We start from the raw sequence: 115,343 nt of genomic DNA, 5'->3' as shown, positions 1-115,343 counted from the left end.
ACCGACGGCAAATAATATAATGGCGATGGTAAAAAGCAAAGCAGGCCCTTTCCTGTCAATTTGGCGACCGATCACCAATGTACCGACAATTTGTGCCAGCAGATAAGCGCTGAATATCCAACCGAAGAGATGAATTCCTTGCAGATCGCCGGCAATGGCTGGAGCAACCGTCGTTACGGCCAATCCTTCAAACCCGATGGTCATTGCGGCCAAAATGATGCCGATCGATAGCGCAAGATAACGTGGTCCAAAAATGCTTTGGGCAGAAGACAACCTGTTCACCCTCCATCATGTATTCTAAGTACACACAGTATCCGGATACTTTATAAACAAAGATCTTTACAAACAAAATATACCAGGCTTTTGACTTTGTCAATATTTTTCTTTATAATCTCAATATGATTACTTATCGTATGGTTTAGACAAAATTTTGAAGGTGAATGATATGAAAAACATGAAACCGCAGGCCAAAGAAGGTGCCGAAAGAACAAGAAGAACCATTGTGAAATTGCTCAAACATAATGGATCCATGGATGCCCTTCAGTTGGCGAATGAGCTTGGAGTTACCGCAATGGCGGTTCGGCAGCATTTATATAATCTGCAAGAGCAAGGACTGGTTACCTTCACGGAAGAACCAAGGACGATGGGGCGACCCGCGAAAATGTGGGCGCTTACATCCGAGGCGAATCGGCTGTTTCCGGACGGGTATGCCGATCTGACCATCAGTTTGATCGAATCCATGAAAGAAGCGTTTGGAGAAGAAGGCCTGGATAAACTGCTGGAAATCAGAGACCGAAAGCTAGTCATGGAATATCAGGGGAAAGTGCCGACAAACCTGTCGTTGAAAGAAAAATTACTGACTTTCGCGGAAGCCCGAACGGCTGAAGGGTATATGGCCGAAGTTATTGAGAACGCCGACGGCTCGTTTTGTTTTGTGGAGAGGCATTGCCCGATTTGCGAGGCGGCGAAAGCCTGTTCCCGACTTTGCAAGAATGAATTGGACATGTTCCGAAGCATCATTGGGGACGGCGTTGAGATTACAAGAGACGAGTATATCTTAAAAGGCGACAATCGTTGCGTGTATTGGATTAAACCGGAAGAGTCATCCGTTTGAATTTGCTCGTGATCCGTTTTCAGCATTAGTTAAAAGAGAAACCGACGCTCATTCGCTGGTTGACCGTCCTCTGGGGACGGCTTTTCTTTTGTCGATGGCTTGGGGTTCTTATCGATTCAGTTGATCAAATTTGAGGTGGAGGCTTCTGTCACCGTTCAGCAAATGCAGGAGTTAACCGCCCTTTTGGAGGAGCGGTTAGAGCAGCAGCAGCCTGACATCATCAACGGTAACGGCCGCAAGCGGATTGGGCCTTGATCATGATCATTATATCAATGCGGCTGATCTGTGCGCCGGGACTTCCTGGCGTACCAAAGACCGGCAAATACGCCGAGCAGCCCGCAAAGGGCAACGGATCCCACCAGGTTGTAGGACTGCCAGCTAAGGAGGAATCCGATGCCGCTGCCAAACGTGGTTCCTGCCAAAAGGCCGAGCGCCATTCCTATGTCATTGTCCAGCATATGTACCGTACTCCTTTTTCCTGTTTTAACTTGGTATTCCCTTTGCTCTATGCAAGTATGCCCATAAGACCCAAGCTCTGCCGTGACGGTTTCTCAGCCGTTGCAGCGGAGCTTTTGATTGATGGATGAGAAGGCCAGGAATATTTCATATTCTGCCCGGCTTGTTTTTAACGAAAGAAGCGCCTTTGTCCTTTGAGACGGACGAAGGCGCTTTTTGCTAACGTGATGATTTCGTATCCGGATGAAGGATACAATCCGCAAACAACACGGACTTGGGAATGCGGAAGAAGGCTTCCGCTTTTTCCTGAAAAGCATTGGAAGGCAAGGTTCCTTGGTGCAGCCATTTACGGAACGTTCCGGGGTGGACGCCGATCCAGCGGCTGACGTCGCTGACGGACAGGTCATGCACCATGCATAGCCCCGTCAGGATCCGGTTGCTTACCGGGGAGCGTGTCAGCGTTCTTTTCATGAAACGGGAAGCCTCGGGCTGACAGATAACCGGCGATTTTTCAAGCAGTTCCTCGCGGAACAAGATGTGGCGGGGATAACCCAAATAGTTGCAAGCCTTTTCCAGGTTGTTTTTTTCCGGGCACGCGTCCTTCGTACACCCAAGCGCTGACGCTGCGGGAAGAAACGCCCAATTCCTCGGCAAGCTGGGACAATTTAATATCGTTGGCCATCAGGACGGCAAGCAGCACGCGGTTACGGATCTGGCAGCGGGTTGGCTTACGGAAACGTTTGACGCGCACGCCTTTCCCCAAATATTTACGATTGATAAGGGACCACGCCTCGATGGAGTGTTTTTCTGGATGCTGTTGTGTAGGCATAATTCCTCCGACTTTTTTTTACCACCATACTACAATATTCGACAATGTACTTTCAATAGGTATCCCCTATCATTTGTTTCCAACTAAAGCTAAGGGATTCGAAAGAACAGAGGTATGACTCATGAATCATTTCCAAACATTCGCTTATTAACCTTATTGCTGCAGTTTTATGTTTGATATCGTATTTCGATACTAATAAAAAACGAATAATATTCGTTATAAATTCTTGAACGTATGTTTTTTATTTATTATTGGTTCCGGGCAATATTGCGGGAAATATATTATGGTTGATGGATGAAACTCGGTTTCTTCCCGGCAACTAGGACTGCGGGTCTCTGCATGGAACCTTATGATTGGGATTAAGGGAGGCGCATGCTTGCAGGGACCGGGATGACAACGATTTCTTTTTCCGACCGGGAGAGGTATGATAGAAACGGAACAGACAAGATACCATTTCAGTGACGGAGGAAATAAGCATGATCAAACACATCGTATTTTTCAAACTTAAAGATCCGACAGCGGAAAATATCGAACGGACGGTTCAGGTACTCCGGGACATGCAGGGGAAAATCCCTCAGCTCCGCTCCCTGGAAGCGGGAAGCGATGTGATCCGTTCGGAACGCTCGTATGACCTGGCGTTGATCGTGGAGGTGGATAACCTCGAGGACCTTCAGGCATATCAGGTTCATCCGGCGCATCAGGAGGTCATTCGTTTCATCAATGAAGTTAAGGATCATACCCTTTGCGTCGATTTTGAAGCGTAGCAGCGCGAGGGTGACCCTCGTTTTATTATCGAAAAACGGTACAGAAATGATGAATTGCATTTTAGAACATGCTGGAGGAGATCAGCCTTGTATTATGTGAATCAGGACCAGATTGAACGGCGTCTGAACGCCATACCGGAAATAGCCCGGGGCTTGCGCGAGGCGGCTGAAGCATGGGATGGAGGACTCGTTTACGGGTTCGTGCAGGAGCGTGCCCTTCATCTGGCCATCGAAATCGTAACCGATGTCGGGAGCTATCTGATCGACGGTTTTATAATGCGTGATGCGAGCAGCTACGAGGACATCATGGATATTATTCACCAAGAAAAGGTAATGCCGGATGATATCCATGCGGTTTTGCTTCAATTGGTCCGTCTGCGCAAGCCTTTGGTTCAGGAGTATTATGATTGGGAGCGTCATTCCCTTCATCCGTTGTCGTCCGTGCTGCCGGAAGTGCTTGAACGGTTCGCTGCGGACGTACGGGACTATCTCAAGCGAGAGCTGTAGAAATGTTCTGTGGTCATTCGATCTTTAAAAATTCATGAAGCGTTAATCTGGGAAACCTTCGTGCAGACACCTGCGCGGAGGTTTTTTTAGTGCATATTTTTGCAATATCGCCTCCGATTTGTGTCAAAACAAGCCCAACCTGCTTATAATGCAGCATGCGACTAGGCATTCGCCCGGTCAGACGTTTTTTGGGGGAGGGTGGATACATGGCGGAATGGAGTGCGATCGCTGCCGCAGCCGGCATGCTGATCATCGCTGCTGCGGTTATTGGGATCACGGTGACGTTCAGAAGGCTGCTGCTCCGGACGGAGGCCGTTCTCATCAAACTTGAAGGAGAATGTACCGGGCTTTCCAAGGAAGCGGCACAGGTTCTGGAACGCGCCTCGGTATCGATGGACAGCATTCAGAGGCAGCTCGCGGCCGGCGAATCGATTGCGGCCTCGATGAGCGAGGCGGCGGCCGCAGCGGCAAAAACGGCAGAAGCCGTGCAAGCGGTCGGCAAGCGAGCTTCGCAAACGGCCGTCGAGCATCTGGAGCGGGCACGTCTGGAGAACGAGCGGCTGATCGGCGATCTTTTCAGATGGGTCGATGCGGGAGTGACATTCTGGCAGGTATGGAACCGGCGAACCACCAAATCAGGTGACGGGCATGCCGAATAAACCAAGAAGGAGAGATGGACAGTGAAAGAGAACAGAAAAAGCCTTTTGTGGGGAGTATTGATCGGCAGTATCGCAGGCTCCGTAACTGCATTGCTTCTGGCCCCGAAATCCGGGAAGGAGCTGCGTCAGGATATTTCGGACGGCGCGAGACAGGTTGGAGGGAAGGTTCAGGAGGTTGCGGGTAAAGTCGGAGAACAGGGCGTGAATCTGATCGGCATGATGACAGACCGGGCCGAAGGCGTGATCTCGGATATTCAGGCTTGGCGCCACAAGCAGGAAAGCTGGAGGGTGGATGAAAGGGATGCCATTGCCCAAGTATCCTCCTTCGAGGATGACGATTTCGCCGACGACGGAATGATCGTGGAAGCAAAGGAAGAGAAAGCGTAGCGTGGACGACGACATACGAACGAAACAAGACGGCAGCCCTGACGGAACCCGGGAAACGGGAATCTCTCAGGGCTGCCCGCGCGTTTTGCAATCCTGTCGCGGTTTACTTGGTTCGGACCAGCTTGTTCAAATCTTTAATCATCGATTTATATTCGTCGCTCGCCGCCATCTTCTTTACGTATTCATCCCATTCCTTCAGCGATGCTTTCCCCATGATGACTTTCACTTTCATCTCGTTCAGTTTGTTTATGGACTCGGCATGCAGTCCCCGACTCCACAATGAACTGGCTTCCGGCAGGGTTTGGCCTTTGTAGGAGGTTTTGTGCCAACGTTGGGCCGCTTGCTCGTATAAAACGCGTGTTTCGGGGGCGAGTGCTTCCAGGCGGGGATTGGATGTCAGCAGATTTTTGCGCCCGAAAAGATTTTCGATGGCGGACCGGTCCGCCGCATCCAATCCGTCCACGTTATTCCATGCTCCCGTTTCAGTCATCTCCATCCCGCGATTCAGCCATTCAAGTGCTTTTGCAGGCTCCGCTTTCGACATGCTGGATACGATGTATACACCGCCTCCGGCAGAATTCCAAGGAGCGATCTCCGTGGCACCGGCACCGGCCCGGAGTCCGGATACCGGCGTCCAATGTCCCATGTTGTCCAGGGTCATCTTCGCGGCATCATCGAATTTCAGCACGGCAAGGCCGGTCTTCCCTTTCTTGACCGCATCCACCGCCGTTTCCCGGTCCACGGTTGCAAAATCTTTGTTGAGAAGTCCGGCGGCATTCGCCCGGCCCAACCATTCCAATGCTTGCCGCTGGCCTTTTCCAAGCGCATGATCCACGACGGTGCCTGATTCCGAGATGCCAAACCGTTCCGGAAACCCTGTATACGCATGTTCCACCCAGCTGAGGGAGCCCAGATTATTGGCGTTCACGTATCCGTACATGCCGATGGTATTGTTCTTGCCGTCCCCATCGGGATCCTTGTTCACGAATTGCCGCAGCACATCAAACATTTCGTCCATGGTTTCCGGCTTCTTGCTTCCCAGCTTGTCCATCCAGTCTTGTCTTAGGGCAGGGAAGGGGGCGTCGTTAAGGTCCGACGGTCTGGGGATGGCATACGTTTTACCGCTGATTTTACGGACGGGCAAGTCAGGATCATTCGCAAGTTTTTTCAAGGTTGGAGCGGATTCAAGGCTCTTGCTTAGATCCAGAGCTATGGACTGCAGCAGATCATCCTGAAATTCATGGGCGTCGGGCAGCAGCATTAACGTATCCATATCCCCCGCCGCGATTTTGATTTTGGTTTTGTCGGAGAAATTTTGGGGAACGACCAGATCAATTTGCACATCGGTATTCCAGTCGGCTTTTATATATTGGATAAGTCCGGAGGGCTGCTCCGTAATTCCATTTTCCGCCCGTGTCCCGACACGCAAATGAAACCGGGCATCGGGATCTCGAACCGTAACAAAAGACCCCGATGCATTCCAGGTTACGACGAATCCGCAGCTCTCGGCGGTCCAACGAAGCGGTATCCAAAGCTGGCCCTGGAGGACAAAAGGCGCTGATGGAAGAGCATGAACCGTACGGTCGCCCAATACGGCCTCGGCTCTCTTGTCCGAAAAGGCCAGAGATGCCTTTCCGGTATGCTCGGCGGTCAGTTTTTTTCGCTTTCGAGTCCCATGTAACATGATACCCTAAACTTTTTAACAAGGGTTCGGCCTGGACCATCACCGTTCCCTTTCGGTTAACGGGCTGGCTGCCCAAATAAACATTAAGGTTGTCAAAAGAGACGGATACAGGCGAGCCGAATTCCGTTGCCTCGGCTCGGTTATCCCATGGCGATGGAGGGAGATCGGCAGATGCATTTCCGGCCAAATTTCCTGACAGTGCGGCAGCGAGCGCCAGAACCGGTAACATTTTTTTCGGTCGGGAAGGCATTTTCAATCCATTTTGTTTCATAGTTTCTCCTTTGCATTTTATTTTTTTTATATACATTCTCGCATTGAATGGAAATGTCCCCCATAAATCACAAGAAAATTTTAAATATCTAGGGTACAAGGCCAAGAAGAATTTTTGGCCGGTGGCTAAAAATACGCACAAAAACGAAAAAAAACTCCATGCCGACGTGCGGCAGGGAGTTGGTCAACGAGGCCTCCGATATGGATTTTGCGTTGGATTACCGTCGGTCAGTAAGGTTTTTGAGCATATTGAAAGGATGGGCTGAGGGACTCGTCTTTGTACGTTTTATGAAAAATATGCGTCGTCGCCGGAGAGACCGGGGGAATGAGCCATGTCCAGTCTCCCGTCACTTCCCGGCCGGCCTTGGCCTCCCGGTCCTCAAAAGAACGGAACTGGATGGCAGCCGTATGGTGGTCGACGATGCTGACCCCGGCCTTTTTTATAGGAATGCAAAACTGCCCGGTTCAGTTCAACCAATGCGCGGTCGCGCCATAAGGTCGATTCGCTGCTTGTATCCAGGCCCATCAGCTCTGCGATCAGGGGGAGCTTGTTGTACCTGAATGTATCCGCCAGATTCCGCGCCCCGATTTCCGTGCCCATGTACCATCCGTTAAACGGCGCGGCGGGATAGGTAATGCCGCCGATTTCAAGGGTCATATCCGAAATGATAGGCACCGCGTACCAGCGAAGGTCCAGCGAAGCAAAATCGGGGATATCCGGGTGTTCCAGATGGACCTCCAGTACCGTCCGTTCCGGAATGGAAAACCACTCGGGCTCGAGGTCGCCCCATTGGATCACGAGCGGCAGAATGTCATAATCGGTGCCGTTGCCGGTCCATCCCAGTCGCCGGCACACGCTTGTAAAGGATAGGGAGGCGGGATCTCCGACGATCCCCTCCCCGGTTTCGTAACCGGCATAGCGGACAAGCTGATGGTTCCAGATCCTGAGCGTTTCCGATCCGGGCGTTTGCGGCTTGAATACCGTAATCGAGGGGATGATTTTACCGCCGTTGGTTGCGTTTTCGATATGCCGGATCAGCAGGGATGCCGCCTCCGCAGGGGATTCCGTTTCCCTCGCATCGGTTATCCGCAGCTTGTCCCAGAACAGCCTGCCGATGCAGCGGTTACTGTTGCGCCAAGCCATTTTGGCACCATGCTCCAGCTCTTCAAACGTATGTACATAAGTTCCTGTCCGTTCGATCTCGGACGCGATGCCGTTCAGCCTGTCGCGGGCCTCCTCCGGCGCCTTATTCAGCTCCATATAACATTGAATGATGAAGGATGCGGCTGCTTCATGCAATTCCGTTTTGCCAAGCATGCTATCTAGTCACCCGACTTTCTATGATTGCGTTATAACTCTTCTAGTATACGATACTTAAGTCTGCCGTTAGGCGCCCGTTCTTTTCCATTTTGTGGACAATCCTGCGGCCTGCAAGGCTTTCGGCCTTCCTGCAAAGTTGAAGTAGCGGCGGAATTGGGGTAAGATTTAGGTACGTTTCATAAGGAAGCTACATATGGTAACACAGCAAAAGATTTGAATAATGACAAGAAGGAAGCGGTGTGTTCGTGCAGCAAGCTATTGCAATACTAGACTCGGGTGTAGGCGGGTTGACTGTCGCCAAAGAAGTCATGAGGCAGCTCCCGAGAGAGAAAATCATTTACTTCGGAGATACTGCCCGAGCACCCTACGGACCACGTACCCCGGAAGAAGTCCGTTTATTTACGGAACAAATCGTAGATTATTTACTTCAGTACGACCCGAAAATGATCGTTATTGCCTGCAATACGGCTACGGCGGCGGCAATCGATTATATTACGGCAAAGGTATCCGTCCCGGTGATCGGCGTGATTCATCCGGGAGCTCGCGCTGCGATCAGCGCAACCAAAACCGGCCATGTCGGCGTAATCGGCACGGTGGGAACGATCGGCAGCGGAGCCTATACGACGGCGCTTAAACAGCTTTCGCCGTTTGTGGAAGTCGAAAGCCAGGCTTGCCCGGCGCTGGTTCCGCTGGTGGAGCACGGTCTGTACCGCTCGTCGGAGTCGCTGGAAGTCGTGAGGGAATCGTTGTCCGGGATGAACGCAAGCAAGATAGATTGCTTGATTCTCGGATGTACCCATTACCCGTTCCTGAAGGATACGATTCAGCAGGTTATGGGCTCCGGCGTAAAGCTCATCAGCTCCGCCAATGAAACGGCGCGGGAGGTCAGCACGATCCTGTACGACAAAGGGCAGCTGGCCAGCGGAGAGGAAATGCCGATCCATCAATTTTTTCTGTACGGGCGATTCGGCCATGTTTCAAAGGATAGCCACGGAATGGCTGGGGGAACAGATCAGGCGAACGCCGGTCGCATGGCAGGTAACCAAGCTCTGATTTTTCTTAATACAACCCGATCGATATGGGAACACCAGCAAGCCGGATTCTATGATCCGGCTTCTTTGACGTTTAAATAAGCTTTGCCCGTGCACATTTCGTACAGGCAATCCCACATATACATCCAATGGACGGCAAAAAGCCGGGCGGCTTTCGCCGCCGGAAAGGATTGACGCCATGCGCCAGTATATAGTGCAAAAAGGGGATACCCTGCTTCGGATTGCGGCAAGGCATGGCCTTGCCTGCGAACAATTGATTACCGCGAACCCCTGGGCCGGACAGCAGGCTTATCTTCAGCCCGGGCAAATCGTGTATCTGCCGGCATCCCTTCGCCGCAGATACGTAATCCGCGATGGAGACAGTCCGGAAAGCGTCGCCCGTGCGTTCCGCTTGAATCCGGCCGCCCTGGAGGAGATGAATCCGGGATTGTCCGTTTACCGTTTTCCGGTGGGAAAAACGATTGTGCTGCCCCCATCGGAGCCGAAATACAGAATCCAGCTTGAGGGAGAGTACGGTCCAAGGAAGCTGGCGGAAGACCTCGATAAGTTGGCAACCGAATTTCCTTTCGTGGAATGCAGCCTGATTGGCACAAGCGTCATGGGAAAACCGCTGCACGCCGTCAAAATCGGCATCGGGCCAAGACAGCTTCACGTAAATGCGGCACTCCATGCGAATGAATGGATCACGACTCCCTGCCTGCTTCGTTTTTTGGAAATTTACGCAGCCGCCTTGGCCGATGGTACCTTTATCAACGGCCATGATCCCAGGCAGTGGCATCAGCAGTACACGCTTTGGCTCATTCCGATGGCAAACCCGGACGGGGTAGAGCTTGTTCAGGAAGGAGTCAGCCCGGATCATCCTTGGTTCGACCGGCTAACCGCATGGAATGGAGGAAGAGATGACTTCCGAAAGTGGAAGGCGAACATGAACGGCGTGGATCTGGGTGACCAATTTCCCGCCCATTGGGATGAAGAAGTCCAGCGACGGGGGAAAACGGGACCTTCTCCACAGGATTATCCCGGAAGAGCCCCTCTCAGCGAGCCGGAGGCTCAGGCCTTGGCGAGGCACACGGTGGAGATTTCGCCGGAGCGGGTCATTTCGCTGCACAGCCAGGGTCAGGAAATTTACTGGAATTACAGGGAGTATGAACCGGACCAAAGCGAGAACTGGGCGGTTAGTCTCGGCCAGGCTGCAGGATACCGGCCGATTAAACTGCAGGGAAGCGATGCGGGTTACAAAGACTGGTTTATCCAGCATTTTCGAAGGCCCGGTTTTACGGTTGAGATCGGCCGCGGCATCAATCCGCTGCCGCTTGAGGACTTCGAGGATTTAGCCGTGGAAGTCGGAAGCGTTCTGACGGCATTCATGTCGTTGGATTGAACTTGAAATGAAACTTTTTTAATGAAAATGAGTATGCTATACCAGGGAGGCAGCCGTATTTTTCGGAAAAGACATCCGGCGGCTGTCTCTTCTTTCATAACGCACGTAATAGGGTAGTAATATTTATATATTGCAGGATGGAGGAAACGCTATGAAATGGAGAAGATTGCTGTCCCTTCGGCGTTGGTCCCACGTCTTCAAGCGAATATTCGGTTATTTGGTTTCGCCTGACGTCGCTATGGGGGACAAGCTGCTGTTCGTGATTCCTGCGGTGCTGTACTGGGTACTGCCCGACGTCATTCCGTTTATGCCGATTGATGATATTGGCGTGACCATGCTCTTGATGAACTGGTTCGTTGGCCGGATCGACAGCAAATATCCGCAGTTGAACAAGGAAGGCGAAAATCAGGCCCGACATGTACGCTGATGTGATAGGGAGCCTTGCGAAATTGACCGGCGAGGTCTACAATAAATGATTGAGCGACTGAATCCTGAGGAGATGAACATAGATGAAGTGCAAAATTACCCGCAATGCGGCTAAAGTGATAAAAAGAGAACTTGATAAAGAGGAAAACCAGGGCAAGAAACTTCGCGTCGTCATAACGCACGCCCACGGCGATCATGCCCACTACGGACTGGACTTGGACACGCCCGGGGAGAACGACGAGATCGTGTCCACGGATAAAGATATCGACGTGATTCTGGAATCCGGCCAGGAACTGCTGGACGGCGTCAAAATCGATTACCTGTATCTTCCGCAAGAGGGTTTTGTGATTACGAATCCATCCAAGGGAAATCACGGCGACCACTAGGTCGTTTTTTATGGAGAGGGAAAAGCAGCATGGCAAATGATATACGAGTATGCGAAAAATGCAAAGGAACTTCCTTAAAGACCATTATACCTAAATTGAAAAAGCTTGCTCCGGACGCTGACATCAAGGTTGGCTGCAAATCTTACTGCGGTCCGTGCAAAAAGCGTGCATTCGTTTATGTAAACGGCCGTTATATCAGCGCTCCGACGGAGGACGAGGTGTTGGCCAAAGCGAAACCGTTTATCAAGCAGCCCAATTGATCCCGTCCTCATTTCCCTTCTTCTCTGCATAGTTCCGGGGGAACCCATCCATGCTAATGGATGCAACAGGAACCTGATAAGAGAAGGGAGCAACCGAAATGAACAGTCACGAATCCAGCCTTCAGTCGAACAATCCTGCGAACAGCGCCCTCGATTCCATCGAAAAGCTGCACCGTTCCGTTTCGTCGGCGTTATCCCATCCGACGGAGCAGCTGATCCGGCAGGCCCATAACTCTTTGGCCCATACGGAGCAGGCTGTATCCCAGGCAGCGGGAAATGCCGACAAGAGCGCAGTGGAACTGGCCGAGGAATTGCTCGACGAAGAGAAGGAACGTCTGTCCAAGCTTCATTCGAATAAAAGGTAGTTGCACGATCCTGTTCGGCCCGTCAAGAGAAATCCTCTTGACGGGTTTTTCTTAACGCTAAAAATGCGTACAAACCGGAATGTACGCATTTTTTAGGGGGAAACACCGTTATTTATTTGCATGATCGGTACGATTGAAACTTTTTATCAGATCGTACGTGATGATTTGGTCCGAGAAACGGAACATCGTTTGGCTTTCTTCATAGCCTTGCCGGCAAGCGTTAACGCCGACGGGCTCCCGTGTCGAAAGGCTGTAGCAGGTACCGCTCTCAAATCTGCCGGTCTCGGACGGGATATAGAATGAGCGGTTGTCCGAAAAAGCGCCGCTACGCAGCGGAACAAGGCGATCCTTGTTTACGGTCAGGCTCTGGCCCATCAGATCATATGATTCGGAAGGGATGCCTAACAAATGGTAAATCGTAGGGGCCGTGTCCATCATTCCGGACGGATTGGAATCGATTCCGGCAAGAGCTCCGTCCGGCAGATGAATGAGCAATGGAACTTGGTTCATGATCTGCTCCATATCGAGTGCGGTGACGGGACGGCCAAGAAATTGCTCGTAATAAGCCGCCTCCTTGATGGAGTTGTCATGGTCCCCGTAAATGACCAGAATCGAATTGTCCCAGAGTCCCTGAGCTTTCATCTGCCCGACGAACTGCCCCAGGGCCTTGTCAACGTAATGGACGGATTGCAGATAATCGCCGAACATGGTGTCCCGGAATGATCCCGTGTCGAGCTGCTGCTCCCGCTTGGGCATGACGTAAGGATGGTGGCTGCTCAGCGTGATCAGGAACGAATAAAAAAGGCTGCGGAATATCCTTCATTTTGTCCAAGGACTGCTTGAAAAACGAAGCGTCGCTGATCGACCAGCCGATCATTTCGTCCTGTTCATAATCGTTTTTGCTGTAAAAACGGTCATAGTTCATTTCACGGTAGACGACATGCCGGTTCCAAAAGCTGCTCTCGTAGGAATGAAACACGTTGGCGGCATAACCATGCTCTTTCAAAACCGCCGGAAGCGTATCGTACTCATGGGTCGGATACCTCGTGAAAACCGAACCGGCAGGCAGCGGAAGAAGGGAGCTTTGCGTCACGAAATCCGCGTCGGATGTACGGCCCAGAGCCGTCTGATGGTAAAAATTGCTGAAATACATACTTTCTTTCATCAGCCGGTTGAAATTCGGCGTGATTTCCTGTCCGTTTACGCTCTTGTCGACCACGAAATTCATAAAGGCCTCAACCTGAATGACGATGATGTTGCTGCCCTTGTATTTTCCGAACATCTCGTCCCTGACCGTGCGTTTCGAACGCTTCTCGTCCAGCCAGGCTTTGGTCTTATCGATTTCTTCCGGGGCTAACGCGGTCCGCATTCCCAGATGATCGCGGGCATAACGGTAAACGTCATATCCGTGGAAACCGATAAGCCCGGTCACATTGTAAAGCGACAGGTTCCACCAGTTGCCTGCAAACAATCCGACAGCCCAGGTATTGGAGGCGATTTTGATGGGGGCAAAGGTAAGCAGACACCCCAGCACAAATGCGGCAAAACCCGTGATGAACCGTTTTAAGGCGGAATTCCGCTTTGGACGCGAATGCGTGACGACTTCAGGATAGGCAAGGCTTCGGCGGCGCTTGCGGATGACTTTTGAGGCTGTCCAAGGAACCACGGCAAGCCAATCGATGAAAAAGAAAAGATCCTGCCAACGAATCAGGGAGCGTATGCTCTCGCCAAGCGAACCGACCTGCCCTGTCTGCAGGAGAACCGGAACCGTAATGAAATCCTCAAAGTACCTGTAAAACACAAGATCGGAATAAATAAGTCCGGTCAACAATAAATTAAGCAGCGTTAACGCGGCAAGCCTGCCTCTTGGCGGCAGCCATAACGTCCAGAAGGACAGCAGCAAAAGCGAGCCGACCGCTATGACATAGTCGACCGGACTCATATCGATGTTTCTGACCTGCAGGCCGTAATGCATGAAGGCAAGCTTGAACAGCATAAGCATGATAAATAGAACATAGGCGGCGTACCTGCCCGAATACAGGCGACCGGGACTTCTCCGGGTACCCGCCTGCCGTATGGTATACAACGTTTATTTCCTCCTTTTGAGAAGCTTTCTGTCAGGCGAAAAAATAGGAAAGCCGCCAGTAACGGCGGCTCAGGCAATCCGGATTAAGACTCGGCAGCCGGACGGGGGCGCGGCGGCAGCGGACCGAGGTATTGATAGTACTGGCATTCGATCCGCCCGTTGAAGAGCTTGCGGCGTTTGTCGGCTTTGCGGCCGAAATAGTGCTCGAACTGTTTGGTTGGGCTTAAGGCAAAGAACGACCAAGTTGGCAGTTGGTCGGACAGACGACCAAGCTGGCGGATCAGACGCTCGACTTCTTCCTTTTCGCTCAGCCGTTCGCCGTAAGGCGGGTTGGTAATGATGCAGCCGTATTCCCCTTCCGGCAGGGCCTTCGCGGCCGGAAGGACCCGGAAATCGATTTCTTTGGCGAGCCCGGCGCTTTTGGCTGCCGCCTTGGCCACCTCGATCGCCTTGGGATCGATATCGCTTCCGGTGAGCTGAAGCGGAATATCGTCGGTTACGGCGTCAAACGCCTCCTCCCGGGCTTCTTCCCAACGTTTGCTTCCGATGATTTCCCAATGCTCGGACGGGAAGGTACGGCGCAGCCCCGGAGCGATGTTCCAAGCCATCATGGCCGCCTCGATCAAAAGCGTCCCCGAGCCGCAGCAAGGATCATGGAGCGGACGGTGCCCGCCCCAGCGGCTCAGCTGGATGAGGGCCGACGCCATCGTCTCTTTCAGCGGCGCCTCCGTCACAAGCTTACGGTATCCCCGCTTGTGCAGCGCCGGACCGGTCGTATCGAGGGTAAGAAGCGCGCGATCCTTCAGCAGGGACACTTCAACCCGGAATAGAGGGCCGTTCTCCGGAAACCATTCGGTATGATGCGAGAGCTTTAGCTTTTCGACGATCGCTTTTTTGACGATTCCCTGGCAGGCAGGGACGCTGCTCAGCTGCGATTTATGGGAGCGGCCTTCCACCGGAAACTCCCCGTTCGCGGGAATCCATTGTTCCCATGGCAGCGCTTTGGTGCCTTCAAACAGCTCGTCGAAGGTGAGGGCGTCGAATTCGCCCACTTTGACCAAAATGCGGTCCGAGGTCCGAAGCCATAGGTTGCAGCGGCAAATGTCGATCAGGTCTCCGGCAAACGTCACCCTGCCGTTCTCGACTTCCGTATCGGTATAGCCCAGCTCTTTCAGCTCGCGGGCGACGACAGCTTCCAGTCCCATCGGGGCGGTAGCGATTAATTGGTATCGTGGCATGAACAAGTTTCAACTCCATATGCGGTGTGTACGGCGCATGAAAGCACCGCCGGTTCGATCTTTTTAGTATAGGCCATTGTACAAGTCAAGACAATTATCATATGATATCAGCATCGGAAACATTTCGGCCGATGATACGCACGCAAGGAGGATTTTCATGATGACTTCACCCGAGGATTATGTAAGCGGGCTGTATCCGGAAGACGGGGAACTGCTCGCCGTCAAGGATAAAATAAAAGAGCTCGGCATGCCGGAAGTTTCGGTGGCTCCGGCCTATGGCCGTCTGCTCACGCTGCTTGTTCAAACTGCAGGCGCTAAGGAAGTGCTGGAGATCGGCGCCCTGGGCGGTTACAGCGGCATATGCTTGTGCCGGGGATTAAGCCGGGACGGCCGTTTGACTTCCCTGGAGCTGAAGGAAGAATACGCGTCTCTAGCCGGTTCCCATTTGGAGAAAGCAGGTTTTGGCGCTCAGGTAGAGTATAGGTTGGGACCGGCTGCCGAAAGCCTGGAGCGGCTGAAACTGGAGGGGCGCCGGTTTGATTTCTTTTTCATCGATGCCGACAAGGAAAATTACCCGTTATATCTAGAGTATGCCATCCAATTGTCCAATCCGGGAGCCCTGATTGCGGGAGACAACTGCTTTCTGAGAGGCCGCACGCTGGACAGCGGGAAACAGGGACCTTCCGTGCAGGCGGTGCGCCGGTTTAACGAAACGATTGCCGGAGACGAGCGCCTGACGAGCGTGCTGCTACCCGCCTATGACGGCCTCGTTTTGGCACGGGTTAAATGAATGGGACATGCAGCTTCCATACAAAGCATATAAATCATGACAAGGCAAGCTGCCTGTAAACTTGTAAAGGGCTGTCCAAAGGGTTGATAATCCAAGGGAGCCCTTTTTCTCTTCACCCGCTGCCGTTACCAGGAACATCTTCCCGGCCAGTGCCGCTGCTCTTTCTGCCAAGCCGGTTATTCAAAGCGGCACCATGATCTGGCTGCACGGCAAGGGGGTTGACGGATGACGTGAACCACTAAAGCGCCATATCTCAACCTTTGATTGAAAGCGTTTACCGAGATGGCGTGATCAAGACAGGAGGGGATTCCACTGAGCATTCATTGGAATAAAGTTAATATTGATGAACTAACCCGCTCGGGCGTGGTCTATTTTAACTCAAAGATGGAGATGCTGGAGGATTTGCCTTGCAAAATGTACAGGCTGACCCATCTTCAAAGCTTATGGACGCATTGTCATGATTATTTTCAGATTTGGTATGTATCCAAAGGTTCTTTTACGCATAAGGTATACGATCAGTCTTACGAGATATCCCAAGGAGATATTTTTGTTGTTTCGCCATATACATTACATAGCGTAAACGTTTCTTCAGGTCAGGAGATCGAAATATACGGGTGCGAATTTATGCCTGCTTTCATTAACGAAAAGTTGGAGCATATGCCGGTGGGGCATGCCATTTTCGATATGGCTTTTGTGGAGTACTTCTTGCGCAGGGACACCAACGCCCATTTTAAAATTTCGTTGGAAAAAGGAACCGAGGTCACGGTCAGAAATGTGATGAAGGATATGCTTACCGAATACGAGGGGCGGTCCCCTTTTTTTCAATTGTCGCTGAAAGCCTACCTGCTTGTTTTACTGTCGATCTTGGTCCGGCAGGTAAATGGCAAGCTGATCAAGGCCGGATTTGAAAAATCGGAGAAATATAAGGAAATTATGACGAAAGTCGTCGACTATATCCATAACCACTATCAAGAAGACCTAAAGCTGAACACTTTATGCGGAGTATCGAATTTATCAAAGTCTACCTTCTGCATCCTGTTCAAGGAATGGACCGGGAAAACATTTAACCGCTATTTAACGGATTACCGAATCCTCCAGGCCAAGTACATGTTAAAGCAGCCCGAATTATCGGTGACGGATGTGTGCTACTCTACGGGGTTTAACGAGCTTTCTTATTTTTGCAGAATATTCAAGAAATATACGGGAATACCTCCGACCGATTTTCGGAAACAAGCGATCGATTAGCAGATCATCGCATACGATAATCCTATTTTCACGCACGATAGTGAAATGATTTGATATTCTTGGATGTTAGTATATAAGTATAAACCATTGGACGCTGGCAGCCCTGCGTTAATTAGCCGTGTCCAAATCATATGGAGGGACTTGTACATGAGCAAAACCATCGTCGCCGTCATCGGATGCGGAACCATAGCGAACAATGCGCATATTCCGGCATATCTTGCCAATCCGGAGTCCGAGATCAAATATTTCTGCGATATCCGCAAGGATCGGGCAGAGAAGGCCGTGGAACAGTATGGATGCGGGATCGCCGTGGAGGATTACCGCCGCATCCTGGAGGATCCCGAGGTTGAAGCGGTATCCATATGTACGCCAAACGATTGCCACGCCTCGATTTCCATCGACTGCTTGCGGGCGGGAAAGCATGTGCTTTGCGAAAAGCCTGCGGCCAGAACGTATGAGGAAGCGCTGGAAATGCAGCGGGTTCAGCATGAAACCGGAAAAGTTTTGAATATCGGCGTCGTGAATCGTTTTAATACGAGCGTCAACAAGATTAGGCAAATGATTGAAGGCGGTGAGCTGGGAGAACTCTATCATGTATACGTTAGTTTTCGCGCCCATCGCTCCATTCCGGGACTTGGCGGGGCCTTTACGACCAAAGCTATCGCCGGCGGCGGGGCGCTGATTGATTGGGGCGTGCATTTTCTGGATATCGTGATGTACTGCGCAGGGGACCCTGAACCGGTCACGGTGACGGGGCAGACTTACTCCAAACTGGGAAAAGACATGGAGAATTACGCCTATCTGAATATGTGGGCGGGACCGCCCGATTATGAAGGAACTTATGACGTGGACGACTTTGTGACCGCATTGATCCGAACCGCCGGACCTTCGGTTACCGTCAACGGCGCCTGGGCGCAAAATATCGGCGTGGAAGAGATGTATATCGATTTTCTGGGCGACAAAGCGGGAATACGCTTGCAATACGGCTCGGATTTTACGATTTACAGCGCAAAGCACGGGGCGCTTCTGGACAGTACGCCCAAATTCACGAAGACGGATTCCTTCCAAAACGAGATCGATGGCTTCATCGCCTGCATCAAGTCGGGCGAGAAACTGCCGTCCCACATCGATCATGTCATCCTGACAGCCAAAATGATCGACGGCATTTATCGTTCTTCCGAGCAGGGCAAAGAAATCTCATTCCTGAAGCAGGGAGTACTGTAAATGAAAAAAATAGGTTTTATCGATTACTATTTGGATGAATGGCATGCCAATAATTATCCGGAATGGATTCGGAGCGCTACCGGCGGACAAATGCAGGTGGCGTATGCTTACGGGATGAAGGATGCCGAGGGAGGATTAAGCAACGAAGAGTGGTGCAGGAAACATCAGGTCGAGCGGATGAACACGATTGAAGACGTCGTGAGAGAGAGCGATTATTTGATTATTCTGTCTCCGGACCACCCGGAACGCCATGAAGAACTTGCCCGCCTGGCGCTTGAATCGGGAAAGCCTACATACATTGACAAGACCTTTGCCCCGAGCCGGGAAGCGGCCATCCGATTGTTTGAGCTTGCCAACGCTCATGATACACCGATGTATTCGTCATCCGCCTTAAGGTTCGCAACCGAATACGCGAAGCTGGAAACGGAAGGCATACGGGTCATCTCGAGTTGGGGGCCCGGCGCCTTCGAAAATTACTCCATTCATCAGATCGAACCTATCGTTTCCATGATGGGTACAGATGCGAAACGGGTCATGTTTATCGGGACCGATGCCGCACCGGCTTTATTGATCGATTTCGGCGATGGACGCCAGGCGACGGTTCATCACCTTGGCGATCCATGTCCTTTCATGATGGCGGTCAACTATGAAAACGGCAGCTGCAAAATCCTGAAGCCGGAATCCGACTTTTTCAAACTGTTTATTCAGGATCTCGTGGCCTTTTTCGAGACGGGAAAGGTTTCTGTGCCTCATTCCCAAACCCTGGCTGTCATTACGATTATAGAGTACGGCATGATTGCGGCCAGCCGGCCGTTTCAATGGATTGAACTGCCTTAATCATTCCATTTGCTCGTGCGATTATCGCAAGAGGGGGGATTGCGAATGTCTCTCGACCGAGAGTCGGAATATAACGTGCCAATCATCGGTTTTCTTTTCAAACTGCCCCCCGCAATCGGCGTGCAGGAAGATCAGGCGTTTTACGGCAAACGGAACGCTTCGGACTTCCTTGGTCCCACCATTCAGTTTGATCCCGGTTTCTTATACTATCAAGACCGTTCGGCAGACAGCATCGCCGATGAATTTCTGCAGAATGGATACAGGACGGTACGGTACTTTGTCGTGAACGAGAATAACGTGAACCGTGCGCTTGTCGATGCCCTTAAAAAGCGGGGGCTGACCGTATGGGCGCTTGTCTTGGGCAATGGTTCCTATTCTGTCGAAGGTTTTCCTCCGGAGTGGCCGAGTTGGCAGATGGAGCTATTAACACCGGTGAACGACGGGTATTATCGCTTCTCCCCGCATAGTGCGGGTTATGCGGAATGGAAGAAAAAGAAGCTTGCCCATATGGTGAAGAATTACCATTTTGACGGCATCGAAGTCGCTGAGCCTTACTTTCCCGAATGGGACGGAATAAATTCAGGGATATACGGTGATGTCGGTCCTCTTGCCCAAGCAGCATTTCAGGAGCATTACGGACACACTTCCATTCCGAATTTCACGGATCCGGCCCATCCCGATTATTATCTGACCAACCGGGCGCTTTACGGGGACTGGATTGAGTTTCGGGTGGATACGGTTAACGGTTTCCTGAATGAACTCATGAACGGAGAAGGCGGGGTTCGGGAGGCGAGAAAGGATATTCTGGTGGCAACCTGGTCGCTGGCCATTGATGCAGGCCCGGAGTCGGTTGAGAAGCTGCGGGAGATCCAGGGGTTGGATGCCGCCGAAATGATCTCGGCCGTGCGTCCTGACCTTCATTTCCTGCAAACCCATTGGCCGGATTGGGTGAAGCCGCAAAAGTCATTGCCCCCGACGTACATACAACGGTATCAAAACTTCGTGGACCAAATTCGTGCGGTGCATCCGGACATCCCGTTGGGCGTTCAGGCGGATATCGGTTCCAGGCCAGAAATGGTGAAGGACCGGGCGTGGTTGACCTTGTTCGCCCGAACGGCATTGGAAATGGGCTTCGGAACATGGACCGCTTATGAATATCATCTAGGGAAATATATGTACGAGGAGGCCCCCAAGCCGGTCTCGATCAGACGCCCCGGGCCGGAGACGGTGATGGTTTCGTTCCAAAAGAGGGTGGAGCCTCCTCCGTCATGCAGCCCGGGAGTTTGGCTGTGCTCACGGAAACGGGGGAGGTCCCCATCGGTTCAGACCATATATCCGTGGACGGAAATATGGTTATCATCCGGTCGGGTCAGCTGCCGAATCAGGAGTTTCGCTTGCGGATCCGGCATGTGGCCGACAGTCCATCCTATTGGCTTTACAATAAAGAACAGCCTGCCAATAGGATGACAGGCCTTACCGTGGTGACTGTCGGCAGAAGCAGACATTAATTCGATTCATTTCCTCAACCGCTCGCTGCATTAACAAAAGAAGCTGGCTCCTCGATTTCAGGGGAGCCAGCTTTATATTTCTACCGGAAATTCGGCGTCGGTTTATTGGCGTACAGCTTCAATCGAACCCAGATCATATTGATGATCAGCAGACTGCCGGATACGACGAACAAACCTTCAATGCCGATAAAGCCGGACAGAAAACCGCCGATGACCGCGCCCAACATATTGCCGAGGGCAAGGGCGCTCGTATTGAATCCGAAAGCACGGCTTTCCATGCCGTCCGGCGTGTAGGACCGGATTAGGGCATTGACGCTCGGGAGCAGACCCCCCATAAATACGCCCATCATGAAACGGACGATGATCAGCTGCCATACGGAGGTTACGAAGGCCTGCGGGATTAGCGTAAGGCCCGTACCAATGAGAGCGAACGTCAGCACCCGGTGGGCCCCCACTTTGTCGCTTAACCGTCCGAGCAGAGGGGCGGCAATCATGTTGGACAGACCCGTTACCGCGATGACAAAGCCTGCCCACAGGGCGATATCCACGGAAGTGCCGTGAAGCTTCTGCACGTAAAGGGGCAGAAGGGACATCGGGCTCATCATCGCAAACTGAAGCAGAAAGGTAACCGTGAACAGGGCCGGAAGTTGAGGCGTATGGTTAAGCTCCTTCAGGCCGGCAAGCACCGAAGCCTGCGGCACGGCCATGGCTTCTTCGCGGTTGAATTTCTCATTGACCAGAAACAGAGCGAGCATCGATGCGATAAAAATAAGCGACCCCGTGATGAAAAATATCGGACGGAATCCGACCCAGTCCGCCATAAAGCCGCCGATCAGCGGTCCCAGAATCGTGCCGGCGACCTGGCCCGACTGCATGATACCCATGGCAAAGCCCATCCGGTTCTTCGGGGTTGTGCCGGAAACGAGCGAAATGGCGGCGGGATTAAAGCCTGAGATCGTGCCGTTCAGCAGGCGCAGAGCCAACAGATGCCAGGGATGCGTGGCAAATCCCATGCAGGCGATGACCAGCGCCATGCCGAAGCCCGATCTGAGGAGCATCAGCTTGCGACCGTATTTATCCGCGACCTTGCCCCATATCGGTTGAAAAATGAACGAAGTCAGGAAGTTTGCGGCAAAGATCAATCCTGCCCAAACCCCGATTTCATGTTCGCCGACCACGTGCAGATCCTGTGCAAGATACAGAGTCAGGAAAGGGGTGATCATCGTCATCCCCGCGTTGACCAGAAATTGCCCGAACCAAAGCACAATGAGATTGACTTTCCACGAATTCAATGTGCTCCTCACTTCCTTTCTAAGCTGTCCAATCTGGATAGCGTTGTTTAGAGCTCGAAAAAATGCCGTTCTTTCAGTATAACACATTTTAAAATACCCCGAAGGTAAACAATGTCATAGTATTGTCATCCGATTTTCATATGAAGTCCGTCCAAGACGGTTGTTACTGACTTTTAAAAAGGGCATAATGTTATCTAGGAACTTTATATACGTTAATGGGGGCCTAATGATGACATACCATGATCAGTTTATCCGAGCCTGCCGTAAGCAGGAAGTGAGCCATGTTCCCGTGTGGTATATGCGGCAGGCGGGGCGCTATGATCCGGAATACCGTGCCATTAAAGAGAAATATTCGCTGCTTGAAATTTGCAGTCAACCGGAGCTGGCCGCGGAAGTGACTTTAATGCCGGTCCGCAAGCTTGGCGTTGACGCTGCCATCCTATATTCGGACATTATGAATCCGGTGGCCTCGATCGGCGTCGATTTTGATATCGTCAAAAATATCGGACCGGTTATCGACAATCCGATCCGCAGCGCAGCCGATGTGGAGCGGCTTACTCCGATCGATGTCGAGGGAGACCTGGGCCATGTGCTTGAAACGATCCGCATCCTTGACCGTGAGTTGGATGTCCCTCTCATCACCTTTGCGGGCGCGCCGTTCACGATCGCCAGCTATCTAATCGAAGGGCGCCCATCGAAAAATTACATACGCACCAAAGAGATGATGTACAGCGAGCCGAAAGTCTGGTTTGCTCTCATGGACAAGCTTGGCGACATGGTTATCGCTTATTTGCGTGCCCACGTGGTAAACGGCGGCAAGGCGTTTCAGCTGTTCGACAGTTGGGTCGGAGCGCTTTCGCCGAAAGATTTTCAAGCGTATGTTCTTCCAACCGTTACCCGTATTTTCGCCGAACTTAACGATTTGAATGTACCTAAAATATATTTCCCCGGCGTGAGTTCGGGAGAGCTGCTCCCAACGCTTCACCATTTAAAGGCCGACGTGATCGGCCTGGACTGGAGAGTATCCATTTCGGAAGGACGTAAGCGTTTAAACGGAAAGTTTGCGGTACAGGGCAACCTGGATCCGACGGTTTTGACCGGACCGATGGAAGTCATAAAACAGTACGCCAAGGATATCATCGATCAGGGCATTCAAGAGCCGGGTTATGTGTTTAACCTCGGCCATGGTCTTTTTCCCGAAGCATCCCTTGAAAAGCTGCGCGAGCTGACGGACTACATCCACGAATACTCCGCGGAGGCGCTTAAGACCGTCGTCCGTCCGTAATCGGTTTAATAATATACAATACGATTATTCAATAACCAGAGGTGAATGGGATGAACAATAAGATTGGTGTATTGGTGATGTCCTACGGGACGCCGGAAAGCATGGACGGAATCGAGGCGTATTACACGCACATCCGGAGAGGAAACAAGCCGTCGGAAGAACAGCTCAAGGAACTGACCGACCGGTATGAAGCGATCGTGGGAGGGGTATTCCCGCTTCGTGAAAACACCGACCGGCAAGTTCGTTCGCTGCAGGAGACGCTGAACCGCGATCCTCGCTCGGAGGGCGTGGAGTTCGTATGCTACCAGGGGTTAAAGCACGCTGCTCCATTCATCGAAGACGGAGTGGAGCAGATGGTAAAGGACGGTATCAAGCAGGCGGTCGGCATCGTGCTGGCTCCCCACTATTCGGTCATGAGCGTCGGCTCCTATATCAAGCGAGCCCAAGCAAAAGCTGACGAGCAAGGGCTGAATATTTCCTTCGTCGAAAGCTATCACGTTCATCCTATGCTGATCGACGCTCTCGCGAAGCGGGTCAGCGACAAGCTTGACCAGTTTGAAGAGGCGGGTGCGCTCCGCGAGAGCGTCCGCGTCTTATTCAGCGCGCACAGCCTGCCGGAGCGGATATTGTCCATGGGGGATCCGTACCAGGATCAGCTGCTTGAAACTTCCAAGGCCGTAGCCGAAAAAGCGAACACCGGAAAGTGGCAGTTTACGTGGCAGAGTGCCGGACGGACGAACGAGCCGTGGCTCGGTCCGGATATTCTCGAAACGCTTCAAGAGCTGAACAAAGAGCAGGTGGAGGATGTGCTGGTCGCTCCGATCGGATTCGTCTCCGACCATCTGGAAGTGCTGTACGATCTCGATATAGAAGCGAAGGCGATCGCCAAAGAAATGGATATGCGCTTGGAGCGCACCGAATCGCTGAATAGCGACCCGCTTTATATGGAGACCTTAAGCGATTGCGTCATCGCCCGTTGGAAACAGGGATAGCACATCGAGTCCAAAGTTGAAGTCTGTATTATCAGCGGCCCTCCGGCAACCGGGGGGGTTCTATTTTTTGCAAGTATCTTGGTATAATGAAAATAGTATGAAAGTTTGCAACGTAGAGAAAAAAGGGGGGACTTTTATGTACCCGTCTCGTACAGATAGAAAAAAGGCGGAGGATCAGGCTAAGCATATGCGGCAGCTGCGGTTTTGGACAGCGGTGAACATCGCGTTAATCGTGGTTGTCGCTGCATTGCTGATATATTATTTTAAGGAGTGGGGAGGATAAGCAGGCGGGAACGAAGCGAGCCTATCGATTCAGGCGTGCGCGAATCCCGAATACGGGAAAATGGCGGTTTTCATACCATTGGGTAAATGTATAACGCAATCATATAGGCGGCGGACTGTCGACGACATATAGGGGAAATCAACATGACTGATCGAAATGGTTCACAAGGAGGTCCTGGCATGAACAATTTATGCGTGGCTCACCGCGGGTTCTCGGCCAAAGCGCCGGAAAACACACAGGCAGCCATCAAATTGGCTATGGATGAACCTTTTGTTAATTGGATGGAGATTGACGTACAGCTGACACGGGACGGGGTTCCGGTTGTCATTCACGATTTCAGCGTAGACCGGACGACCACGGGGAAAGGCAAGGTCAAGGATCTGACCTGGCAGGAAATTCGCAGAATGGACGCAGGGCTTTGGAAGGGAAGGGAGTTCCAAGGGGAGCAGGTTCCTTCCCTGGACGAGGTGCTGCAGCTTGTCAAAGGGCGCTTGAAGCTGAACATCGAACTTAAAACGAGCGGCGACATGTATCCCGGGCTGGAGGAGAAAGTGCTGGAACGGATCCATGCCCACCAGATGATATCCGATGTCGTTCTCACTTCATTCGAGCCGAAAGCCCTGCTTCGTGCCAAGCAGGTGGACCCCGACGTGAAGGTCGGCCTGATTATTGACGCCCATCCCCGGGACTTGTTAACCCGTTTAAAAAAAAATCGGCTGTTCATTTCTGTCGATCGGCTATTCTCACCTTGACGCCGGATTTGCGGCTGAATTGCTGCGGAACGGCATCACGCCGATGGCCTGGACGGTGGATGACAAGCGAAGCATGGCTGCCCTGGCCAAAATGAACCCGGAAATCATGATATGCACCAATCGGCCCGATACGTGGGGACAGCTGTTTTTGAACAGGGTTGCGCCCCGGATCCCTTTTTGGCGCAAATGGAGAGGATGGTTTTAGAATGTGTGCTTTAGTTAACAACGTATACTGCGTCGGTCGCAACTACCGACTGCATGCCGCAGAACTGGGGAATGCCGTGCCTGACGAGCCTATGATCTTCATGAAGCCTTCCCATGCGGTTGTCCCGTTGGATGGCAGCAGGCTCGCTATGCCTTCAGGGCGCGGAACCCTCCATTTTGAGGGGGAAATCGTCATTCAGGCCGCCAAGGCGTATAAGCCTGGCATGACGGTGGACGAGCTGGTCGAGGTCATGGCATTAGGGATCGATTTTACGCTTAGGGATGTACAGTCCGTCATCAAGGAAAAGGGCCATCCTTGGATGGCGGCGAAGGGATTCAAAAATTCGGCGCCGCTGACGCCGTACATTACTTTCCCGGGAAATGAAGGGATCCTGAAAACGGATTTTACGATTATGAAAAATGGTTTGGAAGTCCAGCGGGGCAACGTCGGAGAAATGATTTTCTCCCTTCAGGATATCATCGATTACATCGGTCATCACTATGGTCTTGGGGAAGGCGATCTCATTTTTACCGGAACCCCTGCAGGCGTCGGTCCCGCAGAGAGCGGAGATGTGTTTGAGCTGTTCTGGGGAGGGGTTCGCCTCGGTCGCTGCGAAATCGGGTAAACGGATTTTTAATGAACGGGGGAGTTCATTTGAACTGGCTAATTGGAACCGCTGGCGCACTGATCGTTGCGGGGGCGGCATACAGGAAAAGATCATTATCGCTCTCCGGAGCGGCGGCAGCGGTTCTAATGGGCGCGGTATACTACGGAGCAGGGAACCTGTTTTGGTTTGGAACCCTGCTTCTTTTTTTCATCACGTCCACGGCACTGTCGAAATACCGGCAGGGCAGCAAGAGCGACCTGGAAAAATCCTACGCCAAAACAGGGCGGCGGGACGCCGGCCAGGTATTTGCCAACGGCGGATTGGGGATGGTTCTATGCCTGCTGAATTTCCTCTTTCCCCTTGAGGCGTGGAACCTGCTGTTCATCGGCGTCATGGCGGCGGTCACCGCCGATACCTGGGCAACGGAAGTCGGAAGCCTCAGCCGGAAACCTCCGAGGTCCATTTTAAACGGCAAACCACTGCCGGCGGGCACATCCGGAGGCGTATCGTGGCTGGGTTCGTTAGCTGCGGCGGCTGGAGGAATAACCATCGGTGCAGGAGCCTGGGTTCTTGGTTTGTGGACGGATATGGGGCCGGACTTTCCGAAGTTTGCCGCTGCAGGCCTGGTAGGCGGATTGGCGGGGGCTTTTTCCGATTCCTTGCTGGGGGCGACGGTTCAGAACATGTACCGGTGCGGCGTATGCGGCAGAAGCGTGGAGGTTCCCCTTCACTGCGGACAACCAACCTTCCGCGCGGGAGGATGGAACTGGGTAACCAACGATGCCGTCAACCTGATCAGCTCGGTCATCGGCGGCGCGGCTGCCTGGTTGGCTGCAGGCGTGATGTAAAGAGTCTTGCGGGAGCCTTGTCCTTCGACAGCGGCTCCTTTTCCATGTTATGATGTAGTACCGAGGAAGAATTTTAACCAAGATAAACGGATTTTCAAATTTAGATACAAGTAGGGAATAATGACATGAATATCATGACCGTCGAACAACTGTCCAAAAGCTATGGTGATAAAATATTGTTTCGGGATGCTTCCTTTGGCATGGAGGACCAGGACAAAATCGGTGTGATTGGGGTGAACGGAACGGGCAAATCGACCTTTCTAAGGGTGATTGCAGGGCTTACGCCTGCCGATTCCGGCAAAATATCGATCGGAAACCGGATCCGGATCCAGTTTTTGGCCCAAAATCCCGATTTCGAACACGACAACACGGTTTTGCAGCAGGTTTTCTCGGGAGATCTTCCGGAAATGAAGGTCGTCCGTGAATACACGGAAACGATGGAGCTCTTGGAGCTTCAGCCGGACAGCAAACCGCTGCAGGAGAAGCTGCTGAAGCTTAACCAAACGATGGACGCTCTGCAGGCCTGGCAGCTGGAGAGCGATGCCAAAACGATCCTGTCCAAGCTCGGAATCCGCAGCTATGACGCGAAAATGGGGACTTTATCGGGGGGGCAGCGAAAACGGGTAGCCTTGGCCGCCGCTTTGATTCAGCCGTCCGACCTCCTGATCCTCGACGAGCCGACCAACCATATCGACAATGACTCCGTGGCCTGGCTGGAGCAGTATTTGCAGAAACGCCGCGGCGCGCTGCTGATGATTACGCACGACCGTTATTTTCTTGACCGCGTGGCGAACGTGATGCTGGAGCTGGACCATGGGCGCTTGTTCCGCTATGAAGCCAATTACAGCAAATTTCTGGAGCTGAAGGCCGAACGGGAAGAGAGGGAGGCGGCGTCGGAACAGAAGCGCCAAAACCTGCTCCGTAACGAGTTGGCCTGGATTCGGCGCGGCGCCAAGGCTCGAACGACCAAACAGAAGGCCCGCATCGACCGTTTTGAGGCCCTGAAGAACCAGGAGCTCCTTCACTCTTCAGGGGAACTGGACGTCTCCGTGGCATCGACACGGCTGGGCCGCAAAATATTGGAGCTGGATCATCTTCATAAACGCGCGGGAGACAAAGTATTGATTGAAGATTTGTCCTATATTGCCGTACCCGAGGACCGAATCGGGATCGTCGGTCCGAACGGCAGCGGAAAATCGACATTGCTTAATCTCATCGCCGGAAAGCTTGAACCCGACAGCGGGGAGATTGCCCTTGGTCAAACGGTCAAGCTCGGTTATTTCACGCAGGAGCACCAGGATATGGACGACAGTCTCCGGGTGATCGAGTACATCAAGGAGGAAGCCGAGGTCGTCCGTACGGCGGACGGCTCGTCCATTACGGCCGCCCAGATGCTGGAGCGGTTCCTGTTTCCTCCCGCCATGCAGTGGACGCCCATTGCCAAGCTGTCGGGCGGAGAGAAGCGCCGGCTTTATCTGCTGCGAGTGCTGATGAGCGCACCGAACGTGCTTCTCCTCGACGAACCGACCAACGATCTGGACATTCAGACTTTGTCCGTCCTGGAACAGTATTTGGACGAGTTTCCGGGCGTGGTGATCGTCGTGTCCCATGACAGGTTCTTTCTGGACCGGACGGTGGACAAAATCATGGCCTTCGAAGGCGGTGGACGTATCCGCGTCCATGTCGGCTCCTACAGCGAGTATGCCGAGTGGATGTCCCGCAACGCGGGAGGCGGCGGGTCTTTGCCTCAAAAGGCTGATAACGCAAGCCGGTCCGCAGGGAAGGAACAGGGAGAATCAGCGGTTGCTTCCAGGGATACACGGAAGGATGCATCGAGAGAGAAGCTGAAATTCAGCTACAAGGAACAGCGCGAATACGAGCAGATCGATGATCTGATCGAAGCCGAAGAGAACCGAATGGCGGAGATCCAGAGCGAGATGGAGGCCGCTGTCAGTGACGCCGTGCGGCTTCAGGAGCTGATGAGGGCTCTTCAGGAGAGCGAGGCCGAGCTGGAACGGCTGATGGAGCGGTGGACGTATCTGAATGAACTGGCGGAGAAGATCGAACAGAGCAAAAACGGATAGCAGCCCCATCCTTAAAACATCAAACAGGGACGGTCCCCAGGTGAATATACCTTGGGGAACCGTCCCTATTTTTTTCAAAAGATAAGAAAGCATAAGTTATCTTTATCGCTAGGCTTCCATTTGTGACAGAAACCGCTATCGGTCACAGGATGTACGTCGAAGTCGCTTCCGGCTTGTTACTTTACATAAGCGGCGAGCAGCTTGGTTGTGTTCAGCACGGCCTGCTTGTGGGTGCGCTCCATGGCATGCGACGCATGGACGCCGGGCCCGATCAGAGCGGCACGGATATTGCTGCCGGCAGAAAGAGCGGCGGATGCGTCGGAGCCGTAATGCGGATATACATCCACAGCATACGGAATGCCTTCCGCTTGCGCAAGCTCGATCAGACGTCCCGTCATTTCGTAATCGTAAGGTCCCGAAGAGTCTTTGGCGCAAATCGAAACGTCGGTCTCCTTGCAGCTCAGGTCATCCCCGATGCAGCCCATATCTACGGCAATCAGCTCTTTTATGTCGGAAGGAATGTACGCCGCGCCATGACCGACTTCCTCATAGTTCGAAATGAGGATTTTTACGTTGAAACGGGGTTTCCAGCCTTCCCGTTTCATGGATTCCAGCACGCCGAAGAGGGCCGCTACGCTTGCCTTGTCGTCAAGATGGCGCGATTTGATATAGCCGCTTGGGGTAATGACCGCCCGGGAATCAAAGGAGACAAAGTCTCCCACGGCGATGCCAAGCTTCTTCACGTCGTCGGCGCTATCGACCAGCTCGTCAATGCGGACTTCCATATGAGCTTCCTCGCGGCTGAACGTGCGCGCATCGTCATAAACGTGAACCGAAGGCTGCGTGGTCAGGATGGTTCCGGTGTAGGTTTTCCCGCTGCGGGTATGGATGACGCAGTATTCATTCTCGATACTGTTCATCATGAAGCCTCCGACCCTGGTCAGGCGCAGAGTGCCTTCAGACTTGACTGCCCGGACCATGGCGCCAAGCGTGTCAACATGCCCGCTGAGGCCGACGGTCCGGCTTGTATCCTGACCCTGTACGGACAGGATGGCTCCGCCTTTTTTCGTTTCGGCTGACGTTAACTCCCAGGGAAGCGGCCTCTTTTTCGATTACTTTCATGATATGGCCGGTAAAACCGGTCGGGCTGGGCGTATCCAGCAGTTTTTTGAGCAGGGACAGGATATAAGTTTCATTCGGTTGAATGGACACGATAAAGCGCTCCTTACAAATAAAATATAAAGCTTCCCGAACATAACGGGAAAAACTTTGGTTTTACGGAGATGGGCCTTATTCGGGAAGCTTGTCCTCTTCTTCAGGCTTGGGTTCCGTGTTTTCTTGAAGTTCGGGGGTGTATCCCGTAACCTCCTGAATATGTATGAGCTGTGCCGCAAGAGATTTAATCTCTTTCTGCATCTGGTACTGCCGGTAAATTCCGTACGATCCGACGATTAGGCCGCCGATCAGCGTGCAGCCGATAATAAGCAGGATCAAAGGAACGCTGAATGTTCCGAACAAAAGATTGACTGATACCGGATCGACGTTGATCACAGCGAATACCGCGGTAAGCAGCGCGAACAGGAGACCGGCAATGAGCGACCATTGCATTTTCATATGGACACCTCCTTCCATAACAGTATAAAATCCCCTGCCTCGGGGGGCAAGGGATTTTATGGGCGTTTATCGCACAGTCTTCTCGAAGGACATGCGGGTCATTCCTATTTGGTGAGCTCTTCCATTTGGGAGATTACGTCTTCGAACACGCTCATCGCTTCGCGGATCGGTTCCGGAGAGGACATATCCACGCCCGCCTTTTTCAGAATGTTGATGGAGTAGTCGCTTCCGCCGCTCTTCAAGAAACCCATATAGCGGTCAACGGCTGGTTGCCCTTCCTCAAGAATCTGTTTCGAGAAGCTGGTCGCCGCGGAGAACCCGGTCGCGTATTTGTATACGTAGAAACTGTTATAGAAATGGGGAATACGTGCCCATTCCATCTCGATATCCTTATCTACCGTCATGTCCTTGCCGTGGTACTTCACGTTCAACTCATAGTAGATATCCGAAAGGTCCTGCGGCGTGAGCGATTCTCCGCTTTCGGCGCGCTCGTGAACGATTTTCTCGAACTCGGCAAACATCGTTTGACGGAACACGGTCGTGCGGAACTGATCCGCGTAGTACGTGAGCAGATACATTTTTTCTTTGGGGTCGGTGGACTTCTTCAGGAGATAATCCATCAGAAGAGCCTCATTGGTCGTCGATGCTACCTCGGCCAGGAAAATGGTGTACTGCGCGTCACGGTATTTCAGGTTGTTGTCCGAGTAGAAGGAGTGCAGCGCATGACCCATTTCGTGGGCCAGGGTGAACATGCTGTTCAGGTTGTCCTTATGGTTCAGCAGCACGTAGGGATGGGTGCCGTAAGCTCCCCAGCTGTACGCGCCGGTACGTTTGTTTTCGTTCTCGTACACGTCGATCCAGCCGTCGTCATAGCCGGACTGCAGGTTCTTCAAATAGTCCTCGCCCAGCGGATGCAAGCCTTCCTTGACCGTCTTCTTGGCTTCTTCATAGGTGATGTCGAGTTTGTACTCTTCCACCAGCGGAGCAAAAAGGTCGTACATATGCAGCTCATCCACGCCGAGAAGCTTTTTGCGAAGCTTCATATAGCGGTGAAGGAGCGGCAAGCTTTCATGGATCGTGTCGATCAGGTTGGTGTACACTTCTTTCGGAATATTGTCGCCGTAGAGGGCCATTTCCAAAACGGAAGGGTATTTGCGGACACGGGAGTAAAAAATGTTCTTGTTGACGTTGGCGCTTAGGGTTGCGGCGATCGTGTTCTTTTGCTTGCCGTAGGTTTCATATACTGCCTTGAAGGCGGCTTCCCGTACTTCTCGGTTGGGATTCTCCAGGAGCTGGATGTAGCTGCCGTGCGTAAGCTCGACTTCCTTGCCGTTCTCGTCTTTGATTCTCGGAAACTTCATATCGGCATTGTTCAGCATGCCGAAAATGGTTTGCGGGGCGGAAGACAGGTTGCCTACCTGGGCAAGAAGCGCTTCCTCGGTTTTGGAAAGCACATGCGCTTTCTCGCGCTTCATTTCGGTCAAGGTGAAGCGGTAATCCGCAAGCGAAGGGTCCGCGATCAGCTTCTCCAGCTCGCTCTCGCTCAAAGCAAGAATTTCAGGGGTAATAAAGGAGAGGGCTTCTCCCACTTCGACGTTCAGCTTTTTGGCCTTTTGGGTAAGAGCCTGGTATGTAGGATTAGCCGTGTCTTCATCATGATGCATATGTGCGTAAACGAAAAGGCGCTCGGCATGCAGCGATACCTCGTCCTCCAGCTCGAAGCATTGCTTGATCGCCTCCGCGTTTGTCAGCTTCCCTTGAAAGCCCTTTACGTTTGCGGTCAGGCGTTTCACTTCATTGTAAGTTTCATCCCAAGCCTTCTGGTCGGCAAACAGATCCTGCAGCTTCCATTGATGCTCGGGCTTAACCTCGGAACGCTTCAATACTTTTTCCATGGTAGTCCTCCTTATTTGATGATCGTATGATATAGTCCGGGCCGACTCGGCAGAGATGTCGGGACAGGGGATGGGGAGCAGACTGAGCGCGAGCGTCAGGCTTATGGCTTTGGCTCCTCTCATGGGCAGGACCTCCTCGATAATATGCATCGAGCGATAGTATGCCGCGTCCCCTTCGATTTCATCCTTTGCTTATGAGGAACCCAGATCGAAAAAACTGTATACAATAAGGAAAAAGGCAAACAGGATCATGACGATGGAAGTAATGGCCATCCCCCTCCGGAGACTCGCCGGTATGCGGTCCTTGTTCATGATCATGATCAGCCCCAGGCTGAAGGCCAAAATAATGAAGATGACAACGTTCGTATAGTCCATCGGCTACACCTGTTTGAAGGAATTCATGATATCTTTCCATTCCTCCTCGCGGCCTTCGTACTCCTCTTTCGGAAACCGGTTCTGCGCCCACTGCATCAGTGCTGGGCGGCTCATGAACGTATGCGTTTCTTCGCCCCACTGATCCGAAATTTCGCGCAGAACGATATAGCGGCCCTGAACCTCGACCGTCATCATGTTCCATTTGTCTTTTTTTGTATATTTCATGTTTTTTGATCATATGCATGTCTCCGTTTACAATTGGGCTTTTGGGTAAATGATAACGCACCCTTGGTCCTAAAGCAAATCGGAAAACTAAAAAATATGCTTGGGGAGGAAAATGACGGATTGCATTGTCAGAAAACATGGGATATAATATGGATATTCGCCATAGATGGCGGTATTTTAGGAGGTTGTTCATTTGAAAGGTACAGTTAAATGGTTTAACGCAGAAAAAGGTTACGGCTTCATTCAAGTTGAAGGTGGCGAAGATGTATTCGTACACTTCTCCGCAATCCAAGGAGACGGCTTCAAAACTTTGGAAGAAGGCCAAGCGGTTGAGTTCGAAATCACAGAAGGTAACCGTGGTCCTCAAGCAGCCAACGTAATCAAACTGTAAGTTAACTCCGGGTAACGGGGATCTTATAGATTAAGATGCTTCTTAATCACATATTTGTTTACTAAGGCATGAAGACACAGTTCCATTCGGAACTGTGTCTTTTTGTATTTATCGGGACAGGGCCCGCCAATGCAAGGAACAGGAAAGCCAAGTTAGCCGGAATGCGGCTAACTGAGCGAATCGGCGTAATGATCTTCCGGTTTGGCAAACAAGTGCCTTCCCAAGAAGCCCAAAAACGCGAGGAACGCAAGGGCGGTGGCGATATAGTAAAAGGTAGGCCGCCCGGCGTTTTCAAACAAGGCGCCTCCGAAAGTGCCGCTGAGCAGCCCGGAAGCGCTCGACCAGAAGACGGTAAACAAAGCCATGCCCGTAGCCTGGTACCGCCCGGGAACGAGACGGGTAATATAACGGACGGCCGTGACGTAAAAGACCCCGAAGGTCACGCTGTGGAGACTCTGGACCGCAAGGACCGCTATGGGGTCGGCAGCCAGCCCCATAAGCAGAAAACGGAGGGCATACATCAGGCTGGCAAAACCGAGAAGAGGCAGCTCCTTGATTTTGTCTCCGTATTTGCTAAGCAAAAAGAAGATCGGGATTTCGCTTGCAGCCGAAAGCATGAGAGACCACCCGATCAGTCCCTCGCCCGCCCCAAGCTGGGATAGGGTCAGCGTGAGAAAGGCTTCATTCATCCGGTGTCCAAGCGCGAGACAAAAGACGCATATGAAAAACCAGACAATCTCTTTGGAGCGGAGCACCTTTAAGAGATCCGACATTTCCATTCCCCCGGTCCGCTGCACAACGCCGTCGCGGAGAAGGAGAGAGATCAGAAACGCGGCGCTTCCGATGACGATCCCGATGCCAAGCGCCCAATCAGCCCCAGAAAGGCTGATGACGTAACCGATAACGAGGGCGAACAATGCGTAGCCCAGCGAGCCGAATACCCGGATGACCGTAAAGCTGCGGCCGTAACGCCTTGCGGTTTGAATGGCCATCGTATCCGCCAGCGGGTAGACGGGATAATAGAAAAAATAAAACAGGCTTATGATCAGAAATACGGCACCGAAGCGGGATGCCTGCGTCATGATGAGAAGCAGGAGCAGCTGGCTGCCGATGAGCGCGATCATGATTTTTTTTATGGTCCGGTATTTATCGCTCACGATACTCCAGATCATGTTGGAGAACATCGAAATCAGCGGCCCGACCGCATACAGGTAACCGATTTGGGTGCTGCTAAATCCCAGTTCTTTATAGTATAGAGGAAAATAGGAGATGATAAGCGCGGTTGTTCCGAATATGGTGAACATGAAGGCGCGAAGCCAATTTTGGTCCGGCCTCGGCCCGGCGGTCGTTTTCATGAGGTTTTGCTCCAATCTGTTGATGCCTTGCGTATAAAGGAATTTTAATAAAGTCAAAAATGAACAGTGTCAAGTATACCACAGAACGGGCATAGGTGATGGAAGCGAATAATAAAATGTAAAGATTTTTCTGAAAAATGAATTGTTTTCGCAAAAATAAATGAAAAACATTCTCCAAAATAACGAAAACGATATTTTCAATGATGTGTGTAATTTGTACAAAAGGGTCGATCATATTATAATAGGTTTGATTTGGATAGGTATAAAAAAGACAACCATGTGGAGGCAGAGTTCATTGAATGATCAAGAGCTAAGCCGTAAAGTTCCGCGCAGTCCGGTCAGCCTCATGAGAAGGGTCTACAAATTTATTCTTCCGGAAGTTGCGGTTGAACTGGAAAAATGGCGGCGGGACGCCGAACGCATTCCCGATGACGAACTCCGAAAGCAGGCGCTCGCAAGCATTGAAACCAAAAGGTTTCATTGTCAGGGCGGTGCGGTATATGCCGCTGCTAGCCTGCCGGACAAGCATATTTTGATTCCTTTGATCGTGGCTTACCAGACGATCAGCGATTATCTGGATAATTTATGCGACCGCAGCACTTCCCTGGATCCTGCCGATTTCAGGCAGCTGCACCAGTCGATGCTGGATGCGGTAACGCCGGATTCGAAGCCCGCGGATTATTATGCGCTCCGTTCGGAGAAAGAAGATGGCGGGTACCTTGAACGCCTTGTACAGGCTTGCCGGTCCTGCATCAGCCAGCTCTCGGGATATGAAGCGGCCAGACCTTACATCAGGGACTTGGCAGAGCTGTATACGGACCTTCAGGTGTATAAGCACATTCACCCGGAGAAAAGAGAGGCTTCGCTCCTGGAATGGTGGTCAAGCCATGCTCACCGTACTCCTCACCTGAGATGGAATGAGTTTGCAGCAGCGACGGGCTCTACTCTTGGGGTATTCATGCTGTTTTTGGCGGCAACCGACCCGTTTCTCGACGACCGGGATGCGTCTGCCATTCACGCTTCTTACTTCCCCAATGTATGCAGTCTCCACATTATGCTGGATTATCTGATCGATCAGGACGAAGACAGGTTGGGCGGCGATCTTAACTTCTGCAATTATTATGAAGACGCCGATACGATGCTGAACCGTATCGCTTCCATAGTGGAGTGGGCACGGAAGGATGTTGCGGCAATTCCCTCAACTTCTTTTCATCGGATGATCATTGAGGGGTTACTGGCTTTATATTTATCCGATCCCAAAGTCAGCGAGCAGCAATTGGTTCGCTCCGTGTCCAAGCGGTTGATGAAGAGAAGTCCGATGACTCGTCTATTTTTCTTCGTCAACAGCCGATGGATCCGAAAGCATAAGAATGAGTGACATTAAGGAGGAAGATGAACATGGCAGGAATTAAAAAAAATTGCAGTTTTAACCAGCGGCGGCGATTCCCAAGGGATGAACGCGGCACTGCGGGCCGTTGTGCGCAGCGGGTTGTACCACGGGCTTGAGGTATACGGGATTCAGCGCGGCTATCAGGGTCTGCTGAATAACGAAATTCATAAAATGGATCTACGCAGCGTAGGCGACATTATCCAGCGCGGGGGCACCATTCTTCAGTCCGCACGCTGTCCGGAATTCAAGACGCTTGAAGGCCAGCAAAAGGGTGCGGATATCCTGAACGAACACGGCATTGACGGATTGGTCGTCATCGGCGGCGACGGTTCGTATCAAGGGGCCAACAAGCTGAGCAAGCTGGGCATCAAAACGATGGGTCTGCCGGGTACGATCGATAACGATATTTCGTTTACCGATTATACGATTGGCTTCGACACGGCTGTAAGCGTGGTCGTCGACGCCGTGAACAAGCTTCGCGACACGATGTCCTCCCACGCGCGTTCATCCGTTGTCGAGGTTATGGGACGCCATTGCGGCGATATTGCCCTGCACGCGGGCCTTGCTTCCGGCGCGGAAACGATACTGGTTCCGGAGGTTCCATACAACATGGACGAAATTGCGGACCGGATGAAGGATAACTTCTGCAACGGCAAGCGCCATAGTATCGTCATTGTAGCCGAGGGCGTAGGCAAAGGCGAAGATGTGGCGAATGCATTGAAAGAGCGTCACGCATCCATCGATGCCCGCGTAACGGTTCTGGGACATATTCAGCGGGGCGGAGCTCCAACTCCGTTCGACCGCAATCTGGCGAGCCGCCTCGGCGATTTCGCGGTTCGCAGCCTGATTGAGGGACATTCCGATAAAGGCTGCGGCATGATCAAAGGCGAGCTCGTACTTACGGACATCGATAAAGTCGTCAATACGAAGAAAGAGTTCGATATGGAACTGTACGAGCTGGCATTGCGCCTGTCTCAGTAATGCAGCCATGACAAGCCCTGCGGGAGATCCCGCGGGGCTTTTTCCAAATTTGAGAGGGGCGGGGGAATCGGATATATGTATTTATACCGTATGGAAGTGCTAAGCGATCAAGGGAAGCTGGTAGTAATCACTGCGGCAGAGGATGAGGAAAAAGCTTTTCATGCTGTGGATGAACATGTGGAGCGGCATTTTCTGGCAATGCCGGAGATCCGGGAGGTAACCCTGTTGGAGAAGAAACGTTTGACGCCGGGTGTGGCTTATGTGATTGAAACAGGTTTGTAAAAAGGGAGGTTTGGCCGTTTTCGATTGCAGGCCGCTCTTTTTTTTGATAAAAACGAGGGCGTCCCAGGTCAATGGACCTTTTGGGACGCCCTCGTTTTTTTTCGCGAACGCAATGTTTGTTTATTTTGCTGCCGCAAGACTGGTTTCCGCGTATTTGCGCTGCACTCTGACCAGACGCAGGAGGAGCAGAACAGCTCCCACGGCAAGGCCGGTGATCAGGCCGATCCAATAACCGTAAGCCGCCAGCTCCGTATAATTCGCCAGCACATAGCCGACAGGCAGTCCGATCACCCAGTAGGAAAGAAAAGCTAGCATAAAGGCGATATTAACATCTTTGTAGCCTCTAAGCGCCCCCTGGGTCGGGGTTGCGATGGCATCGGATATTTGAAAGAAGATTGCGTACAGCAGGAAATGTTGGATCAGCTCCACGACTTGCGGCTCGTTGGAATACAGTCCTGCTACCTGCCGGCCGGCCGTAAAGAGGATAACCGCCGTGATAAGCGACAGCACGACTGCCGCGCCGATCCCGAGCTTGGCGTACTGCCGTGCATCCTTCATTCGTTTGGAACCTGCTTCAAAGCCGACCAGGATCGTAAGGCTCATGCAGATGCTCAGCGGAAGCATGTACAGCGTCGATGCAAAGTTCATGGCGGCCTGGTGCGCCGCAATCGTCATGGTGTCGAAGCTGCTCATAAGAAGCGTGACCGCGGCAAACACAGCCGTTTCGAAAAAGATCGAGAAACCGATCGGAACCCCGATTTTCAGCAATTCTTTCCACGCTTTTAAGGATACGCGGGGAAGGCTTCGGAACATGCGAAAGTCGGAAAAAGGATGCATGCCATGGATGACGAGGGCCGCGATCAAAAAACACGATCCAGTAAGTAATCGCGGAAGCGACGCCGGCGCCCACGCCCCCAAGCCTTGGAAATCCTGCAAGACCGTAGATAAACAGGGCATTCAGCGTAACGTTGACGGGCAGGGAAACAAGCGTGATCGCCATGGACATGCGGGTTTGCCCGAGGCCGTCGATAAAACTCCGGAGTACCGTGTAGCCAAAAAGAGGGATGATGCCGGTCGATATTGCCGCCAGATAGTGTAAAGCAATCTCCCGAACGGCAGGCTCTACACTCATGCCGTTTAATACGGCCGGGACGACCGCATAGCCGATGCCAAGCACCGCGACAGATAGTATGACGGCAAGCCACAAGGCTTGAATAACCTGATAAGAAACTTTATCTTCCCGCCTTGCGCCTATGAATTGGGATACGATGGGGGTTATTCCCATCAATACGCCGCTGAGCCCGGTTTGGACCGGGATCCAGATGCTGGTGGCAATCGCAACCCCCGCCAAATCGGCAGAGCTGAACTTGCCGGACATGTTCGTGTCAAAAAAGGTCATGGCCGACAAAGCCAACTGGGTTATAAGGATCGGCAGCAGAATGACGGCAAACTGCTTTGCTTTTTGACCTAATGTGTGCGTAGTATTCATGATTGAAAGCCTTCTTTTTAAAGTAATAATAATGGCGGACAATTCCTTATTGTATCGCAGAGTTACACAATTAACAAATCCTGCCGATATAAAAGGGCCCGGCACTGGCTGCCGGGCCTTCCGGATATAGAAGCAATGATGGCGGTTTGTCGGTTACTTGTAATTGACGCCCTGGGTATAGCGGTTGGCTGCATTCCAGAGCAAATATTCATCCACTTTCATATCGTGAAGAGCGCGGATTTGTTCTTCGATTTCCTTTTTGCCGTATTTGGCATAGTTGCCGCTGCCAAGCCAACTGGCCGTGAAATCCTGAATCCATGGCCGGATGATCGGTTTGTAGGAACCGAGCGGGTCGAGCTTCTTGTGCGTATCTTTCATGGAGCCCTTGATGGTCCGGTAGGGAGCCTTGTCCGGCACCTTGGAGCCAAACCAGCCGGTTGTATAGTGGCTCGGATAAACCATCGGGCTGATGACGTCCACATGCTTGGAGATTTTTACAAAGTCCTGGCCGATTCCTTCCGCGGCGGGAACGGACGCCGCGTATCCGAAAATGTCGACGGATACCCGGATGCCGAGCGGAGCAAGTTCCTTGCGGGCGTATTTAACGAAATCCGAGACGATATCGACCCGGGAACGGTTATTTTTCGTATATTTCAACGAATCGGCCCGTTTTTCAAATCCTTCCGGGAAACGGACGTAATCAAACTGGATTTCTTTGAATCCGAGCTTGGCCGCTTCTTTGGCGATTTCGATATTGTAATCCCAGACCTCTTTGCTGTACGGATTAACAAAGCTGTCTCCACCGCCGTTTTGCCATACGCTGCCGTCGCCTTTCCGGAAAGAGAGCTCGGGATTCTTTTTGGCGAGGACGGTGTCTTTGAATACGACAACCCGGGCGATCGGATAAATGTCATGTTTTTGCAGTCTGGACATGAGCTTGTCTATGTCCTTGATGAACGGCTGGGACTTGCCCATTTCCTGAAGCTTGGGATTATCCGTTTTGTAGGTTATGTATCCTGCATCGTCCTTGATGTCGATCACCATGGCGTTGAGATCGGTTTTGTCAACGAGCTTCACGAGCTGTTCCATACGGGATCCGCCGGCGCTGTAGGCCGTAACGTAAATCCCCTTGACCTTGGGAGCTTGCTCCTGGGGATCCGCTTTCACCGTCACGGATTCCGAGCCGGCATTTCCGGATTGCTGCTGCACGATGGCCGCGTTTACCGAATTTTGCAGCAGACTAATATGGCCCTCCGACGGGCTGACCGCGCCCATGCCGCCCGCAGTCCAAATGAGTAAAGCCAAGATGATGTTCATAATGATTTCTCTCCCTTGCGTACATTCACTACATGATTATAAAGGAACGGAAGACAATAAAAAGAACAGGTTTGTTACATTCTTACAACCGATGTGTAACAGGGATTTTTACTTCTATCCGGTACCTAGTTTTTTTAAACGGAACGGGAGCGATTCAAACGGGGACAGTCCAGATTATGGATCGATTTTTTCAGGGCAACGGATGGGGCAAGGGAAGAAATCGTCTTCCTCCTATAATAAAAAAATGCCGCTTCTCCACGGGGTACCGGGAGAAACGGCATTACTCCAAATCTTTTTGCATAAGATCGAAAAATCAATGAAGATGAGCATGGTCCTGGTGCTCGCAAATACTGTATTGGATGATCTCCAAGGCGTCTTCCTCTTCCAGAATGCCGAGCCCGTCCCTTAACACGATCATGGAATTCAGCTCGTTTTGCCTAAAGAATGGCAGCAGGTCCGGAAACCATTTCAAGACGATTTCTGACAGTTTTACCGTTTCCATTTCCACAAAAATCACCCTTTCCTTCCTTGTTATTAGGCTAGGCAGGACGTTTTTTCTTAGTAAAACGGAAAAGCAAATAAAAGATGCCGGGGAATGGCCTGGGTAGAGCTTAACAATATTTTAGGAACCGCGCACTAATATTATACCACAAAAACATTTTTATCTCACAAAACCAAGAAGAATTCAACCTCTGCGGAATTGCCCCATCACGGCTACGGTCTCCACAATATTCACAAAGGCTTGGGGATCGGTTTCCTTAATGATGGTCTTCAGCTCGGCCAGTTCATACCGCGTCGTTACCGTCATCAGCATATCTTTTTCCTTATGGGTGAAGGCGCCTTCGGTTTTGATCTTGGTCACGCCGCGAGGACGCTTCAAAAGTTTTTCCAGCAGGGCATCCGTCTGGTCGGTTACAATATATACGGTAACTTTAATGTGATTGATGTGGAGCAAATCGATCATACGACCCGTTACGTATATGGACAGCATGGAGGCGAGCGCCAGATTCCAGTCATTCTCCAGATAAGCCACGGCCAAAATAACGATCGCATTCATCCCGACCAGCACGGTTCCGACCGGGAAGTCCCGGTAACGCGTCACGATGGACCCGATGATATCAAATCCGCCGGTTGATCCGCCAACCCGGAACGATATGCCTGCGCCAACGCCGACAAGGACACCGCCAAAGACGGAGGACAGAAGCATATCCGAGGCTACGGCTTTGACCGGAATGAATTCGAGAAGAACGGTCACCGTCACAACAGATAAAACGCTGAGCCCGATAAATTTCTTGCCGATCTGGATCCATCCTGCGATGAGGATGGGGATATTCAGGACAAAATACATAACGCTGATATTGAACGGGGAAAAATAACCGATCAGCATGGCCAGGCCGGAAACGCCGCCGCTGAGCAAATGATGCGGAATCAGGAACAGGTTAAATCCGCACGCGATGACCACCCCGCCGAATAAAATGGCAAGGTAGCTCCAAATACGCTTCAACAAAAGGATCACCTCAGGTAATAGTATGACTAAAAGGAGCTTGCTGGTATTCCGCATTAGTTTTGTGATATAATGTATTGGATATTCTTGAGTAGTTCGTTACAATGATAACTTTGCATGCTTATCAGGATGATTATACATTAGCCGACCTTCGGACTGGCGGCAACATAAATTAACGGTCCACCCTCATGCAGAAAATCCTGCGGGCCGGGAAAGCCTATAAACGTCACCGCTACTTAAGAATACAGAGAAGAAAGTGGGATGTCCACTAGATAGAAGGAGTATGAACCTATTGAAAACATTTGCAGACTTTGGCCTGGAGCCGCGCGTGCTTCAGGCAATAACAGAGCTTGGCTTTGAAGAAGCCACTCCGATTCAATCCCAATCCATTCCGATTGCCCTCTCCGGGAAAGACATGATCGGACAAGCACAGACAGGCACAGGCAAAACCGCAGCTTTCGGCCTTCCGCTGATTTCCAAAATTTCAAGAGAAGAGGAGCGCATTGTCGCTCTGGTCATGACACCGACACGCGAACTTGCCATTCAGGTCGCCGAAGAAATCGGCAAATTATCCAGATTTAAAGGTATCCGCAGCCTTCCGATTTACGGCGGTCAGGATATCGGCCGCCAAATCCGCGCCTTGAAAAAGAAGCCCCAGATCATTATCGGCACACCGGGTCGTTTGCTTGACCACATCAACAGAAAAACCATTCGCCTTGACGATGTGCAGACGGTCGTTCTGGACGAAGCCGATGAAATGCTGGATATGGGCTTCATGGACGACATCCAGTCCATTTTGAAAATGGTGCCGGAAGAACGCCAAACCTTGCTGTTCTCGGCAACCATGCCTCCTAACATTCATAAGCTTGCCCAACAGTTTTTGAAAGACCCGGAGCATGTTTCGGTTATCCCTAAGCATGTAAGTGCTCCTCTGATCGACCAGGCCTATATTGAGGTGCCGGAACGTCAAAAGTTCGAAGCCCTCAGCCGTTTGATCGACATCGAATCCCCTGAGCTTGCCATCGTCTTTGGACGCACGAAGCGCCGCGTCGACGAGCTTGCCGAAGCGCTCCAAAAAACGCGGGTACTCTGCGGACGGCTTGCACGGCGACCTGTCCCAGCATCAGCGGGATACCGTTATGCGCAAATTCCGCGACGGAAGCATTGACGTACTCGTAGCGACAGACGTTGCGGCGCGCGGTCTCGACGTGTCCGGCGTCTCTCACGTTGTGAACTTTGACCTTCCGCAGGATCCGGAGAGCTATGTACACCGTATCGGACGTACGGGCCGTGCCGGTAAGGAAGGAACAGCTTGGTCTTTCGTTACTCCGCGGGAAATGGATCATCTTCATTTCATCGAGCGGGTAACGCGCCACCGCATTCCGCGCAAGCCTTTGCCGACGATGGCCGAAGCGATCGAAGGCAAACAGCGCATTATTGCGGAACGCGTTCTTGATATTATCGAGAACGGCGAACTGAACGAATATAAAGGACTGGCCATCCAGCTTCTGGAGCAGTATGATTCCGTTCAACTTCTGGCTGCGGCCATGAAGCTGCTGACAGGCGACGACAAGAAAGAAGCGGATATCCAGCTGACACCGGAAGATCCGATCCGCGTGAAGCGCCGGAAGCCGGACATCCGCAGCGGGCGCAAGCCGAGCGGCGGATATAACGGCCGCAGCGGCGGCTACAACCGTGACCGAAACAGCGGCGGCGGACGCGGCGGATACTCCAAGGGCGGTTACAACCGCGAGGGCGGCTATAACCGTGAAGGCGGAAGCTACAACCGCGACCGCAGCGGCAGCGGCGACCGCAAGCCCCGCTCCTACAACAACGACCGCAGACCGAACCGGAGCGGCGACGATTCGTTCAACAGCTAAGCTGCCACAGGTTAAACAATGAATAGACGGAGCACCGCCCGATCGGCGGTAGCCCCGTCTTTTTTTTCATTTATTAAATCCGTCATTTTTAATTTAGATGAAAGCACGAGTGATAATGACCAGCAGGATGAAAAGGACAAGGATGATACCTACGGTAGAACCGTAACCATAACCATAACCAGCACCTGAACCTGAACAAGACATGAAACTTCAGCTCCTTTTCCTTAAGGATTATTAATTGGTGTTACGTCCCTATAGTATGGGAGCTTTCGCTTTCCGGTATGGACTGCAGCCCGTTTAAGGCAAATTAGGCTCTGGTCATGGATGTGCAAAATAAGGTATATTAATAGATACAGGCAACTTTAGTGAGGAGGAAACGTTTTGGAAATGAAAGGAGCCATGGGTGGCTTATACAAAGTTACCGAGTGGATTACCCGCATCGCTTTTTCTAATATATTGTGGGTGTTGTGTTCTTCGCCTTTTCTATTTATTTTGTTTACGAAATTCCTGATGATGACCCAGACGCCGGATGCGCACAACGAGCAAATTCTGTCCAACTGGATTTTGGGGATCTTGGCGCCGTTTTTGTTGTTTCCCGCTACGGCCGCGTTGTTCACGGTCGTAAGAAAGTGGGTTATGGGGGATCCGGATATTCCGATCTTTAAAACTTTTTTTTAAAGGCTACAAGGAAAATTACAAACAGGCCATGATCGGCGGTATCGTATATACGCTTCTGTTCGTTATTATGTATGTGGACTACACGGTTTACATGACGCAGCTTAAGGGCTTCCAGCTTGTCGGCATCGTAATGCTCGTGCTTCTGCTTGTCCTGTTCGTGTCGATGTTCAATTTCTTTTCCATGGCCGTGCATTATGAGATGAAGACGCGACAATTGCTGAAAAATGCGATTCTGCTTACGCTTATCCGTCCGTTTCGCGTCTTTTCGACACTGGCGGGAAGCGCTATATTGGTATTTATTGGAATGAAAATGTTCGTGCTGTTCATCTTTTTCTTGTTCTCGTTAATGGCGCTGCTAGCCTTCTTTAACTTCTACGCAACGTACCTGAAGATGCAGGAGCAAGCCGAACGCATGAAGCAGCTGGAAGAGGAGGAATCCGCCGAACAAGCCCTTCTGGAAAGCATGGATACGGTTAAATCCGAGGATAAAGAGTCGGATCAACGCAAATTGTAGGTTTACTTTTTCGAAAAAAGCCCCTATAATAAGACTACATCCTGCGATGTGCGTTTCGGTATTCCGTTGTTTTGAACCAATGACGATGTCTAGGGAGATCAACATCGAATCGTGGCTGAAAAGCCCTGTCTATACGACAAGGGGAATTCAAAAACGGTTTTGCGATCACCCACCTGCTAATGCAGGTTCGAAGACAATGTTACCGGACGGCATAGGCGGGTTTCTAGAACACATATGAGCGGGCGCCTCTTCCTTCGAATCGTTTGAAGGCAAGGGGCGCTTTTTTGCATATGGCAGAGATATGCGAAAGAGTGATTTTACTTGGGAATAAAGGTTTGCTGAAAGCCTAAACAGTGTTAAACTAGAGAGTGAAAAGGGAACGGTCATTTATAAAGGAGGAACGGTCTTTGTCATTAAAACGAGTTTTAGCGGGTATCGTGCGCAGCTATGACGGCACAAGCGACCGTGCTAAAGACCCCAAACTGAAAACGCGTTACTACAATCTCTCCAAGGAGAAATGCTTTGAAGAGGTATCCTCGACTTTAAAGAAGATCCCGGGCTACAAAGTGCTGCATGAGGTTCCATCCGTTGGCGAAATCACGCTGGAGAAGAAAACCTCTTTCGGACGAACGCTTGATATTACGGTATCCGTGCTGGGGATCAATCCGGTGCGGTCCGCTATCGATATGTATTCGGCATCCCGCGGCTCACTGGGTGACCTGGGTGCCAACTATCGCGTCATTTTGAACTTATTTTCGGTCCTGGACAAAAAGCTTGCCAAACATAAGATTGACGCCTAAACCCACATGCAGAAACAACTCCGTCGTCCCCTTATTAGCGAAGGGCGACGGCGTTTCTGCGAAATACAAGGAAAGCGTAAATGAAATCCGAAAAACGAAATTGGGCATGCCCCATCAACGTCTTATATTTCGAAAACATAAAAAAGCGGGAGAGCAGCTCTCCCGCTTTTTAAAAGTGCGGCTTGGTATGTAATGACAAAGTTTTACCGCAACGCTTTAACGGCCTCAACGGCTGCTTCGTAATTCGGATGCTCGGTCATTTCGGCAAGGTATTCCACATAGGCGATTTTATCGTTTTGATCCACGACAAAGATCGAGCGCATGTCAAGCTGGAATTCCTTGATCAGCACGCCGTAGGCTTGACCGAAGGAGCGGGTCTTGTAATCGGACAGGGTTACGACCCGGTCCACCCCGGCAGCTCCGCACCAGCGGGCCTGCGCGAATGGAAGGTCGGCACTGATGGTAAGGATAACAACATCTTCTCCGAGTCCGGCAGCTTCCTCGTTAAAGCGGCGGGTTTGAGCATCGCATACGCCGGTATCGAGTGAAGGCACAACGCTGATCAGCTTGATTTTGCCTGCAAAATCTTTCAGTGATACGTCTTCCAGCAGATTTTTGCTGACCGTAAAATCAGGCGCTGCATCGCCAGCCTGAAGTTGGGGACCGATTAGAGTAATAGGGTTGCCTTTAAACGTGGCGACGCCCGTACGTTCTTGAGCCATGAAAAATCTCCTCCTCGAATATCAAAGTTTGGTGATCAGGTTCATGGTACATTATAATATTTTTAAAAAGGGAATGTCCACTAAGGATATCCTGAGCCCGGCTTTCGGGTTAGGAGGATGCCATGATATTTATTCGCTATGAAAATTGGAAAAATTATTTGCGTTACTATCCGTTTACGTCCCTGTTGTTAGTGGCCAACGTTGTCATGTTTCTTATCGTGACGTTTAACGGCGGATCAAGGGACCCGGAGACCATGATTGAATTCGGGGCTCTTGTCAGCGTAGACCCGTTTCGCGATGAATGGTGGCGTTATATTGCAGCGGTGTTTTTGCATAACGGTTTTGACCATCTGTTTTTTAACAGCTTTGCCTTGCTCGTCATCACGCCGCCGCTGGAGCGTATTCTGGGAAGCTTCCGGTACGCGATTCTGTATCTGTTCAGCGGGGTGTTGGGAAACGTGCTCAGCATCGCTTATTATGAACGTGTGGGAGAGCTTGCTTGGCTTGTGGGCGCTTCCGGCGCGATCTACGGCGTATATGGTGCATTCTTGTATATAGCACTGTTTCAGCGGTCCATGATGGACGAAGCCTCCCGAAAGATGCTTTACACGCTGCTGATTATGGGTCTGTTATTCTCCTTTATGCCGAATATCGGCTGGATGGCCCACCTTGGCGGCATGGTTGGCGGATTTTTCATTTACGGTCTGATGATCCGGCTCTTTAGGCGCCGGACTTGATTCGGCTTTGGCCCGAAGGTCATAGTATAGGTACTAAGCAAAAGCTTGAGGGAATGCAGAATGGAGCGAATATCGCGTGGAATTAAGACAGTTGCAATACTTTGTTAAGGTTGCGCAGAAAGAGCACGTTACCCAGGCAGCGGAGGAGCTTCATGTGGCCCAGTCTGCCGTGAGCCGTCAGATCCACCAGCTGGAAGAAGAGTTGGGCGTTAACCTGTTCATGCAAAAAGGACGCAACCTGCAGTTAACGCCTGTAGGGCAATTGTTCTGCAAACGGGTTGAAGGTATCATGAAGGATCTGGACCGTGCGGTCGCTGAAATACATGAGTTTTTGGATCCCGAGCAGGGTGAAATCCGGATCGGATTTCCGCACAGTCTCGGCATCCATCTGATTCCGTCCGTTGTTGCGGAATTTCGGCAAAAATATCCGAACGTGAAGTTTCGATTCAAACAGGGGATGTTTCCGACGTTAATCCGGGACGTCATTTCGGCGGAGGTTGATTTGGCGTTTGTGTCGCCTTTTCCGGACCGCCATGACCAGGTCGCAGGGGATGTCGTTCTGACTGAGGAGCTGTTCGCCATTCTGCCTCCCAATCATCCGCTCGCGGGGGAGAAGGAGATCAGGCTGGAGCAGCTGAAGGATGAGCGCTTTGTCCTGTTCAGCAAGGGATATTCCTTGCGTCCGATTGTATGGCATGCCTGCCTGGAGGCCGGGTTTACCCCGAAAATCGCCTTTGAAGGCGAAGAGACGGATACGATCCGCGGTTTGGTAGCGGCCGGAATGGGGGTCAGTCTTCTTCCGGAAATGGCCTTGTTCCAGACCAATCCGCTGCAGCCGGCAAGAGTGAGGATTACGGAGCCGAAGGTCACGCGTTCCATCGGGTTGATTCACCGGGCTGATGAAAAGCTGCCCCCGGTAGCTCAGGCGTTCCGGAAATTCCTTCTTCAGTATTTCGGGCTGGGGGCGGGTGCCCAGCCGAAGAAGGAAGGGCTCTCCGGCACCGTTCTGGACGGCAAGGGCAAGGGATAGATGTCATTGCCCTTTGAGGTACGGCCGTTTAGCTAATTCATCAAGAGATGCCGGTCTATCGGGGATTCAACTCTTGTTATATCTTGGAAAGCATAAAAAAGGTTACCGTTCTTACTGAACGGTAACCTTTTTTTCTTAACCATTACTCACGGCTGTTCGCAAAAATCATGATGTAACGAAGAAGTTCCAGCAGAGAGAGCAGGGCGGCAGCCACGTAGGTAAGGGCCGCTGCATTCAGTACTTTGGCAACGCCGCGTTCTTCCTCATTCGTAATGTAGCCTTCCGAAACCATGATCTCGCGGGCACGGTTGCTGGCATTGAATTCGACCGGCAATGTGACGAGCTGGAAAGCAACGGCGGCCGAGAAGAAGATTATGCCGAGGCCGATCAGGTTGAAAGCCTGGAACAAAATGCCGGCGATCAACAGGAATGGCGCGATGCCGGACGCGAAATTGACAATCGGGAACATTTTGTGGCGTGCGACCAGCATCGGGTAGCTTACTTTATGCTGAATAGCATGGCCCACTTCGTGACATGCAACCGATACGGCGGCTATGGAGCGTTCGTAGTAGACCGGTTCGGACAGACGCACAACTCGGTGAATCGGATCGTAGTGGTCGGACAAGGCGCCGGGAACGGGTTCGATCGGCACGTCATGAAGACCGTTGGCATCCAGCATATGACGGGCAGCGTCATAACCGGTCATTCCGCTCCCGTTCTCCACCTGTGCCCATTTGTTAAACGTGCCCTTAACCCGGAACTGTGCCCACAAGGAGAAAATAAAAGCAATAATGATGAGAATATACATACCGTCAAAATACATGGTTCATACCTCCACTCTTTTATTATGCAGCTTTACATGGATGTAAAGTGGTTAAGCAAGATTTGCAGCGACTCGATGCAAGCCGCCCCTTTGGGAAGGATATTGGATAATGCGGCGCGGGCCTGATTGGGCTTTAGCTCCTTTAATAGAGGATTAATCTCGTTAACCTCCCGTTCAAGCTTCTGAATCTGGATTTCGAGCTGGGTCAGTTTATCCGTAACCTCGGATTCTTCGGCAACCGTTCTCCAGCGTTCCAACATATCCTTGATCTCTTCGAGGGTATATTTCTCTTGTTTAAGTTGATTAATACGTTTCAGCGTGGTCAAGGTTTCATGATTGTACAAACGATAATTTTTCAACGTCCGCTTCTCCGGATTAATCAACCCGAGCTTCGTATAATAGTCGATTGTTCTTTCACTGATTCCGGCAGCCTTGGCCAATTCGCCGATGCGGTACAGATTCATGTGTCCGCTCAAACTTCCCACGTTCGATCACCTCGCAGGCCTGTATGATTATGATATTAACTCCCGATAAAAATATGATACATGAATATGAACCGTACAGTCAAACGTCATACTTTTGAAAATAACCGTAAATTTCAGTGAATTTCAGAAAATTTCACATCATGGAAACAAATAACAAACATCTATTGTGTTAGATTATATAACATATAATATGGATTATTTCGTCTTTTTTTTCAGAAGAGCATTGTAAACCTTACGTTTCAATGTATATAATACGTAAAACGATGGATTGTGTAATGAAAACTAACATTAAGGAGTGGGGCAAATGAAAAAAAGAAGTTTGGGTGTATTCTTAACGCTGGGTACCATGACTTCCTTTCCGGTAAGCGCCTTTGCAGAAGGGGCGGCTACCAATATGCAGCTGCAATCCGGGCTTAACTCGGTGTTTGTGTTTTTAGCCGCCCTGCTGGTGTTTTTCATGCAGGCCGGTTTTGCGCTGCTGGAAGCGGGCTCGGTAAGAATGAAGAATGCCGGTCATGTCGCCGGCAAAACGGTCCTGACTTTCGGGATCAGCATCGTATCGTTCTGGGCGCTTGGTTTTGGCCTGGCTTTCGGAAACGGCAACCGTTTTTTCGGATTGGAAGGCTTCTTCCTCAGCGGCGATAACATGGCAGCATCGTTTTCCGCCTTCTCGGCTTACGATGTCCCTACAACGATCATGTTTTTATTCCATCTGTCTTTTGCAGCCGTGTCTCTGGCGATCGCCTGCGGGGGAATGGCGGAGCGTGCCAAGCTGAGTGTCTATATCATTTTCGGCATATTGTTTTCCATCGTGATTTATCCTGTTGTCGCTCATTGGGTATGGGGCGGCGGCTGGCTTGGAAGCCTGGGCATGCAGGATTTTGCCGGTTCGACGGTCGTGCATTTAACCGGCGCTACCGCGGCTCTTGTCGCAACCGTTATGTTAAAGCCGCGTCTCGGCAAATACAACAAGGACGGAAAACCGAACAGCATTCCAGGGCATAACCAGGTACTGTCGGTGCTTGGCGTCCTCATGATCTGGATCGGCTGGTTCGGCTTCAATCCGGGAAGCACGATTTCGGCCCTGATGGACGGATTCTTCGGTTTCGTTGCCCTGAACACCAACATTGCTGCAGCTGCAGGCGCTTTGGCAGCTCTGCTCATCTCATGGGCGGTTCTTGGCAAGGCGGATATTCCAAGCATGTTGAACGGAATTCTTGCCGCTTTTGTAGCCATCACCGGGGCCTGCGCTTTTGTTGAGCCTTGGGCAGCCGTCGTGATCGGCGCGGTTGCGGGCAGCGTTACTTTTTTCTCGGCACAATGGTTTGAACGCAAAGGGGTTGACGATCCGGTCTATGCTTTCTCGGTGCACGGGGTTGCCGGGATGTGGGGGGGCGGTTTCCACGGGTTTGTTTGCTTCTCCCCGCCTGGTTGAAATAACCGGTATAGGGGATGCAGGCCTTTTCTACGGAGGGGGCTTCGGACAGCTTGGTGTTCAGCTTCTCGGGCTTGCCGGAACGTTCGCGTTCGTGCTCGTTCTCTCCTACCTTATCCTCGGATTGATGAAAGTGACGATGGGCATTCGGGTTACGGAAGAAGAAGAACTCATGGGCCTGGATATCAGTGAACACGGCACGTACGGTTATCCTGAGCAAATGAAGCTGCTGGCCGAGTCGGAGTCAAAGGCTAACGAGCTTCCCGGTATCCCAAAGAGCATACACGGAAGCGAGCCGGCGATTTAGCGGAACGTAAAAAAAATCCGTCGCGGGGAGGAAGCTTCATGAAACCTCTGATATCATATGATCCGAACCCCGGGTTCCCGGAAATCCGGATGGCGGGAACGGCTCAAGAATTGAGGGAAGCCCGGATATCCGGGCAAAATAAACTTCTGGAAATCAAAAACGGGGCGGAACCGGCGTTTTGGATAAATCTGGTGAACCGAATGCATGACGAGGTTGGGCAGAGGGCGGTTTTCCTGTGCGAGCGGGAGATGAATGAGGCTGGCTTTGGCCGGCCTCCCGCCCGTTATGCCTTTGTGGCCTTCGGGAGTTGCGGAAGGCGGGAGGCCACGTTATGGAGCGATCAGGACAACGGCTTGATCATCGAGGATGAGCTGGAAGGCAATGCCGTCATATATTTCCGCCGGTTTGGAACACGGTTGTCCAATATGCTCGAGACGGCCGGTTATCCTAAATGCAAGGGCAAAGTAATGTGTTCCGAACCGGCCTGGAATATGAAAATCTCCGAGTGGAAACGGCAGCTGGAGGAATGGAGCGCCGACCATGTATGGGAACCGACCCGGCATTTGATCATTGCCTCCGACATGCGCCATGTTGCGGGAAGCAGGGAGCTGTCGGAGGCTTGGGCCCGTCATTTTCATAGCTGCGTCCTGAACAATACGGATATCATACCGGCACTGCTTCGCAATACCGTTCGCCACAAAGCGACCCTCAACGTGATGGGGCAGATTGTAACCGAAAGATTCGGTGAACATGCCGGCGATTTCGATGTCAAGTATGGCGTATATATTCCCCTCGTAAACAGTATACGAACCATGGCGCTTCAGCGCGGGATTGCGGAAACCTCCACCCTCCGCCGTCTGGAACGGATCATGCTGCTGGAGGGAGGAAGCCTGCTTCTGGAAAATGCGCAGCATGCTTTTATGATTGCCCTGAAAATGCGGAACGACACGCCGCTGCGAATCCAGGACGGACTTGTCGGCAGCAGCGGTTATTTGCTGAAAGAACAGCTTAAGAATAAAAAGGTGCTGTACGAGCTGAGGGATACGCTGGGTGTTGTGCGCCGGATACACCGAGCGATGCTTAGAGAACTTCGTCTGGCGGAGCGAAAAGGACTTTGAGGGACCCTGGAGAGTCCGGCGGAGGATTTTGGCGGTCTCTGCGCATGGGTGATATACATTCGGCGTTAGCATCCATGAAAGGCGGCCCCTCAGCCCAGCAAATCGCGTTTATCCGCTCGCTGATGAGGGAGCGGCGGCGGCCGGAGGCGCTTGGAACTCCCTTGAACGAGCTGGAAACCGTGGTGTTTGATCTGGAGACGACGGGCTTCGCCCATCAGCGCGGTGATGAGATCCTATCGTTTGGAGCGGCTCGGACGGAAGGCACAGTCATTCTTCAGGAGCCATCCTTTCATATGATCGTTAACAGCGGTACGGCTGTTCCTGAAACGATAACGCGACTGACGGGAATCACCCAGTCCATGGTTGATGCCTCTCCCCCGTTAACCGAAGGGCTGCGCGACTTCATGGCTTTTGTGGAAGGGCGGGTTCTGGTAGCCCATGCGGCCGGGCATGATAAAGCATTTCTCAATGCTGCCCTATGGAAAACATCCAAAGTCCGACTGACTCACCGTTTGTTGGATACGATGATGCTGGCCCGTCGGTTGTATCCCGAGCTTGGGACCTATGCTTTGGATGATCTGCTCCACGAGAAAGGAATCCCGATCGAGGGACGGCATCACGCGCTTTCTGATGCGTTCATGACTGCAAGACTGTGGACTTCTTATATAAAGGAAATCCAGGAGCAGGGGAAGGTGGAGACGCTGGGAGATCTGTACGTTTATTTAAGCGGAATCTAAGGCCAACGGTCCGCTGAGGCTGTCATTCAATCTAAGATGTCCTTCCGTTTATATTGAGGGATATTCGAAAAACCGGGTTTGAAAGTTATGGCGTTCAGGGTACAATAAGGACTATAAAAAAGTAAACCAGCAAAGGAAACGGCCCATGAAACGTAACTTGATCATACTGGCGATTATCCTGTTTGCGGCGGCTGCGGTTATCTATAACCAGGCAGGGGACCGGATTGAAGCGGTGTTCAACCCGGAGCAGCCGCTCCCCACGGAAACGGGCGCAAAAGCGGGCCTTCTGGCTCCCCCTTTTACCGCTCAAGGTTTGGATGGAAAAACATATTCCGTCGGCGGTGCCAGGGATAAGGCGCTGCTCATTAATTTTTGGGCGTCTTGGTGCGACCCTTGCAAGCAAGAGGCACCGGAGCTTGTAAAGCTTGCCGCGCAATATGCGGATGACCTGGACGTTTACGGCATCAACGTGACGAAATACGACAATGAAAAAAAAGGCGCGGGCCTTTATCGAGGAATTCGGCCTGAACTATCCGATCATGCTTGACCGGAAAGGAAAGGTATTCGAAAACACCTACAAGGGAAAAGTATTTCCCACAAATGTCCTGATCGACCGGAACGGCGTCATCCGGGAGATTATTTTGGGGGCCCCGAATCCCAAAGATTTGGAGAAACAAATCAAAAAACTGATCCGGTCCTAAAGGTTCACCAAAAAGAGCACACCCCTTCAAGTTAACGGGATGTGCTCTTTGGTTTGAGTATAAGAAAAGGACGAGAAGTCAATGATTAAAGATTCACCAGACCCGGCCGCGGCACGTTTTCGTCTTCGGTCTGTTCCGGCGAAATCTGGCCCAGCAGCGCATAACGCATACTGTCCACAAGGGCTTCCCAGCTGGCTTCGATGACATTGCCGGATACGCCGACGGTGTTCCATGAGTTTTCTGCGTTCTTGGATTCGATCAGTACCCGGACTCTGGCAGCCGTGGCGTCCTTGTCGTCGAGAACGCGTACCTTGTAGTCCGACAAGTGCATGTCTTTAAGCGCAGGGAAGTATTGCAGCAGCGCTTTCCGGAGCGCGTTATCGAGCGCATTGACCGGTCCGTTTCCTTCGCCGGCGGTATATATGCTTTGACCAGCCACGTTGATCTTGACAAAGGCTTCCGACACAACCGGCCGCCCCGCCGTTTTTTCCACGAGCATTTTGAACGATTCAAAGGTGAACAGCTCCCGCAGTTCCCCGCTCGCTTCACGGAGGAGGAGCTCCAATGAGGCGTCGGCCCCTTCAAATTGGTAGCCCTGATGCTCCAGATCCTTAATCTTGCCGATGACATGCTTGGATTGTTCGCTTGTCGGATCAAAGTTCAGGCCCATATCCTGAGCTTTGGATACAATGTTGCTTTGCCCTGCCAGCTCGGAAACGAGTATGCGCTGCTTGTTTCCGACTTTCTCCGGCTCGATATGCTCGTACGTTCTGGAGTCGCGCAGAATCGCCGAAACGTGAATGCCGCCCTTATGGGCAAAAGCCGCATTGCCGACATACGGCTGGTTTACGGGCATGTTCACGTTGGCGATCTCGCTGACGTAACGGGCCGTATTCGTAAGGTTGGCGATATTGTGCTCGCCGATTACGTCATAACCGAGCTTCAGCTGAAGGTTCGGGATGATGGAGCATAAGTTGGCATTGCCGCAGCGCTCCCCGTATCCATTCATCGTTCCCTGAACATGGGTGACGCCGGCTTGTACGGCGCTTAACGTATTGGCGACCGCCAGCTCGCAATCGTTATGGGTATGGATGCCTAGAGGTGCCCCCGGAAGCCGTCCGTTTAAAGAGGTTACGATCTCATGAATTTCGTGCGGAAGCGTTCCGCCGTTCGTATCGCACATCACGAGCCAGTCGGCACCGGCGTCGCGTGCTTTGGAGAGCACAGAAACAGCATATTCCGGGTTATTTTTGAAACCGTCGAAAAAAATGCTCCGCATCGAAAATCACTTCAAGGCCTTGCCGCTTCAAAAAAGCAACCGAATCAAAGATCATGGCCAGATTTTCTTCGAGTGTCGTCTGCAGTGCCGTATGGACATGGAAATCCCATGATTTTCCGACCAGCGTCGCGGCTTGTACGCCGGATTCAAGGATACGTCTGAGATTGGCATCCTGATCCGCTATGGAATCCTTGCGCCGCGTGCTGCCGAATGCCGTTACTTTGGAAGTCAGGCCGAGGTCCTGCACTCTTTTGAAAAATTCAATGTCTTTGCTGTTGCTTCCCGGGATGCCGCCTTCAATGTAATGGACACCAAGAGCATCCAGCTTTTTGGCGATTTTAATTTTGTCGTCCGCCGACAAGCTGATTCCTTCGCCTTGCGTTCCGTCGCGAAGCGTCGTATCAAAGATGGAAATAGACTTAGACATGATGTCCTCCTTTTTGCAAGTCCGGGATGGACCACGAAGTGATATAATGTTGTCATTATAGCATCTCTTTGCTGCAAAGTGACAAAGAATTGAAATTTTCCCCTTACTGCCCAGGCTTGACCCTTAGCCGCAGGGAAAGATATGTTGTACAGTTTATAGTGCGGGTTCAAAAAGGCGACTTTCTGAACAGCCTTTAATAATATGATGAAGAAGAAGGTATGTATCGTGGGAAAAGTCGACGATTACTATCCGGTAAGCGGACGGGTCATTCTTCACGTGGATATGAACGCTTTTTACTGCTCCGTTCATGAAGCCGAGGAGCCTGAGGTTTACCGGGGGAAAGCGACTGCCGTTGCAGGCAGCGTCGAGCTCCGAAAAGGGGTTATCGTGACCTGCTCATACGCGGCAAGGGCAAAGGGAATCCTGACGGGAATGAATGTCCGCCAGGCGCTGCGGATCGATCCCGACCTCATTCTCATCCAACCGGATTTTCATTTGTACCGCAAATATTCCAATGCATTCATGAATATCGCTTATGCGTATACGCCGCTTTTGGAAGCAACCTCGATCGATGAGTGTTACCTCGATATCACGGGATCCAAGCAGTTCGGCACCCCGCTTCAGATCGCGGAAGAGATTCAAATGCGGATCCGGGAGGAGCTGTCGCTGCCGTGCTCGATCGGCGTGGCGCCGAACAAGCTGCTGGCTAAAATGGGCTCGGATATGAAAAAACCGAACGGCATCTCCATATTGAGAATCCGCGACGTTCCGAAAGTGCTTTGGAGCAAGCCCTGCAAGGAGCTGTTCGGGATCGGCTCGAAAACGGCCGAGAAGCTGAGAAAACTGAATATCGTCACCATCGGCCAACTGGCCGCGGCGGACGAGGGGCTGCTGACGGGCGCATTCGGCGTGATGGGCAGTTGGATGAAGCAGGCGGCGAACGGGGTGGATCACTCGCCCGTGATCGCGGAGCGGGAGAGAAGCAAGTCCATCGGGCATACCACGACGCTTCCATCGGACATTACGTCTGTGGAAGACGTAAGGCGGGTTTTCTTGAATTTGAGCGATCAGGTAGGGCGCAGGCTTCGGAAACAGGAGCTCATGGCGGGAGGCATTCAGATCACGCTCAGGACGCCCGACATGAAGACCATCACAAGATCACGGCATCTGAACACGCCCACGGAGAATACGGAGGACATATACCGGGAAGCCTGTTTATTGTACGAAACGCACTGGAGCGGGGACAAGCCGCTCAGGCTGCTCGGGATCACGCTGCAGCAGCTGACTCCAAAGGCGGAGTCGGCCATTCAACTGGATATTTTCGATTATGAGAAGCAGCCCAAGAAGGAATCGCTGACGCGGGTGATGGATGAGCTTCGGAACAAGTTCGGCGAAAGCGCGGTGCTGACGGCAGGGATGCTAGGGGACGACCCCTCTGCGCTGATCCGGAACCACAAGGTGAGGGGAACGTCGCTGCAGATGGATTTTGTCAGAAACAAAAAACCGAGCGATGAAGAATCCTGACGGAAATACCCGGAATTAACCGGAAATGCCCTCGAATTGTCGGAAAATTCTAGGAAAATCATTTGTGTTCCCTTATAAATTGTATTAATATGTAGATGGTGCGAAGGCAGAATGTGCACCGCAGCTTATGTTTTAGATATACAGGAGGCAGAGAAACTATGGCGAAGTATACATGGGTAGATAAAGATACCTGCATTGCTTGCGGCGCTTGTGGAGCAACGGCACCCGATATTTATGATTATGACGACGAAGGCCTGGCCGAAGTCATCTACGGGGGAGACAACAACCGGGGATGCACCGAAATTCCCGAGGACATGCATGAAGACATGGAGGATGCCTGCGACGGTTGCCCTACGGACTCCATCCGTATCGCGGACGAGCCTTTTAACGAAGAGTAACCATGTTCCTGCGGTTGTTACCGCGGTGTTTAGGAATAGATCAATAGGCATTATTAACATCAGGCGTCTCTGCTTCTTATTTGGGCAGGGGCGTTTTTTTTTTGCTGTAAGAAAAGCCCCCGATTTTGCCGATAAAATGGATGAAGGAAAAAAAACGCGATGCTTGGAGGTTCTGATGAGCAATTCGTTGCACCTCAAACGTTATGTGGAAACACATCCCGATAATAAAAATGGCCTGGTATCTGCTCGGCAAGGATTATGAAAGAAACGGAGAACAGGGCAAGGCCAATTACTGCTTCAACCGGGCGGAAGAAGTATATGAAGCTTTCGAGCTCAGCAAGGTTCCGGCGGACATATGGAAAAATTACGAGATGAGGCTGCTTCAGGTTGAAAAAGAGAGGGAGAAGCGGGCCAAAAGAATCCGCCGTGCGCTGCTTGCGGCCGTAATCCTGCTTCTCTGTCTCGTCCCTTCCGTCGGGGCGCCCGGCGATCCCGGCGAAAGGCTGGCGGCAGAAGCGTTCGACGAACTGCTGCCTGAGGCGAAGTCGGCAGGGACGGACGACGAACCGGACAAGAACGGAAATGAGGAGTACGACGGGCCTTTATTTACCGCTGCTGCCATTGGCGGAGGAAAGGAAGGAAACGGGTTGTCCGGATTGCTGGACAAGCCGTCACGGCTGCCTTCCCATTCGGTCGTGCTGGGCATGGAGCGTGCCGGTCGCTGGAAAATTTGGTCACGCGGCATGCCTGCGATGTACGGCATAACCCGCGATCCATCCGGCGTGATCGGCATCCGTCCCTACCAAGGGGCGAAGGAACTGTGCGGCTGCGAGCCCGCGGATGATGCCGCCCTTACGAAAACCGCGGCCGGCTGGGCGGAGATTCAAGTTCACGGCGCGGTTTTATCGGAGGCCGTCCGGCGCTTTCACGAGGATCGGGGCAGGCTTCCGAAAAGTTTAAACGAACTGGCGCAGCCTTTTCCGAACAATTGGCTGTCCGGGCGTTCCCCGGAAATGAAGGCGTTGTTCCCGCATTTCGTCAGCGGCAGGAATGCAAGGGACAGCGGCAAGAAGCAGGGCAAAGGCGGGGAGGCGGCCGGAGTTCCCCGTTTGCCGGGCGGCCTCGGGTCGTCTCCTGACGGGAAGCCGTTTTTCACAGATCCCCTGGTCGTTGTCGTCGATCGGAAAAAATCACAGGCTGGGGGGTGACGAGCGGGGACGTTTTTATTAAGAAATTACAAGGTCGGCCTCGGGAAAGACAATAAAACGCCGCTGGGCGATTTCCATATCAGCGATAAGGTCGTGAATCCAAACGGAACGGCTACGGGTACATACGGATCCCGCGGGATGCAGCTCTCGGATACGGACTACGCGATTCACGGCACGCAGGATGTGGACAGCATCGGGGGAAACGTGTCGGAAGGATGCATCCGGATGTTCAAGGAAGATGTGGAAGAGCTCTTCGATCTTGTTCCGATGGGAACGAAGGTGAGCATAGAGGAAGGGGTTCTGCCGGATGACCTGGTCATTCCGAAGGAGCGCTTTTCCCTGAAAACCGCCGCCGGCCAGACGAACCCCGATAAGGTATATGACTGGTTGGATTAAGGCTGGGAGATAAGGATCAGCACGATGATCAGCACGATGAGCAGCGCGATGCCGGTACCGATCCACAAGATGGCTCTTTTGTTCACTTCTTCTCTTTTTTGCTGCAGAGCAGGTCTTTTACGCTTTACTGACATATCCATTCTCCTCTTCCCGTCATAATCGTTAAATACCCTTACATTGTATAGGGTTTGTCCAAAAAATGCTATAACATCCCTTCCCCGTCAAGAGGCCAAAATGGGGAAGAAAACTTTCTTTTTCCTCCAGAAACGGATAAACTGAGGGATAGAGAAATTATAAGCCATGAGAGGAAGAATGGATGTGCTGTACCGCAACATAGGCAAGCCTTTATTTTTCAAATTGGATCCGGAAAAAGCGCATCATCTCGTCGTAGGAGGCCTCGAGCGGGCAGCCCAACTGCCCGGTGCCGAAGCGGCCATGCGGGGGATATACGGCGTACAGGAAACGCCCGATATGGCAGTGGATTTGTTTGGCGTTCATTTTCCCACGCCGGTAGGCCTTGCCGCCGGATTGGATAAAAACGGAAAAGCGGTGAGAGGTTTCTCCTCGATCGGTTTTGGGTTTATGGAGGTAGGAACGGTCACGCCGAAGGCACAGCCGGGCAATGAAATCCCCCGGTTGTTCCGGCTGCCTACCGATGAGGCGCTGATCAACCGGATGGGCTTTAACAACGAAGGCGCCGAGGCCATGGCGCGCAGATTGTCCCAGCTGAAGGAGCGGAGAATCCCGGTTGCCGTCAATATCGGAAAGAACAAGGCGACGTCTAACGAGGACGCGCACAGCGATTATGAAGCCTGCATCCGCGAGCTGTTTCCTTACGGGGATTTCTTTGTGGTGAACATCAGCTCGCCGAATACGCCGGATCTTCGCAGCCTGCAGCACGGGAGCGAGCTGTCTTCCCTGCTTGAAGCGGTGATGGGGGAGATGGGCAAGCAGGCCCTGCTCCATGGAGGGCAGAAGGCCATTCTGGTAAAAATTGCGCCGGACGTAAGCGACGAGGAACTGGAGTTTATGGTGGATACGATTTCCCGCAGCGGGGTATCCGGAATCATCGCTACCAATACCACGCTGTCCCGAGCGGGTTTAAGCCATAACAACGCCAAAGAAACGGGCGGCCTGAGCGGCAAGCCGTTGCGGGAGCGGTCGACGGAAATCGTATCGAGGATTTACAGGCAGACCGGCGGGTCTTTGCCGATTATTGGCTCGGGAGGCATCTTCACGGCCAAGGACGCTTACGACAAAATCCGCGCGGGCGCAAGCCTGGTGGAAATTTATACAGCACTCATCTATGAGGGACCCGAGGTGAACCGCAGGCTGCATGCCGGCCTGAGGGAGCTCCTGAAACGGGACGGATATACGCATATATCCCAAGCGGTAGGAGCGGACCATCGCTGACGGTTAAAGACAGGAGGCACGACGATGGACGGTAGAGACTGGGGGACTTTTTTGCTTCCGTACGAACAGGCCGTTGAAGAGTTGAAGGTCAAATTTAAGACGATGCGGTCTGAGCTCAAGAAACGGGAAGAGTATGCACCAATCGAATTCGTAACCGGGCGCGTGAAGAAGATTTCGAGCATTCTGGACAAAGCGAAGCGTCTTCACGTTCCGATGGACCAGTTGGAGACCGGAATCGAAGATATCGCCGGAATCCGGATTATGTGCCAGTTCGTCGAGGACATCCGGCGGGTGGCGGAATATATCCGCGGCAGAAAAGATTTGAAGGTATTGTATGAAAAGGACTATATAACGAACTATAAAGAGAGCGGGTACCGGAGCTTTCACATGATCGTGGAGTACCCCGTTCAGACGGCACTCGGCCAGAAAATCGTGCTCGCCGAAATACAAATCCGGACGTTGGCGATGAATTTCTGGGCAACCATCGAGCATTCCCTAAGCTACAAATACCGGGAAAGCCTGCCGGAAGAAATTCGGCTGCGCCTTAAAAAAAGCGGCCGAAGCGGCCAACACGCTGGATAACGAAATGTCGAGCATCCGGGAGGACATTCTGGAGGCCCAGAAACAGTTCGAGGATAACTCGAACATTACCTCGCAGCTGCTGAAGGCGATCCATCAGCTGTATTTCCATCACCGGGTTAATGAAGCCATCGAGTTTCAGGAACGGTTTAATACGATCTGGCAGGCTCAAGGGCAGGATCATGACATGGAAGCGGTGAAAGAGCTGCTCGCGGAAGTCAAAGACATGCTGGCGTCTTCCAGGCAGCAGAAGGAACAAGATCATGAAATATGAGCCGTTGTACGTGGCTTACCTGGTATACTTCAACCGGGACCGGGACTATTTCGAATGCCACGAGGTGCTCGAAGAACTCTGGCTCGCCCGCGATAAGGATCCCCGCTACAAAGGCTTGCTCCAGGCTGCGGTCGGCCTGTATCATTTCCGGAACGGCAACGTGCGCGGAGGGGAGAAGATGATGTCGGCCGCGCTGGCCCGGCTGGAGCCATGTTCCCACAGGGAACTGGGGATTGATATGGAAAAGCTGGTCGGGGAAATCCGGCTCTATGCCGAACGATTGAAGCGTTATGACGAGGCGCCGTTTTCCTACCATGACCTGTCCATCGAAGTTATAGACCCGGTTTTGCAGAAAGCCGTCAGGGAGGCATCTCCGGGAATCCGCCCGAATATTCCCCAGAGGCGCGGTCCGCAGCGCTCCGCGAAACACGCGCGTAAACATGCGAGAAGCGTTACGGTAAGCCAAAAATAAACGAATAACAAACAAACCCGCTGTTTAAGAAGCACAGCGGGTTTGTTGATTTCCGAAATCAGGGGAAGAAAAAATTATGCCTGCGGTCCGGTTCCTTTGTATTTGTTGTCGATAAAGGTTTTGATCTCCTCGATCGATTTGCCTTCTTCTTTCAAACGCTTGGCGTCCTGAAGTTCCGAGAGGCAGATGCCGCATTGGGCCCCGTGGTCCGTCCATTTGACGCCGTCTTCGTTCTTCTCGGCAATAAAGCAGCGGTGCAGGGAGTCATGGACTTTGTCGTTATCCATGCAGCCGCAGTAGCATTTCAGTTCCTTCAAAATGTCTTCAACACTGCCGACGGCAGCATAAGATGCCTGGGTATTATCCGTGTATACGGACAGCAGCTTTGGCATCACGTCGATGGAGGACGTGGTTTCATACTGCTCGGAGTCGGCGCCGTGCTGGTGGGAGAGGGCCGATTCCTTGCCTCCGCAGCCGGACAAGAGCAGCAGGGCGGCAATGCCGGCGGCTGCGAGCGCTTGTTTACGCATTACGGCTTCACGCTCCCTTTATATTTATCGAAGAATTGAGTGAAGGTTTCCGCCGTGTTGCCGTCCGGGGTCCCTTCCGGACTTATGCCGCCGACGATGCGTTCTTTCTCGACTCCGTTCTCGAAAAATACGAGGGTGGGTGTAAATTCAATGTTATACTGCCTGAATCCGTCCTGATATTCCCGGAGATTATATTGATGCAGGTATACGCCGGAATCCTTGGCAAGCGGCATCAGCTGCGGTGTCGTGGCTTTGCAGCTGGGGCAATCGGAAGCAAAGAAATAGACGAAAAAGCTTTCTTTGTCCGCCACCTTCTTGTTGAGGTCGTCAGGCAGGATGATTTGCTGGTAATTGGGATCATCCAGAATGGCTTTGGTGGCCGGGTTCATATCCGCTACTTTCTTGCCGCCGTACAATTCGCTCTTCTCGCCCTGCATATTCAGGAAAGCCAGCAGGCCGATCAGCACGAGCAAGGCGCCGCCAAACATGTAAAGTCCCGTGTAATTCTTTTTCTTGCGGTTCAAATGCTCACCCCCGATAATATTCAAATTGGCTTCAAAAGGGCATGTCCCTTTCAATGATAATTTATTATACAATATAAAAAAGTCACAGAGGAACAACATAAGGTCCCCTAGAAAAATTGACAATCTTATGAACATGACAGAATCAGAGAGGCAGGTAGATATATGGATTTTAAGCTTCCGACGCCTTTCGAGGCGAAAATGAAATCGCTGCTCGGCGATGAATTCGATCCATTTAAGCGTTCCTATGATCAAATACCGCATGCCGGGATACGCATTAACACTTTGAAAATCGGCGTTTCCGATTTTACGGAGATATCCCCGTTTGAGCTTGAGCCGATTCCATGGTGCAAAACGGGGTTTTATGTGAAGGAAGGCGCCCGTCCCGGGCTGCATCCCTATTATCATGCGGGGCTTTATTATATCCAGGAGCCCAGCGCAATGGCGCCCGTGGAGCTGCTGGGCGTAGAGCCGGGAGACCGCGTACTCGACCTGTGCGCGGCACCTGGGGGGAAATCGACCCAGATTGCGGCCAAGCTATGCGGTTCAGGCCACCTGGTCAGCAATGATCTTCATCCGGACCGGACGAAGGCGCTTGCTAAAAATCTGGAAATGTACGGGGTGCGCAACGCCGTCGTGCTTAATGAATCCCCGGAGCGGATTGCTGAGGCTTTCCCGCGTTATTTCAATAAGATTTTGATTGACGCTCCGTGCTCCGGGGAAGGCATGTTTCGAAAGGACGAGGACATGCTCAAGTATTGGGAGGAAGCCTCCCCGCTCAAATACGCCGCCATGCAGAAGGAGATCCTGGCCTCTGCAGCCAAAATGCTGAGCGCGGGAGGGACGATGGTATATTCCACCTGCACCTTTTCCCCCGAAGAGAATGAAGGCATCATCGCCGCTTTTCTGAAGGACCATTCGGAGTTTTCAGTAGTCCCTATTGGTGACTCCGAGTGGTTCTCGCCGGGAGAAGCGGCTTGGCTTGAGAAGCACGGCTTGCCTGAGTGGGGTCTGAACGGGCGCGAAGATGCGGCCTTTATTGCCCAAACCGCCGGCACGGGGCGGCTGTGGCCTCACCGGGTCAAGGGCGAGGGCCACTTCATGGCCGTTCTGCGCAAAAGCGAAAGACCGGAAGAAGACGGCCTCCCCTATGAAACCGACCTAAGCGGAGGGGGGGCTGAGCGTACCGCGGAGGCCTACGCCGCCATTGCTCCTGCAGCAGGGAAACCTAAATCAAAGCTCTTTCGGGCGGAGGGAGGGCGCTTAAAGAAAGGGAAGGGGGATTCCGGGATGAACCGGCATGGCGGCCGGAACGACCGTGCCGCCCGGGAAGGTGGACGTCGCGATCGTACGTTACGCGGGGATAACCTCAGCGGCTCCGAATTGCTGGGGGCGTTTCATGAATTTATGGACGGACAGCTTCATTTGGACATTACCGGCGGTTATCCGGTCTTGTACGGGCAGAATATTTATTTGTCCCCGGTCCCGGAGGAACGGTTGAAAGGATTGAAGACCGTTCGTGCGGGCTGGTATATGGGCCAGGCGAAGAACGGAAGGTTTGTGCCCGGGCATCCCTTGGCAACCGCGCTGCGGCCTGAAGAGGCCGGGCGGGTGATCAGCCTGTCCTCCAAGGATGGAGAGGCGGTTCGATACCTCAAGGGGGAAACGCTTGAAATTCCGGAGGAACGGGTCCGGCTTGGCAACGAATCTGTCACCGGTACCAAGGGTTTTGTGTTAGTATGTATTGATGGTTATGCGGCCGGATGGGGCAAGTGGCAGTCCGGTTTGCTGAAGAACGAGTATCCTGCGGGCTGGAGGTGGACATCGGTATGAGCGCCAAGGGAAAGTCGACCCAAAGGCTGGACAAGGTGTTATCCAATATGGGGTACGGCTCCCGCGCGGAGCTGAAAAAGACGGTAAAGCAGGGCGGCATCACGGTCAATGCGGCTGTGGTGAAGGACCCCGGCATGCATGTCGACCCGTACCGGGACGTCATTGAGGTAGAAGGGGAACAAATTATTTACAGGGAGTTTATTTACCTGATGCTTCATAAACCGCCGGGTGTCGTATCGGCTACGGAAGATAATCGCGACCGGACCGTTCTTGATCTGATCGACGAGTCTTATCGGGTGTATGAGCCTTTTCCGGTAGGGCGGTTGGACAAGGATACGGAGGGACTGCTGCTGCTCACGAATGACGGAAAGCTGTCCCATGAGCTGCTGTCGCCCAAAAAGCATGTGCCAAAAACGTACGAAGCGGATGTGGCGGGCCGGGTGAGCGAAGAGGACGTAATTCTTTTTTTCGCGGGGCGTTACGCTGGATGACGGGTATGTCACGCTCCCTGCCGAATTGACGATACGATCGGTAGAGGAAAGGGAGCAGGGGCCGCTCTCCAGGATATCGGTGACGATTCATGAGGGCAAATTCCATCAGGTGAAACGAATGTTTGAAGCCGTGGGCAAAAAAAGTGGTATACCTGAAAAGAGTGAGCATGGGCGGACTGCAGTTGGATGAGACGCTGCCGATCGGCAAGTACCGGGAGCTAACCCCGGAAGAGCTTAGCCTTCTGGGCAAGCTGCCACCCGAGTCCCCGGCAGGCAGCGATTCATATACAAGCAGTACGGAATAAAGAGAAGAGGATGGATGGAGACATGGCATACAAATTGGTAGCACTGGATGTAGACGGTACACTGCTGAATGACGATCACATGATAACGGAACGTACCATGAACACGGTCATGGAAGCCGCAAAACAGGGGATCGAGATCGTGCTTTGCACGGGGCGCGGGCCGCAGAACAGCATTCCCTTTATGGAACAAATGGGACTGACGGGTTACGTGATCAGCCACAACGGCGGCGCTACCGTGGAAGTGGAAACCCGCAAAATCATTCATCAATTCGGAATGGACAATATGGCGTTAACCCCGTTCATGGATTACTGCCGGGAAAAAGGGGTTCACTTTGACGTCAACACGGCATTCGGCATGTACGTGGACAACGTGGATGCGCTGGCCGGACCGGTACGTTATATGTACGAAAACTACCTGATGATGCCTTCCAACCTTCCGGCATGGGAGGAGCTTGAGGGACCGGTCGTGAAATTCACGGCATTTGGGGAATCCAAGGACATGGACGCGGTCTATGAGGAATGGGGCAAGTGGACCCCGGTGTTTAATATGCTCCGAAGCGGGGAGTATTTCATCGATTTGATGCAGGAACAGGCTTCCAAGGGCAACGCGCTGAAGCAGCTTGCCGCCATGCGGGGATTTGAGGCGGAAGAGGTGCTGGCGATCGGCAACTATTATAATGACATTACGATGCTGACCTTTGCCGGGATGGGGATCGCGATGGACAACTCTCCGGTGGAAGTGAAAGCCGCGGCGGATGCCGTAACGGCTTCCAACAATGAAGACGGCGTGCACGAAGCGCTGGTGAAATACTGCTTGTCCTGATCTCGAAGGTTCATGGATTGTAAAAGCCTCCGGGTTCCCCGTGTTGCGGGGGACCCGGAGGTTTTTTAGAATAACAACATAAATCATTTATTTTCATGGACAGATCCATGCAAAAAATCTTCTCAAGTGGGAAGTGCTATTTCTCCTGGAATAGTTCATATTGGTTCTTCGGGATCTTCAACAACTTTGAGTGCTGATTTTGGCGCTAGTCCAATCAAATATCAAATTCCCGATGGATTTTTACCATATCAGGAAACAGGTAGTTCCAATCCGTCCCAGAACCAAATCCAGAACCAGAACCAACGGGAGACAGAGCGATCCTAGTGGTTACAATGACAAACGGCTTGATAAAGGATTATGATTTTCCAATGAGTGATGTAAATTCATTTGTTAATTGGTATGATGCTCGTGATTTTTCATGGCCCCAAAAGGACAAACCTTTCGGCAGTACTCCTTGGAGTTAAAGATGGAGGCAGTCCGGTTGGTGAATGAGGAGCATATGAGGCCTGGTACGGAACGTAATTCATTTCAATTACCTTTGCAACCATGCGATTTTTTTTAAGTTGTCAAACGCAAGCGGCGCCGCCGCCCTTGAGAAAGAGCGATGGCGCCGCTTGGCACGGCTCCGGCTTACCTGTTGCTGCGGAGCCCTTTGGGAAGATGGTTTTTCAACTGTCCGCCGCTGCTTTTTCCCCAGCCTACGGGCAGTCCGTCAATCGCTACAAGGGTCCATCCTCGCAGGGCCGGATCCAGCTGCAGGGTTTCCCCATGCAGGAAGGCGGCTGCCTCCTCCGATTCCGCGGGCATGTCCCATTGTCTAACGCATTGATCCGGAGACATCGCCATGGCCAAGGCATGCGCGGGTTCAACCCGGTTCTTCTTCAGATGAGCCAGGTGCAGACCGGCTCTCGGCATTTTAAGACCTTGCAGTTGGACTCCCGTCCATTCGATGTCCCCGCTTACGGGAAGATAGTACAGCTCGTCCCCAAAACGGAGGGGCTTGCCTTGTCCAAGCGATAAACCCGCAACGTTCTCCTCGGCCCATTGGCTGAATTCTTTCCAGGCGAGCTGCTCTTGGGCGGCGGTTTTCCCGGGTTTAAGGTTTTTGCGCCGGACGGATGCCGAAGTTTCCGGGGCTTCAGCTTCGCTGCTGGACTTCGCTTTGCGGAGCAGCGCGACAAAATGGCCTTCTCCCCGTTCCTTATGGGGCCAGAGACGCTTTTGGGCAATCGGCTCCATATCCGGATAACTGCCGAGAAACCGGGCGATCAGGTCCTCATTCTCTGACGTATTGAACGTGCAGGTGGAGTAAGCCATGACGCCGCCAGGCTTCAGCATGGCGTGGGCCTCCCGGATAATGTCCCACTGCCGGGCCGCGCAGACCTCGACCAACTCGGGCGACCATTCCAGAACCGCACCCGGATCTTTTCGGAACATCCCTTCCCCGGAGCAAGGCGCGTCCAGCATAATCCGGTCAAAGCTGAGCGGAAAGCGGCGGGAAAGCTCATCCGGGGCCGCGGAGGTCACGACGCAGCGCGTTATGCCCATCCGTTCCACGTTTTCGGCTAATATTTTGGCCCGTTCGGGATGAATCTCATTCGAGACAAGCAGCCCTTGTCCCTGCATTTTGGAAGCGATATGGCTGGTCTTTCCTCCGGGGGCGGCGGCGAGATCAAGCACCGTCTCACCGGGCTGGGGGTCCAGCATCTCCGCCGCGGACATGGCCGAGGGCTCCTGGATGTAATACAGGCCTGCGGAATGATAAGGGTGCTTTCCGGGTCTGTGCGGTTCCTCGTAGTAATAGCCTGCCTGACACCAGGGTACCGGCTTCAACTCGAATTTATCCGATAAACCACTGACGGCTGCAGGATTAAGCCCGGCTTTTAAAGCATTCAGGCGCAGGCCCTGGGTACGCGGACCATCGAAGCTGTTCATAAATTCGTTCATTTCCCCCTGCAAAAGCACTTCCATCCGGTCAATAAAAGCTGACGGCAATTTATTTTTCTCCATCCAACACTCTCCTCATCATCGAAAAACTTCCAAGAACGTCCCTTCGACGAAACAATTCCGCCGATATGCGTTCTTGGGATTCATAAATAGCTCGGTTTGGCCGCTTCACTCTTAAAAATTAAAAAAAATGCATGCACTCGGGGGCTTAAAGGAGCAGCTTGCCCGAATGAGGCATTTTTTTATTTTAAAACATTTTTTTTTGTGAAATAAAATGGCGGTTCTGATGAGGATTTGGGGCTTCTCCCAAACGCGGCCACCCTAGTTCGCGGCCTCCTGCGCCTTGGACGGTCTGCCCAAGCTATGGTAATCGGTTACCCGGTTTTTGCCCGTGGTTTTGGAATGGTACATTGCCTCATCGGCCTGTTTCATCAGCCCGTCGCCGGTAACGCCTTTACGGAGCGAGCTGTACCCCACGCTGACCGTCACCATGGTTTCTTCCGCTACGCGGAATCGGATGCGCTCGGCAATTTGGGCCGCCTGGCTTCCACGGCTGACGACGAGAGCAACCAGCTCTTCACCGCCGTAACGTCCGGTAAGCCCGACCCCTTCCAGTTCCTCCTCCATGATGGAAGCAACCTGCTTCAGCACCTCGTCCGCTTTGGCGTGGCCCTGCGTGTCGTTCAGCTTCTTGAAGTTGTCGATATCGCAAAAAATCGCCGATATTTTTAAGCCTTGCGCAACGAACTGGTTGAGATGCTTCATGAAGTAGCGGCGGTTGTACAAACCGGTCAGTCCATCCGTTATGGAAGAGCGGTAAATGGACTGCATCAGCTCGATGATACGCTGAAAGAGGATAAAGAAGATGATGCTGTAAAACGCCAGCGGAAGCACGGCCGTGAATTGAAGGGCTCCATGGATATCCTCGCCGGGATAAAGATGGCTGTGTATGTTATGTACGGCTGCCCAAACCGAATAGATGGCAAGCCCGAAGGAGTATTTGCGGCGCTGGCCGATGACGGGAGCGATTTTGGCAAAGGACAGAAAAATGATCAGCCACTCCATGCCGTCCCAGTAAAGCTTCGGCCACAAGGGGCTGATGTCGGGCGGAAGGAACAGGGGAACTATCAGGAGCACGGCTGCAATCGCGGTCATGCCGTAGTAGGCCCTTCGGACGCGCCGATACAGCAGCAAAACCGAAAGGTTCAGCAGAACAAGCGAAAACAGCTGAAGCGGGCGCATGGCCTCCAGGTTCGGGAGCAGGGTTTGACCGGAGAAAGACTGATGGATGTTCAGACCCTCATATGTCATAATGAAGAAGAATGCGGCCGCCATGAACAGATAGGCCTTCTTCCGCTGTCTGCTGTACATAAGGAGGCATATTAGGAGCATCATGATAGCGCAATAAGCGGCGCATACGGAAACAATGCCGGAAAACGGGATCGAGTTCCACAGGGTTGAAACGTCGTTAGGCAATAATATCGACTCCTGAAGGGATGATTTTCCTATATTGAAACATATGTTCCAATATATCATAATCGAAAAGCGTCTGAAAAGAGACATACAGAAAGGGGGATCTCCATGAAACTGCTGCAGGCTTTGTTTTTCCCTCCTGAACAGCCGGGAGGCGTCTCTTCGATGATTCCTTATATGCAGGAAAGATTTCATTCATCGCGCTGGGACATGGAGATGTTCTGGCTGCCCAAAAGAATTCGCAACAAGGGACAAGAGGAGCCCGTATTCCATACTTTTGACTGGAAAGAGTTCGGAAACAGTCCCATTGTTCAAAAATACATCCAAACGTATATCGACTACGTATGGTGGGTCCGCCTTCGGATTCAAAAGCGCTACGACCTGATCCATGCCCATCATCCGATCGCCGGCATGGCGATGAAGGCCGCGTTTCCGGACACGCCGCTGATCCAAACGGTCCATTCCAGCTACGAACGGGAGCTTATCCTGAACGGGAGAATCGAGCCCGGCGGTCTGGAGCACCGCTTTCTGGTTGCCCTCTACCGGGAGCTTGAATTTGTGAGCGAGCGGCTGCTGACGGTCTCCAAATCCTTTGCCGAGTATATGTCTCCCTATGTGGAGTCTCCCGAAGCCATCGGCGTGATCCGGAACGGATTCGATGAAAAGCGGTTCAAGCCGGTGCCCCATGAGAACGAGGTTCCACAGCTGATTACAGTGTGCCGTCTCGTTCCCGCGAAGGGGCTCGACATTCTGCTTAAAGCTTGTGCCGATTTAAAGGTAAAAGGGTACGAGTACGTGCTTCACATCATCGGTGACGGACCTTCCCGCCAGGATTTGGAGAATATGGCCAAGGAGCTGGGCATATACCAAGAGACGATCTTTTACGGCTATACGCTGCACCCGGAGGAATTCATGCCCTTTTTTGATATTTTTGTGCTGCCGTCCCGCGCGGAGGCTTTCGGATCGGTGTTTGCTGAGGCAGCGCTTAGCTGTCTGGCGCTTGTCGGCACCAATGTGGGGGGCATTGCCGAGCAGATCGAGGACGGCGTGAACGGCTTGCTCGTTCCGCCGGAGGACCCGTCCGCGCTTAGCGAAGCGCTCGAAAAAGTCATTTCCGATCCGCAGTACCGGTATGAGCTTGCCCGGACCGCATGGGATAAGGCGAAGAATCAATATTCGCTCGCGAAATCGGTAAACGAGCTTAAAAAACTGTATCTGAAATATCAATCGTAAGAAAGAGGACTTATCATGCTTCCTTTCCGTTTTATCCATGCAGCCGATTTGCATCTGGACAGTCCGTTTACGGGCATGTCGGGCATAAGCGACCTTTTGCGGAAGCACCTGCGGCAGTCGACCTTCGCGGCTTTGGAGCGCATGGTCGGCCTGGCCGTCTCCGAAAGGGTCGATTTTATCGTGATCAGCGGCGATGTGTACGACAGCGCCCAAACTTCGCTGCGTGCGCAGCTTCGTTTGGCGGAGGCGCTGGAGACGCTGCATCGCGAGGGGATCGGCGTATATCTCATTCACGGCAACCATGACCCGCTCGATAGTCCGAGGCTTGCCGTCACGCTGCCGCCGAACGTGCATGTGTTCGGCTCGGAGCCGGAATCGGTCACGGCACGGCGGCGGGACGGACGCGAGGCGGCCGTAATCAGCGGCATGTCTTATCCGACCGCGAAGGTAACAGAGAATATAGCTCTGGGTTATCCGGCAAATAGGGATAACCCGGAGCTGTTCCACATTGCCATGCTGCATGCCAATGTGGACGGCGATCAGGCCCATGAAACCTATGCGCCCTGCACGAAGAGGGACCTGATCTCCAAGGGCTGCGACTACTGGGCGCTGGGTCACATTCATTCCCGCCGGATCTTGAACGAGTCGCCGTATATCGTTTATCCCGGAAATATCCAGGGCCGCAATATTCGGGAAACCGGCCCGAAAGGCTGCTACCTGGTTAGCGTGAATGAAAACGGGAAAGCCGCCTTAACGTTTCATGAGTTGGACACGGTACGATGGTTCCGGATGGAGGCTCCCATCGACGGCTTCGATCAAGTGGAGGCGTGGAGGCTCGAGCTGGACCGCTTGGTCGCGGAGCTTTCGGCAACCCATCATTCAAGGCTGAGCATTGTACGGATTGCGGTGACAGGCAGGGGGCCTCTCCACAGGCAGCTGGAGGACGGTTTTATTCTGGACGACCTGAAGTCGGAGTTGCGCCGAAGTGCCGAAAGCAAGGCTGCGACAGGCGGGTTCGGGGGCTGCGTATGGATCGAAAGTTTTGTGCCGGAATTCGGAGCGGAAGTGGATTGGGAGCGGCTGCGGACGGAGGACAGCTTCAACGGAGAGCTGCTGCGCCTTGCGGAAGCCGAGCTGGAAGGTCATATGGAGTCAGAATTGGTCAGCCATGCGCTGAGACCCTTGCTGGACCAGGCCGAGATCCGGTCGCTGCTTTCCGCCGTGACTCCGGACGAGCAGAGGGAGTGGCTTCGCCGTGCGGTCGAGCTTACGACCCTGCTGCTTCAGGAACAGGGCGGCGGAGGTGAAACGGCGTGATAATCCGGAGAATGAATATCGGCGGCTTTGGAGCCGTCCGCGGCCGGGAGCTGGAGCTTGGGGATATGATTACGGTCCTATACGGACCGAATGAGGCAGGCAAGAGCTCGGTCCTTTTTTTTCATACGCGCGATGCTGTACGGTTTTCCCGGTCGGAGTCATCCCGCTCAGCGCGGCGAGCCCACGGAAGGCGGCGTTCATGGCGGCGAGCTGAATATGCTGGATCGGGAAGGCAAGGCGTGGGCGATCCGAAGATTTGCCGGTTCGGCGGAGGGGTCCCAGGCCGGCCGGGGAGAACGGTTGACCGTCACGGTTAGCGACCGGAACGGGGGGGGTCCGTGAGGCCCTGCAGTCCGAGCTGGAACGGGATCTGCTGGGCGGCGTGTCCGAGAACATGTTTCGTCAGCTGTTTGCCGTATCCTTGAGCGAATTGCAGGAAATTCGCACGCTGCAATCCGAAGAGATGAACCGGTACTTGTTCCATGCCGGGATTGGCGGGGGCAGCGGCATCGTCCAGGCTGAGCGCCGGCTTATGCAGGAAATGGACAAGCTTTATAAGCCAAGAGGCAGGGTACAAGAAAGCGCCAAGACGATTCAAACCATCGATCTGCTTCGGGGCCGCCTGGCTGAAAGCCGCTCCTTCCTTCCGCGTTATAACGAAACGGTCAACGGGTTAATAGTGATCGAACAAGATTTGTCGGAGCTTGAAGCCAGACGCGCAAGAACCGCGGAAGAACTGCTCTTGCTGCGCAAGGCATTGGAGATCCGCCCGCTGTGGCTGTCCTGGAGGGAGCACCTGCTGGAGCTGGAAACCCTCCCCGAGAGCGCCGCGTTTCCGTTGAACGGCCTGAAGCGCTGGGAAGCGCTGCAAGAAGCGGGGCGGAGCCTCACGCAACGTTCCGCGAAGGCGGACATGGCGTTGGAAGAAATCGATGCCCAGCTGCGAAGTTTGCGGGAAAATCCGCAGCTTGAAGAAAGCGGTCCGAACATTGAGCGAATATGGACAAGTTACCCTTTGTTCGAAGGGCGGCGACAGGAAAAATTGGAGCTGTCGGCCGAGCGTAAAATACTGGAGGAACGACTATCCCGAATCCTGCAATCCATTGATTCTTCCTGGAATGCGGATCAACTGACGACGTTCAAGGTATCGGCTGCCGAGAAGGAAGATATCCGGCGGATGGGAGCGTCTTTTGCAGGATATGACCGCCGGATGGAGAGCCTATCGCTTGAGCACCGGTCGGCTCAGAGGGCATTATCCGTTGCCGAATCCGCCTTAAGAGAAGCACGGCGCAGCTTGCGGGAGGAGAGCGACAAAGGGGAGTCCCATTTTTACATGATCCGGCCTTCCGCGCCCCGGGAGACCGTGGCGTTGTGGGGAAGGCTGCAGCTGGAGGCCGATCGCTGGAGAGAAGCAAGACTGGCGCGAAGCCAAGCTGAAACGTCTCCGCCCCGGGTGGAACGGCAGTCAGGTCTGCCGGCGGTATATAAAAAGCTGCTGCTGGGTTTATCCGTTCTTACCCTCCTTCTTCCTTCGGCTTTGCTTTGGACGAAAGCTTACGAGGCGGCGGCTGCGACGGCCGTACTGCTGCTTGGAAGCGATTTGTATGTATGGCTCAGCGGCCGAAAGGAACGTGCCTCGGGGAGCGTCGTCGATGGGTTCCTTGAAGGTAAAGACGAAAGCGATCAGGACCTTGAGGGCGGCGAGGAGGTTGCAAGTCTTTTTGCGGCGTTAATCGAAGATCCTTACGCTGCTCCGGCCGGCGAGAGCATGCCTCAGCGGAAACTCGGTCCGGCAGGACGGATGAAGCAGGATCCCATCCTGCTGGAAAGCCGGCTTCGCGAATTGAGGAAGCTCATGGAAGAATGGCAGGGGTGGCAGCACCGGATTCAGCGGTTGTCCGCCGAAGCGGCAGCGGCCGAGGAACGCGTGTCCCAGCAAGAGACGGAGCTTTCCCATATCGGGCGGGTGCTGCAGCAGGAAGAGCGGCGGTTTGCCGAGCTGGAGTTGGAGTGGGAGGCTTGGCTTGCCGAAAAGCGGCTTCCGGACCGCCTCTCGCCGGACGGGGTCATGGATATTATGGCAGCGGCGGAGCAGGGGAACGAGTTGATTCGCCAAATGAGGGCCCTGTCCGGTAAAATCGACGGTCTGGCACGGGATGAAGCGGACTTTGAGGAAAAGTGCTTCTCCCTTTTCCGGGACATGGGGATTCGGGATAGAGGGGAAACGTCTTTCCTGAAGGACCTGTACCGGGAATGGGAAGTTTACCGGGAAACGATGGGAGAACGGAAACATCTGTTGGCGAGACGGGAGACGCTGCTGAGAGAGGCAGCCGAAATCCGGGAGGAGCTGCGCCGTTTGCGGGAAGAGGAAGCGGCTCTGCTGCAGGCAGGCGGGGCGGGTGACGAAGAGGAATTTATCCGCAAGGGGGCCTCGGTGCTGCGGCGTGAAGAACTGAAGCGTCTTATACGGCATGAAGAGGTTGCCATGTACAGCGGTTGGGACGGAGACAGCCGAAAGCGGCTGGAAGAGGTCCTGAACAGGCTTGACGCATCCGAGCTGGAGAAAGCGTGCGAAGCGAGGGAAGCCGATGCGGCTAATGACGACCGGGAGCGCGATGAGCTTCAGGAACGCAAAGGAAGGCTTCTTCAGGAGAAGGAGAGTCTGGAACGGAAAGGGTCGGAGGAGGACTCCCTTCAACAGCTGGAGGAGCAGCAGGCCGCCCTTAAGGACATCGTGGTGCAATATGCCGTACGCTCCATCGGGGCGGAGCTCATTCGCCGGACCCGTAAAATGTACGAGGAAGAGAAGCAGCCTCATGTGTTGAAGCTGGCTTCCCGGTATTTCAGCCGGCTAACCGGAGGTGCATACAGCCGGGTGCTGATGCGAATGGAGGATCAGATGCTGCTGGCCGAGCAAAGCGCCGGAGCCCTTGTGGAGAGCATCAGGCTCAGCCGCGGAACGGCTGAGCAGCTGTATTTTGCCATGCGCCTGGCTTTGGTGGATCTGATGTCCGGCAAGGGCGGCATCCCGCTGGTGCTGGACGATATATTTGTCAATTTTGACGGCGACCGGTTAAAGCATGCCCTTGAGCTGGTCCGCGATGTGTCAACCGACAGGCAGGTTATCCTGATGACCTGCCATGCCCATGTGGCCGGCATGATCCGGGACGTTCATCCTGGGGCAAGGTTTATTCATATGTAGGCAAAGGCTCGGCCCCTGAAGGCCGAGCCTTAGTTTCGCGGCCTGCCTGGAATAAACGAGGGCGGACGTTGATTTTTTAAAGCCTTCCCGCTGCCTCCGGTCAAGGGTAACCATTTATATTTATCGCCGGGTCGGTGAAGTGCCGAATATGGTAAGCCGAAGCGCCCAGAACAGGCAGAGTGCGCCGAATAACGGATACAGCACCGACAGCAGGGAGCTGAAGCCGAATTGGCTGAAGAAATAACAGATCAGCATAATGCCGATCGTTATGGTCTGCGGAGAGAGGGAGGTACGCTGCTGCACTTGAAGCGCGATCCCGTAAACGTCCGCCACAAACGTGCTGAAAATTTCCATGAATATCAGAATGATGTACACGGTCTGCACAAACCAGCCCAGCTGGTAAGCGATGCTGCCCATCGGAATTTCAAACTGGGCTACGCCCGGCATTTGCGCCGACATGGCAAAGTGCGCGGACATCAGCATAAAGCCTACGCCCGTTCCTCCAAGAACCCCGCCCCATCGTATGGACCGAAAGCTTTCGGTATGGCTGCCGAGCGGGACGAGGACCGGCATCGCCATGACGAGATTGAAGGCGGTGTACAGAAACGGCGCGAGCCATACAAATGGAAGGCTGTGCTCGGTGGTCAGGGTCACAAACCTGTCCGCTCCAGGCATGTTCATCGTTTGCGAAATAATAAGCAGCGACAGAATGAGCATCATGGGCACAACGATGCTGTTCATGAACATGATCGATTGAATGCCTTTGCGCAGAATGAAAAAGGTACCCACCATGGTTAGAATCAGCCCAGTCTGATAGTGCATGTTCAGGTTTTCCATGAAAACGGAGCCCGCCCCGGCAAGCATAACGCTGTTGACGCCGATCAGAATGACGAGCATGAAGAGGCTGATCCACCCGCCCAGCCGCTCTCCGAACAGATGCTTGTTCAGGTCCTCATAGGATTTGGCGCCGATTCTGCGCGAGATGGTCATGATTTTGGTGCCGAGCCAAATAAATAAAACGGTGGACAACAAGATGGTAAGCACGGCCCAATACCCAAATTGGGTGAAAAATTGCAAAACCTCCCGTCCCGTTGCGAAGCCGGCACCCACAATCGTTCCTATATATGTAAAAGCGATTTGGAAAACGCGAATCCGGTTTTTCACGTCGAAGCCTCCTTTTCAGTGTGGTTGCGGCCTCACGGCATAGTACAAGGTATGCCCGATCTTCGCGGGACATGACTGGAACCTGTCCGTAGGGCCGGGACAAACACTTGCCGGACCTCTTCGGATATGTTACTTTTACGACAAAGGTAAATGGCGTGGGAGGTCATGAAATGGATTGGTTAAAACAGCGGATTATTGAGGAAGCCGTCGTGGTGTCGGATCAGGTCGTCAAGCTGGATGCCCTGCTGACCCATCAGGTGGACCCGGCCCTGATCATGGAGATGGGAAAGGCTTTTGCAGCGCGTTTCAGGGACAAGGGGGTTACGAGGGTGGTCACCTTGGAATCATCCGGCATTTCCGTTGCGTTTGCGGTAGCCCTTGAGCTTGGGGTCCCTATGGTATTCGCCCGCCGCAAAAAAACGCTGCTTGCCGATCCGGATGCCCTGTGCGAACGGGTGCCGTCCTTTACGAAAGGCATTGTCACGGACATCATGATGTCGCGCCAATATATCGGCGAATCCGATAAGGTATTGTTCATCGATGACATTATTGCCAACGGCGATGCCGCGCGGGGGCTGATCAAAATCATCGAGCGGGCCGGCGCGAACCTGGTGGGACTTGGCGTCGTCATCGAAAAAAGCTTCCAGGCCGGAGCCAGAACCCTCCGGGAGCAGGGAATCGAAGTGGAGCCTCTGGTCCGGATTGCCTCGCTGGAGAACGGACGGATTACATTTGGAGAATGACAAGCGGATTTGAATGGCCATATCGCCATTTCTTTGAATCGAGCCTAAAATCTTAACAACTTCTTTTCGACTCCGCTTTTTTGTCTTATAATATAAGGGCAGGAAAGAGAGAGGAGGCAGCAACATGGGGAAAGAGCCGGTAACCGAGCCGTTTTTGATTGAGAAGCTGAACGAAGCGAAGGTGCATTTTGAACGTGCTTTGGATTGTAAGCATACGGAGTTTGACGATCTTTATCCCTATATGATTGAACATCCTCAGTTCTTCTGGTATAAACGCTACGTGGCCTGGTCTGAACTGCTCACCATTGCAGGCCTGTGTGAAGAGCTCTCTTACGACTGGAGAGAAGAGTTTACCGCACAACAGGTGGAATACGTCGAGAAGCGGGTTATGTCGTCGACGGTGCTTGATTTCTGGTTTGAAAAGAACGACAGCATCGAGCCGGCCCAGCGTTAAGCGCCTTTTGAAGAAAGTCACCGAGCCGGGATGTTAATTCATATCGCATTTCCAGAGACCTGAATGAATTTCATTCGGGTCTCTTTTTGAAAATAATGTATGAGAGGGAAGGAGGGACGTTTGGTGATCAGCGATGAACAACTGGATGCTTTAAGATTGTCCGGAGAGAGGGTAAGGGTGGTTCGCGATGGCTTGGAGAGCAATGATGTGATCGGTACCGTGGTGGCTTGGGACCCGCAACACGTCATTATACGCCGGCGGAACCGCCGGGTGGTGAAGCTGGATCGCAATTACAGCTATCAGCTCCAGAGCGAGCCGCGAAGAAGCCCCTTAGGCGAGTAGCAGCGTTCAGAAGCATAGATATGCTTCGGACAGGACACCATAAACAGGTATCAAGACCAACGAGCGAGGTGTCCAAAGATGGATTTATCCAATGAAAAGATCAACACGTACAAGAATGAAATATTGAACCTGAAGCATAGCATGCCGGAGATTGCAGAGTCGTACCACAGCTTTACGGGGCTCTGCTTCCAGGAGGGCGAGCTGGACGAGAAAACGAAACAGCTGATTGCCTTGGGAATCGGATTGTTCGCCAACAACGAGCTGTGCACCTTTTATCATATGGAGGAAGCACGCTCCAAGGGGGCGACCGATGCGCAAATCATGGAGGCGGTCGCGGTTGCTTCCGCAGCCTCTGCAGGACATGCCCTCTCCCAAGGGCTGGCACGAGTGCAGCATCAGCTGCATTAATGAATAGGTAAATAAATGTAACCGTCTATCGCGGCCGGGCTATTTGTTCCGGAGTCGATAGACGGTTTTTTGAAATTTCATGCGAATTCAGGCGTTTGTCGTTGGCCTAGTGTCCGGCTGCCGCGGGCTGCGGCGGCTGGATATCGCTGTTCGTCAAACCCAGATAGGCGCGCATGCGGATCATCATTTCTTCCCGGAAGGAAGGCCAGAGAATTTCCATGCTTCCGATATAGCCCCGGCAAGCATAACGGGCTTTCACTCCGTCCCGGTCCCGGCGAATTTCAAATACCTTGATCATGCGCGATCCGAATTCCTGTTTGATTTCTTTGAGCAGCACGGCGGCTCTCTTGGCCCCGTTGCCGACAAGCTCCACGTAAAGCTGGGGCGTTTTGAAAACGCCGCTTTCCTGAATGATCCGGCAGTCTCTTTCAAATACCTTATGGATAAACAGGAGGAGCAGGTAGCTCTTGATCAGGGATCGCTCCTCGGAGGTAATGCTTGAAATCGCCATGGATGTTCACCGCCTTTATTTAGAAAAAAAATCATAAAAGGGAACTTATGTTCTTATTTTAACCCATATTCGAGGATTTAATCAAGTTTCAAAAAAAAGTGTTGACTCTACCAAGTTAGCATGATAAGATATATCTTGTCGCTGCGATAATGATTGTTGTGACACACCATATGCGGTCGTGGCGGAATTGGCAGACGCGCACGGTTCAGGTCCGTGTGGGCTTACCCCCGTGGAGGTTCGAGTCCTCTCGACCGCATCTTCTAAAAAGACATCTTCTTACTGGAAGTTGTCTTTTTTTTATTGATCCATTGCGAAATGCTTGCGTTAAAAATTTTCATTCCGGTGCTTAAAGATAAAATAAAATTCGTCGGAGTTTTCGAACTAATCAAGGAGCTTCCTTACTGGGCTCCAAGCCCGGGAGCTGTTGAACTAAAAAAAAGGCGTTTCCCCAAATGGACAGGGAAACGCCTTTTTTTGCCTGGATTTTGGCTCAAAAGACGGTTAAATAATCCATAATACCGCCGGCAATGGCTTCCGAAATCTCGACTTGGCCTTTGCGGCTGCACAGTTTTTCCCGGTCCGAGGCATTGCTTAGATATCCGCTCTCCACAATAACGGCCGGAACCGGGGTACGGTTCAGGAGATAAAAAAGGCTTGCCTACCGAAGTGCGATGCCGGCTGCGGTACATTTTGTTCAGCTGTTGCTGTATCGATTCGGCGACTAGAAAGCTTCTGCCTTCCGACTGATGAAGGACCATGCCGCCCCGCTTCGATGTATTCCTACCCCAGTTGACGTGAATGCTGACGACCATTTTCGTCGGAATTTCGCTGCTGAGCTCTTTTCTTTGAGCAAGGTCTCTCCGGTGCCGCGACCGGCTGGCATGCCATCGGTTGTCGTCGCTCAGGGCATAATCGGCATCCCGGTTCAGCACGGCAGGATAGCCCTTGCTGCGAAGCAGCATGAAAAGCCTGCGGGATATAGCTAGGTTGATGTCTTTTTCCAAGATGTCTCCATAGGAGGTCCCTCCGTCTATGCCGCCATGGCCCGCGTCAATAAGGATGACCTCGTGAGGGAAGGGATGGTGGCGGTGAGCTGAGACGGACGTGTCACGATGTAAGCCCGGTAACCGGGAAGCTCCTTTTCCGTCGGATGCAGGCTTGATTTGCATTTCGGCAGATGTCTCCGGAAGGGTGAGCGGAGGTTCGGCAAACGCCGTGTCCGGGTGTACGGCAAGCAGAAAAGCCAGGGATATCACCGAAAGGTTCCTAAGGCGTGTCCATGTGACCATGATTTATTCAGCCCGCTTTCGTCGTTTAAAAATGATGTTCGTGTCTCGCCGAAACGCCATCGATTTCTTATAGGGCGACGGAGTCGTTTCCGCTTGACTATGGCTTGGCTTTTATATTGCTCAAAAAACGGGAAAACATGCCGGGGTCTATAATGAATGAAATCGGTACATCCTGTAAACATAAAGAAGAATGATCATATTTCACGGTTGAAGGAGGATTTATCGATGGCAAGCAGCGATGAACTTATAAAATATATAACGGAACGTTTTGTGAGTTATATGGATACGCCGAAGGAAGCCCGAAAAAGAAAACAAGGCCGGGAGCCGTGGAGTACGCGCTGGTTCGGGATGATTCCGTTTTCGGTATCGCTGTGGAAGGAAGACCTGGTATCCAAGACGAAAAAAACGCTTTAAACGATAAAGCGCCGGATCGCCAGCCTGCGCATCGGGGGCAGTTCCTGTACGGGACGGCGCTGCTGACAGGGGTCGGCCCTCTCCAATAAAGCGAAAAACTTAAAGCGTTGAAGTCATGCTCAGACATTGGATTATGAGCGGTACAGGGCCCGATGCGGAAAAATCAAATTGAAATCATGCAAAAGGACGCTGAACCCAGCTAGGGGTGCGTCCTTTTGGCTTTTAAAAATGAGTACGCTCTTTCTTTTTGAATGGATTCCTTTGGAATGTTCGACACTTATCCATTGCTTGAAAATGAGTTCGAAGTTTCCCGGAATTGGCCGGAGCGAATCAGATGTTCTGCGGGAATATATCGAATGATGTCCAAATTGCGATGCGGCACCGTGACGTAGAAGACTGCCGTTCCTTGCTTGGTCCAACGCTGCCAGCCAGTGAGGCTAAAGGGGGCCGCGTAAGAGGCATTTTGCTTTCCTGCGGTAAACATCAGGGTTTTATGGCTGTTTGCCGGAAGCAATTTTTGAAACTCGCTTCCGCTGCTAACCTTCAAAGATGGCGCAGCGAGCCACAGCAAATCCGAGTAGGGATCGCCTTCGCTGTTTGTTCTGGTGGCTTGGGTCGTAGTCCAGAATCGTTGAGGAGGTAAATTCAGGCTGGGGGATAAAGATACCGCAGCGCTTGTAATTCCGGAACCCTTGCCACCCGCTTCACTCTTCTGAGACAGTTTTTCAGGCGTAGGTTCGGGGATGATTTCATTCGTAACGGCATGAACATATAGGGGCTTGGCCCCTTTAATCGTTATTTTCCATAAAGGAGCGGCCGGGGCATATACCGATTCGATGCGGCTGCCTGAAGGGAGGGAAGGGAGCAGGGTTTTACCGCCTTTTGTACCCGGCGTGATCCATCCTCCGTCAGCAAGCGCGCGTTCCAAGGGGGCAAGGCTGTAGGGAAGATCGGTGCCAAGGCCGTATTCGCTTAAGACATAACCGCCCGCGTTATCCGACGTGATGATCAAATAGCCGAGCGGCTTGTCGTCATGTTCAAGGGTAACGAGCCAGCTGTGCGTGCCGGGTCCGAGCGGCGTGTAGTCCAGACCGGCCTCGTTCCAGCCGTTAAAGGGAGCGTGCCCCGCCAGTCCGTTCACCGTCTGCCGGGCAAACGCTTCAAGCCGATCCGGCACGTTGGCCGAAGCGGTCAATACCGCATTCAACGGTATACGCGAATCTGCCTGAAAAATTTCCTTGGCCTTCGTATATTGGGAATCGGGGGATGCGTAGGCCGAGCGGGCATCACCACCTATTGAGGCAGTGCCCGCCAAGGTGAGCAGAACGATCATTTTCATCGCCCTGCGGAACATGGTTTTACGGGATAAGCCAAATCCGGTCATCACGGCTAACCGCCTTTCTATATAAAAATGTGAAATGTGCGGAATAGCTTTATTTTAAAGGACAAGCCTTGAAAAGGGTGTTGCACCGTGTCGCGGCCGGGCTGGATATAGAGCGTCTTATTTTGCCTTGTTTTGTTGACGGGGGTCAGGACGGCGCGTTCCCGGACGAACTCAGGTGAAACAGTCCGCAGGTTATGGCGGACAGGCTTATTTTCGGTTCGTACTGCCACTGCATTTCCGTTCTCCGGTTGCGGTACTGCTCCGATATCTGCGTTTTCTTCTCTTCGTCGGGTTCATTCAGCAAATCCTCATAGTAGCTGTCGATGACCGCCAGCTCCTCTTCCAGGCGGATTCGCGCCTGATCCGCCCAAGCATAATCGAGCGCCGACAGCTTTTGCACCATATGCTCCTCTAGGATCGAGGCCGCCTGGGAGAGCGACAGTACGCCTGGACGGACGTGAACATATTCCGGGAGCCGGGGCGTAAGCACGCGTCCCTGAAGCTGTGCTTCGAAGTTCTCGGCCACCGTTCGGCGCGACAGGGAGACGGCCAGAAAATGAAGCTCCTCGCGCTTCAAATCACAGCTGAATTCCACCTTGAAGCAGACGCCGAGCCACTGCTCCAGCGCGGCTGAGCGGGTCTTGGGACGCCGCTCCTCATCCGGTTGCTCAAACAGGTACACGCACCGTCCTTCCTCCCTGGAGGCTTCCCAAATCTGGGACAAACGGCGGCTGCCGTACAGGACATCCTCGCGCTGGATCCGCCCCGGTCCGATGACCGGAAGGACGGGAGCATTGCCGTAATAGCGGGATAGGAGGGCATCCTGTCCCCCGCCCGGCTGGGTGTTCCGCGCGGCCTCGGCCTGTTTGGCCAGGCGTTCGTCATATTTGGCCGGATCGAACACGAACGAAAAGGACAAGGTTTCGGCCGGGGCACCGGTACGCTCGACAAAGTTCCAATAATAGGGTCGGTTGGTCAGCATTTTGTCCGCCTGGGGCGAAAGCTTTACGGTGACATGCTCGGGCGATTTTTCAATGACGGTGCATTCGGTGGCTTCCAGATAGGCCATGAAGTGCTGCTGTACCTCCTGCGGCGTCAAACTCATGTCAGGCTTCTTCCTCTCTAAGGTTTTCTGAGGTGGACTCTATCTCCAGCTCGCGTTTGATATGATGCAGCGAATCGCCGAGGGAGCTGAGACGGCTGCGGATTTCGTCGTCGCTTCCGGATTCCAGCATGATTTTGTACAGGCTCTTTTCGAGCGATTCTTTCTTCTCAAACCGTTCAAGAATAACGTCCAGGCCGCCGATGACCATTTCGAACATGTTGATCTTCTCGTGCAGCAGATTGAGGATGTGCTCTTCAATCGTGCCGGAGGTGGACAGGTTGAAAATATTCACGTCGTTCGTCTGACCCAAACGGTGAACGCGTCCGATCCGCTGCTCCACCCGCATCGGGTTCCAGGGCAGGTCGAAGTTGATCATGTGGTGGCAAAACTGCAGATTGATGCCCTCCCCGCCGGCCTCGGTGGCGATCATGACCTGGGCTTTGCCGCGGAAGAGATCCATCATCCAGTCCTTTTTTCCGCGATTCATCCCGCCCCGGTAAGGTACGGAGATCAGGCCGTGATCCCGGAAATAGTTCAGCAAATATTCCTGGGTCGCCCGGTATTCGGTGAACACGATCACTTTTTCGTTTACGTCTTTGATGAGCTCGATTGCCTTTTCGGCTTTCGTGTTCGCTTTGATCGCCTTGATCAGATAGACGAGCTCCCAGATTTTATCGCGAAGGGGAGAGTCCTCCGGCAGTTTTTTTGGACAGATTGACGAGGGTGACGAAGACGGCATCCCGGCTGCTGCATACCTCCCGCTGGAGCGTAACCAGGGAGAGCATGCTGCTTAAATTTCCCCCTGCTGCCTGATACTGATCTTTGACGAAGGAGGTGACCCCGTCGTATAATGACTGTTCTTCGGGAGATAGCTGCAGGCCGACGTTGCGCACGGAGCGCTTGGTGAATTTCATGGGCGCTTCGCCCCTCCGGTTCCGGATCATCACCTTGGACAGCTCTTCCTTCAGCAACTCCTGGTTTTTCGGCCTGCGCTTGTCGACCACGAAGTTGGCGGAGAAATCGCCCTGCCGTCCGAGCTGTCCCGGCTTCAGCAGCGTAATGAGGTTGAAGAGCTCGCTGAGGTCGTTCTGCACGGGCGTTGCGGTAAGCAGCAGGCAGTACTTTTTCCGCAGCTTCTGTATAAATTGATAGTTCGATGTTTTTTTTGTTTTTGAGCTTGTGAGCCTCGTCGATAATGAGCATGTCGTATTCTTCGTTCAGCAAAATTTCCTGGTGCGGATCGCGCTTTGCGGTATCCATGGATGCCACGACGATGTCGTTGCCCCAAGAGTAGGCCTTTTTCTGCGCAATCGCGGGAATGCCGAATTTGGAGTTCAGCTCCCGGACCCACTGCAGCACAAGGGAGGCGGGAACGAGAATGAGCACTTTGGAGACAAGACCCCGCACGAGATATTCTTTTAAAATGAGGCCTGCTTCAATCGTCTTCCCAAGGCCGACTTCATCGGCCAAAATGGCTCTGCCGGACATTTCGAACAGCACGCGCCGGGCCGTATCGATCTGATGCGGAAGCGGGGAGAGACTGCCGATGTGCTTGAGGCACTGCAGCTCTTCAAAGCTCGTCACCAAACGGGACTCCTCGCCTTTTACGGCGAGCCGGGATAAACGCCAATCCCCCCAAGGCCCGCCCTTGTCCAGACGGTTCTCCAAATCTTCGAGCCACGAACGGTCGATATGAAGAGGAACGGGGAGACGCGGATCGGTAACGGTTCCCGGTGGACCGGGCGACTTCATGTTCACAAAATCTCCTCCTAGGTGTCATTTCCGGACAAACGGTGTAGGCCTAGTATGGACGAAAAGAGAATACTTCATAACCTTACGGGTGTTCTGTATGTTTTTGTTCTGGAAGGCTTTGGAAGGTGTAAGAGGAGAAGTTTCGGCAAACAGGCGGATTTGAAATATTTCAGCCAGGTTGGCTCTAAGGAAAACGCAGGCGCGGGGGAGACTGTGGTTCGATTGTTCAAAATATAGTTTCTTTATATGCCTGGCTTATATTCCTTTTATAGAAACGAAGGCGGCTTTTGTAAGGACGAAGGGGAGTTCCTACTGCAGAAAGTAATTGCGAAAAAAGGAGAGAATATGAGAAAAAGGCAGGTTGTGCGTCCCTGGCGGGTGTACATGCCTCATATTCCGCAACATCCGCATAGTTTTACCATATATAGTATAGTATAATGGAGTTCGCCCACAATATGTGGTGTGAAACTTATGTTTTCTCGTTTAACCGGTATACATATAGGGTTATGTTTTATAGACCGCAGGATAACGGTTTAAACGCGGATTTTATATGAATTATTGTTTTATAAAATAGGAGGTAATGGCTCTTGGGTACGATGCAAAATCAGCGGTTGGAAGGTTTGAGCGAAAAGATTTTTTTTGGACCGGTATGCATGGAAAGATGCGGATTCTAACAATGCCAAGGTGGGCGACGTGGTGCTGGTGCTCACGAAAGACGACCCCAAGTTCCCGACGAAGGAAGTCGGCGAGATTGTAAAGCGTGAGGGACGTCTCGTGACGGTGAAGACTCGCAAAGGCGAGCTGGTGGAATCCGACGTGGAGAAACTGACGCTGACGATCGAGAAAACGCCGGAAGAGATGTGGGACCGCCTTGCGACTGCCATGGCCTCTGTTGAGGCAACGCCTGAACTGCAGGAGGAATGGCGAGCGAAGTTCCGCCATGTGCTGGACGACTGGAAGCTGGTTCCCGGCGGACGGATCGCGGCAGGGGCGGGGGCAAGCGACGAGCTGACCTTGTTCAACTGCTACGTGATTCCATCGCCAAAAGACAGCCGCGGCGGCATTATGGAAACCCTGTCCGAAATGACGGAAATCATGGCTCGCGGGGGCGGCGTGGGCATTAACCTGTCCTCCCTTCGTCCCCGTCGCGCCATTGTAAGAGGGGTTAACGGCTCTTCCAGCGGCGCGGTATCCTGGGGCGGCCTGTTCAGCTATACGACGGGACTAATTGAGCAGGGCGGCAGCCGTCGGGGCGCGCTGATGCTGATGATGAACGACTGGCATCCGGACGTGATGGATTTCATCACCGTGAAGCAGACGATGGGCCAAGTCACCAACGCCAACCTTTCGGTATGCGTGAGCAACGGCTTCATGAAAGCCGTGAAGGAGGATCTTGACTGGGATCTGGTATTCCCGGACACGAGCGAGCCGGGTTACGACGAGGAGTGGGACGGAGACCTGGATAAATGGAAGCAGTCGGGCCGCAAGGTGATCACCTACAAAACGGTCAAAGCCCGCGAGATCTGGCATACGATCATCGAGTCGGCATGGAAATCGGCGGAGCCGGGCGTCGTATTCATGGAGTACTACAACCAGATGTCCAACAGCTGGTACTTCAACCCGATTATCTGTACCAACCCGTGCGGCGAGCAGGGGCTTCCGGGCTGGGGCGTCTGCAACCTGTCCGCGATGAACCTGTCTAAGTTTTACGATGAGGAAAAACATGATGTGGCGTGGGATGATCTGGCCGAAACCACCCGTTATTCCGTGCGTTTCCTGGATAACGTGATCGATACGACGCCATATCATTTCCCGGAAAATGAAGCGAACCAGAAAAAAGAGCGCCGCGTCGGCCTCGGCACGATGGGGCTTGCCGAGCTGATGATCAAGCTGGGCATCCGCTACGGCAGTCCGGAATCGCTTGAATTCCTCGACAAACTGTACGGTTTTATCGCCCGCGAAGCTTATCTTGCTTCGGCTGATATCGCGCAAGAAAAAGGCTCGTTTAAAGCGTTCGATGCCGAATTGTACCTGCAAAGCGGCTTCATGAAAAACATCGTGGAGACCTTCCCTGAAGTCGGAGAAGCGGTCCGCACCAAAGGCGCCCGCAACGTTACGGTGATTACCCAGGCGCCGACGGGAAGCACGGGCACGATGGTCGGAACGTCGACCGGCATCGAGCCGTACTTTGCCTTCAAATATTATCGCCAAAGCCGTCTCGGCTTCGACGAGCAGTTCGTGCCGATCGCGCAGGAGTGGCTGGACAGCCATCCGGGCGAGACGCTGCCGGATTATTTCGTAACGGCGATGGATCTTTCCGCCGAGGATCATATCCGCGCTCAAGCCGCGATCCAGCGCTGGGTGGACAGCTCGATCTCGAAGACGGCGAACTGCCCGGCCGACTTTACGGTGGAAGAGACGAAGCGCCTGTACGAACTCGCCTTCGATCTGGGCTGCAAAGGCGTGACGATCTACCGTGACGGCAGCCGCGACGTGCAGGTTCTGCAGACCGAAAAGAAAGAGGAGAAGAGCGAAGCGGTTGCATCGTCTTCCGAATCGGCTGCAGCTCCGGCTTCCGCGGTGAAGGAGAGCGCCGTTTCATCCGAAAGCACGGTATCCGCAGGCACGGCTCCTGCCGCGACAAGCAAGAGCGGGCTGGACAAACAGTACAAGAGCCGTCCGCAAGTACTTCGCGGAGCGACTTATAAAATCAATACGCCGTTCGGCATGGCGTACATTACGATCAATGATCTGAACGGAACGCCGGGCGAAATCTTCCTGAACGTCGGCAAAGCCGGCTCCGATGTGTTCGCCATGGCGGAAGCCTTGGGCCGCGTTTGCTCCTTGTTCCTGCGTTACGGCGATCATGGCAACAAGGTGGAACTGTTGATCAAACACCTGAAAGGCATCGGCGGCTCCGGCGCCATCGGCTTCGGCGCAAACCGCGTCGAGTCCATCGCGGATGCCGTGGCCAAGGCTCTCGAAACGCATGTGGCCAACAGCGCGCCTGGCGATTATGACCATGATCCGGCGCCGGTTGCGGCCACGATGGCTCCGGCCGAGCCCGCCGCCGACCACGGCGGACATGGCGGCCACAGCCACAGCGCGGCCACCTCGCGCGACCTATGCCCGTCCTGCGGCGGCGCGTCGCTGATCAACATCGAGGGCTGCAAGACCTGCAGCAACTGCGGGTACAGCAGGTGCTCGTAAGAGGCTCGTGCGTGAGATAGAAAAAGGTTAGAGAGAAGACCGGGATGAAGGCGGACTGGCTCGATTTGGAGCAGATACCGAGCCTGCGGCCGGACATCAAAACGGATCATAATTATAGAAATAAAAGGTTCTGAAGAACGGAGGCCTGCTTGTCATGATGTGACGGCAAGCCTCTTTTTTGTTATCGATACTTGCATCTCCAGTTACTGTAGGTTCTATAATGAGAGCGTAAGGAGGTGCTGAGATGAAGATGACGTATATGATTGGCACATTTGCGAAAATGACCGGTATTCCGGTGCGAACCCTCCATTATTATGATGAGATTGGCTTGTTAAAACCCCAAAGGCAAGCGAGCGGGCACCGGATATATGGAACGGATGACATGATGACCCTGCAGAAAATATTAAGTCTGAAACAATTGGGCTTCAGTCTGGAACGCATCAGGGACTTGCTTCAGCATCCGAAATATGATCTGTCTCTGGTGGAGATGCTGAAGCTACAGCAGCAGGCATTGGAAACGACACGGGCTGAATTGGACAAATCGCTGGAGATGATCAAACGAATGATTGCCATCGTACACCGTGAAGGGCAATTGGAGCACCAACTGATGTTCAGTTTGATCCGCAACATGGGCCAGGAAAGCAAGCAGCGAGACTGGGTGGAAGACCATCTGTCGGAGCATACGGCAACGGCCTTGTTCGATATGACCGCTGAAGAGGTAGAATTGATGGATGCAGAGACGGTGCGCTTCTCCAGAGATGTCAAACGGCTGAGCGGCGTTCCGGTCGATTCGGCAGAAGTAGAGGCGGTGATTGGTACCTATGTGCAGCGGGTGATGACGTTTCTGGATGCGGAGGCGATTGCGAATTTCAGCAATCTGGATGAAGAACAGTGCGCTCGGCTCGAACACTTGGTGGAAATGCCATTCAATGAGGCGGAGACGGCATGGCTGGATGCCGCATTGGCCCACTATCTGGACAAGTACGGGATGATTGAAGCAGGCAAACTGCTATGGACGAAAAAGGAGGGGATGTATCGATGAACCAGGCTCGTGAAGGAAAAGTAAGGTTGCTTGACGGACGGAATCTGGCATACCACGAATACGGACAAATATCCGGCTACCCGATCTTGTTGTTCCATGGAACTCCGGGCAGTCGCCTGTGGTTTGTGGATGACGAGCCGATCTCTCATCAACTTGGGATTCGTCTGCTGGCACTGGACCGACCTGGATACGGGGGTTCCGATCCGCAGCCCGATCGGACTCTGTTTGACTGGGTAAACGATGTGAAAGAAGCGGTGCAGCATTGGGAACTCCATGAGTATTCGGTATTGGGCGTATCTGGCGGCGGCGCTTACGCAGCTGCCTGCGCATACCACGCTCCCTTGGGTCTGCGCTCGGCTGCACTCGTCTCCAGCGTGATGCCGTTCGTCTCGGGCAAAGCGCCGAGATCGATGTCCCGCAGCAATCGAGCGGTTTTCTGGTTGTGTCGCTATATGCCCTGGCTGATGCGAAGTACCGTTTCCGCCCAGGTGAAAATGATCGATAAAGACCCGCAGCGCTTCAAGAAAAGCTTGCGCGAGGGCAATCGGCATCTTCCTGCGAGCGATCGAGCCGTCTTGCAGCATGGAGAGCAGCAGGAGGCAATGATGCTGCATATGCGTGAAGCTTACCGCCAGGGGCCGGAAGAGCTTGTCCGAGAAAATCTGTTGTTGGGCAAACCGTGGGGCTTCACTTTAGCGGACATTCATTTGCCCACTTATGTTTTCCACGGAACACAGGATACTTTGGCCCCGTACGAGGAAATGGTTCGTTATACGGCGAGGGCGGGGGCGATTCAAGTAACAACGGTAGAGGAAGCGGGGCATTTTCTAACAGAAGATGAGCGGATCTGGCGAGAGATTTTACTTGTACTGCGCGATGGACAGTTACAGAGATGTTAGTTGTGCGACTATATGAACATAAACGAAGGAGAGGATCAGGGATGGCAGCAGCAAAAACAGAACGAATTGCACAATTGTCCGCACTGATGGGGCTAATCAGAGAACAGGCAACTTTTAATGGGGTAATCCTAATCGCCGAAAAGGGCGTGACTCTTCTTTGCGAAGCGATGGGAAGCGCGGAATTCAGCAGTGATGGAATACGTCCGCTTACCACCGAATCGATGTTCGAATTAGCGTCGGTCTCCAAACCGATTACGGCACTGGGCATCATCCGCCTGCAACAGCTTGGCAAGCTGCAGTGGGAGGATCCGGTGTCCAGGTGGTTGCCGGAATTGCCGTATCCGGGCATCACGGTGCGCCACTTGTTGTCCCATACATCGGGCTTGCCGGATTATATGGAGCTGTTCGCCAAGGTGTGGAATCCTGCGCAGTATGCCACCAACGAAGATGTGTTGCACATGCTCGCTGCCCATCGGCCTGATTCGTTGTTTGCGCCCAATGACAGCTGGATGTACAGCAATACCGGCTATATTATGCTGGCGATCCTGATCGAGCGGATAAGCGGCCGGTCTTACGCGGACTTTCTGTCCGAACAGATCTTTCAGCCGCTCGGCATGACGCGGACACGGGTGTACAATCGGCGCGTTGATCCAGGTCCGGTTCCGGAAGACTACGCCTGGGGCTATGTCTATCGGCTGGATCGCGGCGGTTATGTGCTGCCGGATGAGGTGCCGGAGCTGAGCTACGTACGCTATTTGGACGGCTTGCAGGGGGATGGAATGGTGAACAGTACGGTCGGGGATTTGATGCGTCTGGATCGTGCGCTTTATGATGACGGATTCATGGCTCCGCAGTTGCGCGAGGTCATGTTCGCACCGGTCGTGCTGAATAACGGTGAAACGTTTGACTATGGGTTTGGATGGCTGATTGAGCATCATAAGCGGCTAGGTCATATTATGTATCACAGCGGCGGTTGGCCGGGATATGCAACCCTGTTTAAACGCTATGTTGATCATGATGTCACCCTGATCCTCCTGCAAAATGGAGAGCAGGAATTTGCCTATACCCAGCAGTTGATCCAGAGCATTGAACAAATCATCGCCGGCGAGCGTTTTGAAATGCCGCGACCAGTGGTGCTTCCCACAATTGTACCGCTTGCACCGGAAGAATATGAACCGCATCTGGGCATATACCGCTTTTCGGATGGACAGGGCAAGACGCTGGATGTGGAGGTCTACGTCAAGCAAGAGCAACTCTATATGAAACTGGACAACGGGATGGTGTTGTCGCTGCTGCCGATCAGTGCCATACGTTACTATGAGCAGCAAACGGCGACAGAACTGGAATTCACCGTCGCTGAGACGTGSCAAGAGCACCCGGTTGATCTGGTATGAGCATGAGGACCAGAGCGTGGCGGAGCGAGTTGAGAGATGAGTGCAAGGCGGTACGCGAAATGATCGGGATGCGTATGGCCGCCCATTCTCATCTGCGTGGATTTCATTCGGCGAAAGGCTTCCCAACAAAACGATAGGAACGCTTGTGCGTAGATGTGATAACAGGTAAAATATAACTAAAATTGAATCTTGGGTGGGCATGGTTTCCCTTCGAATTCCTCTTTGGAACGTTGCTCTTTTAACATAAATTAATATATAACAACAAGAAAAAGTAAAAACCCACCCTAGGATTGAAAGCAGAAGGTAGGTTTCGTTCTTAATTGACTAAGAAGGGAATAACCATCCAAGCCAATTGTACTGACCAAGTGTTCTCAGCACTTGGTCTTTATTACATATTTAATAACACAATGAAAAAAAATAAATGTATCAAAGCCTGAGAATTAAAAATTTGAAAATAGAAACAAATAAAAAACGTTTTTATTGAAGGTTAATCGAAGATCGCACTCACATCATATAACACCATATCTACATCGGGTTTTGCCCTTGGTTCGCGAGATGAGGAATGCAGAAAAGTGAAATCAGCGAACAACCCTGTGAGGCTAAGTCCGTCAGTTCCAAAACAAAAAATATGCAGTCATTAGACATAAAGGTTGAAATTAGAAATACATATGAAAAACTACAAATGGATAGAAGAAAACAAATTAGAAAGATTGCAAAGATCTTGGCATTTAGAGATATCAGATGAGTGGGATTCTAACGAAATAAACGTGAAGACGGTCGTGTGCGCTCTCATGGACTTTTGATCGCAACAGGAGTCAATACCGACGGAACACGAGAAGTGCTTGGGCACATGCTCAGCCAGGAGCGTTTAAACGAGGAAGTACGGTGTCGTGAGCGTGTGATTCGTATCTTTCCAAACCGCGAATCTGCATACCGATTACTTGGAGCCCTGCTAATGGAGATAGATGAAAAGTGGAGCAATGGCCGAAAGTATCTGGATATGACGGATTATTCGGAATGGCGCAAAACACATGCTAAGACTTCTTCCAAGGTTGTACGGTTAAGCTAGAGCAACGAATTTTGCTTGAGGGAATTTACACATAATTTTGGACTTGACCGCTCTTATTTTAAGTGAGTTATGGCAACTGTACGAAGCAGATAAACGTATCCAGGGCTTTAGACTGAGTACATTGTGTCAAATGCAGCAATAGAATATTGTATCGGATTTATATAGAAAAAACCAACCCTCAATTGATTTGATAAATATTTATTCAAAGACACAACTTTGATTCCGCCCTCTCCGCTTAGCTTCGTATAAAGCTTGATCCGCAAGTTTTAGCAATTCAGTAGGTTCTTCGGCCTGAGAGGGATAATGGGCAAGCCCTAAAGACAGAGTACATGTCTTTCCAATCGGATTCTCGTTCGTTTCGAATGCAATGCGTATTTTCTCCGATAAGGCGTACGCTTCAGATAGAGGAGTTCCCTTAATCAAAACAACAAACTCTTCCCCACCAAACCTAAAGCATATATCATCTTTACGGACAGTATTCTGCAATAATGCTGCAAGATGTATTAAAATGATATCCCCGGTGTTATGACCATATGTATCATTAATTATCTTGAATCGATCTATATCCATGATCAGGAGTGTAAACTCTTCCGACTCAAACATCCATTGTTTCATAAGTTTCTCAAGATTTCTTCGGTTCAATAATCCTGTAAGTGGATCAATCAAAGCTTCACGGGCCAAATTATTAGTGTATTGCTCGGTTTGCTTTATAAAAGTATCTAGCGCCGTGGCCAACAAATCGGCCTCTCGATTAATATAGGTACGTACTTCCTTAGGGGGGCTGTGACCATTCTTAGATTGGTTAACTAATTTTGTTAAAGAAAAAAAATGGAAGGGATAACCGGCGAGAGAGCCAAATTGCACTGATTAAAGAAAGAAAAATTACCGGAATAAAATAAAACAGAGTTTCTTTAATAAACTGATTTAATTCACTATCAATTAATTGAGAAGGAGAGACAACAACGATTCCCCATCCAGTTGAAGGAACTACGGAATATCCTGCGAGTTGAGTGACTCCGAGTAAATTCACCACTTGTTGTTTCCCGTTTTGTCCCTTTACTAGCTGGTTAACGACTGGATTTGCAGAAACATTCTCACCAATCCGCTCGGCTTTAGGGTGGTACAGCAGATACCCATTGGAACTAACCACATAATAATATGAGCCATACTCATCAATCTTAGTACTTCCGAATACTTGGCTAATTACATTAGGCTCTTTGAGGTAGATCGTTCCAACGATGTATCCTCGATATGTACCATTCTCATCAAAAATTGGCTCACTCATTGATACAATTAGTCTATTTGTTTTAGTTGTAATAAAAGGCATGGATAAATACGCCGCTTTTTTTTTTCAACATTTCTTTGGCAACCTCAGAGGTGACAATTGTACCTTCCAACCCCCTCAGTGAAGACGGGGAGGTCGAATGAAACCGTCCAGTTTCATCAATGAGGGCGATTGAGTTGAAAAATTGGCTGGTTTTTCTCAATAACTCTAGCTTTTGATTTGTTTCATCTGTAGTCATTTGTGGATAGTTACGAAGAACCTCGACAGAATAATGTAAACTATCTTTCATTGATCTAAGTAATCTATCCATAGATTTGCTCATATTATTTGCATTAGATGAATTTAAATTAAGCGTAGTTTCAATCAATGATTGGTTTTTAAAATGAAAGGTTAGCAAAAGGAGAATCGTTACGGTAATGATTAGAGTTAAACAAACGAGACCTGTTACAAGTGTTGTTAGACTTACCTTTTGTTTCAGGACGATTGGAGATTTTTTGATTTTGTGTCATTCACTCTCACCAGTAATTTAGATTTTAAAATAATGCTATAAAAAAATTCCAATAATCATATTAACTAAAAAAGTTTTCGGTTAGCATAATTCTAATCTTAAATTGATATCCTCAAGCGTCTTAGTTTATTAACTGCTCTGAGCTGACTCCTTCTTTATGGTTTTTTTTAGTGTCTTTCTTCTTTGGGGAAAATTTTTGACTAAATGTCCTAAAGTTTACCTTAAGGGAGTTTACCATACGCGTTAGTAATATCAAGACCGAATATTAACAACATACATTAATAAATTTAGAAACTAAAGCAAAGCTCGATGACTTTCAGACCAATATTCAAAAGGGGCTACTATCTCCCTTACAATTTTGCAAATACAGCGATATGTTAACTGGTTGACATATTATATGTCAACCGGTTAACATAAAAATGAAGCAATATTGAATTCGATTTCAAAAAACTAATGTTATTAGGGGGACATGGTTTGAAAAAGAAGCAGGGGATCACACTAGCAATTTGTTTCGGTTTATCGTTCTTTAATACTTCTGCCAAAGCCAACGCAGTGTTTGAAGAACTTTTTAAACCGTATCATAGAGGTCATTATGCCTAAAATCGAGGATGTCGCAGAAAGGGCAGGGGTATCCGTTACCACAGTTTCCCGCGTGCTCAATAATCGGGGATATATCAGTCAGAAGACACGAGACAAGATTTATCAGGTCATGAAGGAGATAAACTACCAGCCGAATGAAATGGCTCGTGCCTTGTTTAGAAGAAGGTCGAATATGATCGGTTTAATTATACCTACCGTATCCCATCCTTTTTTCAGTGAACTAACTTATTATCTCGAGTATTATGCTGACCGAAAAGGTTATAAATTGCTATTGTGCAATTCAAATCGCTGCATATCCAAAGAACGCGATTATATCGAAATGTTGAAGAAAAATCAAGTAGACGCCATTATTATGGGCAGCTCGGTACTGGATGTGCAACATTATCTGAATTTGAATTTGCCGATCGTCTCTTTCGACCGCACCATTGCGGAGAATATCCCGATCGTAACTTCCGATAATTTCATGGGAGGCAAGTTCGCATCTCGATTATTAATCGACAAAGGTTGCCGAAAGCCGGCATATGTATATCGCGGTATCGGCGGGTCGCATCACCATGCATTATTAGCTAGCGGAAGAATGCAAGGATTTGATGAGGAGCTAAACGACGCCGGGATGATTGAACCCATTCACTTGCAGCTTTCTGCAACCGATGCCGACGATTCCAACAATGAGCATGAAATTGTCCGTTTTTTCCAAGAAAATCCGGACGTAGACGGCGTATTTGCCAGCAGCGATGTGATTGCCGCCGAGGTGATTCAGGCTTGTCATCAATTAAACAAAAGCATTCCCGAAGAAATCAAAATCGTTGGATACGATGACGTGAAGGTCGCATCGTTAGTGTCGCCGCGTTTGAGTACAATCAAGCAACCGATTCGGGAAATGAGCGAATGTATGATCGAGTTGATTGCCAAACAAATTAAAGGGGAAGACGTTCCCTTGATGAGTACGTTCCCGGTCACGCTTATTGAACGAGGCACGACATAATTAATGGCATGGAACTACGACGGGGATGATCGTGCGAGAATTGCTGACCGCATCTTCATGCTCGTCGTGTTTTTTTTGCACATAATGTCAACCGGTTGACATAAAAAAAGGAGGCGTGAACCTTGAATTGGGAAACGAGCGAAGCGAAACCCGCAATACGTCTCATCACAAGAGCGGACGATTGCGGTAGCTCCCATGCAGCCAATGTTGCCATCTTGCAGTCTCTCAAGGCAGGATTTTTAAAAAATATCTCCTTAATGGCATGCTGCAGATTTATAGAAGAAGCCGCGGAAATGCTGGCCGCGCGCCAAGACATTTGCTTCGGCCTGCATGCCGTATTGAATGCGGAATGGGATGCGGTGAAGTGGGGGCCTGTTCTGCCGGCATCGCAAGTATCCACCTTGGTAGACGAAAACGGAATGTTTATGCCTTCGCCGCAAACATTTGAAATCCGCAAGCCCGACTTGGACGAAATCATGCTGGAGATCCAGGCGCAGCTGGACAGGCTACGAGCGTTAGGTTTTCGAATTACTTATGTCGATACTCACATGTTTCCGGAATATCACGTGCCGGGAATGGAAGAAAGCATGAACGAATGGGCTGACAAAGAGGGATTGCTCTATTGGAATCGTTACTGCTCGACCTTAAGACGGGTCAAAGAGAAACCGGACCACCTGCTCGACGATATCTTATCCCGCCTCGTAGCGGCCGATGAGGGACAATATCTATATATCGGCCATCCGGCGATCGATACCCAAGAAATGAGGAGCCTGGGAAATCAGCACATTTCGGGCGAAAAGCTTGCCGCGGGCAGGGTGCTCGAGGCGATGCTGTTCACGGATCCGAGAATTCTTGAGCTATGTAGCAAGAAAGGGATCGTGCCTATTCGATATGATGAAGCGTTACAGGTAACGGAAAAGCTGCCACCGCTTCACGAATGGTTTTTCACGTGACAACACCGCAATAATCCCGTCGTTAATTCATTACAAATTGGAGGAATAACAATGAATTTTATAAGCAGAGTGGCTCCAGAATTAAAACAGGGAGTAACGCATTTGCCGCCTCTTCATCTGCCCGAAGATTTGGCCAAAGCAAGGCAAACCGTCATACCTCCAGCGGAGAGGTCTGAATCCGTTCGAATAATGGCGCGTCATATACCGCGTGCAGACTCTCAAGAAATGCTGATCAAGATTTACGAACCGACCCCGAGAGACGGAAAAAAGCTGCCTGCTTTGCTTTGGAGCCATGGCGGGGGATATGTGCTAGGCCACCCAAGCGGTGAAGACGGTCTCTGCCAAAGCTTTGTCCAAGCAGCGAACTGCGTCGTCATTTCGCCGGATTATCGCCTTGCCCCTGAGCATCCGTTTCCGGCGGCAATTGAGGACTGCTATGCTGCTTTAGTATGGATGACAAGCGCTGCGGATGAATTGAATATCGACCTGTCGCGGCTTGCGATTGGCGGAGCGAGTGCAGGTGGAGGATTGACAGCAGCTTTGGCATTGATGGCTCGTGACCGAGGCGGCCCTGCGATCTGCTTCCAAATGCCGTTATACCCGATGATCGACAATCTCAATGTAACGCCCTCCAGCCACGAAATTACCGATCCCGCCGTTTGGAATAGAGATAACAACCTGGCAGCTTGGAAGATGTATCTCGGCGACCACGACCATGACGACATTTCTCCATATGCGGCGCCAAGCCGCGCGAAGAGTCTGGCCGGTCTGCCTCCGGTTTATACTTGTGTGGGCCAGCTTGATCCGTTCCGCGACGAGACGCTAGATTATGTTGCACGGCTTGCACAGGCTGGCATCGACGTAGAATTTCAACTGTATCCCGGATGCTATCATGGCTTCGAACATGTCGTTCCGACGGCGGAGATCAGCCAGCGCGCCAAAAATGGATACATTCATGCGCTGGCAAGAGCTTTAAATCGCTAAAGCCCCTCACGCCATATGGCATAAAGCCGATCGAACCTAAAGTTATGGTCGGCCTTCTTTTTGAAAAAACATAACGGATTTTTTGAAGCAAACCGTTAGAGGTCGGACTACAATGGTTTTATTCCGGGATCATGTCCTATATTTTGTAACCAAAATCAAGGGGGTGAACGAGTGTTTGATCTGGATGACAGATTAACATTTGAAGATAAACCGAATGACCTCTTAACGGTCGGGGAATTGCTCGTCGATATGATTTCCAATGATTACGGCGATGCTTTCGAGAGCGACGGGTATACCAAATTTTTTGGGGGGTCCCCCTCTAACATTGCGATTAACGCCAATAGGCTTGGCATTCGATCCCATATCGTTTCAGCGGTAGGGGAGGATGGTCTTGGCACCTTCCTGCTGAACCGATTGCGCCAAGCAGGTATGAATACGGACGGAATCCAGAGGATCGACGAATCCACCAGCATGGTTATTGTATCGAAAAGCCAAGCGACGCCCATCCCGATCTTCTACCGGGGCGCGGACTATCAATTGGCTTACAATGCATGGCTGGAACAAGCCGTAAGCAATTCCAAGCTGGTTCACTTTTCATGCTGGCCAATCTCGAAGGTCCCGGCACGTCATACCGTTGAACGGGTAATCGAAGAGGCAAGAAAGCGTGGGTTGCTGATCGGCTTTGATCCTAACTATCACCGCATGATTTGGCAGCGGGACGAAGATGGCGTTGCGTATGTTAAATCGCTCATCTCTAAAGTCGACATCATCAAGCCTTCGGAAGACGACGCTGAACGGCTGTTCGGGCCCGATTCGCATGCCAATCAAGTCGAGAAGTTCTTGGAGCTGGGCGCCAAATTGGTAGTTATGACCTTGGGCAAAGATGGGGCCATCGTCTCTAACGGAAGGGAAACGATCACCTTTACCACACTCGCTACTCAAATCGAGGATACAACCGGCGCGGGAGATGCGTTCTGGTCCGGTTTTTACGCGGCTGTTGTTAAAGGATACACCATTCGGGAAGCGTTGAGACTTGGCCTTGCCGTTAGTGCTTATAAGTTGAAATATATGGGCGCGGTAGTGGATTTACCGAGGCTTGAAGTTATTAAAGAACAATTCGGCCTGTAGGAGGCTTACCGATGACACTAAAAAAATCAAGTGCAGTTGATCACATATCCCGATTCCATGGGAGGAAATCTCAAAACGCTGCATCAAGTTCTCCTGAAACATTTCGCAGATATATGCCAAGGGGGCATCCACATCCTCCCCCCATTTCCCTCTTCGGGGGATCGCGGGTTTGCTCCGCTCACTTACCTGGAGATCGAGCCAAGCTTCGGTTCATGGGAAGATATCCGGGCGATCGGGGATCATTTCGATATTTTGGTCGATTTGATGGTCAATCACATCTCAAGACAATCGCCCTATTTTCAGGATTTCCTGGCCAAGGGACGGGCGTCCGCATATGCCGATTTATTTTTAACACTGGATAAAATCTGGGAAGATGGAGAACCGGTTCAAGCGGATATCGACAAAATGTTTTTACGCCGTCCGCTGCCTTATTCCACATTTAAGGTTGAAGAAACCGGCGAGGAAATCAAAGTCTGGACGACTTTCGGTAAAACGGATCCTTCCGAACAAATTGATTTGGATATCCACTCGCAGCAGACGAAACAGCTATTAACCGAATTCTTTGCGAATTTTAAAGAGCAAAATGTGAAGATCGTACGGCTGGATGCGGTCGGATACGTCATCAAAAAGCTCGGAACAAGCTGCTTCTTCGTGGAACCGGACATTTATGCGTTTCTCGATTGGGTGAAGGAGATGGCGGACTCGCTCGGTATCGAGCTGCTGCCGGAAGTCCATGCCCATTACAGTACGCAGTTTAAACTGGCGGAGCACGGGTGTTGGATTTATGATTTCATCCTGCCGTACAGGGTGCTCGAAGCCCTTGTTAATCGCTCCGGCCAAGAGCTGTGCAATTACCTGAAGATTCGTCCGCATAAACAGTTTACCATGCTGGATTGCCACGACGGCATTCCCGTTAAGCCGGACATGGATGACCTCATTGACACCCGAGAGGCAAGGAAATTGGTCGATCTGTGCGTGGAAAGAGGCGCCAACCTCAGCTTGATCCTATCGGATGAGCATAAAGCGGAGGACGGATTTGACGTCCATCAAATTCGCTGCACCTATTACAACGCGCTCAATTGCGATGACGCTGCGTATTTGGCGGCCAGAGCGATTCAATTCTTCGCACCGGGCATCCCTCAGGTTTACTATGTGGGCTTGCTTGGCGGCGAGAATGATTTCGCACGCGTTCAAGAGACCGGCGAAGGACGCGAAATCAACCGCCACAATTACACCGTAGAGGAAATCGAGCAAGCGCTTGAGAAGGAAGTCGTGCAGCGGCTGCTCAAGCTGATCCGCTTCCGAAATACGTACGATGCTTTCAACGGCGAGTTCAGCGTACTTCCTTCGGCGGATCATGAAGTGCGGCTCACCTGGCGTAAAGGGGAAACGAGCTGCGAATTGCATGTCAACCTGAAAACCTATCAATCGGTCATTCATTATGTTGATGAACAAGGACAAACGATCGACTATACCGTTTAAAAATCCTGCCAAAGGGGCGTTATCGTATGGCAACTTTGCAAGTCAATTTTTTCTCGAAATCGATGAGAAGAGAAGTAACGTTCAACGCGTTAATTCCGATGGATCTCCCGGAAATTCCGGGACTGCCGCCGGCTGAAGCGAAGCCGAAGAAATCGTTATACCTGCTGAACGGTTATGCAGGCAGTTACGCCGATTGGATCACGTTCTCGCGCATTCGCGAGCTTTCGGACAAATATAATGTAGCTGTCTTCATGCCTTCTGGAGAAAATAATTTTTACCTGGACGATGAGGACAAAGGGGCATTGTACGGGGAATATGTAGGCAACGAACTGGTGGAGTTCACACGGAAGCTGTTTCCGCTTAGCTCCGATCGTGAGGACACGATGATCGGCGGTTTATCTATGGGTGGATACGGCGCCATTCGGAACGGGCTCAAATATTCGCATCATTTTAGCCGAATCATTGCGCTATCGTCGGCGTTGCTGCCTTATAAAATCGCGAACGCAACCCCAGATTATCATGACGGCGTGGCCGATTACAAATACTTCAAGTACGTCTTTGGCGATCTGGACTCTCTCTTGGGCAGCGATAAAGACCCCGAAGCGCTTGTCTTGCGCCTGAAGGAAAAGAATGTCGCGATCCCGCAGATTTATATGGCTTGCGGCGCCGAGGACTTCTTGCTCGATGTGAATCGTCGTTTCCATGATTTTCTCAATCGGGAGAATATTTCTCATACGTACAACGAGAGCGAGGGCTCCCATACTTGGGATTTCTGGAATGAATCCATTGGGCCAGCATTAGAATGGGCCGTAGGACACCAGGCACCGGCTAAGTAAGCACATATCCCATCATCGTTTGCCCCTGGAAGGAACCAACAGCTTGATCGGCGATTGATTCCTTTCAGGGGCTTGTGCGTTCCTTTTTTTTGCAATTATCCATCCGGCTAATCCGGCATTATAATGAAAAAGGATGTGTGATGGAAGGAGTGCGTAGGATCATAATGAACAGCATCGTCTACAAGTTTTCCGCTTCATTAACCATTATACTGGTCATTCTATTTTCCGTTCTTGTCTTAAGCAACATTTATTCGCTGGAGGTCGTTCGCAATCAAACGCTCAATAATTCCAAGAATACACTCGCGATTTATGTCGAGAACATCCACAACAATTTGAACATTTTCTCGAAAGACTTGACCGAAGTGTTTGAAAATAACATCGATACCGCAACGAATTACGCCAATTCAAGCGAGAGCAGCCAATACTTCAAATCGATGCATTTGATGAATGCACTAAAAGCCAAAATGACCAACAACTACTCCAGCGATGGGATGTTTATCAGGTTTTCCGGTCATGAGAAGCCTTTCGTGCAATTCGGAAACCGGCTTGATGCCAGCGAAAAATTGGTGCTCGTCGATTTTGTGAATAAGAGTGAATTTAAGCCCAATCCAAACGGAAAAATCGATGAATGGACGGATTTCAAAATTGACGGTGCGCATTACTTATTTAAATATATTACGTATTCGAACATCAGTTTCGGGACGTTCGTCAAAGCGAATACCTTATTGTCTATTGCGAATAGGGAAGGGTCTGATCTTAACCACTACCTATTGAGCGATCGGAATGGATCCATTCTATCTTCGACGAATGGCGACTTAGAGCATGCTCCGTCTGCTTTAACATTGGACGACCTAAGCAAGCGGTATGGAGGAAACTATCTTTTTTATATCGGAGCCGATTGCCGAGTTTGGGCAGATTACGAATATGGTATCAAAGCAAAGCGTATTCTCGGGATTAAAGCTGATCCAGTGGATCATTATTTGCTTAGGGGCCGTTTCCGTCATCATCACTCCGCTTGTATTGAGATCGTTGGCGAGAGATATATTAAAGCCGGTTTTGGAGCTGGTTAAGGCGGCTAAAGAAGTCGAGAAAGGCCAACGGGAATTCCAAGTTCCGCCAGGCCGTTATTCGATGGAATTCACGAAATTGTTCCATTCCTTCCATTCCATGGTGCGTGAAATTACCGATTTAAAGATCCATACCTATGAAGAAAAAAATCGAGAGAAGCCGCACGGAGTTAAAAATACCTGCAAATGCAAATCCGGCCTCATTTTTTTTCTGAATGCGATTTCGACCATCTCCAGTTTGACCTACCAAAACAAAAACGAGGAAATCCGCAAGCTGATTCATTACTTATCCGAACATTTGAGATATATGTTTAAGGGAGGGCTGATCCTCGTCCCGATTCAGGAAGAAATCAAGCATGTGGAGAATTATATTCGCATGCAGGAAATTCGTTATCCCGATCAAATTTTCTATATGACCGACATCGATTTCGAATCAGGGCAAATACGCATCCCGCAATTTTTGCTTCAGACATTCGTTGAAAACATCTTTAAGCATGCGATGATTTATGGGAAGATGCTTTCGATCTTTATCAGAGCGAGTAAGGACATGATGGATGACAGAGAATGCGTCAAAATTGTCATTGAAGATAACGGGGAGGGGTTCCCGCCGCGTGTATTGCAGACAGCCGATGCGCCGCAATTCGACTCGCCGGAAAAAAGCAATCAAGTGGGAATCGCCAATATACGCAGAACGCTTCAATTGCTTTACAAGCAAGACGGTCTACTGAAACTATCGAACGCGGAGCCGTCGGGCGCCAAGGTCGAATTGTGGTTGCCGATCCAAGATGCCGGGGAAATCACGCCGAAGGAGGAACGCCATGCGCTGCTTGTTGATTGACGACGATATTCCAACCGTCGAGGCCCTTTGCGATATTATAAACTGGCGCGAAAATGGAATCTCGCAGATTTTGACGGCCCATAATATCCAGGATGCGAAATTATTGTTCGATGCGAACGTACCCGATCTGATTATATGCGATATTGAAATGCCGCGAGGATCCGGAATCGATATGATCAAATGGGTTCGGGAGAATGGTTATGATTGCGCTTTCATTTTCCTCACCTGCCATGAGAGCTTCGATTTCGCATCGACCGCCATTTCGTACAACGCGGATTCCTACCTCGTCAAGCCGCTGGACAAGCACAAGCTGGAAGCGGTTCTGCTCAAATCGGTCGAAACGCTCCAGCGAAAAAGGATGCTTGGCGAATACAGCAAGCTTGGTCTAACCTGGCTGAAAAATAAAGACTTGGTAGAAAAAAAGCTTCTGGAGAGATGTCCTCACCGCCATCATCTCGCCGAGGCTTGATCTGATTCAAGGCGAAATTCGTAAGAGAGATTTGTCCCTTTCTGTAGACGACAAGTATATCTTATTCCTGGTCAGCGTCACTAGGCCCGAAATCAATAGTGAATGGGACGACAGCACGTTTCATTACGCGCTGAGCAATTTGAGCTCGGATGTGTTGTTCACCAGACCGAACCATGACCGGGTCATTCCTTACCAAGGGGACAATCAATTTTATAATGCGATCATCTTGGACAGCAGCACCGATATCGACTGGCTGAGAACGAACGGTGAGCGTCTCATCCGGCTGTGCAAGCGATATCTGAAATGCGTTGCTACATGTTATATTAGCGAGGAAATGCCAATCTCCAAGCTGGCGCATGCCAAGACGGAACTAGAGAACCTGGATGAAAATAATATTATCTTCAGAGGAACGATCCATTTCCAAAACGATGAATTCAAGTACGATACGAATGAGCGGTATGCGCTCGATATCGAGTTGTTTACAATGCTGTTTGTCCAGAGGGAGAAGGTTCAAATCGTCAACCGGCTGAAGAAGGAACTGGAGACGCTCGCCGGTCAAAACAAACTCGATCCAAAGACGCTTCATTCGATTCGTGAAGATTTTCTTCAAGTGGTCTATGCGCTCCTTGCCAGAAACAATATCCAGGCGCACCGGCTCTTCGCAGACGACGTTGCCGAGCAGCTATTTCAGAAATCCGAAAACAGCGTTTTCGATTTCATGAAGTGGGCGCACTTGATTACTGAAAAAACGATGGAAACGATCGATGAGGCGCGGCAGTCCGAAGGGGTTGTCGAGAGGGCCAAACGATTCATCCATGAGAATTATAATCGCGATCTAAGTCGCGAAGACGTTGCGGCAAGCGTATATCTGACGCCGGATTATTTGGCCAAAACGTTCAAGACCGAAACGGGTTCTACCATCAAGGAATACTTGAATGAATACCGGATCAAGATGGCCAAGCAAATGCTGATCGAAAGTGCGGCGAGTATCAGTCTCATCGCGATGGAAACCGGATTCGAGAATATTTCCTACTTCTCTACGGTGTTTAAGAAGTTAACGGGAGAAACGCCGAATGCCTATCGGACGAAGATCAGCTCGGTCCGCTAAGCACCTGCGCTTGTTTTTGAAAAAACACTTCGTATTTTTAAAAGTCATGTCGGGGCCGGGGAGATAAAATGAAAGCAAATCAAAAAAATAAACAGGAGGGACCAGAACCATGAGGAAAATAAGAAGGCTAGCGCCGCTGCTGTTGTCGATGGTGATGTTCGGCTCGATTTTAACAGCTTGCGGCAATGATTCGGCACAGTCAGATTCGCAGGATGCTGCTGGCAATGCCAATGGCAAAGTCGAAACCATCGTATTTGCGATGCCGTCGTTTAATCGAATTCCCGATGACATGAGCAAAGTAACGGATGCGATCAATAAGATAACGACGAAGAAAATTGGCGTGAAAGTGGATTTCAAAGTTTACGGTCCTGCGGATTACGCCCAGAAAGTCAACTTGGCGCTGCAGAGCGGCGAGCAGATGGATGTGTTTACGACGCTTGGACAGTTCACCAGCTATGTGTCGAAAAACCAGCTTTATCCGCTCGAAGAGCTGCTCCCTAAATACGGGAAAGAGATGACTGCGATTTTGGACAAGGATTTCGGTCCGGATATACTGAAATCGACCACCATGGACGGCCATATTTATGGGATCCCGGTGAATAAGGGGATGTCGCTCCCGATCAATTTCGTATATAACGCAGATATGTTGAAAGAAGTAGGCTATAGCGCCGACCAAATTAAATCCGTAGCGGATTTGCCTCCGATCTTCGAGGCGGTCAAGAAGAAGTACCCGAACGTCGTTCCTTTCGGACCTGCCAATGTGAACCCGAGCGATACGATGCTTATGCTCCTGTTAAGAGGACAAAATGAGGTTGACTTCCTATCGGACACGACCGGCGTAGGGGCCGTTATCGGCAATGATGGCAAAGTCGTCAACTTCTATGATACGGACATTTTCAAAAACGGCGTTAAAATGATGCGGGATTGGTTCAACAAAGGCTATTTGCAGAAGGATGCAGCTACGACCTCCATCTCATTTTCCGAAATGATCGCTTCCGGTCAAGGTTTCTCCTTCTTAGGAGGTTACAGCGGCATGGAGGCGGCGAAGGCTCTAAGCGCTCAAACCGGGAAGCATCTTGAAATGAAACGGATCGCCCCTTACTATTTCGAAACCGGGGCCGTCAATCTGGTCAGCTGGATGGTTGCAAGCACAACAAAAGAGCCTGAAGCGGCTGTTAAGTTTATGAATCTGCTGTACAGCGATGCCGACCTGATCAATACCATTCTGTACGGGATTGAAGGAGAAGACTACGTCAAGATTGACGAACACCATGTGAAATTCCCTGAAGGGAAGGATGCTTCGACTGTTCCTTATACTGCGATGCTCAGCACGGGGATCATAGGATCGGAATCTTTGCAATATCAGCTTGAAGGAGTTAACTGGTCCGATGTTGAGTTGAAACTGAAAGAAAATAAAGAAACGAAAAAGTCTCCTTATTTCGGCTTCATTTTCGATCAAAGCGAAGTGAAAGCGCAAATGAGCGCGGTAAACAACGTGGTTAACCAATATTTGCCGGGCCTTGTGTGCGGATTGCTGGATCCGGATACGACGATCCCTGAATTCGTACAAGCGCTCAACGATGCAGGGGCTCAGACGATTATCCAGAACAAGCAGGAGCAGCTTGATCAGTGGATTGCTTCTCAGAAAAAATAAATTTGAAATAAGCATTTTGCAAAGTGGATCTTGATATAGATCCACTCTGCATCATGAAGGAGAATTCCGGGATGACAACCATGACGAAAAAATCAAATGGGCTTAAGAAGACGCTTCCGCTATTCCTTCTGGCCGCTCCGGGTTTGCTGTATTTTCTTATCAATAACTATCTTCCGATGATCGGCGTATTCATTGCTTTTAAGGATGTGAATTACGCTAAAGGGATTTTTCAAAGCGATTGGGTTGGCTTCGACAATTTCAAGTTCCTGTTCCAAACAAGCGATGCGTGGATCATGACGAGGAACACGCTGCTCTATAACATCGCCTTCATTGTGCTCGGGACGATCGCTTCGATATTTATCGCCATCCTGATGTCGGAACTGCTGAACAAAGTTTACTCCAAACTGTACCAGTCGGGTTTGGTGCTGCCGAATTTGATCTCGATGGTCGTGCTGTCGTACCTTGTTTTCGCGTTCCTCAATGCGGACAGCGGATTCATCAATCACTCCATCTTGCGCCCCCTCGGCATACCGGAGATCAACTGGTATTCGGAGGCTAAATATTGGCCTTATCTGCTCGTGCTCATTCAGTTATGGAAGACGGCGGGATACGGCTCCATCGTATATTTCGCCTTTATTGCAGGGATCGACAAGAGTATCTATGAAGCCGCGAAGATTGACGGCGCCGGCAAGCTTAAACAAATTTGGATGATCACCTTGCCGCTTCTGAAGCCTACTATCGTCATCCTTGGCCTCATGTCGGTCGGAAGAATTTTCAACTCGGACTTTGGCCTGTTCTATCAAGTTCCTATGAATGCAGGGGCTTTGTACAGTACAACGCAAACGATCGATACGTATGTATATCGTGCGCTCATGCAGGTTAACGATATCGGGATGTCCGCTGCCGCCGGGGTGTACCAGTCGGTAGTCGGATTCGTGCTTGTCATCTTTGCGAATGCGATTGTCAAGAAGTTTAACAAGGACAATGCTTTGTTTTAGGAGGAAATTTAGGTGATACAAACTAGAGGGGAACGAGCATTTACCACTTTCTCAGCGATCGTTATGGCGCTCTTGACCATCCTTGCTTTTTTGCCTTTTATCTTGATCTTGTCCGCTTCTTTTACCGACGAATCGACCTTGGTGCGAGAGGGATACAGCTTTTTACCCTCAAAGCTGAGCCTTGATGCTTATACTTACATGGTCTCGTCGGCTGGCACTTTCCTTAGAGCCTATGGCGTATCTTTCTTGGTCACGATATTGGGAACAGGGATCGGGTTGATGATTACAAGCATGCTGGCTTATCCAATGTCCAGAAGAGATTTCAAATATCACAACGTATTGGCTTTTGTCGTCTTCTTTACCATGTTGTTTAGCGGAGGAATTGTTCCTTCCTATATCTTATGGACCAAATATTTCCATATTAAGGATACGCTTTGGGCGTTAATCATTCCCAACTTGTTGACCAATGGCTTTCATGTTTTGCTGATCAGAAATTATTATAAGAACAACGTGCCTGTCGATCTCATTGAAGCCGCTCAAATCGACGGGGCGTCGGAGCTGCGGACGTTCTTCAAGATTATGCTGCCGTTATCCGTTCCGGTTATGGCGACCGTCGGATTGTTTATGGGACTGGCCTATTGGAACGACTGGATCAATGCGTTGTATTACATCACGGAGCCGAAGTATTATGGTATCCAAAACATGCTGATCCGTTTGATGAACAACATTCAATTTTTGAAGTCCAGCCAAGCGAGCAGCGTTCTCGGCGCAAACGCGGTAGAGCTTCCAAGCACGGCCATTCGAATGGCCATGGCGGTTATCGGCATACTGCCGATCGTAGGCGTGCTGCCGTTCCTGCAGAAGTATTTAATTAAAGGGGTCGTTGTCGGCGCCGTTAAAGGATAATCATAGGGTAGAGGGGAACGTAAACATGAAGGTTCAAGAGGTTATCGACCGGGTTCTGTTGGACTCTTGCGGCGGGCAGAAGCTGGAGAAGACGTTAGACCTGCTGGCAAGCGGCGACCCTGACATGGAAGTGAAAGGGATTGTCACGACGTTTATGGCCACGGTCGATGTGATCCGGGAAGCGATAGCGGTCGGGGCGAATATGATCATTACGCACGAGCCGACTTATTTTACGGGGCATGATGAGTTGGAATGGCTTCAGCAGGACCCGGTCTATCTGGCCAAAAAGAAGTTGATCGATGATCACCGGATTGCGATTTGGAGATACCATGACCATATGCACCTCGCGCATACGGATCGAATCTATGACGGTCTTATCAAGGAACTTGGCTGGGAGAATCAACAGATCGACAAGAACTCGCCATGGTGTTATGAAATTGAGAAGACGACATTAAGAGAATTGGCGGCTTTTCTAAAAGAGAAATTGTCCATGGACGTTCTGCGGACCGTAGGTCATCCCGACATGCCGTGTTCCCGAATCGGGATCCTGGTTGGCGGTGGAAGCCTGGGGCTTGGCAGAGAGCAGATGCCGATGGAGCTGATGAGGGACAAAGATCTGGATGTCATGATCTGCGGCGATATTACGGAGTGGACCTTATGCGCTTATACCAATGACGCAGCCATGCTTGGATTCAAAAAGGCAATGCTGATCGTCGGCCATGAACGCTCCGAGGAATGGGGCATGAAGCACATGGCGGAGTGGCTGCAAGCTCTTGTGAAGGACATTCCGGTCACTTTCGTTGATGCGAAGGAGCCGTTCCGTTATTTGTAGGGTTAATATCCGAGGTTTAAGTTCTAAAATGTTATTTGTTAAGACCATCGCGGTCGCAGCGATGGTCTTTATGAGTCTGTAAAATAGTTTCATTCACGTTCCGGTTTCTATCGTTGCCGGGGTTGTCGCGATTATTTTGGCAACCTTGCTATGGCTTCATGTGTTGTCGACGAAATACGTTAAGATCACCAAGGGGCATTATTTAAAAACCGGTATCCTCCTAACTGTACCAACACTACTCATTACCCTCACGTGTCTTTATGTCTGGCTGTATATTATTCAGACCCTTCACGTGAATGTATCGTTATTCATTATAGCATTTATCTTGCTGCTCACGGTGGTTGCTGAAAATGCAAAAGCAGAAATCGGATTTGACATTGCTAGAGCGTTTTGGGGAAGAGGATGCGCTTCAGAAGCAGTCTGTTCTTTGTTAAACAAGTTTATAGATATAAATATTTTTTCAAAACTCAAAACAGATTAAATTTATTCATTTTGGCGGATGGTCAAGTCAGGTGCGAATTTCGATGTAAGTTAAAGCCCGCACTGATCAACTTGACTCTAGTAATAGTGTATAGTAATATAAGGTAATATTTACTAAGGGAGAGATGTTGATGTCGGCGGTAGTTCTTAACTAACCCAATTCCATACTTGAAGTTTTCAACAGTCCTAGGACCAATTGCTGATATAGCATGGTTTTTTTGTGATGGGCATTTTGAAGGCTTCGGAATTAGTTAAGAACAGCGGATAATAATCAAAGCCTTAGTGCTGCCTATTGTTATGCACCCACCATCCGTGCTGTCTTCAGCGCGGTTTTTTTGTTTTTTTGCGGTGTTTATTTAGGCAGTGTTCAAAAAGGGTAGGGATGACGTATGTTCATTCCTGCCCTTTTTGTATTTTTATAATGGTAAAATTACAGTTTTTGGGAGGGATTGTGTGAATACGTACATTGAACAAGCAAGTCAGCATATCCGGCTGCAAGAAGGGCCTCAGGTGATCGAGCAGCTACTACTCGAATGCTACTTGAACCCGGGGATTTCAACGAAAGAGTTAGCACGCAAAACGCTGCTCCCTACACCTGTCGCTGCGGCAATCAAACGGGAATTAATTAAAGCGGGGGCGCTCGTGCAGGAACGCGGCGTCCGATGTACAACGGACGGACTCGCATCGATTGAACGGGAAGGGGGATACCGCGGCTTGAATCATTCCCTTTATCATGATCTGCTTGATGAGTCAAAATGGATCGGGAGTCTTAAAGATACGCTGGCTATATTGGAGGAACTTTTATCGCTGCGGCCTTCCGTGGACGTTCAGATTGATCAGTCCAAATGCACGCCGGAAACGAGCCTGCGCCGGGCTATCCTTTGTTTGAGGCAGCATGCATTAATCGGAAAGAAGATTTTATGTGTCGGCGATGATGATCTGGTGAGTGTGTCTATTGGTCTGCTGCTGCAGCGTTTGTTTCCAGATGGCGAGCACACCGTTACGCATGTAGATGTTCTGGATATTGACGAAAGATTCTTAACGTACATTGAAACGATTGCAAAGGAGCGGGGACTGCCGATTCGGTGGCAACGGCTGGATTTGAGGGAGCTGCTGCCGGAAAACCTGCACGGGCAATATGATTGTTTCTTTACAGATCCGCCCTATACGCTTCAGGGAATGGGGTTGTTCGTTTCGCGCGGCATGCAGGCATTAAAGAAGGAGAGGGGACTGCCGATTTTTCTGTCATTTGCGCATAAATCGCCAGAGTTTATGCTTGCCATGCAACGGGAATTTGTCCGCATGGGGCTGACGGTCAGCGCTAATTTCCCGCAATTCAACGCCTACGAAGGTGCGGAAATGATCGCCAATCGGAGCCAGATGTTCATTCTGCGGACAACAGATCAGTCAAAACCGGAATATGCGGAGGCATTTACGGACGCCTTGTATACAGGCGAGGTGAAACAAACTCTTCGTACTTACCGTTGCAAGCAGTGCTCAAGAGATGTGTATGTCGGAATTAACGGGGAATTTGCGACCATAGAGCAGCTTAAGAATGAAGGATGCACGGGCTGCGGTCATGAAACGTTTGATATGGTGACTAAAAAAATGGGTATCTCCAGAAAGGAATGACAAGCGTGATCATACGGCAGATTGAAGCTCGTGATTTGACCGAGATAGCGAAATGGGAACGGGAGATTTCCAAGATCTCTTTTGGCGAGGAAGCCATTACGGACTTGGCTTTTCACTTGCACAAGTTGGAGAAAGCCATGATTCGCGAACGGTCCGGAATGCTGGTACTGGACGTCGACGGCTGCGCACTGGGATGGATGTGGATGGGTATCAGGGCGAATTCCGTTACACAGGAGACTTACATGCAGTTCAGGAGTTTTTACATTAGCGAGTCTTTGCGCGGTACTGCAGGCGTAGACAAGCTATTTGAAGCGGGAATTTCATTTGCCAAGCAAAAGGGAGCCCAAAGAATCGTGGGACATGTCCATGTTCATAATCTGCCGATGCGAACCCTGTATAAAAAATATGGCTTTATGCCGACTCATCTGACGATGGAATATAGCGAATGCGGTGCAGCAGGGGAGAAAGAACATGATTAAATGCTTGATATGGGATCTTGATGATACATTATGGCAGGGAACATTGTCTGAAGACGGGGAGGTTGCGCTGCGTCCGGGCGTCAGGGAGGTTTTGGGTACGCTTGATCATCGTGGGATTTTGCAGAGTATCGCCAGTCGAAACGATCCTGATCGGGCCTCTCAAAAGCTGGCGGAGCTTGGGGTCGATCACTTTTTCTTATATCCGCAATTCGGATGGGGCTCAAAAACGGACAGCATTCGAAAAATCGCCCAAGAGATGAACATCGGCACCGATTCGCTTGCTTTTATCGACGACAATCCGTATGAACGATATGAAGTGAATATGTACCTGCCTGACGTTTATGTGTACGAAGCCGGTGCCGCGGCGGAACTTCCCGAACTTCCCGAATTTCAGTTTGCCATCTCGGAGGAAACCTTCAAACGCCGTCAACAAATGATGGCGCGATGGGTACGGAACACAGCCGAACAGCGGTTTAGCGGTACGAGAGAGGAATTTTTGCATTCATGCGATATGAGATTATCCATACGAGGTGCACGAAACGGGGATTTATTGCGTATGGTTGAGTTGGCGTCACGTACGACGCAATTCAATAACCTTGTTCAGGCTCCATCGACGTCTTTCATTCAGTCTTATATGGATTCGGAAGGGAAGTACATTTATGTCGGACAGGTGAAGGACCGTTTTGGCGATCATGGGATCGTGGCGATGGCAATGGTGAATGTTCATGATTCAGCTGCAGAAATCGAGCTGTTTTGTATTTCATGCCGTATGGAGGGACGGGGGATCGGTACTGCTTTTTTGGGAGCTGTCCTTTCCCGAATCCAGCAAGAACGCCCGCTGCTGACGGAAGCTGTGTGCCGTTATCGGCCACAGGAACGGAATCGCCCCGCTTTATTGTTGCTGCAGCTGTTAGGTTTTAGATGCAGTTTGCAGGGGCAGCAGGAATCGAACTATACGCTGCTGTTTCCCTATACTTATTCAGGACCGGAATGGATCCGTTTGGGAAATGGAAAAGGAGTGTCATTAAATGATTGAACAAGGGGATCGCCGGGAATTGGAGCACAAGGTTGCTCAAATCGTGCAAACTCTATTAGGAAGCAAAGAGATGTCCATGGAAACAATCCTGCTTGGGCAGCAAGGCATACTTGATTCGGTCACTGCTGTCGCGCTTATCGTTCAGTTGGAGCAGGCGTTTGAAATCAGCTTTGGCGATGAAGATCTAACGCTGGATAATTTGTCGAGTGTAGAGAATATTGTTTCTTTTCTGGAGAAAGCAACATAAATGATGTATTTGCAGCGTTACAGGGTCGACCAGACGAAGAAGCTGCAGATCCAAGCTCTGTAAAGATGATTCAAAGAAGAGTTTGTCCAAATCTTGTATGCAAATGTGTATAAGGTTATCGAGTACGGCTACACGTTGAAACCAAAAAATAAGGAGTGATTGCGATGGAAGCAACTAAAGAATTTGTAGATCATATTATTTAGCGATCTCATGCAGCCAAAAGCTATATCTTGGTTGAGAAAGGAAATGGATATTTTGTCGCAAGTTCAGAATGTCAAGCATAAAGCGGTCTTGTATCTCACGTATTCCTCCGGTTTGCGCGTGGGCGAAGTTGTGCGTTTAAGGCCATCCGATATTGGCCCGCCATGTCGTAAAAGTCCGACAAGGGAGGGGGAAAGACCGATTCATGATATTATCGGAAACGGCCTTTAAATTAGTTGAACAGTATTTGGAGGCCTAGAAGCCTCAAAAGTGCTTTTTCCTGGCAATCCGAAGGATCTATCGGAGCGTTCTGCTCAAAAGGTATTTGAACAAGCCGTAAATCGATCAGCTGTGACTCGACAAGTTAGCATCCATGTTTTGAGGCTTCGTTTGCAACCCACCTGCTGGAAGGAGGAACGGATCTGAGGTAGGGAATTTTGATTATAGCATTGAAAGCTTACATAGTGTTGATGATGTTTTAGAAGAACTTGGTGATTTTGAATTAGATGAAGATAGTTTAGACTCTGTATCTTCTATGGTTGGTTGTTATATTTTCGAAGTAGCTAGAAGGAATTATGGTGGGAAGTACTATTGGTTTGAAGAGTGAAACCAACCTATACTCGTTACTGGTGAACCAGATTATTCAATTTCAATTTTAGCTTTCGACAAAGTTAAGGGAAGAATTCTTAATGGAGAAGAAGATAATATATTCTATTACTTTGAGGGGTATATCGATGCAGTTAAAAAAAGGTAAAGAACTGGGATATTGTGCGATAATAGTTTGATTCTGTAAAAAAAAGTAATCGAATATTGAATTGTATTGACTCTATAATCGGAGAAGTCAGGCCCATCACATAACACAATATCTACGCCCTTGGTTCGCAAGAAGTGTTAAGCAGAGAAGTTGAATCAGCGAACAACCCTGCGAGGCTAGGTCCATTGGACCTTTAGCCTCGCAGGGTTCGTAGATACAAGAACGTTATAAGAAAGGCGAATACCAATCAAGTCATTCCTTCGAATGAAAGGGGGATGTTCTCATTCAATTCATTTCAGAAAACACATTAGACCATATATCATTGCATGATTGTATTGTTGAATCCATTTTAATAAATGGACTGCGTTTGTCTTTAAGCTTCGAGCATATAGATGTGTTGGCAGATCATCCTCTTAATAGCACTAATAAGGCTATGTATACAGGAAAGGCATTATTTACATTTATAGATTACGAATTATTGGAATCTTTCTTATACGATACTTCAGGAATAAAAGACAAAAGAAGAATTGATGTTGAAGAAGACGCGCAGAAGATAGAACTACATATTTCGGAATTATTGCTTGATTTTTTGAAGTGCTTAAGGAAGAACAATTGCATAATAAAGATAACTACTTTATTCATAGATTTGATGAGTATCGTCTGTTAAGTATAATTCTGATTTTGGCTACTGTACGATCAAATATAAGAAACTAATAATTGAATGGGATGAATTATTAGATAAAGCATGGTTTGAAGAAAGATGATTGGATGTATTTCGACGATGCCGCCGACAACTTATAAACCAGCTAATCAAAGTCAAGTCTTCGATAAAATAATCTTTGTCATTCCAAAATTGTACATACTTAAATAAACCTACCCATGAGAGCAGACGAAACTGGAATTAGAATCCAATTTAAGAGTTTAATGAGCCTGAAATGCCGATCCTGAGTTCCACATGCCAAAAATAATGCGTAAAAGCTTATGAGAAGCAGCGACAATTGCGACTTTTGCCGGTTTGCCTTCGTCTCGTTTTTGCTGATAGAATTGAAAGAGAGTCGAATTTCTAGGGCCATGAACCTGCTTGGAAATGGCTGCTACGGTAGCCTGATAAAGAGCGGTTCGAAGGTATGAAGA

At 51.2% G+C, this 115,343-nt stretch carries 105 protein-coding genes, 1 tRNA gene, 1 other RNA gene and 18 pseudogenes (1 of these 125 running past the window's edge); 86 read left to right on the top strand and 39 right to left on the bottom strand.

Annotated elements, in window-relative coordinates:
• Nucleotides 1-204 carry the beginning of an MFS transporter gene (locus XI25_RS36930; protein WP_442950410.1) on the bottom strand. Its footprint begins 648 nt before the window's first position, so only the first 204 of its 852 coding nucleotides appear in the window; its start codon is at nucleotides 202-204; its stop codon lies beyond the left edge, outside the window.
• A 241-nt stretch (nucleotides 205-445) separates the two neighbouring features.
• Here XI25_RS36930 and XI25_RS16375 point away from each other — a divergent pair, with 241 nt between their 5' ends.
• The gene (locus XI25_RS16375; protein ID WP_235439925.1) at nucleotides 446-1,114 is read left to right on the top strand and encodes a helix-turn-helix transcriptional regulator; all 669 of its coding nucleotides are present in this window, start codon (nucleotides 446-448) and stop codon (nucleotides 1,112-1,114) included.
• A 120-nt stretch (nucleotides 1,115-1,234) separates the two neighbouring features.
• Nucleotides 1,235-1,369: a hypothetical protein gene (locus tag XI25_RS35840; RefSeq protein ID WP_268794527.1), complete on the top strand. Its 135-nt coding sequence runs from the start codon at nucleotides 1,235-1,237 to the stop codon at nucleotides 1,367-1,369.
• A gap of 14 nt (nucleotides 1,370-1,383) precedes the next feature.
• On the opposite strand, the gene XI25_RS16370 is transcribed toward XI25_RS35840, so the two are convergent.
• Both XI25_RS16370 and XI25_RS16365 read right to left on the bottom strand, forming a co-directional pair.
• Nucleotides 1,384-1,572 carry a hypothetical protein gene (locus tag XI25_RS16370; RefSeq protein WP_046679508.1) on the bottom strand — a complete coding sequence of 63 codons (189 nt, stop codon included), beginning with the start codon at nucleotides 1,570-1,572 and terminating at the stop codon, nucleotides 1,384-1,386.
• A 217-nt stretch (nucleotides 1,573-1,789) separates the two neighbouring features.
• Nucleotides 1,790-2,399, bottom strand: a pseudogene (locus XI25_RS16365) (helix-turn-helix domain-containing protein).
• A gap of 476 nt (nucleotides 2,400-2,875) precedes the next feature.
• On the opposite strand from XI25_RS16365, the gene XI25_RS16360 reads away from it, so the two are divergent.
• The 4 genes from XI25_RS16360 (at nucleotide 2,876) to XI25_RS16345 (ending at nucleotide 4,716) form a co-directional block, all read left to right on the top strand.
• Entirely contained in the window at nucleotides 2,876-3,163 is a 288-nt protein-coding gene (locus XI25_RS16360) for a Dabb family protein (protein ID WP_046679507.1), read from the top strand.
• Nucleotides 3,164-3,250: 87 nt separating this feature from the next.
• Nucleotides 3,251-3,670 carry a DUF86 domain-containing protein gene (locus XI25_RS16355; RefSeq protein WP_046679506.1) on the top strand — a complete coding sequence of 140 codons (420 nt, stop codon included), beginning with the start codon at nucleotides 3,251-3,253 and terminating at the stop codon, nucleotides 3,668-3,670.
• Nucleotides 3,671-3,876: 206 nt separating this feature from the next.
• Nucleotides 3,877-4,329, top strand: coding sequence for a hypothetical protein (locus XI25_RS16350; protein WP_046679505.1), 453 nt, complete (start codon nucleotides 3,877-3,879; stop codon nucleotides 4,327-4,329).
• Between the two features lie 21 nt (nucleotides 4,330-4,350).
• Nucleotides 4,351-4,716: a YtxH domain-containing protein gene (locus XI25_RS16345; RefSeq protein WP_046679504.1), complete on the top strand. Its 366-nt coding sequence runs from the start codon at nucleotides 4,351-4,353 to the stop codon at nucleotides 4,714-4,716.
• 103 nt (nucleotides 4,717-4,819) lie between these two features.
• Here XI25_RS16345 and XI25_RS16340 read toward each other — a convergent pair whose 3' ends face one another.
• Both XI25_RS16340 and XI25_RS16335 read right to left on the bottom strand, forming a co-directional pair.
• Nucleotides 4,820-6,400, bottom strand: coding sequence for a stalk domain-containing protein (locus XI25_RS16340; RefSeq protein ID WP_046679503.1), 1,581 nt, complete (start codon nucleotides 6,398-6,400; stop codon nucleotides 4,820-4,822).
• 498 nt (nucleotides 6,401-6,898) lie between these two features.
• Nucleotides 6,899-7,988: pseudogene (locus XI25_RS16335) on the bottom strand (nitric oxide synthase oxygenase).
• 248 nt (nucleotides 7,989-8,236) lie between these two features.
• Here XI25_RS16335 and racE point away from each other — a divergent pair.
• The 6 genes and pseudogenes from racE to XI25_RS16305 all read left to right on the top strand — a co-directional run bounded on the left by racE (nucleotide 8,237) and on the right by XI25_RS16305 (nucleotide 11,861).
• Nucleotides 8,237-9,044: pseudogene (racE, locus tag XI25_RS16330) on the top strand (glutamate racemase).
• Nucleotides 9,045-9,221: 177 nt separating this feature from the next.
• The gene (locus XI25_RS16325; protein WP_046679502.1) at nucleotides 9,222-10,424 is read left to right on the top strand and encodes a M14 family metallopeptidase; all 1,203 of its coding nucleotides are present in this window, start codon (nucleotides 9,222-9,224) and stop codon (nucleotides 10,422-10,424) included.
• Nucleotides 10,425-10,575: 151 nt separating this feature from the next.
• Entirely contained in the window at nucleotides 10,576-10,851 is a 276-nt protein-coding gene (locus XI25_RS16320; protein ID WP_046679501.1) for a hypothetical protein, read from the top strand.
• Between the two features lie 82 nt (nucleotides 10,852-10,933).
• Nucleotides 10,934-11,236, top strand: a complete 303-nt coding sequence (locus tag XI25_RS16315; protein ID WP_046679500.1) for a heme biosynthesis protein HemY — start codon at nucleotides 10,934-10,936, stop codon at nucleotides 11,234-11,236.
• A 29-nt stretch (nucleotides 11,237-11,265) separates the two neighbouring features.
• A complete protein-coding gene (locus XI25_RS16310) occupies nucleotides 11,266-11,496 on the top strand; it encodes a DUF1450 domain-containing protein (RefSeq protein ID WP_046679499.1) in 231 nt (76 codons plus the stop codon).
• 98 nt (nucleotides 11,497-11,594) lie between these two features.
• Nucleotides 11,595-11,861: a hypothetical protein gene (locus XI25_RS16305; RefSeq protein ID WP_046679498.1), complete on the top strand. Its 267-nt coding sequence runs from the start codon at nucleotides 11,595-11,597 to the stop codon at nucleotides 11,859-11,861.
• Nucleotides 11,862-11,969: 108 nt separating this feature from the next.
• Here the strand turns inward: XI25_RS16305 and XI25_RS35835 are convergent, their stop codons facing one another.
• The 3 genes from XI25_RS35835 to XI25_RS16295 form a co-directional block, all read right to left on the bottom strand.
• Nucleotides 11,970-12,617, bottom strand: a complete 648-nt coding sequence (locus XI25_RS35835) for an LTA synthase family protein (protein ID WP_268794526.1) — start codon at nucleotides 12,615-12,617, stop codon at nucleotides 11,970-11,972.
• Nucleotides 12,532-13,947, bottom strand: coding sequence for an LTA synthase family protein (locus XI25_RS35830; protein WP_268794525.1), 1,416 nt, complete (start codon nucleotides 13,945-13,947; stop codon nucleotides 12,532-12,534). Before XI25_RS35830 ends, XI25_RS35835 begins: the two co-directional genes overlap by 86 nt.
• Before the next feature lie 83 nt (nucleotides 13,948-14,030).
• A complete protein-coding gene (locus XI25_RS16295; protein ID WP_046679551.1) occupies nucleotides 14,031-15,185 on the bottom strand; it encodes a THUMP domain-containing class I SAM-dependent RNA methyltransferase in 1,155 nt (384 codons plus the stop codon).
• Nucleotides 15,186-15,342: 157 nt separating this feature from the next.
• On the opposite strand from XI25_RS16295, the gene XI25_RS16290 reads away from it, so the two are divergent.
• The 5 genes from XI25_RS16290 to XI25_RS16270 all read left to right on the top strand — a co-directional run bounded on the left by XI25_RS16290 (nucleotide 15,343) and on the right by XI25_RS16270 (nucleotide 20,748).
• A complete protein-coding gene (locus XI25_RS16290; protein WP_046679497.1) occupies nucleotides 15,343-15,975 on the top strand; it encodes an O-methyltransferase in 633 nt (210 codons plus the stop codon).
• A 414-nt stretch (nucleotides 15,976-16,389) separates the two neighbouring features.
• Nucleotides 16,390-17,220 (top strand): AraC family transcriptional regulator, encoded by an 831-nt coding sequence (locus XI25_RS16285; RefSeq protein WP_235439924.1) that lies wholly within the window; start codon nucleotides 16,390-16,392, stop codon nucleotides 17,218-17,220.
• Nucleotides 17,221-17,367: 147 nt separating this feature from the next.
• Nucleotides 17,368-18,444, top strand: coding sequence for a Gfo/Idh/MocA family protein (locus tag XI25_RS16280; RefSeq protein WP_046679495.1), 1,077 nt, complete (start codon nucleotides 17,368-17,370; stop codon nucleotides 18,442-18,444).
• Entirely contained in the window at nucleotides 18,445-19,281 is an 837-nt protein-coding gene (locus XI25_RS16275) for a Gfo/Idh/MocA family oxidoreductase (RefSeq protein ID WP_046679494.1), read from the top strand.
• 45 nt (nucleotides 19,282-19,326) lie between these two features.
• The gene (locus tag XI25_RS16270) at nucleotides 19,327-20,748 is read left to right on the top strand and encodes an N-acyl-D-glucosamine 2-epimerase (protein WP_235439923.1); all 1,422 of its coding nucleotides are present in this window, start codon (nucleotides 19,327-19,329) and stop codon (nucleotides 20,746-20,748) included.
• Between the two features lie 121 nt (nucleotides 20,749-20,869).
• On the opposite strand, the gene XI25_RS16265 is transcribed toward XI25_RS16270, so the two are convergent.
• Nucleotides 20,870-22,081, bottom strand: coding sequence for an MFS transporter (locus tag XI25_RS16265; RefSeq protein WP_046679493.1), 1,212 nt, complete (start codon nucleotides 22,079-22,081; stop codon nucleotides 20,870-20,872).
• A gap of 229 nt (nucleotides 22,082-22,310) precedes the next feature.
• Between XI25_RS16265 and hemE the strand changes: the two genes are divergently transcribed.
• From hemE to XI25_RS16235, 7 genes and pseudogenes are all read left to right on the top strand, one after another.
• Nucleotides 22,311-23,366, top strand: a complete 1,056-nt coding sequence (gene hemE, locus XI25_RS16260; protein ID WP_046679492.1) for a uroporphyrinogen decarboxylase — start codon at nucleotides 22,311-22,313, stop codon at nucleotides 23,364-23,366.
• Between the two features lie 50 nt (nucleotides 23,367-23,416).
• On the top strand, nucleotides 23,417-24,358 hold the full coding sequence (hemH, locus tag XI25_RS16255; RefSeq protein ID WP_046679491.1) for a ferrochelatase: 942 nt from the start codon (nucleotides 23,417-23,419) through the stop codon (nucleotides 24,356-24,358).
• A 136-nt stretch (nucleotides 24,359-24,494) separates the two neighbouring features.
• Nucleotides 24,495-24,641 (top strand): hypothetical protein, encoded by a 147-nt coding sequence (locus XI25_RS33400; RefSeq protein ID WP_160308925.1) that lies wholly within the window; start codon nucleotides 24,495-24,497, stop codon nucleotides 24,639-24,641.
• 179 nt (nucleotides 24,642-24,820) lie between these two features.
• Nucleotides 24,821-25,598, top strand: a pseudogene (locus XI25_RS16250) (glycerophosphodiester phosphodiesterase).
• A 1-nt stretch (nucleotide 25,599) separates the two neighbouring features.
• Nucleotides 25,600-26,223 (top strand): fumarylacetoacetate hydrolase family protein, encoded by a 624-nt coding sequence (locus XI25_RS16245; protein ID WP_046679490.1) that lies wholly within the window; start codon nucleotides 25,600-25,602, stop codon nucleotides 26,221-26,223.
• A gap of 29 nt (nucleotides 26,224-26,252) precedes the next feature.
• Entirely contained in the window at nucleotides 26,253-27,053 is an 801-nt protein-coding gene (locus XI25_RS16240; RefSeq protein ID WP_046679489.1) for a DUF92 domain-containing protein, read from the top strand.
• A gap of 125 nt (nucleotides 27,054-27,178) precedes the next feature.
• Nucleotides 27,179-29,137 (top strand): ABC-F family ATP-binding cassette domain-containing protein, encoded by a 1,959-nt coding sequence (locus tag XI25_RS16235; RefSeq protein WP_046679488.1) that lies wholly within the window; start codon nucleotides 27,179-27,181, stop codon nucleotides 29,135-29,137.
• A gap of 176 nt (nucleotides 29,138-29,313) precedes the next feature.
• Here the strand turns inward: XI25_RS16235 and XI25_RS16230 are convergent.
• The 5 genes and pseudogenes from XI25_RS16230 to XI25_RS16210 form a co-directional block, all read right to left on the bottom strand.
• Nucleotides 29,314-30,349, bottom strand: a pseudogene (locus XI25_RS16230) (M42 family metallopeptidase).
• Between the two features lie 78 nt (nucleotides 30,350-30,427).
• Nucleotides 30,428-30,751 carry a LapA family protein gene (locus XI25_RS16225; RefSeq protein WP_046679487.1) on the bottom strand — a complete coding sequence of 108 codons (324 nt, stop codon included), beginning with the start codon at nucleotides 30,749-30,751 and terminating at the stop codon, nucleotides 30,428-30,430.
• Nucleotides 30,752-30,855: 104 nt separating this feature from the next.
• Complete coding sequence (gene pepF / locus XI25_RS16220) at nucleotides 30,856-32,646, bottom strand: oligoendopeptidase F (protein ID WP_046679486.1); 1,791 nt, start codon at nucleotides 32,644-32,646, stop codon at nucleotides 30,856-30,858.
• Between the two features lie 192 nt (nucleotides 32,647-32,838).
• On the bottom strand, nucleotides 32,839-33,021 hold the full coding sequence (locus XI25_RS16215) for a hypothetical protein (RefSeq protein ID WP_046679485.1): 183 nt from the start codon (nucleotides 33,019-33,021) through the stop codon (nucleotides 32,839-32,841).
• 3 nt (nucleotides 33,022-33,024) lie between these two features.
• Nucleotides 33,025-33,259 (bottom strand): annotated as a pseudogene (locus tag XI25_RS16210) (hypothetical protein).
• A 180-nt stretch (nucleotides 33,260-33,439) separates the two neighbouring features.
• On the opposite strand from XI25_RS16210, the gene XI25_RS16205 reads away from it, so the two are divergent.
• Entirely contained in the window at nucleotides 33,440-33,637 is a 198-nt protein-coding gene (locus XI25_RS16205; protein ID WP_036624279.1) for a cold shock domain-containing protein, read from the top strand.
• 167 nt (nucleotides 33,638-33,804) lie between these two features.
• On the opposite strand, the gene XI25_RS16200 is transcribed toward XI25_RS16205, so the two are convergent.
• Nucleotides 33,805-34,992, bottom strand: coding sequence for an MFS transporter (locus XI25_RS16200; protein ID WP_046679484.1), 1,188 nt, complete (start codon nucleotides 34,990-34,992; stop codon nucleotides 33,805-33,807).
• Nucleotides 34,993-35,287: 295 nt separating this feature from the next.
• On the opposite strand from XI25_RS16200, the gene XI25_RS16195 reads away from it, so the two are divergent.
• The 3 genes from XI25_RS16195 to XI25_RS16185 all read left to right on the top strand — a co-directional run bounded on the left by XI25_RS16195 (nucleotide 35,288) and on the right by XI25_RS16185 (nucleotide 37,645).
• Complete coding sequence (locus XI25_RS16195) at nucleotides 35,288-36,370, top strand: tetraprenyl-beta-curcumene synthase family protein (protein ID WP_046679483.1); 1,083 nt, start codon at nucleotides 35,288-35,290, stop codon at nucleotides 36,368-36,370.
• A 39-nt stretch (nucleotides 36,371-36,409) separates the two neighbouring features.
• The gene (gene pfkA / locus XI25_RS16190) at nucleotides 36,410-37,363 is read left to right on the top strand and encodes a 6-phosphofructokinase (RefSeq protein ID WP_268794529.1); all 954 of its coding nucleotides are present in this window, start codon (nucleotides 36,410-36,412) and stop codon (nucleotides 37,361-37,363) included.
• Nucleotides 37,364-37,438: 75 nt separating this feature from the next.
• On the top strand, nucleotides 37,439-37,645 hold the full coding sequence (locus XI25_RS16185) for a DUF3906 family protein (RefSeq protein ID WP_046679481.1): 207 nt from the start codon (nucleotides 37,439-37,441) through the stop codon (nucleotides 37,643-37,645).
• A 120-nt stretch (nucleotides 37,646-37,765) separates the two neighbouring features.
• On the opposite strand, the pseudogene XI25_RS16180 reads toward XI25_RS16185, so the two are convergent.
• The 4 genes and pseudogenes from XI25_RS16180 to XI25_RS16165 all read right to left on the bottom strand — a co-directional run bounded on the left by XI25_RS16180 (nucleotide 37,766) and on the right by XI25_RS16165 (nucleotide 41,958).
• A pseudogene (locus XI25_RS16180) lies at nucleotides 37,766-39,134 on the bottom strand (MATE family efflux transporter).
• Nucleotides 39,135-39,287: 153 nt separating this feature from the next.
• Nucleotides 39,288-40,451 (bottom strand): putative glycoside hydrolase, encoded by a 1,164-nt coding sequence (locus XI25_RS16175; protein WP_046679480.1) that lies wholly within the window; start codon nucleotides 40,449-40,451, stop codon nucleotides 39,288-39,290.
• Between the two features lie 313 nt (nucleotides 40,452-40,764).
• On the bottom strand, nucleotides 40,765-40,953 hold the full coding sequence (locus XI25_RS16170; protein WP_200901442.1) for a hypothetical protein: 189 nt from the start codon (nucleotides 40,951-40,953) through the stop codon (nucleotides 40,765-40,767).
• A 183-nt stretch (nucleotides 40,954-41,136) separates the two neighbouring features.
• Nucleotides 41,137-41,958, bottom strand: coding sequence for a YitT family protein (locus XI25_RS16165; RefSeq protein ID WP_046679479.1), 822 nt, complete (start codon nucleotides 41,956-41,958; stop codon nucleotides 41,137-41,139).
• A 289-nt stretch (nucleotides 41,959-42,247) separates the two neighbouring features.
• On the opposite strand from XI25_RS16165, the pseudogene XI25_RS16160 reads away from it, so the two are divergent.
• Nucleotides 42,248-43,835 (top strand): annotated as a pseudogene (locus tag XI25_RS16160) (DEAD/DEAH box helicase).
• Between the two features lie 93 nt (nucleotides 43,836-43,928).
• Here the strand turns inward: XI25_RS16160 and XI25_RS32235 are convergent.
• The gene (locus XI25_RS32235) at nucleotides 43,929-44,039 is read right to left on the bottom strand and encodes a sporulation protein YjcZ (RefSeq protein ID WP_082112395.1); all 111 of its coding nucleotides are present in this window, start codon (nucleotides 44,037-44,039) and stop codon (nucleotides 43,929-43,931) included.
• Nucleotides 44,040-44,216: 177 nt separating this feature from the next.
• On the opposite strand from XI25_RS32235, the pseudogene XI25_RS16155 reads away from it, so the two are divergent.
• The 3 genes and pseudogenes from XI25_RS16155 (at nucleotide 44,217) to XI25_RS16150 (ending at nucleotide 45,827) form a co-directional block, all read left to right on the top strand.
• A pseudogene (locus XI25_RS16155) lies at nucleotides 44,217-45,027 on the top strand (YesL family protein).
• A 35-nt stretch (nucleotides 45,028-45,062) separates the two neighbouring features.
• A non-coding RNA gene (ssrS, locus tag XI25_RS32230) (6S RNA) lies at nucleotides 45,063-45,253 on the top strand.
• A gap of 181 nt (nucleotides 45,254-45,434) precedes the next feature.
• The gene (locus XI25_RS16150) at nucleotides 45,435-45,827 is read left to right on the top strand and encodes a DUF1499 domain-containing protein (protein WP_046679478.1); all 393 of its coding nucleotides are present in this window, start codon (nucleotides 45,435-45,437) and stop codon (nucleotides 45,825-45,827) included.
• A gap of 203 nt (nucleotides 45,828-46,030) precedes the next feature.
• Here the strand turns inward: XI25_RS16150 and tpx are convergent, their stop codons facing one another.
• Nucleotides 46,031-46,549: a thiol peroxidase gene (gene tpx / locus XI25_RS16145; RefSeq protein WP_046679477.1), complete on the bottom strand. Its 519-nt coding sequence runs from the start codon at nucleotides 46,547-46,549 to the stop codon at nucleotides 46,031-46,033.
• Nucleotides 46,550-46,671: 122 nt separating this feature from the next.
• On the opposite strand from tpx, the gene XI25_RS16140 reads away from it, so the two are divergent.
• Nucleotides 46,672-47,286 (top strand): rhomboid family intramembrane serine protease, encoded by a 615-nt coding sequence (locus tag XI25_RS16140; RefSeq protein ID WP_046679476.1) that lies wholly within the window; start codon nucleotides 46,672-46,674, stop codon nucleotides 47,284-47,286.
• A gap of 76 nt (nucleotides 47,287-47,362) precedes the next feature.
• Complete coding sequence (locus tag XI25_RS16135) at nucleotides 47,363-48,316, top strand: LysR family transcriptional regulator (protein WP_046679475.1); 954 nt, start codon at nucleotides 47,363-47,365, stop codon at nucleotides 48,314-48,316.
• 142 nt (nucleotides 48,317-48,458) lie between these two features.
• Here the strand turns inward: XI25_RS16135 and XI25_RS16130 are convergent, their stop codons facing one another.
• Nucleotides 48,459-49,139: a zinc metallopeptidase gene (locus tag XI25_RS16130; protein ID WP_046679474.1), complete on the bottom strand. Its 681-nt coding sequence runs from the start codon at nucleotides 49,137-49,139 to the stop codon at nucleotides 48,459-48,461.
• Nucleotides 49,140-49,171: 32 nt separating this feature from the next.
• On the bottom strand, nucleotides 49,172-49,603 hold the full coding sequence (locus XI25_RS16125) for a MerR family transcriptional regulator (protein ID WP_046679549.1): 432 nt from the start codon (nucleotides 49,601-49,603) through the stop codon (nucleotides 49,172-49,174).
• A 325-nt stretch (nucleotides 49,604-49,928) separates the two neighbouring features.
• On the opposite strand from XI25_RS16125, the pseudogene XI25_RS16120 reads away from it, so the two are divergent.
• The 5 genes and pseudogenes from XI25_RS16120 to XI25_RS35825 all read left to right on the top strand — a co-directional run bounded on the left by XI25_RS16120 (nucleotide 49,929) and on the right by XI25_RS35825 (nucleotide 53,922).
• Nucleotides 49,929-51,366: pseudogene (locus XI25_RS16120) on the top strand (ammonium transporter).
• A gap of 38 nt (nucleotides 51,367-51,404) precedes the next feature.
• Nucleotides 51,405-52,484 (top strand): DUF294 nucleotidyltransferase-like domain-containing protein, encoded by a 1,080-nt coding sequence (locus XI25_RS16115; protein WP_046679473.1) that lies wholly within the window; start codon nucleotides 51,405-51,407, stop codon nucleotides 52,482-52,484.
• Nucleotides 52,481-53,221, top strand: a complete 741-nt coding sequence (locus tag XI25_RS16110) for an exonuclease domain-containing protein (protein ID WP_046679472.1) — start codon at nucleotides 52,481-52,483, stop codon at nucleotides 53,219-53,221. Before XI25_RS16115 ends, XI25_RS16110 begins: the two co-directional genes overlap by 4 nt.
• 145 nt (nucleotides 53,222-53,366) lie before the next feature.
• Nucleotides 53,367-53,768, top strand: a complete 402-nt coding sequence (locus XI25_RS16105) for a TlpA disulfide reductase family protein (RefSeq protein WP_268794524.1) — start codon at nucleotides 53,367-53,369, stop codon at nucleotides 53,766-53,768.
• Nucleotides 53,761-53,922: a TlpA family protein disulfide reductase gene (locus XI25_RS35825; RefSeq protein ID WP_268794523.1), complete on the top strand. Its 162-nt coding sequence runs from the start codon at nucleotides 53,761-53,763 to the stop codon at nucleotides 53,920-53,922. Before XI25_RS16105 ends, XI25_RS35825 begins: the two co-directional genes overlap by 8 nt.
• A gap of 85 nt (nucleotides 53,923-54,007) precedes the next feature.
• Here the strand turns inward: XI25_RS35825 and cimA are convergent.
• Nucleotides 54,008-55,628, bottom strand: a pseudogene (cimA, locus tag XI25_RS16100) (citramalate synthase).
• A 225-nt stretch (nucleotides 55,629-55,853) separates the two neighbouring features.
• Here cimA and XI25_RS16095 point away from each other — a divergent pair.
• The 4 genes from XI25_RS16095 to XI25_RS34770 all read left to right on the top strand — a co-directional run bounded on the left by XI25_RS16095 (nucleotide 55,854) and on the right by XI25_RS34770 (nucleotide 59,154).
• Nucleotides 55,854-57,152: a DNA polymerase IV gene (locus tag XI25_RS16095; RefSeq protein ID WP_082112394.1), complete on the top strand. Its 1,299-nt coding sequence runs from the start codon at nucleotides 55,854-55,856 to the stop codon at nucleotides 57,150-57,152.
• Nucleotides 57,153-57,310: 158 nt separating this feature from the next.
• A complete protein-coding gene (locus XI25_RS16090) occupies nucleotides 57,311-57,550 on the top strand; it encodes a ferredoxin (RefSeq protein ID WP_046679470.1) in 240 nt (79 codons plus the stop codon).
• Nucleotides 57,551-57,780: 230 nt separating this feature from the next.
• Nucleotides 57,781-58,758: a hypothetical protein gene (locus XI25_RS16085; RefSeq protein WP_235439922.1), complete on the top strand. Its 978-nt coding sequence runs from the start codon at nucleotides 57,781-57,783 to the stop codon at nucleotides 58,756-58,758.
• Between the two features lie 63 nt (nucleotides 58,759-58,821).
• Nucleotides 58,822-59,154 carry a L,D-transpeptidase gene (locus XI25_RS34770; protein ID WP_327204801.1) on the top strand — a complete coding sequence of 111 codons (333 nt, stop codon included), beginning with the start codon at nucleotides 58,822-58,824 and terminating at the stop codon, nucleotides 59,152-59,154.
• Here XI25_RS34770 and XI25_RS33750 read toward each other — a convergent pair.
• Nucleotides 59,151-59,288: a hypothetical protein gene (locus tag XI25_RS33750; protein ID WP_200901437.1), complete on the bottom strand. Its 138-nt coding sequence runs from the start codon at nucleotides 59,286-59,288 to the stop codon at nucleotides 59,151-59,153. The two genes, XI25_RS34770 and XI25_RS33750, sit on opposite strands and share 4 nt — an antisense overlap.
• Nucleotides 59,289-59,472: 184 nt before the next feature.
• Between XI25_RS33750 and XI25_RS16080 the strand changes: the two genes are divergently transcribed.
• The 3 genes and pseudogenes from XI25_RS16080 to XI25_RS16070 all read left to right on the top strand — a co-directional run bounded on the left by XI25_RS16080 (nucleotide 59,473) and on the right by XI25_RS16070 (nucleotide 61,892).
• Nucleotides 59,473-60,567, top strand: a complete 1,095-nt coding sequence (locus tag XI25_RS16080; protein ID WP_200901441.1) for a quinone-dependent dihydroorotate dehydrogenase — start codon at nucleotides 59,473-59,475, stop codon at nucleotides 60,565-60,567.
• 24 nt (nucleotides 60,568-60,591) lie between these two features.
• Nucleotides 60,592-61,420 (top strand): annotated as a pseudogene (locus tag XI25_RS16075) (GTP pyrophosphokinase).
• Nucleotides 61,410-61,892, top strand: coding sequence for a DUF309 domain-containing protein (locus XI25_RS16070; RefSeq protein WP_046679468.1), 483 nt, complete (start codon nucleotides 61,410-61,412; stop codon nucleotides 61,890-61,892). Before XI25_RS16075 ends, XI25_RS16070 begins: the two are co-directional and overlap by 11 nt.
• A gap of 74 nt (nucleotides 61,893-61,966) precedes the next feature.
• On the opposite strand, the gene XI25_RS16065 is transcribed toward XI25_RS16070, so the two are convergent.
• Together XI25_RS16065 and XI25_RS16060 are read right to left on the bottom strand one after the other, a co-directional pair.
• On the bottom strand, nucleotides 61,967-62,422 hold the full coding sequence (locus tag XI25_RS16065) for a PCYCGC motif-containing (lipo)protein (RefSeq protein ID WP_046679467.1): 456 nt from the start codon (nucleotides 62,420-62,422) through the stop codon (nucleotides 61,967-61,969).
• Nucleotides 62,422-62,946: a thioredoxin family protein gene (locus tag XI25_RS16060; protein ID WP_046679548.1), complete on the bottom strand. Its 525-nt coding sequence runs from the start codon at nucleotides 62,944-62,946 to the stop codon at nucleotides 62,422-62,424. Before XI25_RS16060 ends, XI25_RS16065 begins: the two co-directional genes overlap by 1 nt.
• A gap of 162 nt (nucleotides 62,947-63,108) precedes the next feature.
• Between XI25_RS16060 and XI25_RS16055 the strand changes: the two genes are divergently transcribed.
• The 3 genes and pseudogenes from XI25_RS16055 to XI25_RS16045 all read left to right on the top strand — a co-directional run bounded on the left by XI25_RS16055 (nucleotide 63,109) and on the right by XI25_RS16045 (nucleotide 66,395).
• Nucleotides 63,109-64,776 (top strand): RsmB/NOP family class I SAM-dependent RNA methyltransferase, encoded by a 1,668-nt coding sequence (locus XI25_RS16055; RefSeq protein WP_046679466.1) that lies wholly within the window; start codon nucleotides 63,109-63,111, stop codon nucleotides 64,774-64,776.
• Nucleotides 64,773-65,572, top strand: a pseudogene (locus XI25_RS16050) (pseudouridine synthase). The gene XI25_RS16055 and the pseudogene XI25_RS16050 overlap by 4 nt, the downstream one beginning before the upstream one ends.
• Before the next feature lie 22 nt (nucleotides 65,573-65,594).
• Nucleotides 65,595-66,395 (top strand): HAD family hydrolase, encoded by an 801-nt coding sequence (locus XI25_RS16045; protein WP_046679465.1) that lies wholly within the window; start codon nucleotides 65,595-65,597, stop codon nucleotides 66,393-66,395.
• Nucleotides 66,396-67,025: 630 nt separating this feature from the next.
• Here XI25_RS16045 and XI25_RS16040 read toward each other — a convergent pair.
• Nucleotides 67,026-68,405, bottom strand: a complete 1,380-nt coding sequence (locus XI25_RS16040) for an RsmB/NOP family class I SAM-dependent RNA methyltransferase (RefSeq protein WP_046679464.1) — start codon at nucleotides 68,403-68,405, stop codon at nucleotides 67,026-67,028.
• A gap of 258 nt (nucleotides 68,406-68,663) precedes the next feature.
• Nucleotides 68,664-69,818 (bottom strand): GGDEF domain-containing protein, encoded by a 1,155-nt coding sequence (locus XI25_RS16035; RefSeq protein WP_235439921.1) that lies wholly within the window; start codon nucleotides 69,816-69,818, stop codon nucleotides 68,664-68,666.
• Nucleotides 69,819-69,923: 105 nt separating this feature from the next.
• Between XI25_RS16035 and XI25_RS16030 the strand changes: the two genes are divergently transcribed.
• The 5 genes and pseudogenes from XI25_RS16030 to XI25_RS16015 all read left to right on the top strand — a co-directional run bounded on the left by XI25_RS16030 (nucleotide 69,924) and on the right by XI25_RS16015 (nucleotide 75,567).
• Entirely contained in the window at nucleotides 69,924-71,048 is a 1,125-nt protein-coding gene (locus tag XI25_RS16030; protein ID WP_046679463.1) for a glycosyltransferase family 4 protein, read from the top strand.
• A 15-nt stretch (nucleotides 71,049-71,063) separates the two neighbouring features.
• The gene (locus XI25_RS16025) at nucleotides 71,064-72,365 is read left to right on the top strand and encodes a metallophosphoesterase family protein (RefSeq protein ID WP_046679462.1); all 1,302 of its coding nucleotides are present in this window, start codon (nucleotides 71,064-71,066) and stop codon (nucleotides 72,363-72,365) included.
• Nucleotides 72,366-72,376: 11 nt separating this feature from the next.
• A pseudogene (locus XI25_RS34765) lies at nucleotides 72,377-72,433 on the top strand (hypothetical protein); the annotation flags it as partial.
• Between the two features lie 64 nt (nucleotides 72,434-72,497).
• On the top strand, nucleotides 72,498-72,707 hold the full coding sequence (locus tag XI25_RS34760) for a hypothetical protein (protein ID WP_046679461.1): 210 nt from the start codon (nucleotides 72,498-72,500) through the stop codon (nucleotides 72,705-72,707).
• A gap of 52 nt (nucleotides 72,708-72,759) precedes the next feature.
• Nucleotides 72,760-75,567, top strand: coding sequence for a hypothetical protein (locus XI25_RS16015; protein ID WP_046679460.1), 2,808 nt, complete (start codon nucleotides 72,760-72,762; stop codon nucleotides 75,565-75,567).
• Nucleotides 75,568-75,687: 120 nt separating this feature from the next.
• On the opposite strand, the gene XI25_RS16010 is transcribed toward XI25_RS16015, so the two are convergent.
• Nucleotides 75,688-76,731: a YkvI family membrane protein gene (locus XI25_RS16010; RefSeq protein ID WP_046679459.1), complete on the bottom strand. Its 1,044-nt coding sequence runs from the start codon at nucleotides 76,729-76,731 to the stop codon at nucleotides 75,688-75,690.
• A 170-nt stretch (nucleotides 76,732-76,901) separates the two neighbouring features.
• On the opposite strand from XI25_RS16010, the gene XI25_RS16005 reads away from it, so the two are divergent.
• The 4 genes from XI25_RS16005 (at nucleotide 76,902) to XI25_RS15990 (ending at nucleotide 78,678) form a co-directional block, all read left to right on the top strand.
• On the top strand, nucleotides 76,902-77,474 hold the full coding sequence (locus tag XI25_RS16005) for a xanthine phosphoribosyltransferase (RefSeq protein WP_046679458.1): 573 nt from the start codon (nucleotides 76,902-76,904) through the stop codon (nucleotides 77,472-77,474).
• 124 nt (nucleotides 77,475-77,598) lie between these two features.
• Entirely contained in the window at nucleotides 77,599-77,928 is a 330-nt protein-coding gene (locus XI25_RS16000) for a hypothetical protein (RefSeq protein WP_046679457.1), read from the top strand.
• Nucleotides 77,929-78,051: 123 nt separating this feature from the next.
• Nucleotides 78,052-78,270: a hypothetical protein gene (locus tag XI25_RS15995; protein ID WP_046679456.1), complete on the top strand. Its 219-nt coding sequence runs from the start codon at nucleotides 78,052-78,054 to the stop codon at nucleotides 78,268-78,270.
• Between the two features lie 78 nt (nucleotides 78,271-78,348).
• Nucleotides 78,349-78,678, top strand: coding sequence for a carboxymuconolactone decarboxylase family protein (locus tag XI25_RS15990; RefSeq protein ID WP_046679455.1), 330 nt, complete (start codon nucleotides 78,349-78,351; stop codon nucleotides 78,676-78,678).
• Between the two features lie 106 nt (nucleotides 78,679-78,784).
• Here the strand turns inward: XI25_RS15990 and XI25_RS15985 are convergent, their stop codons facing one another.
• The gene (locus XI25_RS15985; RefSeq protein WP_046679454.1) at nucleotides 78,785-79,189 is read right to left on the bottom strand and encodes a hypothetical protein; all 405 of its coding nucleotides are present in this window, start codon (nucleotides 79,187-79,189) and stop codon (nucleotides 78,785-78,787) included.
• A 172-nt stretch (nucleotides 79,190-79,361) separates the two neighbouring features.
• On the opposite strand from XI25_RS15985, the gene XI25_RS15980 reads away from it, so the two are divergent.
• Nucleotides 79,362-79,445: transfer RNA gene (locus XI25_RS15980), tRNA-Leu, on the top strand.
• Between the two features lie 142 nt (nucleotides 79,446-79,587).
• Here XI25_RS15980 and XI25_RS15975 read toward each other — a convergent pair.
• Entirely contained in the window at nucleotides 79,588-80,478 is an 891-nt protein-coding gene (locus XI25_RS15975) for an N-acetylmuramoyl-L-alanine amidase (RefSeq protein WP_442950405.1), read from the bottom strand.
• A 225-nt stretch (nucleotides 80,479-80,703) separates the two neighbouring features.
• On the opposite strand from XI25_RS15975, the gene XI25_RS15970 reads away from it, so the two are divergent.
• Nucleotides 80,704-80,892 carry a YqzE family protein gene (locus XI25_RS15970; protein ID WP_046679453.1) on the top strand — a complete coding sequence of 63 codons (189 nt, stop codon included), beginning with the start codon at nucleotides 80,704-80,706 and terminating at the stop codon, nucleotides 80,890-80,892.
• A gap of 277 nt (nucleotides 80,893-81,169) precedes the next feature.
• Here the strand turns inward: XI25_RS15970 and XI25_RS15965 are convergent, their stop codons facing one another.
• From XI25_RS15965 to XI25_RS15955, 3 genes and pseudogenes are all read right to left on the bottom strand, one after another.
• A complete protein-coding gene (locus tag XI25_RS15965) occupies nucleotides 81,170-82,279 on the bottom strand; it encodes a hypothetical protein (RefSeq protein WP_152669153.1) in 1,110 nt (369 codons plus the stop codon).
• 142 nt (nucleotides 82,280-82,421) lie between these two features.
• Entirely contained in the window at nucleotides 82,422-83,381 is a 960-nt protein-coding gene (locus XI25_RS15960; RefSeq protein ID WP_046679452.1) for a YqhG family protein, read from the bottom strand.
• 1 nt (nucleotide 83,382) lies between these two features.
• Nucleotides 83,383-85,133: pseudogene (locus tag XI25_RS15955) on the bottom strand (DEAD/DEAH box helicase).
• 639 nt (nucleotides 85,134-85,772) lie between these two features.
• On the opposite strand from XI25_RS15955, the gene XI25_RS15945 reads away from it, so the two are divergent.
• The 5 genes and pseudogenes from XI25_RS15945 to XI25_RS32220 form a co-directional block, all read left to right on the top strand.
• The gene (locus tag XI25_RS15945) at nucleotides 85,773-88,343 is read left to right on the top strand and encodes an adenosylcobalamin-dependent ribonucleoside-diphosphate reductase (protein WP_442950404.1); all 2,571 of its coding nucleotides are present in this window, start codon (nucleotides 85,773-85,775) and stop codon (nucleotides 88,341-88,343) included.
• A 244-nt stretch (nucleotides 88,344-88,587) separates the two neighbouring features.
• The gene (locus tag XI25_RS15940) at nucleotides 88,588-89,385 is read left to right on the top strand and encodes a MerR family transcriptional regulator (protein ID WP_052759628.1); all 798 of its coding nucleotides are present in this window, start codon (nucleotides 88,588-88,590) and stop codon (nucleotides 89,383-89,385) included.
• The gene (locus tag XI25_RS15935; protein ID WP_235439920.1) at nucleotides 89,355-90,284 is read left to right on the top strand and encodes an alpha/beta fold hydrolase; all 930 of its coding nucleotides are present in this window, start codon (nucleotides 89,355-89,357) and stop codon (nucleotides 90,282-90,284) included. Before XI25_RS15940 ends, XI25_RS15935 begins: the two co-directional genes overlap by 31 nt.
• A 41-nt stretch (nucleotides 90,285-90,325) precedes the next feature.
• Nucleotides 90,326-91,678 carry a serine hydrolase domain-containing protein gene (locus XI25_RS15930; protein ID WP_235439919.1) on the top strand — a complete coding sequence of 451 codons (1,353 nt, stop codon included), beginning with the start codon at nucleotides 90,326-90,328 and terminating at the stop codon, nucleotides 91,676-91,678.
• Nucleotides 91,679-92,540: 862 nt separating this feature from the next.
• Nucleotides 92,541-92,747 (top strand): annotated as a pseudogene (locus XI25_RS32220) (transposase); the annotation flags it as partial.
• A gap of 198 nt (nucleotides 92,748-92,945) precedes the next feature.
• Here the strand turns inward: XI25_RS32220 and XI25_RS31365 are convergent.
• From XI25_RS31365 to XI25_RS32955, 3 genes are all read right to left on the bottom strand, one after another.
• Complete coding sequence (locus XI25_RS31365; protein WP_052759627.1) at nucleotides 92,946-93,482, bottom strand: GGDEF domain-containing protein; 537 nt, start codon at nucleotides 93,480-93,482, stop codon at nucleotides 92,946-92,948.
• Nucleotides 93,483-93,549: 67 nt separating this feature from the next.
• On the bottom strand, nucleotides 93,550-94,074 hold the full coding sequence (locus tag XI25_RS31360) for a cache domain-containing protein (protein WP_052759626.1): 525 nt from the start codon (nucleotides 94,072-94,074) through the stop codon (nucleotides 93,550-93,552).
• On the bottom strand, nucleotides 94,055-94,342 hold the full coding sequence (locus XI25_RS32955; RefSeq protein WP_152669151.1) for a PDC sensor domain-containing protein: 288 nt from the start codon (nucleotides 94,340-94,342) through the stop codon (nucleotides 94,055-94,057). Before XI25_RS32955 ends, XI25_RS31360 begins: the two co-directional genes overlap by 20 nt.
• 672 nt (nucleotides 94,343-95,014) lie before the next feature.
• Between XI25_RS32955 and XI25_RS35820 the strand changes: the two genes are divergently transcribed.
• The 21 genes and pseudogenes from XI25_RS35820 to XI25_RS15835 all read left to right on the top strand — a co-directional run bounded on the left by XI25_RS35820 (nucleotide 95,015) and on the right by XI25_RS15835 (nucleotide 113,254).
• Nucleotides 95,015-95,140, top strand: a complete 126-nt coding sequence (locus XI25_RS35820; RefSeq protein ID WP_268794520.1) for a hypothetical protein — start codon at nucleotides 95,015-95,017, stop codon at nucleotides 95,138-95,140.
• Entirely contained in the window at nucleotides 95,133-96,125 is a 993-nt protein-coding gene (locus XI25_RS15915; protein WP_046679448.1) for a LacI family DNA-binding transcriptional regulator, read from the top strand. Before XI25_RS35820 ends, XI25_RS15915 begins: the two co-directional genes overlap by 8 nt.
• 122 nt (nucleotides 96,126-96,247) lie before the next feature.
• Nucleotides 96,248-97,078 (top strand): ChbG/HpnK family deacetylase, encoded by an 831-nt coding sequence (locus XI25_RS15910; RefSeq protein ID WP_052759625.1) that lies wholly within the window; start codon nucleotides 96,248-96,250, stop codon nucleotides 97,076-97,078.
• 51 nt (nucleotides 97,079-97,129) lie between these two features.
• Nucleotides 97,130-98,062 carry an alpha/beta hydrolase gene (locus tag XI25_RS15905; protein WP_046679447.1) on the top strand — a complete coding sequence of 311 codons (933 nt, stop codon included), beginning with the start codon at nucleotides 97,130-97,132 and terminating at the stop codon, nucleotides 98,060-98,062.
• 171 nt (nucleotides 98,063-98,233) lie between these two features.
• A complete protein-coding gene (locus XI25_RS15900; protein ID WP_046679446.1) occupies nucleotides 98,234-99,190 on the top strand; it encodes a carbohydrate kinase family protein in 957 nt (318 codons plus the stop codon).
• Between the two features lie 30 nt (nucleotides 99,191-99,220).
• On the top strand, nucleotides 99,221-100,672 hold the full coding sequence (gtfA, locus tag XI25_RS15895; RefSeq protein WP_268794519.1) for a sucrose phosphorylase: 1,452 nt from the start codon (nucleotides 99,221-99,223) through the stop codon (nucleotides 100,670-100,672).
• A gap of 26 nt (nucleotides 100,673-100,698) precedes the next feature.
• Entirely contained in the window at nucleotides 100,699-101,508 is an 810-nt protein-coding gene (locus XI25_RS15890) for an alpha/beta hydrolase (RefSeq protein WP_046679445.1), read from the top strand.
• Nucleotides 101,509-101,672: 164 nt separating this feature from the next.
• Nucleotides 101,673-102,578 carry a hypothetical protein gene (locus tag XI25_RS34755; protein WP_235439918.1) on the top strand — a complete coding sequence of 302 codons (906 nt, stop codon included), beginning with the start codon at nucleotides 101,673-101,675 and terminating at the stop codon, nucleotides 102,576-102,578.
• Nucleotides 102,565-103,413, top strand: a complete 849-nt coding sequence (locus XI25_RS34750) for a sensor histidine kinase (protein ID WP_235439917.1) — start codon at nucleotides 102,565-102,567, stop codon at nucleotides 103,411-103,413. Before XI25_RS34755 ends, XI25_RS34750 begins: the two co-directional genes overlap by 14 nt.
• The gene (locus tag XI25_RS34745; protein WP_235439916.1) at nucleotides 103,394-103,882 is read left to right on the top strand and encodes a response regulator; all 489 of its coding nucleotides are present in this window, start codon (nucleotides 103,394-103,396) and stop codon (nucleotides 103,880-103,882) included. The genes XI25_RS34750 and XI25_RS34745 overlap by 20 nt, the downstream gene beginning before the upstream one ends.
• Before the next feature lie 31 nt (nucleotides 103,883-103,913).
• Nucleotides 103,914-104,990 (top strand): helix-turn-helix transcriptional regulator, encoded by a 1,077-nt coding sequence (locus XI25_RS15880; RefSeq protein ID WP_235439915.1) that lies wholly within the window; start codon nucleotides 103,914-103,916, stop codon nucleotides 104,988-104,990.
• 109 nt (nucleotides 104,991-105,099) lie between these two features.
• Complete coding sequence (locus XI25_RS15875) at nucleotides 105,100-106,644, top strand: ABC transporter substrate-binding protein (RefSeq protein WP_046679444.1); 1,545 nt, start codon at nucleotides 105,100-105,102, stop codon at nucleotides 106,642-106,644.
• Nucleotides 106,645-106,715: 71 nt separating this feature from the next.
• Nucleotides 106,716-107,642 carry an ABC transporter permease gene (locus XI25_RS15870; protein WP_046679443.1) on the top strand — a complete coding sequence of 309 codons (927 nt, stop codon included), beginning with the start codon at nucleotides 106,716-106,718 and terminating at the stop codon, nucleotides 107,640-107,642.
• A 12-nt stretch (nucleotides 107,643-107,654) separates the two neighbouring features.
• Nucleotides 107,655-108,548, top strand: coding sequence for a carbohydrate ABC transporter permease (locus XI25_RS15865; protein WP_082112391.1), 894 nt, complete (start codon nucleotides 107,655-107,657; stop codon nucleotides 108,546-108,548).
• Between the two features lie 25 nt (nucleotides 108,549-108,573).
• Complete coding sequence (locus XI25_RS15860; protein ID WP_046679441.1) at nucleotides 108,574-109,380, top strand: Nif3-like dinuclear metal center hexameric protein; 807 nt, start codon at nucleotides 108,574-108,576, stop codon at nucleotides 109,378-109,380.
• A gap of 136 nt (nucleotides 109,381-109,516) precedes the next feature.
• Nucleotides 109,517-109,660, top strand: a pseudogene (locus XI25_RS34740) (ArsB/NhaD family transporter); the annotation flags it as partial.
• A gap of 12 nt (nucleotides 109,661-109,672) precedes the next feature.
• Nucleotides 109,673-109,861 carry a GNAT family N-acetyltransferase gene (locus XI25_RS36925; protein WP_442950409.1) on the top strand — a complete coding sequence of 63 codons (189 nt, stop codon included), beginning with the start codon at nucleotides 109,673-109,675 and terminating at the stop codon, nucleotides 109,859-109,861.
• Nucleotides 109,862-110,313: 452 nt separating this feature from the next.
• Nucleotides 110,314-111,492: a bis-aminopropyl spermidine synthase family protein gene (locus XI25_RS15850; RefSeq protein WP_046679439.1), complete on the top strand. Its 1,179-nt coding sequence runs from the start codon at nucleotides 110,314-110,316 to the stop codon at nucleotides 111,490-111,492.
• A gap of 5 nt (nucleotides 111,493-111,497) precedes the next feature.
• On the top strand, nucleotides 111,498-111,971 hold the full coding sequence (locus XI25_RS15845; protein ID WP_200901436.1) for a GNAT family N-acetyltransferase: 474 nt from the start codon (nucleotides 111,498-111,500) through the stop codon (nucleotides 111,969-111,971).
• Complete coding sequence (locus XI25_RS15840; RefSeq protein ID WP_046679437.1) at nucleotides 111,964-113,007, top strand: HAD-IIIC family phosphatase; 1,044 nt, start codon at nucleotides 111,964-111,966, stop codon at nucleotides 113,005-113,007. Before XI25_RS15845 ends, XI25_RS15840 begins: the two co-directional genes overlap by 8 nt.
• Complete coding sequence (locus tag XI25_RS15835; RefSeq protein ID WP_046679436.1) at nucleotides 113,000-113,254, top strand: acyl carrier protein; 255 nt, start codon at nucleotides 113,000-113,002, stop codon at nucleotides 113,252-113,254. The genes XI25_RS15840 and XI25_RS15835 overlap by 8 nt, the downstream gene beginning before the upstream one ends.
• A 1,876-nt stretch (nucleotides 113,255-115,130) precedes the next feature.
• Here the strand turns inward: XI25_RS15835 and XI25_RS34735 are convergent.
• A pseudogene (locus XI25_RS34735) lies at nucleotides 115,131-115,343 on the bottom strand (IS110 family transposase); the annotation flags it as partial.

Source organism: Paenibacillus sp. DMB20, from assembly GCF_000987955.1.
Taxonomy (GTDB): domain Bacteria; phylum Bacillota; class Bacilli; order Paenibacillales; family Paenibacillaceae; genus Paenibacillus_AQ.
This window is presented reverse-complemented; position numbering and strand designations above follow the sequence as displayed.

Bases quoted from the DNA above. Each gene is read 5' to 3' on its own strand.
- XI25_RS16065 (WP_046679467.1), bottom strand. From the start codon at position 62,422: ATGCGTAAACAAGCGCTCGCAGCCGCCGGCATTGCCGCCCTGCTGCTC.
- XI25_RS33750 (WP_200901437.1), bottom strand. From the start codon at position 59,288: ATGTCAGTAAAGCGTAAAAGACCTGCTCTGCAGCAAAAAAGAGAAGAA.
- XI25_RS15935 (WP_235439920.1), top strand. From the start codon at position 89,355: ATGGACGAAAAAGGAGGGGATGTATCGATGAACCAGGCTCGTGAAGGA.
- XI25_RS16085 (WP_235439922.1), top strand. From the start codon at position 57,781: ATGGCCTGGTATCTGCTCGGCAAGGATTATGAAAGAAACGGAGAACAG.
- XI25_RS15875 (WP_046679444.1), top strand. From the start codon at position 105,100: ATGAGGAAAATAAGAAGGCTAGCGCCGCTGCTGTTGTCGATGGTGATG.
- pepF (WP_046679486.1), bottom strand. From the start codon at position 32,646: ATGGAAAAAGTATTGAAGCGTTCCGAGGTTAAGCCCGAGCATCAATGG.
- XI25_RS34755 (WP_235439918.1), top strand. From the start codon at position 101,673: ATGAACAGCATCGTCTACAAGTTTTCCGCTTCATTAACCATTATACTG.
- XI25_RS35825 (WP_268794523.1), top strand. From the start codon at position 53,761: ATGCTTGACCGGAAAGGAAAGGTATTCGAAAACACCTACAAGGGAAAA.
- XI25_RS15905 (WP_046679447.1), top strand. From the start codon at position 97,130: ATGAATTTTATAAGCAGAGTGGCTCCAGAATTAAAACAGGGAGTAACG.
- XI25_RS16285 (WP_235439924.1), top strand. From the start codon at position 16,390: ATGTACAGGCTGACCCATCTTCAAAGCTTATGGACGCATTGTCATGAT.
- XI25_RS16290 (WP_046679497.1), top strand. From the start codon at position 15,343: ATGATGACTTCACCCGAGGATTATGTAAGCGGGCTGTATCCGGAAGAC.
- hemH (WP_046679491.1), top strand. From the start codon at position 23,417: ATGAACAATAAGATTGGTGTATTGGTGATGTCCTACGGGACGCCGGAA.
- XI25_RS16280 (WP_046679495.1), top strand. From the start codon at position 17,368: ATGAGCAAAACCATCGTCGCCGTCATCGGATGCGGAACCATAGCGAAC.
- XI25_RS16375 (WP_235439925.1), top strand. From the start codon at position 446: ATGAAAAACATGAAACCGCAGGCCAAAGAAGGTGCCGAAAGAACAAGA.
- XI25_RS16275 (WP_046679494.1), top strand. From the start codon at position 18,445: ATGAAAAAAATAGGTTTTATCGATTACTATTTGGATGAATGGCATGCC.
- XI25_RS16025 (WP_046679462.1), top strand. From the start codon at position 71,064: ATGCTTCCTTTCCGTTTTATCCATGCAGCCGATTTGCATCTGGACAGT.
- XI25_RS16030 (WP_046679463.1), top strand. From the start codon at position 69,924: ATGAAACTGCTGCAGGCTTTGTTTTTCCCTCCTGAACAGCCGGGAGGC.
- XI25_RS33400 (WP_160308925.1), top strand. From the start codon at position 24,495: ATGTACCCGTCTCGTACAGATAGAAAAAAGGCGGAGGATCAGGCTAAG.
- XI25_RS34760 (WP_046679461.1), top strand. From the start codon at position 72,498: ATGCTGTACGGTTTTCCCGGTCGGAGTCATCCCGCTCAGCGCGGCGAG.
- XI25_RS35835 (WP_268794526.1), bottom strand. From the start codon at position 12,617: ATGCCCAAGCGGGAGCAGCAGCTCGACACGGGATCATTCCGGGACACC.
- XI25_RS16370 (WP_046679508.1), bottom strand. From the start codon at position 1,572: ATGCTGGACAATGACATAGGAATGGCGCTCGGCCTTTTGGCAGGAACC.
- XI25_RS16140 (WP_046679476.1), top strand. From the start codon at position 46,672: ATGATATTTATTCGCTATGAAAATTGGAAAAATTATTTGCGTTACTAT.
- XI25_RS16340 (WP_046679503.1), bottom strand. From the start codon at position 6,400: ATGTTACATGGGACTCGAAAGCGAAAAAAACTGACCGCCGAGCATACC.
- XI25_RS15860 (WP_046679441.1), top strand. From the start codon at position 108,574: ATGAAGGTTCAAGAGGTTATCGACCGGGTTCTGTTGGACTCTTGCGGC.
- XI25_RS16175 (WP_046679480.1), bottom strand. From the start codon at position 40,451: ATGAACATCATCTTGGCTTTACTCATTTGGACTGCGGGCGGCATGGGC.
- XI25_RS34745 (WP_235439916.1), top strand. From the start codon at position 103,394: ATGCGCTGCTTGTTGATTGACGACGATATTCCAACCGTCGAGGCCCTT.
- XI25_RS16015 (WP_046679460.1), top strand. From the start codon at position 72,760: ATGTTTCGTCAGCTGTTTGCCGTATCCTTGAGCGAATTGCAGGAAATT.
- XI25_RS15960 (WP_046679452.1), bottom strand. From the start codon at position 83,381: ATGAGTTTGACGCCGCAGGAGGTACAGCAGCACTTCATGGCCTATCTG.
- XI25_RS32955 (WP_152669151.1), bottom strand. From the start codon at position 94,342: ATGGATAGATTACTTAGATCAATGAAAGATAGTTTACATTATTCTGTC.
- XI25_RS15940 (WP_052759628.1), top strand. From the start codon at position 88,588: ATGAAGATGACGTATATGATTGGCACATTTGCGAAAATGACCGGTATT.
- XI25_RS15990 (WP_046679455.1), top strand. From the start codon at position 78,349: ATGGATTTATCCAATGAAAAGATCAACACGTACAAGAATGAAATATTG.
- XI25_RS16090 (WP_046679470.1), top strand. From the start codon at position 57,311: ATGGCGAAGTATACATGGGTAGATAAAGATACCTGCATTGCTTGCGGC.
- XI25_RS16070 (WP_046679468.1), top strand. From the start codon at position 61,410: ATGAAATATGAGCCGTTGTACGTGGCTTACCTGGTATACTTCAACCGG.
- XI25_RS15835 (WP_046679436.1), top strand. From the start codon at position 113,000: ATGATTGAACAAGGGGATCGCCGGGAATTGGAGCACAAGGTTGCTCAA.
- XI25_RS16200 (WP_046679484.1), bottom strand. From the start codon at position 34,992: ATGAAAACGACCGCCGGGCCGAGGCCGGACCAAAATTGGCTTCGCGCC.
- XI25_RS16115 (WP_046679473.1), top strand. From the start codon at position 51,405: ATGAAACCTCTGATATCATATGATCCGAACCCCGGGTTCCCGGAAATC.
- XI25_RS16130 (WP_046679474.1), bottom strand. From the start codon at position 49,139: ATGTATTTTGACGGTATGTATATTCTCATCATTATTGCTTTTATTTTC.
- tpx (WP_046679477.1), bottom strand. From the start codon at position 46,549: ATGGCTCAAGAACGTACGGGCGTCGCCACGTTTAAAGGCAACCCTATT.
- XI25_RS16170 (WP_200901442.1), bottom strand. From the start codon at position 40,953: ATGGAAACGGTAAAACTGTCAGAAATCGTCTTGAAATGGTTTCCGGAC.
- XI25_RS16225 (WP_046679487.1), bottom strand. From the start codon at position 30,751: ATGAAAATGCAATGGTCGCTCATTGCCGGTCTCCTGTTCGCGCTGCTT.
- XI25_RS16045 (WP_046679465.1), top strand. From the start codon at position 65,595: ATGGCATACAAATTGGTAGCACTGGATGTAGACGGTACACTGCTGAAT.
- XI25_RS16320 (WP_046679501.1), top strand. From the start codon at position 10,576: ATGAAATGGAGAAGATTGCTGTCCCTTCGGCGTTGGTCCCACGTCTTC.
- XI25_RS15870 (WP_046679443.1), top strand. From the start codon at position 106,716: ATGACAACCATGACGAAAAAATCAAATGGGCTTAAGAAGACGCTTCCG.
- XI25_RS16310 (WP_046679499.1), top strand. From the start codon at position 11,266: ATGGCAAATGATATACGAGTATGCGAAAAATGCAAAGGAACTTCCTTA.
- XI25_RS31360 (WP_052759626.1), bottom strand. From the start codon at position 94,074: ATGCCTTTTATTACAACTAAAACAAATAGACTAATTGTATCAATGAGT.
- XI25_RS16055 (WP_046679466.1), top strand. From the start codon at position 63,109: ATGGATTTTAAGCTTCCGACGCCTTTCGAGGCGAAAATGAAATCGCTG.
- XI25_RS15915 (WP_046679448.1), top strand. From the start codon at position 95,133: ATGCCTAAAATCGAGGATGTCGCAGAAAGGGCAGGGGTATCCGTTACC.
- XI25_RS15975 (WP_442950405.1), bottom strand. From the start codon at position 80,478: ATGGTCACATGGACACGCCTTAGGAACCTTTCGGTGATATCCCTGGCT.
- XI25_RS15840 (WP_046679437.1), top strand. From the start codon at position 111,964: ATGATTAAATGCTTGATATGGGATCTTGATGATACATTATGGCAGGGA.
- XI25_RS16245 (WP_046679490.1), top strand. From the start codon at position 25,600: ATGTGTGCTTTAGTTAACAACGTATACTGCGTCGGTCGCAACTACCGA.
- XI25_RS16325 (WP_046679502.1), top strand. From the start codon at position 9,222: ATGCGCCAGTATATAGTGCAAAAAGGGGATACCCTGCTTCGGATTGCG.
- XI25_RS16360 (WP_046679507.1), top strand. From the start codon at position 2,876: ATGATCAAACACATCGTATTTTTCAAACTTAAAGATCCGACAGCGGAA.
- XI25_RS16105 (WP_268794524.1), top strand. From the start codon at position 53,367: ATGAAACGTAACTTGATCATACTGGCGATTATCCTGTTTGCGGCGGCT.
- XI25_RS16040 (WP_046679464.1), bottom strand. From the start codon at position 68,405: ATGGAGAAAAATAAATTGCCGTCAGCTTTTATTGACCGGATGGAAGTG.
- XI25_RS15970 (WP_046679453.1), top strand. From the start codon at position 80,704: ATGGCAAGCAGCGATGAACTTATAAAATATATAACGGAACGTTTTGTG.
- XI25_RS15985 (WP_046679454.1), bottom strand. From the start codon at position 79,189: ATGGCGATTTCAAGCATTACCTCCGAGGAGCGATCCCTGATCAAGAGC.
- XI25_RS15890 (WP_046679445.1), top strand. From the start codon at position 100,699: ATGGCAACTTTGCAAGTCAATTTTTTCTCGAAATCGATGAGAAGAGAA.
- XI25_RS16305 (WP_046679498.1), top strand. From the start codon at position 11,595: ATGAACAGTCACGAATCCAGCCTTCAGTCGAACAATCCTGCGAACAGC.
- XI25_RS32235 (WP_082112395.1), bottom strand. From the start codon at position 44,039: ATGTCTTGTTCAGGTTCAGGTGCTGGTTATGGTTATGGTTACGGTTCT.
- hemE (WP_046679492.1), top strand. From the start codon at position 22,311: ATGACATACCATGATCAGTTTATCCGAGCCTGCCGTAAGCAGGAAGTG.
- XI25_RS16125 (WP_046679549.1), bottom strand. From the start codon at position 49,603: ATGAATCTGTACCGCATCGGCGAATTGGCCAAGGCTGCCGGAATCAGT.
- XI25_RS16295 (WP_046679551.1), bottom strand. From the start codon at position 15,185: ATGCCACGATACCAATTAATCGCTACCGCCCCGATGGGACTGGAAGCT.
- XI25_RS16235 (WP_046679488.1), top strand. From the start codon at position 27,179: ATGAATATCATGACCGTCGAACAACTGTCCAAAAGCTATGGTGATAAA.
- XI25_RS16270 (WP_235439923.1), top strand. From the start codon at position 19,327: ATGTCTCTCGACCGAGAGTCGGAATATAACGTGCCAATCATCGGTTTT.
- XI25_RS16000 (WP_046679457.1), top strand. From the start codon at position 77,599: ATGGGGAAAGAGCCGGTAACCGAGCCGTTTTTGATTGAGAAGCTGAAC.
- XI25_RS16185 (WP_046679481.1), top strand. From the start codon at position 37,439: ATGTATTTATACCGTATGGAAGTGCTAAGCGATCAAGGGAAGCTGGTA.
- XI25_RS16215 (WP_046679485.1), bottom strand. From the start codon at position 33,021: ATGGACTATACGAACGTTGTCATCTTCATTATTTTGGCCTTCAGCCTG.
- XI25_RS16350 (WP_046679505.1), top strand. From the start codon at position 3,877: ATGGCGGAATGGAGTGCGATCGCTGCCGCAGCCGGCATGCTGATCATC.
- XI25_RS16005 (WP_046679458.1), top strand. From the start codon at position 76,902: ATGGATTGGTTAAAACAGCGGATTATTGAGGAAGCCGTCGTGGTGTCG.
- XI25_RS16315 (WP_046679500.1), top strand. From the start codon at position 10,934: ATGAAGTGCAAAATTACCCGCAATGCGGCTAAAGTGATAAAAAGAGAA.